105 protein-coding genes and 7 tRNA genes (2 of these 112 running past the window's edge) are annotated in these 110,631 nt (G+C 72.7%); 76 read left to right on the top strand and 36 right to left on the bottom strand.

Annotation, left to right across the window (positions count from 1 at the left end; translation table 11 throughout):
• The 3 genes from ACODT5_RS25225 to ACODT5_RS25215 all read right to left on the bottom strand — a co-directional run.
• Window positions 1-1,461, bottom strand: partial view of a serine hydrolase gene (locus tag ACODT5_RS25225; protein WP_422521538.1) — the 5' portion only. Its footprint begins 102 nt before the window's first position; 1,461 of the gene's 1,563 nt are visible here — the first part of the coding sequence; its start codon is at window positions 1,459-1,461; its stop codon lies off the left edge, out of view.
• Window positions 1,462-1,536: 75 nt separating this feature from the next.
• The gene (locus tag ACODT5_RS25220; RefSeq protein WP_422521537.1) at window positions 1,537-2,385 is read right to left on the bottom strand and encodes a siderophore-interacting protein; all 849 of its coding nucleotides are present in this window, start codon (window positions 2,383-2,385) and stop codon (window positions 1,537-1,539) included.
• 61 nt (window positions 2,386-2,446) lie between these two features.
• Window positions 2,447-3,352, bottom strand: coding sequence for a 5'-3' exonuclease (locus ACODT5_RS25215; protein ID WP_422525020.1), 906 nt, complete (start codon window positions 3,350-3,352; stop codon window positions 2,447-2,449).
• A 209-nt stretch (window positions 3,353-3,561) separates the two neighbouring features.
• Here ACODT5_RS25215 and ACODT5_RS25210 point away from each other — a divergent pair, with 209 nt between their 5' ends.
• The gene (locus tag ACODT5_RS25210) at window positions 3,562-4,215 is read left to right on the top strand and encodes a helix-turn-helix domain-containing protein (RefSeq protein WP_422521536.1); all 654 of its coding nucleotides are present in this window, start codon (window positions 3,562-3,564) and stop codon (window positions 4,213-4,215) included.
• A 4-nt stretch (window positions 4,216-4,219) separates the two neighbouring features.
• Window positions 4,220-4,939 (top strand): helical backbone metal receptor, encoded by a 720-nt coding sequence (locus tag ACODT5_RS25205; protein ID WP_422521535.1) that lies wholly within the window; start codon window positions 4,220-4,222, stop codon window positions 4,937-4,939.
• Window positions 4,940-4,976: 37 nt separating this feature from the next.
• Here ACODT5_RS25205 and ACODT5_RS25200 read toward each other — a convergent pair whose 3' ends face one another.
• Window positions 4,977-6,110 carry a TDT family transporter gene (locus ACODT5_RS25200; protein ID WP_422521534.1) on the bottom strand — a complete coding sequence of 378 codons (1,134 nt, stop codon included), beginning with the start codon at window positions 6,108-6,110 and terminating at the stop codon, window positions 4,977-4,979.
• Window positions 6,111-6,180: 70 nt separating this feature from the next.
• Here ACODT5_RS25200 and ACODT5_RS25195 point away from each other — a divergent pair, with 70 nt between their 5' ends.
• Entirely contained in the window at window positions 6,181-7,122 is a 942-nt protein-coding gene (locus tag ACODT5_RS25195) for a LysR family transcriptional regulator (protein ID WP_382974332.1), read from the top strand.
• 1,041 nt (window positions 7,123-8,163) lie between these two features.
• Here ACODT5_RS25195 and ACODT5_RS25190 read toward each other — a convergent pair.
• From ACODT5_RS25190 to ACODT5_RS25180, 3 genes are all read right to left on the bottom strand, one after another.
• Entirely contained in the window at window positions 8,164-8,856 is a 693-nt protein-coding gene (locus ACODT5_RS25190; protein ID WP_422521533.1) for a gamma-glutamyl-gamma-aminobutyrate hydrolase family protein, read from the bottom strand.
• A gap of 29 nt (window positions 8,857-8,885) precedes the next feature.
• On the bottom strand, window positions 8,886-10,373 hold the full coding sequence (gene eat, locus ACODT5_RS25185) for an ethanolamine permease (RefSeq protein ID WP_422521532.1): 1,488 nt from the start codon (window positions 10,371-10,373) through the stop codon (window positions 8,886-8,888).
• 137 nt (window positions 10,374-10,510) lie between these two features.
• On the bottom strand, window positions 10,511-11,257 hold the full coding sequence (locus ACODT5_RS25180; RefSeq protein ID WP_422521531.1) for a FadR/GntR family transcriptional regulator: 747 nt from the start codon (window positions 11,255-11,257) through the stop codon (window positions 10,511-10,513).
• Window positions 11,258-11,334: 77 nt separating this feature from the next.
• Here ACODT5_RS25180 and ACODT5_RS25175 point away from each other — a divergent pair, with 77 nt between their 5' ends.
• From ACODT5_RS25175 to ACODT5_RS25160, 4 genes are all read left to right on the top strand, one after another.
• On the top strand, window positions 11,335-12,714 hold the full coding sequence (locus ACODT5_RS25175; protein ID WP_422521530.1) for a glutamine synthetase family protein: 1,380 nt from the start codon (window positions 11,335-11,337) through the stop codon (window positions 12,712-12,714).
• Between the two features lie 118 nt (window positions 12,715-12,832).
• Complete coding sequence (locus ACODT5_RS25170) at window positions 12,833-14,197, top strand: aldehyde dehydrogenase family protein (RefSeq protein ID WP_422521529.1); 1,365 nt, start codon at window positions 12,833-12,835, stop codon at window positions 14,195-14,197.
• Window positions 14,198-14,202: 5 nt separating this feature from the next.
• Entirely contained in the window at window positions 14,203-14,997 is a 795-nt protein-coding gene (locus tag ACODT5_RS25165; protein ID WP_243334068.1) for a 3-oxoacyl-ACP reductase, read from the top strand.
• 152 nt (window positions 14,998-15,149) lie between these two features.
• Window positions 15,150-16,442 (top strand): haloacid dehalogenase-like hydrolase, encoded by a 1,293-nt coding sequence (locus ACODT5_RS25160; protein ID WP_422521528.1) that lies wholly within the window; start codon window positions 15,150-15,152, stop codon window positions 16,440-16,442.
• 18 nt (window positions 16,443-16,460) lie between these two features.
• Here ACODT5_RS25160 and ACODT5_RS25155 read toward each other — a convergent pair whose 3' ends face one another.
• Window positions 16,461-17,663, bottom strand: coding sequence for an amino acid deaminase/aldolase (locus tag ACODT5_RS25155; protein WP_422521527.1), 1,203 nt, complete (start codon window positions 17,661-17,663; stop codon window positions 16,461-16,463).
• 252 nt (window positions 17,664-17,915) lie between these two features.
• Between ACODT5_RS25155 and ACODT5_RS25150 the strand changes: the two genes are divergently transcribed.
• Genes ACODT5_RS25150 through ACODT5_RS25140 form a run of 3 tightly spaced genes read left to right on the top strand, consistent with a single transcriptional unit; the run spans window position 17,916 to window position 20,737 of the window.
• A complete protein-coding gene (locus ACODT5_RS25150) occupies window positions 17,916-18,788 on the top strand; it encodes a hypothetical protein (RefSeq protein WP_422521526.1) in 873 nt (290 codons plus the stop codon).
• The gene (gene mycP / locus ACODT5_RS25145; protein ID WP_422521525.1) at window positions 18,785-19,969 is read left to right on the top strand and encodes a type VII secretion-associated serine protease mycosin; all 1,185 of its coding nucleotides are present in this window, start codon (window positions 18,785-18,787) and stop codon (window positions 19,967-19,969) included. Before ACODT5_RS25150 ends, mycP begins: the two co-directional genes overlap by 4 nt.
• A gap of 12 nt (window positions 19,970-19,981) precedes the next feature.
• Window positions 19,982-20,737, top strand: a complete 756-nt coding sequence (locus tag ACODT5_RS25140; RefSeq protein WP_422521524.1) for an SseB family protein — start codon at window positions 19,982-19,984, stop codon at window positions 20,735-20,737.
• Window positions 20,738-20,819: 82 nt separating this feature from the next.
• Here ACODT5_RS25140 and ACODT5_RS25135 read toward each other — a convergent pair whose 3' ends face one another.
• Window positions 20,820-21,191 (bottom strand): DUF1844 domain-containing protein, encoded by a 372-nt coding sequence (locus tag ACODT5_RS25135; RefSeq protein ID WP_327251874.1) that lies wholly within the window; start codon window positions 21,189-21,191, stop codon window positions 20,820-20,822.
• Between the two features lie 323 nt (window positions 21,192-21,514).
• Between ACODT5_RS25135 and infC the strand changes: the two genes are divergently transcribed.
• The 9 genes from infC to ACODT5_RS25090 all read left to right on the top strand — a co-directional run bounded on the left by infC (window position 21,515) and on the right by ACODT5_RS25090 (window position 31,917).
• Window positions 21,515-22,297 carry a translation initiation factor IF-3 gene (infC, locus tag ACODT5_RS25130; protein WP_422521523.1) on the top strand — a complete coding sequence of 261 codons (783 nt, stop codon included), beginning with the start codon at window positions 21,515-21,517 and terminating at the stop codon, window positions 22,295-22,297.
• 104 nt (window positions 22,298-22,401) lie between these two features.
• A complete protein-coding gene (gene rpmI / locus ACODT5_RS25125; RefSeq protein WP_215021864.1) occupies window positions 22,402-22,596 on the top strand; it encodes a 50S ribosomal protein L35 in 195 nt (64 codons plus the stop codon).
• A 103-nt stretch (window positions 22,597-22,699) separates the two neighbouring features.
• On the top strand, window positions 22,700-23,086 hold the full coding sequence (rplT, locus tag ACODT5_RS25120) for a 50S ribosomal protein L20 (RefSeq protein ID WP_214948116.1): 387 nt from the start codon (window positions 22,700-22,702) through the stop codon (window positions 23,084-23,086).
• A gap of 127 nt (window positions 23,087-23,213) precedes the next feature.
• Complete coding sequence (locus tag ACODT5_RS25115) at window positions 23,214-24,074, top strand: TrmH family RNA methyltransferase (RefSeq protein ID WP_266910209.1); 861 nt, start codon at window positions 23,214-23,216, stop codon at window positions 24,072-24,074.
• Window positions 24,075-24,130: 56 nt separating this feature from the next.
• Entirely contained in the window at window positions 24,131-25,438 is a 1,308-nt protein-coding gene (locus tag ACODT5_RS25110) for a sensor histidine kinase (protein ID WP_422521522.1), read from the top strand.
• A gap of 152 nt (window positions 25,439-25,590) precedes the next feature.
• Entirely contained in the window at window positions 25,591-26,718 is a 1,128-nt protein-coding gene (gene pheS / locus ACODT5_RS25105; RefSeq protein ID WP_422521521.1) for a phenylalanine--tRNA ligase subunit alpha, read from the top strand.
• Window positions 26,718-29,261, top strand: a complete 2,544-nt coding sequence (gene pheT, locus ACODT5_RS25100; RefSeq protein WP_422521520.1) for a phenylalanine--tRNA ligase subunit beta — start codon at window positions 26,718-26,720, stop codon at window positions 29,259-29,261. Before pheS ends, pheT begins: the two co-directional genes overlap by 1 nt.
• Before the next feature lie 687 nt (window positions 29,262-29,948).
• Entirely contained in the window at window positions 29,949-31,286 is a 1,338-nt protein-coding gene (locus tag ACODT5_RS25095; RefSeq protein ID WP_422521519.1) for an NsdA family TPR-like regulatory protein, read from the top strand.
• Between the two features lie 109 nt (window positions 31,287-31,395).
• Entirely contained in the window at window positions 31,396-31,917 is a 522-nt protein-coding gene (locus ACODT5_RS25090) for an NUDIX hydrolase (protein ID WP_422521518.1), read from the top strand.
• Window positions 31,918-31,940: 23 nt separating this feature from the next.
• On the opposite strand, the gene ACODT5_RS25085 is transcribed toward ACODT5_RS25090, so the two are convergent.
• The gene (locus ACODT5_RS25085; RefSeq protein ID WP_327251867.1) at window positions 31,941-32,837 is read right to left on the bottom strand and encodes a 3-hydroxybutyryl-CoA dehydrogenase; all 897 of its coding nucleotides are present in this window, start codon (window positions 32,835-32,837) and stop codon (window positions 31,941-31,943) included.
• A gap of 189 nt (window positions 32,838-33,026) precedes the next feature.
• On the opposite strand from ACODT5_RS25085, the gene ACODT5_RS25080 reads away from it, so the two are divergent.
• The gene (locus ACODT5_RS25080; RefSeq protein ID WP_422521517.1) at window positions 33,027-34,262 is read left to right on the top strand and encodes a glycoside hydrolase family 10-like protein; all 1,236 of its coding nucleotides are present in this window, start codon (window positions 33,027-33,029) and stop codon (window positions 34,260-34,262) included.
• A gap of 30 nt (window positions 34,263-34,292) precedes the next feature.
• Here ACODT5_RS25080 and ACODT5_RS25075 read toward each other — a convergent pair whose 3' ends face one another.
• Window positions 34,293-34,490: a DUF1918 domain-containing protein gene (locus tag ACODT5_RS25075; RefSeq protein ID WP_250744647.1), complete on the bottom strand. Its 198-nt coding sequence runs from the start codon at window positions 34,488-34,490 to the stop codon at window positions 34,293-34,295.
• Window positions 34,491-34,530: 40 nt separating this feature from the next.
• Window positions 34,531-35,481: a DMT family transporter gene (locus ACODT5_RS25070; protein WP_422521516.1), complete on the bottom strand. Its 951-nt coding sequence runs from the start codon at window positions 35,479-35,481 to the stop codon at window positions 34,531-34,533.
• Here ACODT5_RS25070 and ACODT5_RS25065 point away from each other — a divergent pair.
• From ACODT5_RS25065 to ACODT5_RS25055, 3 genes are all read left to right on the top strand, one after another.
• Entirely contained in the window at window positions 35,480-36,913 is a 1,434-nt protein-coding gene (locus ACODT5_RS25065) for an aminotransferase-like domain-containing protein (RefSeq protein WP_422521515.1), read from the top strand. The genes ACODT5_RS25070 and ACODT5_RS25065 overlap by 2 nt on opposite strands.
• Before the next feature lie 31 nt (window positions 36,914-36,944).
• The gene (locus ACODT5_RS25060) at window positions 36,945-37,520 is read left to right on the top strand and encodes a histidine phosphatase family protein (RefSeq protein ID WP_422521514.1); all 576 of its coding nucleotides are present in this window, start codon (window positions 36,945-36,947) and stop codon (window positions 37,518-37,520) included.
• A gap of 193 nt (window positions 37,521-37,713) precedes the next feature.
• Window positions 37,714-38,409 (top strand): N-acetyltransferase, encoded by a 696-nt coding sequence (locus ACODT5_RS25055; RefSeq protein WP_422525019.1) that lies wholly within the window; start codon window positions 37,714-37,716, stop codon window positions 38,407-38,409.
• 271 nt (window positions 38,410-38,680) lie between these two features.
• Here the strand turns inward: ACODT5_RS25055 and ACODT5_RS25050 are convergent, their stop codons facing one another.
• Entirely contained in the window at window positions 38,681-38,923 is a 243-nt protein-coding gene (locus ACODT5_RS25050; protein WP_422521513.1) for a hypothetical protein, read from the bottom strand.
• A 176-nt stretch (window positions 38,924-39,099) separates the two neighbouring features.
• Between ACODT5_RS25050 and ACODT5_RS25045 the strand changes: the two genes are divergently transcribed.
• On the top strand, window positions 39,100-39,558 hold the full coding sequence (locus tag ACODT5_RS25045) for a hypothetical protein (RefSeq protein ID WP_422521512.1): 459 nt from the start codon (window positions 39,100-39,102) through the stop codon (window positions 39,556-39,558).
• Between the two features lie 19 nt (window positions 39,559-39,577).
• Here the strand turns inward: ACODT5_RS25045 and ACODT5_RS25040 are convergent, their stop codons facing one another.
• Entirely contained in the window at window positions 39,578-40,360 is a 783-nt protein-coding gene (locus ACODT5_RS25040; protein ID WP_422521511.1) for a LysR family substrate-binding domain-containing protein, read from the bottom strand.
• A 37-nt stretch (window positions 40,361-40,397) separates the two neighbouring features.
• Here ACODT5_RS25040 and ACODT5_RS25035 point away from each other — a divergent pair, with 37 nt between their 5' ends.
• From ACODT5_RS25035 to ACODT5_RS25000, 8 genes are all read left to right on the top strand, one after another.
• The gene (locus ACODT5_RS25035; RefSeq protein ID WP_422521510.1) at window positions 40,398-40,823 is read left to right on the top strand and encodes a DUF5997 family protein; all 426 of its coding nucleotides are present in this window, start codon (window positions 40,398-40,400) and stop codon (window positions 40,821-40,823) included.
• Window positions 40,824-40,995: 172 nt separating this feature from the next.
• A complete protein-coding gene (locus tag ACODT5_RS25030; protein ID WP_422521509.1) occupies window positions 40,996-41,427 on the top strand; it encodes a helix-turn-helix domain-containing protein in 432 nt (143 codons plus the stop codon).
• A gap of 10 nt (window positions 41,428-41,437) precedes the next feature.
• Window positions 41,438-41,854, top strand: coding sequence for a VOC family protein (locus ACODT5_RS25025; RefSeq protein WP_422521508.1), 417 nt, complete (start codon window positions 41,438-41,440; stop codon window positions 41,852-41,854).
• A gap of 121 nt (window positions 41,855-41,975) precedes the next feature.
• Window positions 41,976-43,004, top strand: coding sequence for an N-acetyl-gamma-glutamyl-phosphate reductase (argC, locus tag ACODT5_RS25020; protein ID WP_422521507.1), 1,029 nt, complete (start codon window positions 41,976-41,978; stop codon window positions 43,002-43,004).
• The gene (argJ, locus tag ACODT5_RS25015) at window positions 43,001-44,200 is read left to right on the top strand and encodes a bifunctional glutamate N-acetyltransferase/amino-acid acetyltransferase ArgJ (RefSeq protein WP_422521506.1); all 1,200 of its coding nucleotides are present in this window, start codon (window positions 43,001-43,003) and stop codon (window positions 44,198-44,200) included. The genes argC and argJ overlap by 4 nt, the downstream gene beginning before the upstream one ends.
• Complete coding sequence (argB, locus tag ACODT5_RS25010) at window positions 44,197-45,195, top strand: acetylglutamate kinase (RefSeq protein WP_422521505.1); 999 nt, start codon at window positions 44,197-44,199, stop codon at window positions 45,193-45,195. The genes argJ and argB overlap by 4 nt, the downstream gene beginning before the upstream one ends.
• Complete coding sequence (locus tag ACODT5_RS25005; protein ID WP_422521504.1) at window positions 45,192-46,391, top strand: acetylornithine transaminase; 1,200 nt, start codon at window positions 45,192-45,194, stop codon at window positions 46,389-46,391. Before argB ends, ACODT5_RS25005 begins: the two co-directional genes overlap by 4 nt.
• A gap of 22 nt (window positions 46,392-46,413) precedes the next feature.
• Window positions 46,414-46,950 carry an arginine repressor gene (locus tag ACODT5_RS25000; protein ID WP_422521503.1) on the top strand — a complete coding sequence of 179 codons (537 nt, stop codon included), beginning with the start codon at window positions 46,414-46,416 and terminating at the stop codon, window positions 46,948-46,950.
• Between the two features lie 23 nt (window positions 46,951-46,973).
• Here ACODT5_RS25000 and ACODT5_RS24995 read toward each other — a convergent pair whose 3' ends face one another.
• The 3 genes from ACODT5_RS24995 to ACODT5_RS24985 are packed head-to-tail and all read right to left on the bottom strand — an operon-like array spanning window position 46,974 to window position 51,078.
• Window positions 46,974-47,669, bottom strand: coding sequence for a L,D-transpeptidase family protein (locus ACODT5_RS24995; protein ID WP_422525018.1), 696 nt, complete (start codon window positions 47,667-47,669; stop codon window positions 46,974-46,976).
• Window positions 47,670-47,675: 6 nt separating this feature from the next.
• The gene (locus ACODT5_RS24990) at window positions 47,676-48,257 is read right to left on the bottom strand and encodes a pyridoxamine 5'-phosphate oxidase family protein (protein WP_422521502.1); all 582 of its coding nucleotides are present in this window, start codon (window positions 48,255-48,257) and stop codon (window positions 47,676-47,678) included.
• Between the two features lie 43 nt (window positions 48,258-48,300).
• Window positions 48,301-51,078: a hypothetical protein gene (locus ACODT5_RS24985; RefSeq protein WP_422521501.1), complete on the bottom strand. Its 2,778-nt coding sequence runs from the start codon at window positions 51,076-51,078 to the stop codon at window positions 48,301-48,303.
• Window positions 51,079-51,197: 119 nt separating this feature from the next.
• Between ACODT5_RS24985 and ACODT5_RS24980 the strand changes: the two genes are divergently transcribed.
• Together ACODT5_RS24980 and argH are read left to right on the top strand one after the other, a co-directional pair.
• Complete coding sequence (locus ACODT5_RS24980) at window positions 51,198-52,391, top strand: argininosuccinate synthase (protein WP_422521500.1); 1,194 nt, start codon at window positions 51,198-51,200, stop codon at window positions 52,389-52,391.
• Window positions 52,392-52,492: 101 nt separating this feature from the next.
• Window positions 52,493-53,923, top strand: a complete 1,431-nt coding sequence (gene argH, locus ACODT5_RS24975) for an argininosuccinate lyase (protein ID WP_422521499.1) — start codon at window positions 52,493-52,495, stop codon at window positions 53,921-53,923.
• Between the two features lie 70 nt (window positions 53,924-53,993).
• Here the strand turns inward: argH and ACODT5_RS24970 are convergent, their stop codons facing one another.
• Window positions 53,994-54,152 carry a hypothetical protein gene (locus ACODT5_RS24970; protein ID WP_422521498.1) on the bottom strand — a complete coding sequence of 53 codons (159 nt, stop codon included), beginning with the start codon at window positions 54,150-54,152 and terminating at the stop codon, window positions 53,994-53,996.
• A 371-nt stretch (window positions 54,153-54,523) separates the two neighbouring features.
• On the bottom strand, window positions 54,524-55,039 hold the full coding sequence (locus tag ACODT5_RS24965; RefSeq protein WP_422521497.1) for an HAD domain-containing protein: 516 nt from the start codon (window positions 55,037-55,039) through the stop codon (window positions 54,524-54,526).
• A gap of 85 nt (window positions 55,040-55,124) precedes the next feature.
• Here ACODT5_RS24965 and ACODT5_RS24960 point away from each other — a divergent pair, with 85 nt between their 5' ends.
• The 3 genes from ACODT5_RS24960 to ACODT5_RS24950 all read left to right on the top strand — a co-directional run bounded on the left by ACODT5_RS24960 (window position 55,125) and on the right by ACODT5_RS24950 (window position 58,762).
• Window positions 55,125-55,676, top strand: coding sequence for a TetR/AcrR family transcriptional regulator (locus ACODT5_RS24960; protein WP_422521496.1), 552 nt, complete (start codon window positions 55,125-55,127; stop codon window positions 55,674-55,676).
• Complete coding sequence (locus ACODT5_RS24955) at window positions 55,673-57,217, top strand: MFS transporter (protein ID WP_422521495.1); 1,545 nt, start codon at window positions 55,673-55,675, stop codon at window positions 57,215-57,217. The genes ACODT5_RS24960 and ACODT5_RS24955 overlap by 4 nt, the downstream gene beginning before the upstream one ends.
• 69 nt (window positions 57,218-57,286) lie before the next feature.
• Window positions 57,287-58,762, top strand: coding sequence for a membrane-associated oxidoreductase (locus ACODT5_RS24950; protein WP_422521494.1), 1,476 nt, complete (start codon window positions 57,287-57,289; stop codon window positions 58,760-58,762).
• A 5-nt stretch (window positions 58,763-58,767) separates the two neighbouring features.
• Here the strand turns inward: ACODT5_RS24950 and ACODT5_RS24945 are convergent, their stop codons facing one another.
• Window positions 58,768-59,397 carry a lysophospholipid acyltransferase family protein gene (locus ACODT5_RS24945; RefSeq protein ID WP_250744673.1) on the bottom strand — a complete coding sequence of 210 codons (630 nt, stop codon included), beginning with the start codon at window positions 59,395-59,397 and terminating at the stop codon, window positions 58,768-58,770.
• 307 nt (window positions 59,398-59,704) lie between these two features.
• On the opposite strand from ACODT5_RS24945, the gene ACODT5_RS24940 reads away from it, so the two are divergent.
• From ACODT5_RS24940 to ACODT5_RS24930, 3 genes are all read left to right on the top strand, one after another.
• Entirely contained in the window at window positions 59,705-60,883 is a 1,179-nt protein-coding gene (locus tag ACODT5_RS24940; RefSeq protein ID WP_422521493.1) for a glycerophosphodiester phosphodiesterase, read from the top strand.
• A gap of 101 nt (window positions 60,884-60,984) precedes the next feature.
• A complete protein-coding gene (locus tag ACODT5_RS24935; protein ID WP_385377324.1) occupies window positions 60,985-61,542 on the top strand; it encodes a sigma-70 family RNA polymerase sigma factor in 558 nt (185 codons plus the stop codon).
• Between the two features lie 37 nt (window positions 61,543-61,579).
• The gene (locus ACODT5_RS24930; protein WP_422521492.1) at window positions 61,580-62,086 is read left to right on the top strand and encodes a GNAT family N-acetyltransferase; all 507 of its coding nucleotides are present in this window, start codon (window positions 61,580-61,582) and stop codon (window positions 62,084-62,086) included.
• A 40-nt stretch (window positions 62,087-62,126) separates the two neighbouring features.
• Here ACODT5_RS24930 and ACODT5_RS24925 read toward each other — a convergent pair whose 3' ends face one another.
• Both ACODT5_RS24925 and ACODT5_RS24920 read right to left on the bottom strand, forming a co-directional pair.
• Complete coding sequence (locus ACODT5_RS24925; protein WP_422521491.1) at window positions 62,127-62,561, bottom strand: hypothetical protein; 435 nt, start codon at window positions 62,559-62,561, stop codon at window positions 62,127-62,129.
• Window positions 62,554-62,922: a hypothetical protein gene (locus ACODT5_RS24920; RefSeq protein ID WP_422521490.1), complete on the bottom strand. Its 369-nt coding sequence runs from the start codon at window positions 62,920-62,922 to the stop codon at window positions 62,554-62,556. The genes ACODT5_RS24925 and ACODT5_RS24920 overlap by 8 nt, the downstream gene beginning before the upstream one ends.
• Window positions 62,923-62,990: 68 nt before the next feature.
• Between ACODT5_RS24920 and ACODT5_RS24915 the strand changes: the two genes are divergently transcribed.
• From ACODT5_RS24915 to ACODT5_RS24875, 9 genes are all read left to right on the top strand, one after another.
• The gene (locus ACODT5_RS24915) at window positions 62,991-63,719 is read left to right on the top strand and encodes an HAD-IA family hydrolase (protein ID WP_422521489.1); all 729 of its coding nucleotides are present in this window, start codon (window positions 62,991-62,993) and stop codon (window positions 63,717-63,719) included.
• A 374-nt stretch (window positions 63,720-64,093) separates the two neighbouring features.
• The gene (locus ACODT5_RS24910; protein WP_422521488.1) at window positions 64,094-65,185 is read left to right on the top strand and encodes a methionine ABC transporter ATP-binding protein; all 1,092 of its coding nucleotides are present in this window, start codon (window positions 64,094-64,096) and stop codon (window positions 65,183-65,185) included.
• Window positions 65,182-65,850: a methionine ABC transporter permease gene (locus ACODT5_RS24905; RefSeq protein WP_266910281.1), complete on the top strand. Its 669-nt coding sequence runs from the start codon at window positions 65,182-65,184 to the stop codon at window positions 65,848-65,850. Before ACODT5_RS24910 ends, ACODT5_RS24905 begins: the two co-directional genes overlap by 4 nt.
• Window positions 65,851-65,953: 103 nt before the next feature.
• Window positions 65,954-66,817, top strand: a complete 864-nt coding sequence (locus ACODT5_RS24900; protein ID WP_422521487.1) for a MetQ/NlpA family ABC transporter substrate-binding protein — start codon at window positions 65,954-65,956, stop codon at window positions 66,815-66,817.
• A 231-nt stretch (window positions 66,818-67,048) separates the two neighbouring features.
• Window positions 67,049-67,801, top strand: a complete 753-nt coding sequence (locus tag ACODT5_RS24895) for a GNAT family N-acetyltransferase (protein ID WP_422521486.1) — start codon at window positions 67,049-67,051, stop codon at window positions 67,799-67,801.
• A gap of 107 nt (window positions 67,802-67,908) precedes the next feature.
• On the top strand, window positions 67,909-69,126 hold the full coding sequence (gene cbiE, locus ACODT5_RS24890) for a precorrin-6y C5,15-methyltransferase (decarboxylating) subunit CbiE (RefSeq protein ID WP_422521485.1): 1,218 nt from the start codon (window positions 67,909-67,911) through the stop codon (window positions 69,124-69,126).
• A 228-nt stretch (window positions 69,127-69,354) separates the two neighbouring features.
• On the top strand, window positions 69,355-72,600 hold the full coding sequence (gene cobT, locus ACODT5_RS24885) for a nicotinate-nucleotide--dimethylbenzimidazole phosphoribosyltransferase (RefSeq protein ID WP_422521484.1): 3,246 nt from the start codon (window positions 69,355-69,357) through the stop codon (window positions 72,598-72,600).
• Between the two features lie 732 nt (window positions 72,601-73,332).
• On the top strand, window positions 73,333-74,553 hold the full coding sequence (gene cobA / locus ACODT5_RS24880; protein ID WP_422521483.1) for a uroporphyrinogen-III C-methyltransferase: 1,221 nt from the start codon (window positions 73,333-73,335) through the stop codon (window positions 74,551-74,553).
• A 75-nt stretch (window positions 74,554-74,628) separates the two neighbouring features.
• Window positions 74,629-75,441 (top strand): TrmH family RNA methyltransferase, encoded by an 813-nt coding sequence (locus tag ACODT5_RS24875; RefSeq protein ID WP_422521482.1) that lies wholly within the window; start codon window positions 74,629-74,631, stop codon window positions 75,439-75,441.
• 27 nt (window positions 75,442-75,468) lie between these two features.
• Here ACODT5_RS24875 and ACODT5_RS24870 read toward each other — a convergent pair whose 3' ends face one another.
• Entirely contained in the window at window positions 75,469-76,725 is a 1,257-nt protein-coding gene (locus ACODT5_RS24870; RefSeq protein ID WP_422521481.1) for a serine/threonine-protein kinase, read from the bottom strand.
• Window positions 76,726-77,273: 548 nt separating this feature from the next.
• Here ACODT5_RS24870 and ACODT5_RS24865 point away from each other — a divergent pair.
• The 3 genes from ACODT5_RS24865 to ACODT5_RS24855 all read left to right on the top strand — a co-directional run bounded on the left by ACODT5_RS24865 (window position 77,274) and on the right by ACODT5_RS24855 (window position 79,403).
• Window positions 77,274-77,459 (top strand): hypothetical protein, encoded by a 186-nt coding sequence (locus ACODT5_RS24865; RefSeq protein ID WP_385377145.1) that lies wholly within the window; start codon window positions 77,274-77,276, stop codon window positions 77,457-77,459.
• Window positions 77,460-77,796: 337 nt separating this feature from the next.
• A complete protein-coding gene (locus ACODT5_RS24860) occupies window positions 77,797-79,023 on the top strand; it encodes a phosphotransferase family protein (protein ID WP_422521480.1) in 1,227 nt (408 codons plus the stop codon).
• Between the two features lie 65 nt (window positions 79,024-79,088).
• Window positions 79,089-79,403, top strand: coding sequence for a TFIIB-type zinc ribbon-containing protein (locus ACODT5_RS24855; RefSeq protein WP_389688447.1), 315 nt, complete (start codon window positions 79,089-79,091; stop codon window positions 79,401-79,403).
• 60 nt (window positions 79,404-79,463) lie between these two features.
• On the opposite strand, the gene ACODT5_RS24850 is transcribed toward ACODT5_RS24855, so the two are convergent.
• From ACODT5_RS24850 to ACODT5_RS24830, 5 genes are all read right to left on the bottom strand, one after another.
• Window positions 79,464-79,538 (bottom strand) — tRNA-Val (locus ACODT5_RS24850).
• 53 nt (window positions 79,539-79,591) lie between these two features.
• A tRNA-Val gene (locus ACODT5_RS24845) sits at window positions 79,592-79,663 on the bottom strand.
• A gap of 19 nt (window positions 79,664-79,682) precedes the next feature.
• Window positions 79,683-79,754, bottom strand: a tRNA-Val gene (locus ACODT5_RS24840).
• Window position 79,755: 1 nt separating this feature from the next.
• Window positions 79,756-79,829: transfer RNA gene (locus ACODT5_RS24835), tRNA-Cys, on the bottom strand.
• Window positions 79,830-79,874: 45 nt separating this feature from the next.
• A tRNA-Gly gene (locus ACODT5_RS24830) sits at window positions 79,875-79,947 on the bottom strand.
• A gap of 180 nt (window positions 79,948-80,127) precedes the next feature.
• On the opposite strand from ACODT5_RS24830, the gene ACODT5_RS24825 reads away from it, so the two are divergent.
• The 3 genes from ACODT5_RS24825 to ACODT5_RS24815 are packed head-to-tail and all read left to right on the top strand — an operon-like array spanning window position 80,128 to window position 82,955.
• Window positions 80,128-81,249, top strand: a complete 1,122-nt coding sequence (locus ACODT5_RS24825) for a chorismate-binding protein (RefSeq protein WP_422521479.1) — start codon at window positions 80,128-80,130, stop codon at window positions 81,247-81,249.
• Complete coding sequence (locus ACODT5_RS24820; protein WP_422521478.1) at window positions 81,246-82,073, top strand: aminotransferase class IV; 828 nt, start codon at window positions 81,246-81,248, stop codon at window positions 82,071-82,073. The genes ACODT5_RS24825 and ACODT5_RS24820 overlap by 4 nt, the downstream gene beginning before the upstream one ends.
• Before the next feature lie 57 nt (window positions 82,074-82,130).
• Window positions 82,131-82,955, top strand: a complete 825-nt coding sequence (locus ACODT5_RS24815; protein WP_422521477.1) for a GNAT family N-acetyltransferase — start codon at window positions 82,131-82,133, stop codon at window positions 82,953-82,955.
• Between the two features lie 12 nt (window positions 82,956-82,967).
• Here the strand turns inward: ACODT5_RS24815 and ACODT5_RS24810 are convergent, their stop codons facing one another.
• Complete coding sequence (locus ACODT5_RS24810) at window positions 82,968-83,468, bottom strand: DsbA family protein (RefSeq protein ID WP_422521476.1); 501 nt, start codon at window positions 83,466-83,468, stop codon at window positions 82,968-82,970.
• Window positions 83,469-83,668: 200 nt separating this feature from the next.
• Here ACODT5_RS24810 and ACODT5_RS24805 point away from each other — a divergent pair, with 200 nt between their 5' ends.
• Together ACODT5_RS24805 and ACODT5_RS24800 are read left to right on the top strand one after the other, a co-directional pair.
• On the top strand, window positions 83,669-84,127 hold the full coding sequence (locus tag ACODT5_RS24805) for a hypothetical protein (RefSeq protein WP_422521475.1): 459 nt from the start codon (window positions 83,669-83,671) through the stop codon (window positions 84,125-84,127).
• 142 nt (window positions 84,128-84,269) lie between these two features.
• Window positions 84,270-84,443, top strand: coding sequence for a hypothetical protein (locus tag ACODT5_RS24800; protein WP_422521474.1), 174 nt, complete (start codon window positions 84,270-84,272; stop codon window positions 84,441-84,443).
• Here ACODT5_RS24800 and ACODT5_RS24795 read toward each other — a convergent pair.
• Together ACODT5_RS24795 and ACODT5_RS24790 are read right to left on the bottom strand one after the other, a co-directional pair.
• Window positions 84,384-85,010, bottom strand: a complete 627-nt coding sequence (locus ACODT5_RS24795) for a CGNR zinc finger domain-containing protein (protein ID WP_422521473.1) — start codon at window positions 85,008-85,010, stop codon at window positions 84,384-84,386. The genes ACODT5_RS24800 and ACODT5_RS24795 overlap by 60 nt on opposite strands.
• A 231-nt stretch (window positions 85,011-85,241) precedes the next feature.
• On the bottom strand, window positions 85,242-85,655 hold the full coding sequence (locus ACODT5_RS24790) for an SsgA family sporulation/cell division regulator (protein ID WP_030011909.1): 414 nt from the start codon (window positions 85,653-85,655) through the stop codon (window positions 85,242-85,244).
• A 177-nt stretch (window positions 85,656-85,832) separates the two neighbouring features.
• On the opposite strand from ACODT5_RS24790, the gene ACODT5_RS24785 reads away from it, so the two are divergent.
• Together ACODT5_RS24785 and ACODT5_RS24780 are read left to right on the top strand one after the other, a co-directional pair.
• Complete coding sequence (locus tag ACODT5_RS24785) at window positions 85,833-86,291, top strand: TIGR02611 family protein (RefSeq protein ID WP_422521472.1); 459 nt, start codon at window positions 85,833-85,835, stop codon at window positions 86,289-86,291.
• Between the two features lie 58 nt (window positions 86,292-86,349).
• Window positions 86,350-86,421, top strand: a tRNA-Val gene (locus ACODT5_RS24780).
• Between the two features lie 83 nt (window positions 86,422-86,504).
• Here the strand turns inward: ACODT5_RS24780 and ACODT5_RS24775 are convergent.
• A complete protein-coding gene (locus ACODT5_RS24775) occupies window positions 86,505-89,003 on the bottom strand; it encodes an SCO7613 C-terminal domain-containing membrane protein (protein ID WP_422521471.1) in 2,499 nt (832 codons plus the stop codon).
• Between the two features lie 114 nt (window positions 89,004-89,117).
• On the opposite strand from ACODT5_RS24775, the gene ACODT5_RS24770 reads away from it, so the two are divergent.
• Together ACODT5_RS24770 and ACODT5_RS24765 are read left to right on the top strand one after the other, a co-directional pair.
• Window positions 89,118-89,642 carry an SRPBCC family protein gene (locus ACODT5_RS24770; protein WP_422521470.1) on the top strand — a complete coding sequence of 175 codons (525 nt, stop codon included), beginning with the start codon at window positions 89,118-89,120 and terminating at the stop codon, window positions 89,640-89,642.
• A gap of 38 nt (window positions 89,643-89,680) precedes the next feature.
• Window positions 89,681-89,752: transfer RNA gene (locus tag ACODT5_RS24765), tRNA-Val, on the top strand.
• Between the two features lie 81 nt (window positions 89,753-89,833).
• On the opposite strand, the gene ACODT5_RS24760 is transcribed toward ACODT5_RS24765, so the two are convergent.
• Window positions 89,834-90,559, bottom strand: a complete 726-nt coding sequence (locus ACODT5_RS24760; RefSeq protein WP_422521469.1) for a 3'-5' exonuclease — start codon at window positions 90,557-90,559, stop codon at window positions 89,834-89,836.
• Between the two features lie 256 nt (window positions 90,560-90,815).
• On the opposite strand from ACODT5_RS24760, the gene ACODT5_RS24755 reads away from it, so the two are divergent.
• From ACODT5_RS24755 to thrS, 3 genes are all read left to right on the top strand, one after another.
• Window positions 90,816-91,406, top strand: a complete 591-nt coding sequence (locus ACODT5_RS24755; protein WP_422521468.1) for a DUF4365 domain-containing protein — start codon at window positions 90,816-90,818, stop codon at window positions 91,404-91,406.
• Window positions 91,406-92,626, top strand: a complete 1,221-nt coding sequence (locus ACODT5_RS24750) for a hypothetical protein (protein ID WP_422521467.1) — start codon at window positions 91,406-91,408, stop codon at window positions 92,624-92,626. The genes ACODT5_RS24755 and ACODT5_RS24750 overlap by 1 nt, the downstream gene beginning before the upstream one ends.
• Window positions 92,627-92,981: 355 nt before the next feature.
• Window positions 92,982-94,958, top strand: coding sequence for a threonine--tRNA ligase (gene thrS, locus ACODT5_RS24745; RefSeq protein ID WP_422521466.1), 1,977 nt, complete (start codon window positions 92,982-92,984; stop codon window positions 94,956-94,958).
• A gap of 49 nt (window positions 94,959-95,007) precedes the next feature.
• Here thrS and ACODT5_RS24740 read toward each other — a convergent pair whose 3' ends face one another.
• A complete protein-coding gene (locus ACODT5_RS24740; RefSeq protein ID WP_422521465.1) occupies window positions 95,008-95,673 on the bottom strand; it encodes a potassium channel family protein in 666 nt (221 codons plus the stop codon).
• Between the two features lie 67 nt (window positions 95,674-95,740).
• On the opposite strand from ACODT5_RS24740, the gene ACODT5_RS24735 reads away from it, so the two are divergent.
• On the top strand, window positions 95,741-96,301 hold the full coding sequence (locus ACODT5_RS24735) for an HIT family protein (RefSeq protein WP_389688475.1): 561 nt from the start codon (window positions 95,741-95,743) through the stop codon (window positions 96,299-96,301).
• 179 nt (window positions 96,302-96,480) lie between these two features.
• Here ACODT5_RS24735 and ACODT5_RS24730 read toward each other — a convergent pair whose 3' ends face one another.
• Window positions 96,481-98,151 carry a hypothetical protein gene (locus ACODT5_RS24730; RefSeq protein WP_422521464.1) on the bottom strand — a complete coding sequence of 557 codons (1,671 nt, stop codon included), beginning with the start codon at window positions 98,149-98,151 and terminating at the stop codon, window positions 96,481-96,483.
• A 287-nt stretch (window positions 98,152-98,438) separates the two neighbouring features.
• Entirely contained in the window at window positions 98,439-100,652 is a 2,214-nt protein-coding gene (locus ACODT5_RS24725) for an elongation factor G-like protein EF-G2 (protein WP_422521463.1), read from the bottom strand.
• Between the two features lie 333 nt (window positions 100,653-100,985).
• Here ACODT5_RS24725 and pgsA point away from each other — a divergent pair, with 333 nt between their 5' ends.
• The 11 genes from pgsA to yajC form a co-directional block, all read left to right on the top strand.
• Entirely contained in the window at window positions 100,986-101,660 is a 675-nt protein-coding gene (pgsA, locus tag ACODT5_RS24720; RefSeq protein WP_422521462.1) for a phosphatidylinositol phosphate synthase, read from the top strand.
• The gene (locus ACODT5_RS24715) at window positions 101,660-102,583 is read left to right on the top strand and encodes a phosphatidylinositol mannoside acyltransferase (RefSeq protein ID WP_422521461.1); all 924 of its coding nucleotides are present in this window, start codon (window positions 101,660-101,662) and stop codon (window positions 102,581-102,583) included. The genes pgsA and ACODT5_RS24715 overlap by 1 nt, the downstream gene beginning before the upstream one ends.
• Window positions 102,580-103,743 (top strand): glycosyltransferase family 4 protein, encoded by a 1,164-nt coding sequence (locus ACODT5_RS24710; protein WP_422521460.1) that lies wholly within the window; start codon window positions 102,580-102,582, stop codon window positions 103,741-103,743. Before ACODT5_RS24715 ends, ACODT5_RS24710 begins: the two co-directional genes overlap by 4 nt.
• Before the next feature lie 642 nt (window positions 103,744-104,385).
• On the top strand, window positions 104,386-104,925 hold the full coding sequence (locus ACODT5_RS24705) for a hypothetical protein (protein ID WP_422521459.1): 540 nt from the start codon (window positions 104,386-104,388) through the stop codon (window positions 104,923-104,925).
• A 153-nt stretch (window positions 104,926-105,078) separates the two neighbouring features.
• Window positions 105,079-105,996, top strand: a complete 918-nt coding sequence (gene pdxS / locus ACODT5_RS24700; protein WP_112446777.1) for a pyridoxal 5'-phosphate synthase lyase subunit PdxS — start codon at window positions 105,079-105,081, stop codon at window positions 105,994-105,996.
• An 8-nt stretch (window positions 105,997-106,004) separates the two neighbouring features.
• Complete coding sequence (gene pdxT, locus ACODT5_RS24695; protein ID WP_266910345.1) at window positions 106,005-106,598, top strand: pyridoxal 5'-phosphate synthase glutaminase subunit PdxT; 594 nt, start codon at window positions 106,005-106,007, stop codon at window positions 106,596-106,598.
• A gap of 57 nt (window positions 106,599-106,655) precedes the next feature.
• Entirely contained in the window at window positions 106,656-107,408 is a 753-nt protein-coding gene (locus ACODT5_RS24690) for a YebC/PmpR family DNA-binding transcriptional regulator (protein ID WP_243334244.1), read from the top strand.
• A gap of 128 nt (window positions 107,409-107,536) precedes the next feature.
• Window positions 107,537-108,073, top strand: coding sequence for a crossover junction endodeoxyribonuclease RuvC (gene ruvC, locus ACODT5_RS24685; RefSeq protein ID WP_422521458.1), 537 nt, complete (start codon window positions 107,537-107,539; stop codon window positions 108,071-108,073).
• Window positions 108,070-108,702 (top strand): Holliday junction branch migration protein RuvA, encoded by a 633-nt coding sequence (gene ruvA, locus ACODT5_RS24680; protein WP_422521457.1) that lies wholly within the window; start codon window positions 108,070-108,072, stop codon window positions 108,700-108,702. Before ruvC ends, ruvA begins: the two co-directional genes overlap by 4 nt.
• A 292-nt stretch (window positions 108,703-108,994) precedes the next feature.
• Complete coding sequence (gene ruvB / locus ACODT5_RS24675; protein WP_327251803.1) at window positions 108,995-110,056, top strand: Holliday junction branch migration DNA helicase RuvB; 1,062 nt, start codon at window positions 108,995-108,997, stop codon at window positions 110,054-110,056.
• A 165-nt stretch (window positions 110,057-110,221) separates the two neighbouring features.
• Window positions 110,222-110,631, top strand: the 5' portion of a protein-coding gene (gene yajC / locus ACODT5_RS24670; RefSeq protein WP_422521456.1) for a preprotein translocase subunit YajC. It continues 58 nt past the right edge of the window; only the first 410 of its 468 coding nucleotides appear in the window; the start codon lies at window positions 110,222-110,224; its stop codon lies beyond the right edge, outside the window.

Below are 110,631 nucleotides of genomic sequence, written 5' to 3'. Positions count from 1 at the left end.
CTCCCCGGCGGTCTCGAAGCTGAAGGTGTCCCCGTCGTAGTGGGTGAGGGGGAAGACCATCGGCTCCGGGCCGAGCGACAGGGTCAGCCCGCCCCCGCTCGTGGCGGCCACGGTGGCCTTGCCGTAGTAGGGGTTGTCGTAGGTGCCGGTGTACGCGGAGTCCTCGCCGGCGGGCTCGGCCCCGGTGGGCGGGTGGGCGTAGTCGGTGGGGGAGCGGCCCTCCGCGTTGATCTGTGCGTAGAGGGCGCCGGTCAGGGCCAGCCAGTCGGTGGTGGCCTTCCCGTGTTCGGCGGTGTCGAAGAAGTCGGCGGCGACGGCGTCGGGGAGGCCGACGGGGGCGCCGTTGGTGAGGACGACGATGCCGAGCTTCTCCAGCGGGAGCATGCTGACGCTGGTGTTGGCGCCGAGTTCGAAGGCGCCGGAGTGGCTCAGGCGCAGGCGGCCCGCGTCGTCGTAGTTGACGTTCCAGCCCAGCCCGTAGAAGCCGGTGCGGCCGGTGGGGGAGGCGGGCGGCTGCGACACGATCTCGGGGAGGTGGGTGCGGGCCAGGGTGTCGGCGGGGATGATCCGCTTGCCGTCGAGGGTGCCGCCGGAGAGCTGGAGCCGCAGCCAGCGGGACATGTCGCGGGCGGTGCTGCTCACCCCGCCGGCCGGGGCCTGGGCGTCGGGGTCGCGGACGTAGCGCGGGATCCACGTGCCGTCACCCTTCTTGCCGTCGGGTGCGGCCTTCACGTGGGTGGAGGCGTGGTCGGGGGCGTCGACGAAGGCCTGGAACTCGGTGCTGGTGTGCGTCATGCCGGCGGGCTTGAAGAGGGTGTCGGCGCTGAGCTTCTGCCAGGTGGCGCCCTGGGCACGGGCGATCGCCTCGGCGGCGGCCGTGAATCCGTAGTTGGTGTAGGCGTAGCTCGCGCGGAAGGGGGACAGGGGCGCCAGGCGCAGGTGGTCGAGGATGTACGCCTGGTCGTAGCCGAGGTCCTCGAGGAGGTCGCCGGCGTGGTCGGGCAGGCCGCTGCGGTGGGAGAACAGGTCGGCGGTGGTGACGTGGGAGGTCACCCACGGGTCCTTGAGGGCGAAGCCGGGCAGTTCCGCGTGCCGGTCGAAGTCGCCGGGGTCCTTGAGCACCCCGGCGGCGATGGTGGAGGTGATCGGCTTGGAGAGCGAGGCGACCTGGAAGACGGTGTCGGGGCCCACCGCGGCCGGGTCGCCGACGCGGCGCAGGCCGAAGCCCTTGAGGTAGACCACCTCGTCGTCGTGGACGACGGCGACGGAGACGCCCGGGACCCCGGTGCGGCGCATCATCTCGGCGACCGTCGCATCGAGACGCCCCACCGCCGTGTCGACTTGGGCGTCGGTGAGCTGGGCGGTGGGCGCGGGCGGCGGGCTCGGAGCGGCGGTCGCGGTCCCGGCCGTGGCCAGGAGGGCGGCTGCTCCGGCTGCCGTGAATGCGCGGAGCGTACGCATGCGCCCATTGTGCCGCCGAACGGGTGATGCCGCTCCCGGGAAGCCGTCCGATGCGGCTTCCGGGGAGCCGCCGAGTCAGGAGGCGGCGGAGGCCAGGGTGCGTTCCTGCTCGGCTTCGACTTCCGCGTTCCAGTCGCGCTTGATCGCACGCCAGCCCTCGTCGGTCTGGCCCAGGCGCCAGTAGCCGGAGATGGACAGGCGCTCGCGCGGGATGCCGCGGTCGATGCGCAGGTGGTGGCGCAGGGCTTTGACGAAGCCGGCTTCGCCGTGCACGAAAGCGTGTACGTCGGCTGAGGGGAAGGCCAGGGCCTGGACCGCCTCGGTCAGCGCCTCGCCGATCGGGCGGGAGCCGCGGTGGATCCAGACCGGGACGATGCCGTCAGGAGTGGCGATCTCCTGCTCGTCGTCCGGGCCCTCGACCTCCACGAGCGCGTGGACCCGCGCCCCGGCGGGCATCCGCTCCATCGCGGCGCCGATCGCCGGAAGGGCGCTCTCGTCGCCGACCAGGAGGTGCCAGCCGGCGACCGGGTCCGGGGCGTAGGCCCCGCCCGGACCGAGGAAGCGTACGAGTTCACCCGGCTGGACGCGGGCAGCCCAGGGGCCGGCCAGTCCCTCGCCGCCGTGGACCACGAAGTCGAGGGTCAGCTCCAGGCGGACCGGGTCCCAGGCGCGCACCGTGTACGCGCGCTGGCGCGGCCATTCCTCGCGGGGATGGGCCGCCCGGATCCGGTCGAGGTCCCAGGGGGTGGTGTAGGTGACGCCGGTCGGTGCGAAGAGCAGTTTCACGTAGTGGTCGGTGTACCTGCCCGCACCGAATCCGGCCAGCCCCGCACCGCCCAGCACGATCCGCACCATGTGCGGACTCAACCGCTCGGTCCGCACGACCACTGCGGTGCCGACCTTGCGGGCGCGTCCTTCTGCCACGACGTCTCCCTGACTTTCCGACCCTGACTCCGTTAAGCTTAGGATTACCTAAGTTAGCACCTCACGGGCGCAGTGCGCTGCTTAGACGTTCAACTGCGCCACTCAGGCCCCACCGGTGAGCGAGCGCGGCGACGAGATCCGGCTGGGCGGGAACGGCCGGGAGCGCCGGGTCGAACGATGGAAGCGGAACGTCCGAAGCGACCTGTACCACCTTCGGGGCGACCGCTAGATAATCCCTGGACTCGTCCAGGCGCTTGCGCTGGGTGGGGGTCAGCTTCGACTTCGGGTCCTCGATGGCGGCGATGATTCCGGCCAGGTCCCCGTAGGCGTCCAGCAGCTTCGCCGCCGTCTTCTCGCCGACGCCGGGGACGCCCGGCAGGCCGTCGCTCGGGTCGCCCCGCAGCAGCGCCAGGTCCGCGTAGCCGGGGCCGTCGACCCCGTACTTCTCGCGGAGCCAGGCCTCGTCGGTGACCTGGAGGGTGCCCACGCCCTTCAGCGGGTACAGCACGCGGCGCTGCTTCGCGTCGTCGACCAGCTGGTACAGGTCCCGGTCGCCCGTGACGATGTCCACCGGGCCCGTGGCGCGACCGGTCAGGGTGCCGATCACGTCGTCGGCCTCGTACCCGGCGACCCCCACCCGGGCGATGCCGAAGGCGTCCAGGGCCGCCTCGATGATCGGGACCTGCGGGGCAAGGGTGTCGGGGGTCTCCTCGACGTCCGGACCGCTCTCGGTCTCCTGCGCGACCCGGTGGGCCTTGTAGGAGGGGATCAGCTCCACCCGCCAGTGGGGCCGCCAGTCGGCGTCCATGCAGGCGACCAGGTCGTCGGGCCGGTGGTCCTGCACGAGGCGGCCGATGAAGTCGAGCAGGCCGCGGACTGCGTTGACCGGAGTGCCGTCGGGGGCCCTCACGGAGTCCGGCACGCCGAAGTACGCGCGGTAGTAGAGGGAAGCGGTGTCCAGGAGCATCAGGCGTCGTGTCGTCGTCACGGTCACGATGATGCACTGAGGGGAAACGGAAAGTGGCGCAGGTACGGCCTCCTCTGCTCTTGAGCGCGAAACCGGGGCCGGTTGCTGCGTAAGGTGCTTACAGCACACCGATGTGCGATGTGCGATGTGCGACGGACCGGAACACCCGGAACACCGGAAACCCGGAACAAGGGGAGGGCAGCCCCGCCATGGACGACAGGGACGGCACCGACGGAAAGAACGGGCGCGGAGCGCCGGCCGGCACGGACGACAAGGAGCGGGACCGGGACAAGGACGCCAAGGAACCGCTGCGGGTGGGTGTGGCCGTGCGCAAGAGACGCCGGGCCCTGCACCTCACCCTCGCCGCGGTGTCCGCGCGCAGCGGACTGTCGGTTCCCTTCCTGAGCCAGATAGAGAACGAGCGGGCCCGGCCCAGCATGCGGTCCCTGGAGCGGGTGGCCGACGCGCTGGAGACCACGGCCGTCGATCTGCTGGCCGCCTCCGACACCGCGCGCACCGTGGACCTCGTACGGGCCGGCGACGAGTCCGCGCTGACCCCCGTCCCCGGCGTACGGCCCCTCGTGCGCGGGCACCACCAGCTGCACGCGCTGGAGTTCACCGGGGACCAGGACGCGGGCCGCGAGTACCAGCACCGCAACGACGAGCTGATGTACGTGGTCTCGGGCGCCTGCCAGGTGGAGGCCGAGGGGCGGGCGTACCGGCTGGAGAACGGCGACGCGCTGTTCCTGTCCGGCGGGGTGCGCCACCGCTGGCGGGCCGTCACCGAGGACACCCGGATCCTGATCGTCGCGGTCGGCGAGCACATCCACGCGACCTCCGAGCCGCCCTCGCCAGGACACTGACCGGATGCGGGTCGTTTCGCTGGTGCCGTCCCTGACCGAGGCGGTGGCCGTGAGCGCGCCCGGGGCGCTGGCCGGGGTGACCGACTGGTGCACCCACCCGGCCGCCCTGGGGGACGTGGCGCGCATCGGGGGGACGAAGAACCCCGACGTACGGGCGATCGCGGAGCTGCGCCCGGATCTGGTCCTCGCCAACGAGGAGGAGAACCGGGCCCCTGACCTGGCGGCGCTGCGGGAGGCCGGGCTGGAGGTCCTGGTCACCGAGGTACGGGACCTGCCGCAGGCGTTCGCCGAACTGGACCGGGTGCTGGTGGGGGCCATGGGGCTGGAGCGGCCCCGGTGGCTCGCGGACGCGGAGGCCGCGTGGGCCCGCGCGGAGCCGGCCGGACCGGCTCGGACGGCCTTCGTGCCCATCTGGCGCCGGCCCTGGATGGTGCTGGGCCGGGACACCTTCGCGGGGGACCTGCTGGCCCGCCTCGGGGTGCGCAATGCCTACGCCGGGCACGCGGAGCGGTACCCGAGGATCCCGGCGGCCGAGCTGGCCGCCGCCGGCTGCGAGCTCGTGGTGTTCCCCGACGAGCCGTACCGGTTCACCGCCGCGGACGGGCCCGAGGCCTTCCCCGGCATCCCGGCCGCGTTCGTCGACGGCCGTCACCTGACCTGGTACGGCCCTTCGCTGGTCGAGGCCCCGGCGGCTTTGGCGGCGGCTCTGCGGGCTTCGCTCTAGCGGGTCCTGCCCTAGCGGGCTGCGAGGGCCGGTTGCCCTAGCGGGGCGCGGCCAGGAGGCGGCCGGTGGCGAGGCCGCGCAGGGTGTTCGCGGCGGCCAGGAGCCAGGCGGTCAGCAGGGCCAGGAAGAGGGCCGCGGCCAGCCAGGAGAAGGCGGTGAGGCCGGTGTGCCGGGCCAGTCCGGCGGCGCCGGTGACACAGGTGCCGACGGGGAAGGTCAGCGCCCACCAGGTCATGGCGAACCCCATGCCGTTGCGGGCGGCCCGCAGCAGCATCGCCGCGGCCAGCGCCAGCCACAGCAGGGCGAATCCCATCACGGGGACCCCGTAGACGACCGCGAAGGCGGACAAGGCGCCGGAGTAGGGGCCGGCCATCGACTGGGGAGCCATGTCCGCGAGGGAGTTCACCGCGGTGGTCGACTGGCCGAGGGGGCCCAGGACCAGGAACAGGGTCGGGGTGAGGACCAGGGGGAGGGGGCCGTGGAAGATCAGCCGGCCGAAGATCAGGGGGAGCAGCAGCAGGGTGGCCAGCAGGCTCAGGCCGAACATCGCGTAGCAGCCGAGCAGCATGGCCTCGCGGGCCTGGCCGGCGGGCAGGTGGGGGATGAGCAGGGGGCCCAGCGCGGCGGAGACCATGGGGGCGACCACGGGGAGCAGCCAGACGGGGGTGGCCTGGTGGGCCTCCACCTTGTGGCGGACCACCATCAGGTAGGGGACGGCGACGGCCGCGAGGAGGCCTATGGCGGTGCCCGCGGTGAACAGGACGGTGTCCACGGCCACGGCGGCGGGGACGCCGATGAGGTCCTTGCCGACGATGAGCGCGCCTCCGCCGACGGCCAGCAGGGCCATCGAGAGGCAGCCGTAGAAGGGGGCCACGGCGGGGTCCAGGAGGTGGGCGCGGGCCTGGTCGCGGTGGTGGAGCCAGTGGCCGGCCCGGGCGGTCAGCAGGACCGCGAGGGCGGTGGCGGCCAGCACCCAGAAGACCTGGCAGACCACGCGCTGGCCGGGGAGTTGGTACGGGAGGGTCGCGCCGGCGTTGGCGATGATCGCCGTGCCCATGACGGAGGCGTACCAGTTGGGGCCGAGGTGCCGCAGGGAGGGAGCCTTGTGGGCCGCCGCGGTGCGGAGGGTCCCGGAGGTGGTGGGACGGGGGCGTACGAGGGTGGTGGCCATGGATCCAGCGTCCCGCCGTGCGGGGCCGGACGGCAGAGGGTCTCTTCCTATGAGGGCATAAAGTGAAGTTATGGGTAATGGGCACGGTAATGAGGAGTGGGTCGAGGGGCAGCTTCCGCTGGCACACCGGGTCCCGGACCTGGGGGCCATGGAACTGCTGCTCGCGGTCGCGCGCGTGGGCAGTCTGAGCGCCGCCGCGCGGCGGCTCGGGATCACGCAGCCCGCCGCCAGCAGCCGGATCCGGGCGATGGAGACCCGGCTCGGGGTCGCCCTCGTGGACCGCTCCCCGCGCGGGTCGACACTGACCGCGGAAGGTGCGCTGGTCACGGACTGGGCCCGGCGGGTGGTCGAGGCGGCCGAGGCCTTCGACGCGGGCGCGCAGGCGCTACGGGGCCGCCGGGACTCCCGGCTGCGGGTCGCCGCCAGCATGACCATCGCGGAGTACCTGCTGCCCGGCTGGCTGATCGCGCTGCGCGGGCAGCGGCCGGACACGGCGGTGTCGCTGCACGCGGGGAACTCGGCGGTGGTGGCGGAGCGGGTGCTCGCGCACGAGGCGGACCTCGGCTTCGTGGAGGGGCTGAGCGTGCCGGAGGGACTGGACTCGGTGGTCATCGCGCAGGACCGCCTCGTGGTGGCGGTGGCCCCCGGGCACCCCTGGGCCCGGCGCACGCGCGGGGTGGAACCGGCCGAGCTGGCGGCGACCCCGCTGATCCTGCGGGAGCGGGGGTCGGGGACCCGGCAGGTCCTGGACGCGGCGCTGGCCGGGTGCGGGGGGCTGGCGGAGCCGCTGCTGGAACTGGCCTCCACCACCGCGGTGAAGGCGGCGGCGGTCAGCGGGGCCGGGCCGTGCGTGCTGTCGGAACTGGCGGTCGGGGACGAGATGGCGGGGCGACGGCTGGTGTCCGTGCCGGTGCTCGGCGCAGGGCTGGAGCGAGAGCTCCGGGCGGTGTGGCCCGCGGGGGCGCGGCCGGCGGGCCCGGCGCGGGACCTGCTCTCGCTGACCCGGCGCTGACCCGGGGCTGCCCGAGCCCTGGCCCGAGGCTGACGCTGCCCCTGCCCCTGCCCCTGCCCCTGCCCGAGCCCGAGCCCGAGCCCGAGCCCGAGCCCTGGCCCGAGCCCTGGCCCTGGCCAGGGGCTGGCGCGGCGCGGTCCCGGCCCTGACCTGCGGCTGACGGGGCCCTGACCCAGCGCTGACGCGGGGGTGACGTGGCGTTGGCCCTGTGGGCCTGGCGCTGACCGGTTTTGGACGCGGGCTTGGTCCTGGGGAAGCGGCGCTGCCGCCGTGTCGGCCCAGTGGGCCGGGCGCGGACGCCGTGCCGGGCCGGCCGACCCGGCGCTGACGTGGCGCGGACCAGGTGCTGATGTGGCGCCGGCGCGGGTGTGGGTGTGGGGTGCCCCGGTGCGAGTCCGGCGCTGACGCTGCGGGGGTGGTGTGGCCCGGTGCGGGTGCGGCGCCGACCAGGCTTGGGCGCGGGGGTGGTCCGGCGTAGGTCTTATGCCGACCAGGCTTGGGCACGGGGGTGGCCCGGCGTGTATCTGGTGTCGACCTGGCCTGGAGGCGGGGGTGGGTCCGACGGCGGACCTGCGCCCACGGGGTCCGGGGCGGAGCCCCGGGGAACGGTGGAAGGGCGGGTAGGGGACTTCGCCCCCCTCGTGGCCGCCCCCGCCCCGTACCCGGGGGCCGGCGCGGAGTTGTCCCCTACCCGCCCTTCCACCGTTCCCCGGGCGCTGCCCGGACCTGCGCCTCAAACGCCGGCGGGGCTGGGTGTCCCAGGGCGCTGCCCCTGACCCGGTCCTCAAGCGCCGGACGGGCTGGAGGGAGGGGTACCGGGCTGCGCCCGGACCTCCCGGGGCTCCGCCCCGGACCCCGGTCCTCAAACGCCGGACGGCTGAAAGGCCCCGGACCCCGGTTCTCAAACGCCGGACGGCTGAAAGGCCCCGGACCCCGGTCCTCAAACGCCGGACGGCTGAAAGGCCCCGGACCCCGGTCCTCAAACGCCGGACGGCTGGAAGGCCGGGAGGGGGGCCGGAGACCGTGGTCGGTCGGCCCGGATCACAGGTGGGTGGAGGCCGCTGTGATCAGGGCCGACATGACTCGGGTGTCCTTGTCCAGCTCCGGGTGCCATTGGACGCCCAGGGTCCAGGGGGAGGGGGCGGGGAGTTCGATGGACTCCACCGTGCCGTCCGTGGCGTGGGAGGAGGCGATCAGGCCCCGGCCCAAGCGGTCCACCGCCTGGTGGTGGTAGGTCGGGACCTCCGATTCCTCCGGGACCAGCGCCGCGTACAGCGTGCCGGGGACCGGGCGGACCGGGTGCCAGGAGATCACGCCCGGGCTCGCCACGTGGCCGTCGACGTGCTGGATCAGGGTGCCGCCCAGGGCCACGTTCAGCGCCTGCATGCCGCGGCAGATGCCGAGCAGGGGCGTGCCCGAGGCCAGGGCGGCGGAGATCAGGGAGAGTTCCCACGCGTCGCGCAGGGTTGCCGCCGGTCCGGTACGGGGATCGCGCGGAGCTCCGTACCGGACCGGGTCCACGTCCGGGCCGCCCGCCACGACCAGGCCGTCCAGTCGGCCGAGCACCTCCGCCGCCGCCTCCGGTTCGTCCGGCGGGAGCAGGACGGCGGTGCCGCCCGAGGCCTGGACGAGCTCGTAGTACCCGGTGGGGATGAGGGCCGTCGGGACGTCCCACACCCCGTAGCGGGTGGATTGTTCGACGTAGGTGGTGATGCCGATGAGCGGCCTGGGCACGGGACTACCTCCGGGAGGGGAAGGGCGGGTCAGTCGCGGGAGAGCTCGGCCTCGGCTTCCGCCAGCGCCGCGAACTCCTCCTCGGGCGCGGAGGCCACCAGGTGGTGCCGACTGTAGAACGCGAAGTAGGCGAGGGCGACGGCGTACACGGCCAGTGCGATGAACGCCGCGTCCTTGTCCACCAGGAAGGTGGCGACCAGCGCCGAGAGGGCGAGGACGAAGGCGACCGTGGAGGTCGCGATGCCGCCCGGAGTGCGGTACGGGCGCTCCAGGCCGGGCTCGCGGCGCCGCAGCACGATGTGGGAGAGGGCCATGAGGGCGTACGAGATGGTCGCGCCGAAGACCGCCATGTTCAGCATGCGCGGGCCGTTGCCGGTGGCGGCGGCCAGCGCGAAGCCGATGGCGCCGGGGATGAGCAGGCCCAGGTACGGGGCCTTGCGCTTCGAGGTCAGGGACAGGAAGCGCGGGAGGTAGCCCGCCCGGGAGAGGGCGAACAGCTGGCGGGAGCCGGCGTAGATGAGGGAGAAGAAGGAGGCCACCAGCCCGGCCAGGCCCGCGTAGTTGACGAAGGTCTTCAGCCAGGAGAGGCCGGGGTCGCCCTCCAGGGCGACGACGAGCGGGTTGCCCGCGTCCTTGATGGCGTCGGCTCCGCGCGCACCGGTGGAGGCGAGGAAGGTGACCAGGGCGAGCAGGACCAGGATGCCCATGGAGATCGACAGGGCGCGCGGTACCGAGCGGACCGGGTCCTTGGCCTCCTCGGCGGCCAGCGGCACGCCCTCGACCCCGAGGAAGAACCACATGCCGAAGGGGAAGGCGGCCCAGATGCCGAGGATGCCCAGCGGCAGCCAGGAGCTCGCCCCGGCGGCGGTGGTGTCGACGGCGATGTTGTCGAGGTTGGCGGGGTCGAACTGGGTGAAGGCGCCGACGGCGAAGACGACCAGCGCGATCACGGCGATGGCGGTGACGACCAGCGAGAAGCTGAGCGCCTCGCCCACGCCCCACAGGTGGATGCCGATGAAGACGACGAAGCAGGCGAGGTAGACCGGCCAGCCCGAGGTGAGGCCGAAGAGGTTGAGGGACTCCACGTAGTCGCCGATGAAGATGGCGATGGCGGCGGGGGCGAGGATGTATTCGATGAGGATCGCGGTGCCGGTGAGGAAGCCGCCCCAGGTGCCGAGCGCCCGGCGGGCGAAACCGTAACCGCCGCCCGCGGTCGGCAGGATCGCCGACAGCTCGGCGAGCGAGTAGACCAGGCAGGCGTACATCACGCCCATCAGGACGGTGGCGATGGCGAGGCCGCCGAAACCGCCCTGGGCGAGGCCGATGTTCCAGCCGGAGAAATCGCCGGAGACCACGTACGCGACGCCGAGACCGGTCAGCAGCAGCCAGCCGGCGCTGCCGCGGCGCAGGGTGCGGCGCTCCAGGTAACCGTCGGCGCCTTTCCCGGGGGCGGCGTTCTCGGGGGACGAGGTGGGTTCGGGCACGGCTGCCAGCCGTGCGCCGGTGTCGTCGGCCATGTGCGCTCCTGCCTAGGGCAATGGTTGTGGGGCGTACCTTTGCCGCTCGGGCATGGCGGGCGCAAGACCCCTGCGTTAAACGGGGGTTACGAATGCCTCTCGGTCGAGCCGGTCGAGCCGGTCGAGGCGGGGCACCTTCAGGTCAGGAACCCCCGCAGCAGGGCCGCCGTGCCACAGCAGTGCTCGCGCATCACCTCGCGCGCCGCCTCCGGGTCGCGGTCCAGCACCGCCTCCACCAGCGTGCTGTGCTGCTGCTGCGAGTGCTCCAGGTTGCGCACCAGCAGCGGAATGCAGTCCAGCAGGTCGTTCACGGTGGCCCGGACGGCCGCGTACTGGGCCGTCAGGGTGGCGGATCCGGCGAGTTCGCACAGGGTGAGGTGGAAGAGGGTGTCCTGGCGGCGGTAGTCGGGCAGCGGGGCGTCGTGGGTGGCGGTCAGCGCCCCGAGCAGCCGGTCGGTGTCCCGCTCCGACAGCCCCTGGGAGGCGCACAGGCCGGTCGCTCCCACCTCCAGGACCTCGCGGAAGCGCAGCACGTCCTCGATGTCCACGCCCGCGACCCGGCGCCGCAGCTCCTCCTCGGTGCCCCCGGCCGGTGTGTCGGGGCGGGGCAGCACAAACGTTCCGCCATAGCGCCCGCGCCGGGCCTCCACCAGGCCCTGGTCCTGGAGTACCTTCAGCACCTCGCGGAGCGTCACCCGGCTGATCCCCATGCGCTCGGCCAACTCGCGCTCCGGCGGAAGCCGTTCCCCGCCCGGCACCAGTCCGAGCCGGACCACCTGGAGGATCTGCTCCAGCGCCTCCTCGAAACCGTTGCCCGCCCGCACCTGTCGCAGTACGGGATTGAGCCGCCGGGTCGCCTCGTCCTCGCTCGCCGTATCGGTCATCTCGCCTCCTCCCCTTCCCAAGCAATGGTTCTATTCAATACCTTAGGCCTACTCGGCTCACCGAAGGAGAGAATCCCGTGGTAGACCGCAAGCCGCCGCTTTCGCCCGAGGAGCTCCGCGCTCTCGTCGCCAGCGGTGAAATCGACACAGTGGTCCTGGGCTTCCCCGACATGCAGGGGCGCCTTCAGGGCAAGCGGTTCGCCGCACAGTTCTTCCTCGACGAGGTCCTCCAGCACGGCACCGAGGGCTGCAACTACCTCCTCGCCGTCGACACGGAGATGAACACCGTCGACGGATACGAGATGTCCTCCTGGGACCGGGGCTACGGCGACTTCGCCATGCACCCCGACCTCGCCACCCTGCGCCGGATCCCCTGGAACCCGGGCAGCGCCTTCATCCTCGCCGACCTCGCCTGGAACGACGGCTCGCCCGTCGTCGCCGCACCCCGGCAGATCCTGCGCCGCCAGCTCGAACGCCTCGGCGAACACGGCTACACCGCGATGGTGGGCACCGAGCTGGAGTTCATGGTCTTCCTGGACACCTACGAGCAGGCCTGGAACTCCGACTACCGCGGCCTGACCCCCGCCAACCAGTACAACACCGACTACTCCCTCCTCGGGACCGGCCGCGTCGAACCCCTGCTGCGCCGCATCCGCAACGAGATGCAGGCCGCCGGCCTGGTCGTCGAGTCGGCCAAGGGCGAGTGCAACCTCGGCCAGCACGAGATCGTCTTCCGCTACGACGAGGCGCTGACCACCTGCGACCAGCACTCCGTCTACAAGACGGGGGCCAAGGAGATCGCCGCCCAGGAGGGCGTCTCGCTGACCTTCATGGCCAAGTTCGACGAGCGCGAGGGCAACTCCTGTCACATCCACCTCTCGCTCAACGACGCCGACGGACGCAGCGCGATGGCCGATGACGGCCCGGACGGGCACGACCACGGCGGTATGTCACCCGTGATGCGCCACTTCCTGGCCGGCCAGCTCGCCGCGCTGCGCGACTTCTCCCTTCTCTACGCCCCCAACATCAACTCCTACAAGCGTTTCCAGCCGGGATCCTTCGCACCGACCGCCGTCGCCTGGGGCGTGGACAACCGGACCTGCGCGCTCCGAGTGGTCGGCCACGGCCGCTCCATGCGCTTCGAGAACCGCCTGCCCGGCGGCGACGTCAACCCGTACCTCGCCGTCGCCGGCCTGGTCGCGGCCGGGATCTACGGCATCGAGAACCGGCTGGAGCTGCCCGAGGCCTGCGCCGGCAACGCCTACACCGCCGACTTCGCGCACGTCCCCACCACCTTGCGCGAGGCCGCCGAGCTCTGGGAGAACAGCGAGATCGCCAAGGCCGCCTTCGGCCCCGAGGTCGTCGCCCACTACCGGAACATGGCCCGCGTCGAACTGGACGCGTACGACTCCGCCGTCACCGACTGGGAACTGCGCCGCTCCTTCGAACGCCTCTAGGCCCGGGCCCGGGGCCAGGACCGGAGCCGTCCCGGCATCCGCCGGCCCTCGCGCCCCGCAGCACCGCATTACCGGACCCACCGCACCCACCGCACCCGAACGTCTGAAAGGCCACCACGTGTCCGATGCGCTGGAAGTCTTGAATCCGGCCACCGAGGAACTCGTCGCCGTCGTCCCGGCCGCCACACGGGACGACGTCGACGCCGCCGTCGTACGGGCCACCGCGGCTCAGCGGACCTGGGCGGCCGCCGCCCCCGGCGACCGGGCCAGGCTGCTGCGCCGCTTCGCCTCGGTCGTCGACGGGCACATCGAGGAACTGGCACAGCTGGAGGTCCGGGAAGCGGGCCACACCATCGGCAACGCCCGCTGGGAAGCCGGCAACGTCCGTGACGTGCTCGACTTCGCCGCCGGGGGAGTGGAACGGCTCTCCGGCCGCCAGATCCCCGTCGCCGGCGGCATCGACGTCACCTTCCTCGAACCCCTCGGCGTCATCGGCGTGATCGCGCCGTGGAACTTCCCCATGCCGATCGCCGCCTGGGGCCTGGCCCCGGCGCTGGCCGCGGGCAACGCGGTCATCCTCAAGCCCGCCGAGACCACCCCGCTCACCGCGCTGCGCCTCGCCGAGCTCGCCCTGGAGGCCGGACTCCCCGAGCACCTGTTCCAGGTGCTGCCCGGCCGGGGCGACGTGGCGGGCGACGCCCTCGTCGAGCACCCGGGGGTGGCCAAGATCGTGTTCACCGGCTCCACCCGGACCGGCAAGCGGATCATGGCCAAGTGCGCCGACCGGGTGAAGCGGCTCACCCTCGAACTCGGCGGCAAGAACCCCAACATCGTCTTCGCCGACGCGGACCTGGAGGCGGCGGCGGCCGCGGCCCCGATGTCCTTCCTGGACAACACCGGGCAGGACTGCTGCGCCCGCACGCGGATCCTCGTACAGCGCTCCGTCTACGACCGGTTCATGGAACTGCTCGTGCCCGCCGTGGAGAAGGTGGTCGTCGGCGACCCGTACGACGAGAACACGCAGCTGGGACCGCTGATCTCACGGGCCCAGCTGGACCGCGTACGGTCCTACGTCACCGCCGACCTCACGGTCGTCCGGGGCACCGCCCCCGAGGGTCCCGGCTTCTGGTACCCCCCGACCCTCGTCACCGGCGTCGACCCCACCGCCGCCGTGGCCACCGAGGAGGTCTTCGGGCCGGTCGCCGTCGTCCTGCCCTTCGAGGACGAGGAGGACGCCGTAAGGCTGGCCAACGCCACCGACTACGGCCTCGCCGGCTCCCTGTGGACCCGCGACGTGGGCCGCGCGCTGCGCGTCTCGCGCGCCGTCGCCGCGGGCAACCTGTCGGTCAACTCCCACAGCAGCGTCCGCTACTGGACCCCCTTCGGCGGCTACAAGCAGTCCGGACTCGGGCGCGAGCTCGGACCCGACTCCCTCACCGCTTTCACCGAGACCAAGAACGTCTTCATCAGCACGGAGGCCTGAAGAACATGAGCATCGAGCCCACCGAAGAGATCGTCTGCCGCCGCCTGGTCGGCCGCACCGCCGTCATCACCGGAGCCGGCAGCGGCATCGGCCTCGCCACCGCCCGCCGGCTGGCCTCCGAAGGCGCCAACGTCGTCTGCGGCGACATCGACGAGACCGCGGGCAAGGCCGCCGCCGAGGAGGTCGGCGGCACCTTCGTCAAGGTCGACGTCACCAGCCCGGAGGAGGTCGAGGCACTGTTCAAGACCGCCTTCGACACCTACGGCTCCGTGGACATCGCCTTCAACAACGCCGGCATCTCGCCCCCGGACGACGACTCGATCCTCACCACGGGCCTGGAGGCCTGGAAGCGGGTCCAGGACGTCAACCTCACCTCCGTCTACCTCTGCTGCAAGGCGGCCCTGCCCTACATGCAGCGCCAGGGCCGGGGCTCCATCATCAACACCGCCTCCTTCGTGGCCCGGATGGGCGCCGCCACCTCGCAGATCTCCTACACCGCCTCCAAGGGCGGCGTGCTCGCCATGTCCCGCGAGCTCGGCGTGCAGTTCGCCCGCGAGGGCATCCGCGTCAACGCGCTCTGCCCGGGGCCCGTCAACACCCCGCTCCTGCAGGAGCTGTTCGCCAAGGACCCGGAGCGCGCCGCCCGCCGGATCGTGCACATCCCGCTGGGCCGGTTCGCCGAGCCCACCGAGATCGCCGCCGCCGTCGCCTTCCTCGCGAGCGACGACTCCTCCTTCATCAACGCCACCGACTTCCTGGTCGACGGCGGCATCTCCGGCGCGTACGTCACCCCCCTCTAGGCCCCCGTGGGCCCCCGGCAGGCCGCGCGGCCTGCCGGCGCCAGGGGTCACCCGGACCGCACCTCCCCGACAGCCGGGCGTCGCAAGACGCCCGGCTGTCGTGCTCCTCCGTCCGCGACGATCTTGAAGAAGAACCAGGAGAACCCACCTCAGTGACCCGACCCAGTTCCGTGCGACGGCTCCAGGCCGTCGGCGCTGCCGTCGCGATAGCCGCCGGCACCCTCGTGGCCGCCGCACCCGCCGCCCAGGCGGACCGCGCCCACTGCACCACCCCGCAGCTGAAGGCCGGCTGGTACGGGGACAACCAGGCCCGGCTCCAGCAGCTCGTCCAGGACTACGGCACGTGCAACCCGTACCGGCCGAACCGCAACAAGCCCGTCGCCGTCTTCGACTGGGACAACACCGTCGTCAAGAACGACGTGGGCGACGCACAGATGTTCTGGCTGCTGCGCAACGGCAAGATCCGCCAGCCCGCCGCGGGCGACTGGAGCAGCACCAGCCGCCACCTCACCCCGGCCGCCGCCCAGGCCCTGGCCGATGCCTGCGGGGCCCTCGCGAAGCCCGGCGCCCCGCTGCCCACCGGCACTCCGGAGGGCGCCGGCTGCGCCGACGAGATCAACGCCGTCTACGGCACCGCCGCCACCCGCGGGGCCGCCCCCGCCTTCGCCGGCTGGGACCGCCGTACGTTCGAACCCGCCTACGCCTGGCTGCCGCAGCTCATGCAGGGCTGGACCGCGCGCGAGATCCGCGGCTTCACGGCCGCCGCACGGGCCGAGAACCTGGCCGCCCCGGTCGACGCCCAGCAGCAGGTCGGCTCCACCACCGCCACCGGCTGGGTGCGCTACTACGACCAGCAGAAGGACCTCGTCGGCGCGCTGCAGAAGGCCGGCTTCGACGTATGGATCAGCTCGGCCTCGCCGCAGCCGGTCGTCGAGGTGTGGGCCGAGGGCGTGGGCATCGACGCCGGGCACGTCATCGGCATCCGCAACACCACCACGTACGGCGGGAAGTTCACCTCCCACCTGCAGGGCTGCGGGTCCGTCGCGGACGGCGCCGACACGATGATCACGTACATCGACGGCAAGCGCTGCTGGATCAACAAGGAGATCTTCGGGGTCCGCGGCGCCGCGGCCGAGAAGGTCCAGCCGGCCGCGCGCCGCCAGGTGTTCGCCGCGGGCGACTCCGACACCGACATCTCGTTCCTGCGGGACGCGACCGCGCTGCGGCTCGTCGTCAACCGCAACAAGAACGAGCTGATGTGCCGCGCCTACGACAACAGCGACGGCAAATGGATCGTGAACCCGATGTTCATCCAGCCCAAGAAGCAGAAGGCCGCGCCGTACCCGTGCGCGACCACCGGCTTCACCGGCCGCGACGGCACCCCGGGGCCCGTGCTCCGGGGTGACGCCAGCGTCATCCCGGACCAGACGGACTCCGTCTTCTAGCCGGACCGCCCGCCGGTTCTAGAGGAAGGTGCGGCCCTCGCCTCGGTAGGTCGGGGCGGAGGTCGTCACCCGGTCGCCCTGGACCAGGTGCAAGGTGTCGAACCGCTCGCACAGTTCACCGGCCTTCGCGTGCCGGAACCAGACCCGGTCGCCGATCAGCAGATCGTCGGCCGGGCTGCCGAGCAGCGGGGTCTGCACCTCGCCGGCCCCCTCCTGCGGGTCGTAGCGCAGCCCCTCGGGGAGGTACGGGACCGGCAGCCGGTCCGCGCCGGGCGCGCCGGAGGCCGGGTACCCGCCGCCGAGCACCGTGACGACCCCGACCCCGGGCCGGCGGACCACCGGCTGGGCGAAGAGCGCCGCCGGGCGGCCGCTGAAGGAGGTGTAGTTGTCGAACAGCCGCGGTACGTACAGCCCCGACCCGGCGGCGATCTCGGTGACCGCGTCCTCGGCGGCGGTCTGCTGGACGCTGCCGGTGCCGCCGCCGTTGACGAACTCCAGGTCCGGGACCACCGCGCGCACGGCCCGTACGGCCTCGGCCCGGCGGGCGGCCAGCTCCTTGCGGGCCGCGCCCTGCATCAGCCGGATGGCGCGCGACCTCAGCGGGCGCCCCGCGAGCGCGTCGCCGACCCCGGCCACGTGGCCCTCGTAGCCCATCAGCCCGACCACCCGGAAGCCGGGCCGGGCACTCACGGCGCGGGCCAGCTCGGCGAGCTGGGCGGGCTCGCGCAGCGGGGAGCGGCGGGCGCCGACGCGCACCCGGCCGCCGAAGAGGTGCAGGGCCGTGTCCAGTTCCAGGCAGACCCGGATCTCCTGGGCGCCGCCGTCGCGGGCCCGGTCCACGAGCTCCAGCTGCGCGAGGTCGTCGACCATCACGGTGACGGCGCCGGCCAGCTTCGGATCGGCGGCCAGCTCGGCGAAGCCGGCCCGGTCGGCGGAAGGGTAGGCGAGGAGCACGTCCTCGAAGCCCGAGCGGGCCAGCCAGATCGACTCGGCGAGGGTGTAGGACATGATCCCGGCGAATCCGGGCCGCGCCAGGACCCGTTCGAGCAGTGCGCGGCAGCGTACGGACTTGCTCGCCACCCGGACCGGCTTCCCGCCGGCGCGACGCACGAGGTCGTCGGCGTTGGCGTCGAACGCGTCCAGGTCCACGAGGGCGAGCGGAGCGTCGAGATGGGCGGTGGCCCGGTCGTAGCGGGCCCGGTCGGCGGCGGGGGAGTTCATGGGCGGCAGCCTGCCAGATGGGTGTACTCGTGGGTAGGGGGTTCTCGGGGGCCGGGGGACGCCCTGCCAGGTCAGGGGGCCGGCAGGGTGCCGCGGTCACATCTCGGTCTCGACCTCCGGATGCCCCATGTGGATATGGAGACGGCAGTTCGAATGTGTTTACTGTCGCTCCTCCCGGCCGACGTTTCAGGTGCCGACGGGCGCGTAAAGTAAGGGCAGGCAGCCGACGGGAACGGGGGGCTGAGCCGCCGGATGACTACGTCCACACCGCACGGCGGGGTCCTGACCACGCCCGACCACGTCCAGGTACCGCCGCGGCGGCGCCCGGGAACGGTCCTCGTCGCCGCCCTGTGCGGCCTTCTCGGCCTCGGTCTCACCGGTGCGGCCGGCTACAAGGCGGTCTCCGACCACCAGGCCGCGTCCCGGCCCGTGCCGCCCGCCGAGGCCTACCGCAAGGCCGCGTCCCTCTGGCACAGCACCCCCGTCGACACCCTGTTCCCGCCCGTCCTCGACGGCCAGGACGCCGGGCCGGGCGGCGCCGACCGGACGTGGACCCGGATCACCGCCGCCGCCGACGCCGACTGCTCCGAGGATTCGCTCGGCTCCGACTGGCAGGCCCTGTTCGCCGAGACCGGCTGCACCCGCGTGCTCCGCGCCACCTACACCGACGCCACCCGCAGCTCCTTCGTCACGGTCGGCATGGTCTTCACCCCCGCCGAGGCCGCCGCGATGGACTTGCTGCGCGGCCGGCTGACCGCCCCGATCGGCTACGGCTTCCCCGACAACCGCCGCGGCGCCTGGACCGCCTCCGTGCTCGCCGAAGCCCCCGTCGTCGTCTACACGGTGTCCGCCTTCGCCGACGGCCGCCGCCTCAACACCCCCAGCCCCGCGGAGGACAAGATGGCCGAGGACGCCCGCGGGCGCGTGGCCCAGGCGGGCCTCGGTCACGAGGCCAAGGCCATCGGCGAACTGATGGAAGGCACCCTGCGCACCCTCGCGACCACCCCTCCGGGCAAGCCGGTCCGGCCGGCCGCGGAGCCGTCGAAGAACCCGAATGCCCCGCAGAACTCGCAGGACCCGCAGCCGTCAAAGGCTCCGACGGGGACCCCGGAGGCCTCCCGATGACCCGCCGCGCCCTGTTCCCGGCGGCCCTCGCCCTCGGAGCCCTGCTCACCGTCACCGCCGCGCCGCCGGCCGCTGCCGACGCCATCCGCGACCGCCAGTGGGGGCTGTTGGCCCTGCGCGCCGATGAGGCCTGGGGCACCACGATGGGCGAGGGGGTCACCGTGGCCGTCCTCGACACCGGGGTCGACCCGACCCACCCCGACCTGGCCGGCCAGGTCATGGAGGGCGCCGACCTCGTCGGCATCGGCGCCGTACGCGGCGACCGCGCCTGGGCCCGCCACGGCACCGCCATGGCCGGGATCATCGCCGGGCACGGCCACGGCACCGACCGCAAGAAGGGCATCCTGGGCATCGCCCCCGCGGCGAAGATCCTCCCGGTCCGGGTGATCCTGGAGGAGGGTGACCCCGGCCGGGACAAGGCCCGCGAAAGCAAGGGCGGAGCCCTCGCCGAGGGCATCCGCTGGGCCACCGACCACGGCGCCGACGTGATCAACCTCTCGCTCGGCGACGACAGCAGCTCCGCCCACCACGAGGCCGCCGAGGACGAGGCCGTCCAGTACGCGCTGGGCAAGGGCGTGGTCGTCGTCGCCTCCGCAGGCAACGGCGGCAAGTCGGGGGACCGCATCTCGTACCCGGCCGCCTACCCCGGAGTCATCGCCGTCACGGCCGTCAACCGCGAGAACAAGAAGGCATCCTTTTCCACCCGGAGCTGGTACGCGACCGTCAGCGCCCCGGGCGTCAACGTGGTCATCGCCGACCCCGACCGCTCCTACTACAACGGCTGGGGCACCAGTGCCGCCTCCGCCTACGTCTCGGGCGCCGTCGCCCTGGTCAAGGCCGTCCACCCCGACCTGTCCCCGGCGCAGATCAAGAACCTGCTGGAGGACACGGCCTCCAGTCCCCCGCGCGGCGGCCGCGACGACTCCCGCGGCTTCGGCCTGGTGGACCCGGTCGCCGCCCTCCAGAAGGCCGACGAGATGTCCCCCGAGCCGGTGCTGCCCACACCCGTCGCGGGCGGGAGCACCTACTTCGGCGCCGGTCCCGACCCGGTGCGCGATCCCGGGCTCTGGGCCCGCTTCGGAGCCCCGGCGGGCGTGGCCGCGGGGCTCGCGCTGCTCGTGGCGGCCGGCGCACTGGCCCGGCGGCCCGGGGCCGGACGGCGGGATCCCGACGCGGGATAGGCTCGGGGAACTGTGGCGAACAAAGCTGAGCTGAACAAAAACATCCCGGACCCCGGCTTCTCCGACGACGACGGTTCCGCCGATCCCCGGCTGAGCGCGGCCCTGGCCGCCTGGGCCGAGGACAGGGCCAAGGAGCCGGAGGTGCTGGCGGCCCTCAAGGACGCCCGCCTGCTGGTTCCCGTCGTCGCGGTCCTCGGCGAGGTCGAGACCGACCCCGAGACCGGACTGAAGCGCGAGAAGACCAGCGACATGGCCGTCCCCACCCTGCGGGCGGGGGACCGGCGGGCGCTGCCCGCCTTCACCTCCATCGCCTCGCTGGCCCTGTGGGACCCGGCCGCCCGCCCGGTGGCGGTGCCGCTGCACCAGGCGCTGGCCGCCGCCGCGCACGAGAAGGCCGACACCATCGTCCTCGACCTGTCCGGGCCGGTCCCGTACCAGCTCGCGGGCCCCGCGCTGCTCGCGCTCGCCGAGGGCCGCACGGACGCCGGCCCGCTCGCCGACCCCGCCGTGCGCGAGGCCGTACGGGCCGTCGTGACCGCCGAGCCGGCCGTACTCGGCGCCCACCTGGGCCCGGGCGGCGCGGACGCCGACGGAACCCTGGCGATCGTGCTGGCGGCCGGACCGCAGGCCGCGGCGGCGGCCCGCCGGGTGGCCGAGGCCCTGGCGGCCGACGAGACCCTGCGCGCACGCCTCGTGGGCGGACTGGACCTGGCGCTGCTCCCGGAGGGGGCCCCGGTCCCGCCGGGCGAGCCGCTCTTCACGCGCTGACCCCGGCAACGGACGGAACGCGAAGGGCGCCCCCCGGCTTCGGGAGGCGCCCTTCGCGTTCTGTTTCCTACCGGTCCCGGAGTTACGCGTACACGGGGCCCGTGAACTTCTCGCCCGGGCCCTGACCCGGCTCGTCCTGCACCAGCGAGGCCTCGCGGAAGGCCAGCTGGAGGGACTTCAGGCCGTCGCGCAGCGGGGCGGCGTGGAAGGAGCTGATCTCGGTGGCGCTCGCGGTGACCAGCCCGGCCAGGGCGGTGATCAGCTTGCGGGCCTCGTCGAGGTCCTTGTACTCGGAGTCCGGCTTGTCCAGGCCCAGGTTGACCGCCGCCGCGCTGAGCAGGTGGACGGCCACCGTGGTGATGACCTCGACGGCCGGCACGTCCGCGATGTCGCGGGTCAGGTCGTCGTAGTCGGGAGCGTCAGTGGGGGAACCGGAGGGCGTCGCGTCAGTCATGTGCCCCACGATATGCCGTGCGGCGGGCTTGCAACGCGGGTGCTAGTATGTACTTCGACCGGCCGGACACTTATGTGCCCGGCCCACAAGTGGAGGCTCCGATTCTCCCACCCAGCCACCCTCACGGGAGGCGGGTCACCGGTCTGGTGGTATCCATCGTTCCGTACGGACGATGGAAAGCTGCCCGATTTTGCGCCCCGCGGTTCGCACGCGACGGTGCTCCGGTTGTATTGGAGCCCCCGCCTGTGCCCGGCGGGGCTTTTTTCATTCCCCGCCGCGGTCGGTCTGACGGAAAAACGTCAGCGGCTGTCCTCCAGGCAGCCGTGTGGTGCTACCGAGGAGGATCCATCAGCACCGAGCCCCGCATCAACGACCGGATTCGCGTTCCCGAGGTACGACTCGTCGGCCCGAGCGGCGAGCAGGTCGGCATCGTGCCGCTTGCCAAGGCGCTTGAGCTCGCGCAGGAGTACGACCTCGACCTGGTCGAGGTCGCGGCGTCCGCACGCCCGCCGGTCTGCAAGCTCATGGACTACGGCAAGTTCAAGTACGAGTCGGCCATGAAGGCCCGTGAGGCGCGCAAGAACCAGGCGCACACGGTCATCAAGGAAATGAAGCTCCGGCCGAAGATCGACCCGCACGACTATGACACCAAGAAGGGTCACGTCGTTCGGTTCCTCAAGCAGGGCGACAAGGTCAAGATCACGATCATGTTCCGTGGTCGCGAGCAGTCCAGGCCGGAACTCGGCTACCGACTGCTGCAGCGTCTGGCTTCGGACGTCGAGGACCTCGGGTTCATCGAGTCGAACCCGAAGCAGGACGGCCGAAACATGATCATGGTTCTCGGTCCGCACAAGAAGAAGACCGAGGCGATGGCCGAAGCCCGCGAGGCGCAGGCCGCCCGCAAGGCCGAGCGCCAGGGTGTTGCGCACAGCGACGAGAGCGGTGACGAGGCCCTGGCCGCCGACGCCGCGCTCGAGGCGGAGAACGCCGCACTCGAAGCCGAGGACGTGGACGCCGTGGACGCTTCCGACGAAGCGACCGACGCGGCGGCCGAGGCCGGCACCGACGAGGCAGCCGCCTCCGACGAGGCCTCTGCCCAGGCCTGATTCCGAGGCAGCCCGTCTCGGATCACCGATACAACATGACGCTCCCGTGAGCCGGCCCCCACCAGGGCCGGTGGGGGCGCCACCGACGAGGAGATAACGGCGCTATGCCGAAGAACAAGACGCACTCCGGGACCAAGAAGCGCTTCAAGATCACCGGCTCCGGCAAGGTGCTCCGTGAGCGCGCCGGCAAGCGCCACCTGCTCGAGCACAAGTCGTCCCGTGTCACCCGCCGCCTGACCGGCACCGCGGAGATGGCCCCCGGCGACGCCAAGAAGATCAAGAAGCTTCTCGGCAAGTGACGTCCTCCGCTCCCCTGCCGGGAGCGGGAGCACGTCAAGACCGGGACCCCATCGAATTCGGGCCGTGTGAGGACCTCCACGGCCCCGCTACAAGGAGTACACAGTGGCACGCGTCAAGCGGGCAGTAAACGCGCACAAGAAGCGTCGGGCAATCCTCGAGGCGGCGAAGGGTTACCGCGGTCAGCGTTCGCGCCTGTACCGCAAGGCCAAGGAGCAGGTCACCCACTCCCTGGTCTACAACTTCAACGACCGCAAGAAGCGCAAGGGCGACTTCCGTCGGCTCTGGATCCAGCGCATCAACGCGGCTGCCCGTCAGAACGGCATGACGTACAACCGCCTCATCCAGGGTCTGAACGCCGCCAACATCGAGGTGGACCGCAAGATCCTCGCCGAGCTGGCCGTCAACGACGCCAACGCGTTCGCCGCGCTGGTCGAGGTCGCGCAGAAGGCCCTCCCGGCCGACGTCAACGCCCCGAAGGTCGCTGCCTAAGCAGCACGCCCTCAAGGCTGCAGTAACTTGCCCGGACCCGCAGGCCTCGCGCCTGCGGGTCCGGTGCGTTGAGCACCGAGTTCGACTGAGTTCCACCCGCTGTACGTACGGAAGCGAGCCGACCGCCATGGGCACCCCCGCCGAGCTGATCTCCCCCCGGTCCACCCGGGTGGCCGCCGCCAGGCGACTGGCGCGACGCAATTTCCGCACCAAGGAGCGCCGCTTCATCGCCGAGGGCCCGCAGGCCGTGCGCGAGGCCGTGGAGCACCGCGGCGCCGGCGGCGAGTCCACGCTGATCGAGCTGTTCGCGACCGTGGAGGCCGCCGAGCGCTACGCCGACATCGTCGACGCCGCGTACGCCGCCGGAGCACGCGTCCACTACGCCTCCGACGAGGTGCTCGCGGAGGTCTCCCAGACCGTCACCCCGCAGGGCCTGGTCGGCGTCTGCCACTTCCTCGACTCCCCGTTCGAGGAGATCCTGAAGGCCCGGCCCAAGCTCGTCGCCGTCCTCGCCCACGTCCGCGACCCCGGCAACGCCGGTACGGTGCTGCGCTGCGCGGACGCCGCGGGGGCCGACGCCGTCGTGCTGACCGACGCCTCCGTGGACCTGTACAACCCCAAGTCGGTACGCGCCTCCGTGGGCTCCCTCTTCCACCTCCCGGTGGCCGTGGGCGTGCCCGTGGAGCAGGCCGTCGAGGGGCTGCGCGCGGCCGGTGTGCGGATCCTCGCCGCCGACGGGGCCGGCACGGACGACCTCGACGCCGAGCTCGACGCGGGCACCATGGGCACCCCCTCGGCCTGGATCTTCGGCAACGAGGCCTGGGGCCTGCCCGAGGAGACCAGGGCGCTCGCCGACGCGGTGGTACGGGTCCCGATCCACGGAAAGGCCGAGAGCCTGAACCTCGCCACGGCCGCCGCGGTGTGCCTGTACGCCTCCGCGCGTGCACAGCGGGCGCCCGGAGGGTGCCGCTCCGTGACCCCCAGCTAGTAATGTGGCGGCCCGGGGGGCCCACTGTGGTACTCGGAGATGTGGGGTACGGGGACATGACCGTCGGTACGAACAGCTCGCCAGGTGCCGCCAAGGCGGCCGGCGCACCGGTCCTGACGACCGTGCCCCAGCTCGCCGCCCCCGCCGCCCGGGTGCCCGTACAGCAGCCCCAGAACGACACCGCCCCGCCCCCGCAGGCCCGGCCCTCCGCGCCCGCGAGCCCCGTGGGCGCCGCAGGACCCGTCGCGGGGGAGCCGGACGCGCCGCAGGACCCGGACGGGCACGGCGGGTTCGCCGGGCTCGGGATCGACCCCGACGACCTGCCCGACGGGCTGGTGATCGCCGACGCCACCGGCCGGGTCATCTGCTTCAACTCCGCCGCCGCCCGGATCACCGCCCTCGTGGCCGGGGAGGCCCTGGGCCTGGGCATCGAGCGCGCACTCCCGCTGGAGGACCTCGAAGGCCGCCGCTGGTGGGCGCTGACCGACCCCTACGGAGGCCTCGCCACCCGGCGCGGACAGCCCGAGCGCAACCTCCTGCTCCCCGGCGGCCGCGAGGTGCTCGTCTCCGCCCGGTACGTGCGCACCCACCCCAAGGGCCCGGTGCGCCGGCTCGTGGTCACCCTGCGGGGCACGGAGGCCCGGCGGCGCACCGAGCGCAGCCACGCCGAGCTGATCGCCACCGTCGCGCACGAGCTGCGCTCCCCGCTCACCTCCGTGAAGGGGTTCACGGCGACCCTCCTCGCCAAGTGGGAGCGGTTCACCGACGACCAGAAGCGATTGATGCTGGAGACCGTCGACGCCGACGCGAACCGCGTCACCCGGCTCATCGCCGAGCTCCTGGACATCTCCCGCATCGACTCGGGCCGCCTGGAGGTGCGCCGTCAGCCGGTCGACATCTCCACCGCCGTGGGCCGCCACGTCCAGGCGCTCACCGCGAACGGGCAGGCCCCGGAGCGGTTCCTGGTCAGCGTGAGCCGGCCGCTGCCCGACTGCTGGGCGGACCCCGACAAGATCGACCAGATCCTGGGCAACCTGCTCGAAAATGCGGTGCGGCACGGCGAGGGAACCGTCACCATCGACGTGACGCCGACCGACTTCGCGAACGCCGCGGGGAAGACCGAGAAGGGAACCGCCGTCACCGTGACCGATGAAGGCCCTGGTATCCCCGAAGAGTCGATGGGCCGCGTCTTCACCCGTTTCTGGCGGGGCAGCAAGCGCGGCGGCACCGGCCTGGGCCTCTACATCGTCAAGGGCATCGTCGAAGCCCACGGCGGCACCATCAAGGTCGGCCGCGGCCCCGGCGGCGGCGCCGAGTTCCGATTTATCCTGCCCGTCGGCGCCCCGGCGTACCTCACGCAGTAGACCTGCTGAGCGTCGCGCGAGGCGGCCCACGGGCCCCTTCACCCCCAGCGACCTTTAGACTCGACCTTTGGCACCTTTGTGTCCTTGTGCCGAGCGCGTCCTGCGCGTCGCGCGGGGGACCCACCAGCCAGCCATCGGAAGTACGGGAAGAGATGTCGGCACCGAACAAGTCCTACGACCCTGTCGAGGTCGAGGCACTGAAACCGGAAGAGATCGAGCGCATGCGGGACGAGGCGCTCGCCGCCTTCGCCGCCGCCGGTGACCTCGACGAACTTCGGGAGGCGAAGACCGCGCACATGGGCGACCGCTCGCCCCTGGCGCTCGCCAACCGAGAGATCGGCGCGCTGCCCCCGCAGGCCAAGGCCACCGCGGGCAAGCTCGTGGGCCAGGCGCGGGGCGCCGTGAACAAGGCCTTCGGGGCCCGCACGGTCGCGCTCGAAGCCGAGCGCGACGAGCGGGTGCTGGTCGAGGAGGCGGTGGACGTCACGCTGGCCTACGACCGCGTGCCCGCCGGCGCCCGGCACCCCCTGACCACGCTGATGGACCGCATCGCGGACATCTTCGTGGCCATGGGGTACGAGGTCGCGGAGGGCCCCGAGGTCGAGGCGGAGTGGTTCAACTTCGACGCCCTCAACTTCACGCCCGACCACCCCGCGCGCCAGATGCAGGACACCTTCTTCGTCCGGGGGCCGGAAGGCACCGAGGGCGACGAGTCCGGTGTCGTGCTGCGCACCCACACCTCCCCGGTGCAGGCGCGCTCGCTGCTGGAGCGCAAGCCCCCCGTCTACATCGTGTGCCCGGGGCGGGTGTACCGCACCGACGAGCTCGACGCGACGCACACCCCGGTCTTCCACCAGGTCGAGCTGCTCGCCGTGGACGAGGGCCTGACCATGGCGGACCTCAAGGGCACCATGGACCACATGGTCCAGGAGCTGTTCGGCGAGGGCACCACCACGCGCCTGCGCCCGCACTTCTTCCCCTTCACCGAGCCGTCCGCCGAGATGGACATGCAGTGCTACGTGTGCCGCGGCGCGTCGGTGGGCAACCCCGACCGCCCCTGCCGCACCTGCTCCAGCGAGGGCTGGATCGAGCTCGGCGGCTGCGGCATGGTCAACCCGAAGGTGCTCATCGCCTGCGGCGTGGACCCGGAGAAGTACAGCGGGTTCGCCTTCGGCTTCGGCATCGAGCGGATGCTGATGTTCCGCCACAACGTAGAAGACATGCGAGACATGGTCGAGGGTGACGTTCGTTTCACCCGGCCGTTCGGGAGTGAGATCTGATGCGCGTCCCGCTTTCTTGGCTGCGGGAGTACGTCGACCTCCCCGCGGGTGAAACCGGTCGCGACGTGGCCCACAAGCTCGTCGACGCCGGCCTCGAGGTCGAGACCGTCGAGCAGCTCGGCGGCGGGCTCAAGGGCCCGCTCGTCGTCGGCCAGGTGCTGACCATCGAGGAGCTCGAAGGCTTCCGCAAGCCGATCCGCTTCTGCACCGTGGACGTCGGCGCCGCCAACGGCACCGGCCTGCCGCAGGAGATCGTCTGCGGCGCCCGGAACTTCTCCGTCGGCGACAAGGTCGTCGTGGTCCTGCCGGGCGCGGTGCTGCCCGGCGACTTCGCGATCGCCGCGCGCGAGACGTACGGCCGCACCTCGCACGGCATGATCTGTTCCGGCGACGAGCTGGGCATGGGCGACGACGGCACGCACGGCATCATCGTGCTGCCGCACGAGCACGAGGTCGGCACCGACGCGATCAAGCTCCTGGAGCTGGTCGACGAGGTCCTCGACATCGACATCACCCCGGACCGCGGCTACTGCATGTCCATGCGCGGTGTGGCCCGCGAGGCCGCCACCGCCTACGGCCTGCCGCTGCGCGACCCGGCGCTGCTCGACGTGCCCCAGCCGAACTCGTACGGCTACGCCGTCAAGATCGACGACCCGCAGGGCTGCGACCGCTTCACCGCGCGCACGGTGACCGGCCTCGACCCCGAGGCGCGCTCCCCGATCTGGCTCACGCGCCGCCTCCAGAAGGCGGGCATGCGCCCGATCTCGCTCGCCGTCGACATCACCAACTACGTGATGCTCGAGCTCGGCCAGCCGCTGCACGCCTACGACCGCTCGCGGATCGACGGCACCATCGGCGTCCGCCGGGCCGAACAGGGCGAGAAGTTCACCACCCTGGACGGGGTCAAGCGCACGCTCGACTCCGAGGACCTGGTGATCACCGACAACAGCGGCCCGATCGGGCTCGCCGGTGTCATGGGCGGCGCCAACACCGAGATCGCCGACTCCGTGACGACTCCTTTTGATCCTTCTGGCTCGACCGGCCAGGTCACGGGCACCACGGACGTCGTCGTCGAGGCCGCGCACTTCGACTCCGTGTCGATCTCGCGCACCGCCCGCCGCCTCAAGCTGTCCTCCGAGGCCTCCAAGCGCTTCGAGCGCGGCGTCGACCCGCAGGCCGCCGCCGCTGCCGCGCAGCGCACCGTCGACCTGCTGGTGCTGCTCGCGGGCGGCACCGCCGAGGCCGGCGTCACCGAGCTCACCGCACCGGGCGCCCCGCGCACCATCGCGATGAGCGCGGACCACCCCGACAAGGTCGCGGGCATGCAGTACGGCCGGGAGACCGTCGTACGCCGCCTGCAGGAGGTCGGCTGCGACGTCTACGGCCAGGACGAGCTCGTCGTCACGGCGCCCTCGTGGCGGCCCGACCTCGCCGAGCCCAACGACCTCGCCGAGGAAGTCATCCGGCTGGAGGGCTACGGGAACCTCCCGTCCACCCTCCCGCAGGTGCCCTCCGGCCGCGGTCTGACCGCCCGGCAGCAGCTGCACCGCCGGGTCGGCCGCGCGCTGGCCGGCGCGGGCTACGTCGAGGCGCTCAGCTACCCCTTCATCGGGGAGGGCGTCTTCGACCAGCTCCAGCTGCCCGCGCACGACGCCTCCCGCCAGGTCGTCAAGCTGGTCAACCCGATCTCCGACGAGGAGCCGGCGCTGCGCACCACGCTGCTGCCGGGTCTGCTCGGCGCGCTGCGCCGCAACGACAGCCGGGGCAGCCACGACCTCGCCCTCTTCGAGACCGGCTCGGTCTTCCGGGCCGCCGCGCAGCCGGGCGTCGCCGTACGCCTCGGCGTCGACCGGCGTCCCACCGACGAGGAGATCGCCACCCTGAACGCGGCCCTGCCCGCACAGCCGCGCTACGCCGCGGTCGTGCTGGCCGGAGCCCGCGAGCAGGCCGGCTGGTGGGGCAAGGGCCGTCCGGCCGACTGGGCCGACGCGGTCCAGGCGGCGCGTTCGCTGGCCGTCGAGGCCGGTGCGGAGCTCGTCGTGCGCCAGGGCCAGTACGGCCCCTGGCACCCGGGCCGCTGCGCCGAGCTGCTCGTCACCCTGGACGGGGTGGAGACGGTCATCGGTCACGCCGGTGAGCTGCACCCGCGCGTGGTCAAGGCGATGGGCCTGCCGGCCCGCACCAGTGCCATGGAGATCGACCTGGACCGCCTCGCGGCGGCCGGCGGCGAGGCCCTCCAGGCGCCCCGGATCTCCTCCTTCCCGGTGGCGACCCAGGACGTCGCGCTGATCGTGGACGTGTCCGTGCCGGCATCCGCCGTCGAGGACGCGCTGCACAAGGGCGCCGGTGAACTGCTGGAGTCCCTGCGGCTGTTCGACGTCTTCGAGGGCGAGCAGGTGGGCGAGGGCAAGAAGTCCCTGGCCTACGCGCTGCGCTTCCGCGCGACCGACCGGACGCTGACCGCCGAGGAGTCCACGGCGGCCCGTGACGCGGCGGTCGCCCTCGCGGGCGAGCGTACGGGCGCGGTGCTGCGCGGCGCGTAGCCGCTGCCGCTGCTGTGTCGAGGGGGTGCATCCCGGTTCCGACCGGGGTGTGCCCCCTCACCCGTTTCCCGGGCAAGCAGTCAGGCCGGGCCGGCTGCGGAGGGGCGGGGCGGCCCTGCGGGGCGAGGTCCCCTACCCACCCTTCGCCCGTTCCCCGGGGCTCCGCCCCGGACCCCGCGCCTCAAACGCCGGCGGGGCTGAAAAGAGCCCGCCCGGCGTTTGAGGGCAAAGGGGGGGGGCTGGGGGCAGCGCCCCCAGTTTCGGGAAGGGGCGGGGTGGGGGCCAAGCAGCCCGCAGGGCCCCCGTGGCCGGGTCGCGCCGGGGCGCGGACGTCCGGGCCGGTATCGGGGGACCACGCGGGCCGGGCCCGGTGGGTGGGCCCGGCGCGCGCTCGGTCCGGCTCGGCCGGGGCCCGGCGACCAACCAGGACCCGGCGGAGCCGAAGCGCGCCGCCCGCCTGCCGTGGAGTGTCGGGCAGACAACAGGACGGGCGGCGCGGTTGACGGGTCGTCGCACTGTACGAGGGGGAGCCGACGACCCGAGCTACCTCTTGGCGAGGCCCTTAAGTGAAGCGCTCCGGGCGACCCCGGCGGCAGGGTGCGTATCGCATTTATGCGCGTACTCCGTTCGCACCCCGTGTGAACCCCGCACCCACTAGCCTGGATCCGACGAGCCCTTGGAGCGGCCATGCAGCCCAATGCCCTGCTCGACGCCCTCCTCGCCGAGGCGGGCATGTCCCATGCCGGACTCGCCGCGTACGTGAACCAGGCGGGCCGCTCCCGCGGACTCGCCCTGCGCTACGAACACACCGCCGTGGCGCGGTGGTTGAAGGGGCAGCGCCCGCGCGGCCAGGTCCCGGACCTGATCTGCGAAGTCATCGGGGGCCGGCTGCGGCGGCCCCTCTCCCTCGACGACGTCGGGTTCGGTCTGCCCGGACAGCCCGCCGACCCGCAAGGGGCCCCGCTCAGCGGGTTCGTCGACCGCGCCGCCGCCCTGTGGCGCTCCGACGGCAACGGCCGGCAGCCCCTCGACGCCGGGGCCGTCACCGGCACCCCGGCGGTGATGCCCGTATGGGAGTGGGAGAACCCTCCCGAGGACGCCGACGTGTCCCGCGAGGGGCCGATCCGGGTCGGTCCCGAGCACGTGGAGATCCTGAAGGCGGCCCGCGCGCACTACGAGCTGATGTACCGCAGGGCCGGCGGCGTGGCCACCCGCGACCGGGTCGTCCGCTTCCTCGGTACCGAGACCGCCCCCATGCTGCGCGGGAGTTACTCCGACGGGCTCGGCCGCAGCCTGCACCGGGCCGGGGGCTCCCTGGTGGCCGTGGCGGGGATCTGCGCGTACGACTCGGACGCGCACGGGCTGGCCCAGCGGTACTTCCACCAGGCGCTGAGGCTGGCCAAGGCGAGCGGGGACCGGGGGCTCGGGGCCTATGTGATCGCGCTGATCGTCAACCAGTCGCTGCACCTACGGGAGTTCCGCCAGGCCGTGGCCTTCGCCGAGGCCGCCCTGCGCGCCGCGGGCCGGCACACCACCCCGGCGCTGGCCGCCGATCTGTACGCCATGCAGGCCAAGGCCTACGCCCAACTCGGTGATACGGCAGCCACGTTGGCCTGCATCCGCAAGGCCGAGGCGGCGGCGGAGCGGATCCGTCCCGGCACGGAGCCGGACGAGACGGGGTACGTGCAGCCCGGGCTGGTCAACGTACAGGTGGCGGAGGCGCTGCTGGGCATGGGCGATCTGCGGGCGGCCCGGGAGCAGGCATCGGCGGCCGTCGGCACCCCCGCGCACGACCGGGGCCGGGTGCACCGGCTCGCGATGCTGTGCGAGATCCAGCTGCGCCAGGGCGAGGCCGATCAGGCGGTGGCCTCGGCGGCCGAAATGGCCGAGCGGGCCAAGGGGATGGAATCGCTGCGCCTGCGCGACCGGCTGCGCGTGGTCCGGGAGCAGCTGCTGACCAGCGGTTGTTCGGGGGCCGAGGACACGGCCGAGCTCATCGACGGGTCGCTGCGCGTTCCGCTGTGACATCCCCGTGGCGTTCTCTGCGCCGCCCTTTGCGCGTTCCCCTGGGCGGGGGTGAACTGCTGCCATGTTGCCACCTACTCGATCGGAAGGTGGCAGAACCGTGCAGTGGATGAACTTGAGTGAGCAAACCGTGTACACGAACCGCTGGTTCGATGTGAATCTCGCCGATGTGCAGCTCCCCGACGGCCGGCACCTGGACCACTTCGTCATCCGGCTGCGCCCGGTCGCCGTCGCCACGGCCGTCAACGAGGCCAACGAGGTGCTGCTGCTGTGGCGCCACCGCTTCATCACCGACAGCTGGGGCTGGGAACTGCCCGCCGGGGTCGTCGAGGACGGGGAGTCCGTCGAGCGGGCGGCCGCCCGAGAGATGGAGGAGGAGTCGGGCTGGCGGCCCGGCCCCCTCCACCACCTGATGACCGTCGAGCCGTCCAACGGGCTGACCGATGCCCGCCACCACCTCTACTGGGCGGACGGGGCCACGTACACGGGCCACCCGGAGGACGACTTCGAGTCCTCGCGCCGCGAGTGGGTACCGCTCAAGCTGGTCCCCGACATGATCGCGCGCGGCGAGATCCCGGCCGCCAACATGGCGGCCGGGCTGTTGCTGCTGCACCACCTGCGGCTCGGCTGAGCCGCGGGCGGCCGACCGCGGGGTCAGCTGTACGGGTAGAAGCCCGAGCCCGTCTTGCGGCCGAGGCGGCCGGCGTCGACCATGCGCTGGAGCAGCGGGGGAGCCGCGTACAGGGGCTCCTTGAACTCCGCGTACATCGAGTCGGCCACCGAGGCCACCGTGTCCAGACCGATGAGGTCCGCGAGCTTCAGCGGGCCCATCGGGTGGGCGCAGCCCAGCTCCATGCCGTTGTCGATGTCCTCGCGGCTCGCGATGCCCGACTCGAACATCCGGATCGCGGACAGCAGGTACGGGATGAGGAGCGCGTTGACGACGAAGCCGGAACGGTCCTGGGCACGGATCGCGTGCTTGCCCAGCGCGCCGCCGACCAGGGCCTCGGCGCGCTTGATGGTCTCGTCGCTCGTGGTCAGCGCCGGGATCAGCTCGACGAGCTGCTGCACCGGGGCCGGGTTGAAGAAGTGGATGCCGATGACCTGGTCGGGACGCGAGGTCGCGACCGCCAGCTTGACCAGCGGGATCGAGGAGGTGTTGGAGGCTAGGATCGCGTCCGGGCGGGTGACCACCTGGTCGAGGACCTGGAAGATCTCCGTCTTGACCTGCTCGTTCTCGACGACCGCCTCGATGACGAGGTCGCGGTCGGCGAACTCGCCGAGGTCGGTGGTGAACGACAGGCGGGCCAGGGTCGCGTCCCGCTCCTCCTCGCTGATCTTGCCGCGTTCGGCGGCCCTGGTCAGAGAGGTGTGCAGCCGGGTCCGCCCGAGCTCGAGGGCCTCGCCGGTGGTTTCGGCGACCATCACCTCGAGCCCGCTCCGGGCGAACACCTCCGCGATGCCCGCGCCCATCTGGCCGCAGCCCACTACGCCGACGCGTGCGATGTCGTCTGGGAGGTCCGTCACATCGTGCCTTTCGCTGCTCTCCATCGCGGGTCCCCCGTACTCGTGCAGTGGTAACTGCGTTCCGGCGCCCGCCACGCCCCCGACGTTACCCCCGACCTTGCCCGGCGTGTCGGGCCGGGGCGGGCATGCTGGGCGGACACGAGGCAATGTCACGCAGCGAAACGGAGTCGTCACATGGCGTCCATCGGGAGGCGGAACGTCGGGAGGCGGGGAATGCTGGCCGCGGCGGCCGGGGTGCTGGCGGCGGTGGCGTCGGCCCCCGCGCGCGCGGTCGGGCCGTCGGAGGCGGGCGGGGGCGAGCGGGTGCGCGGAGCGGGCGAGGCCGCGTTCCGCGGGATGTGGGTCGCCTCCGTGCAGAACGTGGACTGGCCCTCGCGGAGCGGGCTCTCGGCGCGGGAGCAGCGCGCCGAACTGCTGGCCCTCCTCGACACCGCCGTCGCCCGCCGCCTCAACGCGGTGATCCTCCAGGTCCGGCCGACCGCCGACGCCATGTGGCCCTCGGCGCGCGAGCCCTGGTCGCAGTGGCTGACCGGCGAGCAGGGCGTCGACCCCGGCTGGGACCCGCTCGGCACGGCCGTCGCCGAAGCGCACGCCCGGGGGCTGGAGCTGCACGCCTGGTTCAACCCGTACCGGGTGGCCAACCACACCGACCGGAGCCTGCTCGCACCCGGGCACCCGGCCCGCCGCAACCGGGGCTGGACCGTGCCCTACGGCGGCAAGCTGTACTACAACCCCGGACTTCCGGAGGTCCGCCGCTTCGTGCAGGACGCCATGCTCGACGCCGTCGCCCGCTACCCCCTCGACGGGGTGCACTGGGACGACTACTTCTACCCGTACCCCGTCGAGGGCCGCGATTTCGACGACGACGCCGCCTACGAGCAGTACGGCCGGGCCTTCGCGACCCGCGCCGACTGGCGCCGCCACAACACCGACACCCTGGTCCGCGAGATGTCCGAACGGCTGCGGGCGCTGCGCCCCGCGGCGCGCTTCGGCATCAGCCCCTTCGCCGTCTGGCGCAACTCCGACCGCGATCCGCTCGGTTCGCCGACGCAGGCGGGCGTCGCCACGTACGACGACCTGTACGCGGACACCCGCAAGTGGGTGCGCGAGGGCTGGATCGACTACATCGTGCCGCAGGCGTACTGGCAGCTCGGCCACCCGGCCGCCGACTACGCGGCCATCGTCCCCTGGTGGGCGCGGACCGTCGCCGGCACCCGCGTCCAGCTCTACGTGGGGGAGGCGCTGTACCGCTGCGATGCGCAGAGCTCCACCGCCGCCTGGCGCGATCCGCGCGAGCTGTCCCGGCACCTGCGGTTCGCCGCCGGATACCCGGAGGTCCGCGGCCACGTCTACTTCTCCGCGAAGCAGGTGGTCGCGGACCCCAACGGGGCGTTGGCCCGGGTGATCGCCGATCACTATCCGACGGCGGTGGCCGTGCCACCGCGCTGACCGGCCGTTTTCGGGGGCCCTAGGGGGTCGTCAGTGGTCGTGGTCGGCGGGGTGCTTCACGACGCAGTCGGGTCCGGGGGACATGACGGCCTCGTGTCCGTCCGTGAAGCGGACGCGGTAGGGAGGGGTGCCGTTCTCTCCCAGGACCTGGGTGATCTCACCGACCTTGTCGTGCTGGCCCACGATCCTGCCGTGCTGAACCAGCTGGTCGCCCTCGGTCGCGCGCATGCTGACCTCCTCGGTGGCGGTCCGATCCGGTGCTAGCAGTTTAGGTCGTCCGGCCCCTTTTTGGCCCATCGGGCCGCTGCGTGACGGCGATGCAGACGAGCACCGCGCAGGCGGCGACGGGCGCGGCCGGGGACAGGTGTTCGCCGAGCAGCAGGACCGACCACACGAGGGTCAGCAGCGGCTGCGCGAGCTGGAGCTGGCTGGCGCGGGCGGCGCCGATCTCGGCCATGCCCCGGTACCAGACGTAGAGGCCGAGGAAGGAGGAGCCGACCGCGACCCAGACCAGCCCGGCCACCCCCCGGCCGGTCAGGTCGACCGGTTCGTACGCGAGCCCGAGCGCGGAGCCGGCGATGCCGATGGGCAGGCACAGCACCAGCGCCCAGGCGATCACCTGCCAGCCGGGCAGCAGCCGTGCCAGCCGTCCGCCCTCGGTGTACCCGGCCGCGCAGACCAGCAGCGCACCGAAGAGGAAGGCGTCGCCGCCCGAGAGGGCGCCGCCGCTCTGGGCCACGGTGAAGCCGAGGACGACGACCGCGCCGGCCACGGCCGCGGCCCAGAACCGCCGCGAGGGCCGGGCGCCGGTGCGCAGCGAGGAGACGATCGCCGTGGTGAGCGGCAGCAGGCCGACCACCACGGCGGCGTGCGAGGTGGTGGAGGTCTGCAGGGCGAGGGTGGTGAGCAGGGGGAAGCCGACGACCACACCGCCCGCGACGACCGCCAGCCCCGCCCAGTGGGCGCGGGCGGGTACGGGGACCCGCAGGGCCAGCAGGAAGCCGCCGGCCGTCAGGCCCGCGAGCAGACAGCGCAGGCCGAAGAGGGACCACGGGCCGAAGCTCTCCAGCCCCCAGGCGGTACCGGGGAAGGTCAGCGAGAAGGTGACGACCGCGGCCGCCGCGAGGGTGGTGCCCCCGAGGGCGGGCCGGGGCCAGCGGGCTGCGGTACCTCGAACTGCTATCGCATTCGGGAGAGTAGCGCTATTCTGTGCTGTCATGTACGAGCGTAGCAGCGTGGCGGAACTGGCGGAATCCCTTCGAGTCGAGCTGAACCGCTACTCGGTAGGTGGAAAGCTGCCGTCGAGCCGGGCCCTGGTCGAGCAGTACCGGGTCAGCCCCGTCACCGTCTCCCGGGCCCTCGCCCAGCTCGCCGCCGAAGGCCTGGTGATCACCCGCCCCGGAGCCGGGGTCTACCGCGCGCAGCCCCGTACGCACACCCAGGAGCCCGGCGACACCTCCTGGCAGGCCGTCGCCCTGAGCGCCGAGGACTCCGGCGAGGTGGTCCCGCGCTCCGTGGACGCCTCCGGGGTGCTGGTCACCCTGGCCGCCCCGCCCGCCGGGGTCATCCCGCTGCACAGCGGCTACCTGCACGAGGCGCTCCAGCCCGAGCGGGCCATGGCGGCGGCCCTCGCCCGGGCCGGCCGGCGGCCCGGGGTGTGGGGGCGGCCGCCCGTGGAGGGCCTGGCGGAGCTGCGGGACTGGTTCGCCCGCGAGATCGGCGGGGCCATCGCGGCCGGGGACGTGCTGGTGACCGCCGGCGGGCAGAGCGCGCTCGCCACCGCGCTGCGGGCGCTCGCCCCGCCCGGGGCGCCGATCCTCGTCGAATCCCCGACCTATCCGGGACTGCTGGCCATCGCGCGGGCCGCCGGATGCCGGCCGGTGCCCGTCCCGGTGGACGCCGACGGGGTCCGGCCGGAGCTGCTGGCCGCCGCCTTCGAAGCGACCGGGGCGCGGGTGTTCGTATGCCAGCCGCTGTTCCAGAACCCGACCGGGGCCGTGCTGTCCGGCGAGCGGCGGGGCGAGGTCCTGCGGATCGCGCGCGCCGCCGGGGCGTTCGTGCTGGAGGACGACTACGCGCGGTCCCTGGCCCACGAGGACTCGGGCCCGTTGCCCGCGCCGCTCGCCGCCGAGGACCCGGACGGGGTGGTCGTCCACGTGCGGTCGCTGACCAAGGTCACCTCGCCCAGCCTGCGGGTGGGCGCGCTGGCGGCCCGCGGCCCGGTCTTCGACCGGCTGCGCGCCATCCAGGTCGTGGACAGCTTCTTCGTGCCCCGGCCGCTCCAGGAGGCCGCCCTGGAACTGGTCGGCGCACCCGCCTGGCCCCGCCACCTCAAGGCCGTGGCCGCCGAGCTGCGCCACCGCCGGGACGTGCTCACGGGGGCGCTGCGGCGGGACCTGCCGGAGCTGGAAGTACCCCATCCGCCGCGCGGCGGATACCAGTTGTGGGCACGGCCCGGCGGGGGCGGCGACGACGCGGCCTTCGTGGCGGCCGCCTTGCGGGCCGGGGTCGCGGTCGCGCCGGGACGGCCGTACTTCTGCGCGGAACCGCCCGGTCCGTTCGTCCGGCTGAGCTTCGCCGGGGTGTCCGGCGCGGGCGAGCTGACCGAGGCCGTCCGGCGGCTGCGGTCCGGGCTTCGTCCCGACGCTTGACCCCGTGCGACACGCGGATCACCATCACCGCATGCATGTTCGGGTTTCGCTAGTCGCAGCAGCCCGTGGCACCTCGCTGCTCGCCGAGCGCTTCGACGACGACCGCCCCCTCGACGTGGACGGCTGGCGCGCGGTGGAGTCCGCCGCGCGCGGGCTCGTCCCGCTGGGCTCGGCCGAGCTCCGCTACTGTTCGCCGACCTCGCGCAGCCGGGCCACCGGCGCCGCCCTCGGCTACGCCCCGATGGCGCAACCCGCCCTGCGGGAGTGCGACATGGGCCGCTGGCGCGGGCTCACCCTGGCCGAGGTGGCGGCCCGGGACCCCGAGGCCGTGGACCTCTGGCTCAGCGATCCGCACGCCGCGCCGCACGGCGGGGAGTCCCTGCTCGCCTTCATCACCCGGATCGGCGGCTGGCTCGACACCCGGCCGGCCGACGACGGGGGAGCGATCGTGGCGGTGGCGGAGCCGTCGGTGGTCCGGGCGGCCCTCGTGTACGCCCTGAACGCGCCGCCGCTGACGTACTGGAACGTGGACGTCCGCCCCCTGTCCACGCTCACCCTCGCCGGCAGGCCGCGGCGCTGGCACCTCTCCCTCCAGGCGCCCGTCTGAGCCTGAACCTGAACCGGCTAAATCGGTTGAGGCGCAGGTGGGGCGTGCCTAGCCTGCGGGCATGGACGACATCACAGACATAGACGGCGCGGGCAACGGCGGCGCGGGCAACGGCGGCGCGGGCATCGGCGGCCCGGGCATCCGGATCACCACGCTCGCGGAGCGACCCGAACTGGCTTCGCGGCTCTGGGACATGAAGGACTCGTGGCCCGAGTTCGCCCAGCACGACGCGCTGGCCTGGCTGTTGTATCCGCGGATGGTGGCCGAGCTCCCGGAGTACGTCCTGATCGCCACGGACGGCGACGCGGTGGTCGCCCGGGGCTTCAGCGTGCCCTTCGCGCAGCACGCGCCGGGCCGTGACGGGGTGCTGCCCGCGCAGGGCTGGGACCAGATCCTGATGTGGGCCTTCTCCGACCTGCGGCGCGGGGCCCGGGCCGACACCGTGAGCGCGATCGAGATCAGCGTCGCCGTCGACCGGCAGGGCGAGGGCCTGTCCGGCCGGATGCTCGCCGCGATGCGGGAGAACGCCGCGGCGCGCGGTTTCGCCGAGGTGGTGGCGCCGGTCCGGCCCAGCGGAAAGCCGGCCGAGCCCGACGCCTCGATCCACGAGTACGCGTACCGCACCCGTGGGGACGGCCTCCCGCACGACCCGTGGCTACGGGTCCACGTGCGGGCGGGCGGCGTCATCGACTCGGTGGCCCCGCTGTCGATGACGATCACGGGCTCCCTCGCGCAGTGGCGCACGTGGACCGGCCTGCCCTTCGACACGGCGGGCCCGGTCGGCGTTCCGGGCGCCCTGTCCCCGGTCCACTGCGAACCGGAGCAGGGCTTCGCCGTCTACGTGGAGCCGAACGTCTGGGTCCGGCACGCGCTGGGACCCGTCTCCTAAGAGGTGTTCCGGAATTCCGCTACGACTGCCAAGTCCCGTGAGGGATAGGGCGAGAAGACGCCCTGTGGGAGTCAACCGCATCGTGTCTGTCCCCGGCTTGCCGGTACGGATCACGCGGCAGCACAACCTTTGAGCTGTGCCTCTGCTCCCCGAATGCCGGACCAGCGCCCTGAGCGACCCCGGATGAGCCGCCCCCGGGCGACCACGCCGGACAGCCCAGGAACCGCCCCGGCTGCAATCCGTCATCCACACAGGAACAACGGATCAAGTCTTAGAGGAGCGCGATGGGGGCGCTGGCGGAGGAGGGGAGGTAGATCCCTCCGATGCCCGCGTAGTTCGCCGCCCCGTAGCCGCGCAGGAGTTCGTCCAGCGGGATCGTCAGCCGGGCCGGGGCCTCGCAGTGGGAGGCCCCGAACTGGTCGGAGACGGTGGTGCAGAGCGTCCGGCCGCCGAGGGCGGTGAAGGCGACCGGTACGCCGTCCAGCCCGGCCGGAGCATCGTCCGCGATCCGCACGGTGGTGCTGAGGTTCTTGCCGCCGAGAGCGGCCCGTTCAGCTTCGCCGGACCGGCCGTGGTGGCGGTGGGACGGGTGTGTGGCGGGCGCAACGCCCTCAGGTCATCGCCAGGGAGTGCGAATATCGACTAGCTTGAACGCGTTCAAGTCGAGTGCGGCGGCCGGAGGGAGCGGGCATGGCGGGGATCGTGGCGCCCGGGCGGGGCGCGGCGGGCGGCGGCGTCGCGATGCGCCGGGCGCGGGCCGCCCACCCGTGGCAGCGGGGGATCGCGCTGGCCGCGCTGATCCTCCCGGTTCCGCCCGTGGTGGAGATGCTCCGGGCGGGGCTGTCGCCGTTCGTGGTGATCGCCCCGGTCCTGCTGCTCGCGGCGCCGCTGTTCCTGCGCGCGAACCGGGCCTGGTTCATGACCTCGTGCGTGGCCCTCGCGGTCGTGCTGGCGGGGTGGGCGCTCTTCGGCCTGCTGGACGGGGGGTGGGTCTTCCTGCCCTCGTCGCTGCTCCTGCTGTGCGCGAACTTCGCCGACCCGCGCGCGTACGCGACCCCGGCCACGGTCTTCACGTTCGCCGCGGTGGCCATCGGGGTGCTGCCCGCCGTCGCCTCGCTGGCCGCCGCGGTCCACCTGCTCGGCGGCTGAACCAGCTGAACCAGCAGAACTAGCGGCCGCGGGGCTTTCCGCGCTTGCCGGTGGACTTGGCCGTGGCCTTGCCGCCCTTGGGGGCGCCGGAGCGCGGGTTCTTGGCCGCCGGCTTGCCGCCCGACCGGGGGGCCGGCTTCCGGGCCGCGGGCTTCGCCTTCTTCTGCTCGGGCTCGGGCTGCGTACGCCCACGCCCGCGCGAGCTGTTGACGGTCCGCCCGCGCACGATCCCGATGAACTCCTCGACCAGCTCGGGAGTCTCGTCCGCCTCGGGCCACGACAGCGCGACGCGCGACTCGGGGGCGTCCAGCAGGGTCCGGTAGGTGAGGTCCTTGCGGTGGTGCAGCCGCGCGAGCGACTGGGGCACGACCAGGACCCCGATGCCCGCCGCCACCAGCTCGATCGCGTCGGCCGTGGTCTCCGGGCGCTGGAGCGCGGCCTTGCCCGGCAGCTGCTCCCACTCGAGGGTGTCGTCCAGCGGGTGGAGCACGATGTCGTCGGCCAGCTCCGCGAGGGACAGCTCCTCGGCCGCGGCGATGAGGTGGTCCTTCGGGATCACGACGACCGTGGTCTCGGTGTAGAGCGGGATCGCGCTGAGGTCCGTACGGTCGATCGGGAGCCGGACGAACCCTGCGTCGGCGCCGCCGCCGCGCAGCAGGGCGGGGGCGTCGGCCGGTGCGACCGGGACGAGGGTCAGGGGAACGTCGGGCAGTCGTTCCTTCCAGATCCGGACCCACTTCGTGGGAGTCACCCCGGGGACGTATGCGAGCTGGAACGACGGGGGTGTCCGGGAGTCTGTCACCCGGCCAGATTACCGGCCGTGGTCGGAGGTGGCGCACATGCTCGATACCCTTGACCCCATGACGTCGCACCAGACCACCCAGACCATGAAGCCCGCTACTGCGGCGAAGAAGCTGGGTGTGTACCTCGAGGCCACCCCCGCAGAGTTCCAGGAGGGTGTCGTCTCGCGCACCGAGCTGACCGCCCTCCAGGCCGAGCCGCCCCAGTGGCTGCAGGACCTCCGGGCCAACGGCCCGCACCCCCGTCCGGTGGTCGCGTCGAAGCTCGGCGTCTCCATCGCCGGTCTGGCGCGCGGCGGGGTCACCGAGGCGCTCACCACGGAGCAGATCGAGGCCCTGAAGCAGGAGATGCCGGAGTGGCTCGAGAAGGAGCGCGCCACCCAGGCCGACGTCCGCAAGGAGACCGTCCGCATCAAGCAGATGCAGGCGGAGAAGGCCGAAAAGGCCGCGAAGACCGAGAAGTAGCGCGAAGGCCGAGAAGTAGCGGACCGGGAAGCAGCCGACAGGCAGCCGGGCGGGTAGCCGGGCAGCCGGGAACCCGGCGCGTTCCCGGCCCCACGGCCCGCGCCGTGCCCTCGGTCTCCCCCGGCCTCCGCAGCCCCCTCCGGCCCGCACCCGCCGTGAGATGCTGGTGCGCGTGATGATCGAGGACCTGGTGCGGCTGCGCCGCGCCCGGGACGTGATGGACCGCGACTACGCCGAGCCGCTGGACGTACCGGCGCTGGCGGGCGTCGCCCTCATGTCGCCGGGGCACTTCTCCCGCAGCTTCCGGGCGGCCTTCGGCGAGACCCCGTACAGCTACTTGATGACGCGCCGCGTCGAGCGGGCGAAGGCGCTGCTGCGCCGGGGCGACCTGAGCGTCACCGAGGTCTGCTTCGCGGTCGGATGCACCTCGCTGGGGTCGTTCAGCTCGCGCTTCACGGAGCTGGTCGGCGAGACCCCCAGCGCCTACCGGGCCCGGCGGCACGAGGCCGGCGCCGCCATCCCCGCCTGTGTCGCCAAGGTCTTCACCCGGCCCGTGCGCAACCCCGCGGGCAGCGGGGGAGCGGGATCCGCGGCCGCGTCGTAGCGTTCGGGACATGACCATCAAGCTCGCGCAGTGCTTCATCGCCGTCGACGACCACGACAAGGCCCTCGCCTTCTACCGCGACGCCCTCGGCATGGAAGTGCGCAACGACGTCGCGTTCGAGGGGATGCGCTGGGTGACCGTCGGCTCGCCCGAGCAGCCCGACGTGGAGATCGTCCTCGAACCCCCGCTCGCCGACCCCGGCGCCTCGCCGGCCGACCGGCAGACGATGGCGGAACTGCTGGCCAAGGGCGTGCTCCGCGGGGTGATCTTCTCGACGGACGACGTGGACGCCACCTTCGAGCGGATCCGGGCCGCCGGCGCCGAGGTGCTCCAGGAGCCCGTCGACCAGCCGTACGGGGTCCGCGACTGCGCCTTCCGCGACCCGTCGGGCAACATGCTCCGCTTCAACCAGCCCCGAACCGGCTGACGCCGCGGCCCGCCGCCCGGGGCGCCGCTCCGCACCACGGACTGGGGGAGCGGGACCGCATGAATGCTTTGCATAAACGTGCGCTCTTACGTATAGTCATGCCATCGAGGAGGAGGGTCCGATGGTGGTACGTGTAGCGGTGGCCGGTGCGAGCGGATACGCGGGCGGGGAAGTGCTGCGCCTGCTGCTGGCCCACCCCGGGGTCGAGGTCGGCGCGCTGACCGCGAACTCCAACGCCGGGCAGCCGCTCGGCGCCCTCCAGCCGCACCTGGTGCCGCTGGCCGGACGCATCCTGGAGCCGACCACGCCCGAGGTGCTCTCCGGTCATGATGTCGTCTTCCTGGCCCTTCCGCACGGGCAGTCCGCCGCCGTGGCCGCCCAGCTCGGCGAAGAGGTCCTCGTCGTCGACATGGGCGCCGACCACCGGCTCAAGGACTCCGCCGACTGGGACAAGTTCTACGGCGCCCCGCACGCCGGGACCTGGCCCTACGGCCTCCCCGAGCTGCCCGGCGCCCGCGCCGCCCTGGCCGGCTCCAAGCGCATCGCCGTCCCCGGCTGCTACCCGACCGCCGTCTCGCTCGCGCTGTTCCCGGCCTACGCCGCGCAGCTCGCCGAGCCCGAGGCCGTGATCGTCGCCGCCACCGGGACCTCCGGCGCCGGCAAGGCGCTCAAGCCGAACCTGCTCGGCTCCGAGGTCATGGGCTCCATGAGCCCGTACGGGGTCGGCGGCGGCCACCGCCACACGCCCGAGATGGTGCAGAACCTCAGCCCCGTCGCCGGGCAGCGGGTCTCCGTCTCCTTCACGCCCACGCTGGCGCCGATGTCCCGCGGCATCCTGGCCACCTGCAGCGCCAAGGCACTGCCGGGCACCACGGCCGACGCGGTCCGCGCCGCGTACGAGAAGGCCTACGCGGACGAGCCCTTCGTCCACCTGCTGCCCGAGGGGCAGTGGCCGGCGACGGCGTCCGTCTACGGTTCCAACGCCGTTCAGATCCAGGTCGCGTACGACGAGGCCGCGCAGCGGATCATCGCGATCAGCGCCATCGACAACCTCACCAAGGGCACCGCCGGCGGCGCGGTCCAGAGCATGAACATCGCCCTCGGCCTCCCCGAGGCGCTGGGTCTTTCCACGATCGGAGTCGCACCGTGAGCGTCACGGCAGCACAGGGGTTCACCGCGGCGGGCATCGCCGCCGGGATCAAGGCGAACGGCAATCCCGACCTGGCCCTCGTGGTCAACAACGGGCCGCGCCTGGCCGCGGCGGGCGTCTTCACCTCCAACCGGGTCAAGGCCGCACCCGTCCACTGGTCGGAGCAGGTCCTGCGCGGCGCCAGCGTCAGCGCGGTGGTCCTCAACTCCGGCGGCGCCAACGCGTGCACCGGCCCCAAGGGCTTCCAGGACACCCACGCCACCGCCGAGAAGGTCGCCGAGGCCCTGAACGGGCTCGGCGCGGGCGGAGAGGTCAACGCCGGCGAGGTCGCCGTCGCGTCCACCGGCCTGATCGGCGTCCTGCTCCCCATGGACAAGCTGCTCCCCGGCATCGAGACCGCGGTCGCCGCGCTCTCCGCCGACGGCGGCGAGGCCGCCGCGATCGCCATCAAGACCACCGACACCGTGCACAAGACGGCCACCGTCTCGCACCGGGGGTCCCCCCGCCCGGAGGGTGGGGGAGGCTGGACCGTCGGCGGCATGGCCAAGGGCGCGGGCATGCTCGCCCCGGGCCTGGCCACCATGCTCGTCGTCCTCACCACCGACGCCGACGTGGACAGCGCCACCCTCGACAAGGCGCTGCGCGGCGCGACCCGCACCACCTTCGACCGGGTCGACTCCGACGGCTGCATGTCCACCAACGACACGGTGCTGCTGCTCGCCTCCGGCGCGTCCGGCCAGGTGCCGGCGTACGAGGCGTTCGCGGAGGCCGTACGCACGGTCTGCGACGACCTGGCCCGCCAGCTCATCGGTGACGCCGAGGGCGCCAGCAAGGACATCCGCATCGAGGTCGTCGGCGCGGCCACCGAGGAGGACGCGGTCGAGGTCGGCCGGTCCATCGCGCGGAACAACCTGCTCAAGTGCGCCATCCACGGCGAGGACCCGAACTGGGGCCGCGTCCTGTCCGCGATCGGCACCACGAAGGCCGCCTTCGACCCGGACCGGCTGAACGTGGCCATCAACGACGTCTGGGTCTGCAAGAACGGCTCGGTCGGCGAGAACCGCGACCTGGTCAGCATGAAGGGCCGCGAGGTCCGCATCACCGCCGACCTGTCCACCGGTTCCGAGTCCGCGGTCATCTGGGCCAACGACCTGACCGCCGAGTACGTCCACGAGAACAGCGCGTACTCCTCATGAGCACTGCAGGCAAGCGCACCGCACGCAGGCACACCGCCCTGCCCAAGGCCGAGATCCTCATCGAGGCCCTGCCCTGGCTGACCCGGCACAACGGCAAGGTCGTCGTCATCAAGTTCGGCGGCAACGCCATGATCGACGAGGACCTGAAGGCCGCCTTCGCCCAGGACGTCGTCTTCCTGCGCCAGGCCGGCCTGAAGCCGGTCGTCGTGCACGGCGGCGGCCCGCAGATCAACGCCCAGCTCGACAAGCAGGGCCTGGTCAGCGAGTTCAAGGCGGGCCTGCGCGTCACCACGCCCGAGGCGATGGACGTCGTACGGATGGTCCTGGCCGGGCAGGTCCAGCGCGAGCTGGTCGGGCTGCTCAACCAGCACGGGCCGCTGGCCGTCGGCATGACCGGCGAGGACGCGCACACCATCACCGCCACCAAGCACCTGCCCGAGATCGACGGCGAGAGCGTCGACATCGGGCGGGTCGGCGAGATCACCGCCATCGACACCGGCGCGATCGAAGCACTGCTGGCGGACGGCCGGATCCCCGTCATCTCCTCCATCGCGCGCAGCGCCGACGACCACCACGTGTACAACGTGAACGCCGACACGGCCGCCGCGGCGCTCGCCGCCGCGCTCGGCGCCGAGACGCTGATGGTCCTCACCGACGTGGAGGGGCTCTACGCGGACTGGCCCAACAGCGACGAGGTCATCAGCAAGCTCACCGTCAGCCAGCTGGAGAAGCTGCTGCCCGAGCTGTCCAGCGGCATGGTCCCGAAGATGGAGGGCTGCCTGCACGCCGTCCGCAACGGGGTGACCACCGCCCGCGTGATCGACGGGCGGGTCCAGCACTCGATCCTGCTGGAGATCTTCACGGACGAGGGAATCGGCACGATGGTCGTGCTCGACGACCAGGGAATCGGCACGCGGGCAGTCGGCACGCGGGCAGTCGATACACAGGCAGTCGATACGCAGGCAGTCGATACGCAGGGAGGGGACCCCGCATGACCGGCAACCAGGAGTTCGCCGCCCGCTGGCAGGGCGCGCTGACCAACAACTACGGCACCCCCGCGCTGGCCCTCGTGCGCGGCGCCGGCGCCCAGGTCTGGGACGCGGACGGCAAGCAGTACACCGACTTCGTCGGCGGCATCGCGGTCAACGCCCTCGGCCACGCGCACCCGGCCATCGTCACCGCGGTGACCGAGCAGATCTCCACCCTGGGCCACGTCTCCAACCTGTACGCCTCGGAGCCGGTCCTCGCGCTCGGCGAGCGGCTGCTCCAGCTCTTCGGCCGCCCCGGCAAGGTCTTCTTCTGCAACTCCGGGGCCGAGGCCGTCGAGGCCGCCTTCAAGATCGGCCGGCTCACCGGGCGGACCCACATGGTCGCCACCGACGGCGGCTTCCACGGCCGCACCATGGGCGCCCTGGCGCTCACCGGCCAGCCCGCGAAGCAGGGCCCGTTCCTGCCGCTGCCCGGAGACGTCACGCACGTCCCGTACGGCGATGTGGAGGCCCTGCGGGCCGCCGTCACCGAAGAGACCGCGTTCGTGATCATCGAGCCGATCCAGGGCGAGAACGGCGTGGTCGTTCCCCCGGCCGGCTACCTGACGGCCGCCCGCGAGATCACCCGGGCCACCGGCACCCTGCTCGTCCTCGACGAGGTGCAGACCGGCATCGGGCGCTGCGGCCAGTGGTTCGAGCACCAGGCGCACGAGGGCGTGGAGCCCGACGTCGTCACCCTCGCGAAGGGCCTCGGCGGCGGACTGCCGATCGGCGCCGTCGCCGCCTTCGGCCCCGTGGCCGACCTGCTCCAGCCCGGCCAGCACGGCACCACCTTCGGCGGCAACCCGATCGCCTGCGCCGCCGGCCTCGCGGTGATCGACACCATCGCCGCCGACGGACTCCTCGACCAGGTCAAGGAGCGCGGAGAGCGGTTGCGGGCCGGAATCGAAGGATTCGCACACCCGCTCGTCTCGCACGTTCGAGGCGCGGGTCTCCTGCTGGGTATCGTGCTGACCGAGCCGCTCGCAGCGCACGTGCAGCGCGTGGCTCAGGACGCCGGCTTCCTGGTCAACGCGCCCGCCCCCGACGTCGTACGGCTCATGCCTCCGTACGTGCTCTCCGAGGCCGAGGTGGACGTGTTCCTGCGGGCCCTGCCCGGCGTGCTGGACGCAGCGAAGTCCGCCGCGGACGTGGACGGATGACCAACCGGGGAATGGGACGACGATGAGTCAGGCGCAGGACCACGAGCAGAACGGCCAGTCCGTTCCGCAGACCCGCACCGCCCGCCACCGCCGGATCGTGGACATCCTCAACCGGCAGCCGGTCCGCTCCCAGAGCCAGCTGGCCAAGCTGCTCGCCGACGACGGGCTGAGCGTCACCCAGGCGACGCTCAGCCGCGACCTCGACGAGCTCGGCGCGGTGAAGATCCGCAACACCGGCGGCGAGCTGATCTACGCGGTCCCCAGCGAGGGCGGCTTCCGCACCCCGCAGGCACCGCTCGGCGAGTCGGCGAAGGAGGAGCGCATGCGGCGCCTCTCCGGTGAACTCCTGATCTCGGCGGAGGCCTCCGCGAACCTCGTGGTCCTGCGAACCCCGCCGGGTGCGGCCCAGTTCCTCGCCTCCGCGATCGACCAGGCCGAACTCCAGGCCATCCTCGGCACCATCGCGGGCGACGACACCCTGATGCTGATCAGCCGCGACCCGGCGGGCGGCCAGGCCCTCGCCGACCACCTGCTGAGGCTGGCCCAGAAGGAGGGCTGACGCCCCGGTCCGCACCCGGTCGGTCAGTACCGGGTGACGGCCAGGTCGCCCGATTCCGTGCCGATCGCGATGTGCGGGCGGCTGAGCGGGTCCGCCCAGCGCAGCACCGCGCGCATCGCGTCCTCGGAGACCGAGACGCAGCCGGCCGTCGCGCCCTTGCCGTTCACGTGCAGGAAGATGCCCGCGCCCCGGCCCCGTACCGGCTGCTCGTAGTTGAAGGCGATGACCAGCGCATGCGCGTACTGCTTCTCGTACGTGGTCAGGTGCTCCGCCTCGCCGGGCGCGCAGTCCGCGGGCAGCGGTTCCACCCAGCGGTTGTAGCTTTCCGAGGCATTGTCCTGGCACCACCAGGAGTCCGGGGTCACCCGCCGGTAGCGGTACGCCGTACCGGCCGGGGCGGGCGCGATGCCGAAGGCGTAGGGGAGCGCGTACAGGCCGGCCGGGGTGGTGTCCGTGCCCTGGGTCCGGGTCGCGCCCTCGGTCAGCCCGTTCGCGCCGAACCGGGCCGCGGCGCTCCCCGCCGCGTACCAGCGACCCGCCCGCCGGTCCCACCAGGTCAGGCGGCCGGTCGTGGAGCCGGGCTCCGGGGCCACGGCGGTGATCAGCTGGCTGCCGCCGCCGGTGTCGGCGAGCAGGACGGGCAGCGGCGGATCACCGTGGGGCGCCTGTCCCAGCAGGCTGGTGACGATCAGTGAGGCGGCGAGGAGCGTGGTGCGCAGCACATGTCAGACCGTACGGGGCGGAAGGGGCAGCGGCAGCGCAGGCAGGCCGTCGACGCTCACCCCGATCAACTCCTTCTTCTCGCAGTACTCGTTGAACTCCTCGTCCGTCTTGCGGCCGAAGTACTCCGCGTGGAGCGTGCGCTCGCCCTGGTAGTCCATCAGGGGGACGGCGAACCCGCACACGGTGGCGATCCGCCGGGTCCTCACGAGGATGACGGCGCGCGCCGAGGGCCCGTCGGCGTCCCCGAACCGCTCGATCAGCCCGTCCCAGCGCGGGTCGTCGCGGAAGACGGCCTCGCCGTCGCCGTGGATGCGCACGATGTTCGGCGGCCCGCTGAACGCGCACCACATGAGCGTGATGCGGCCGTTCTCGCGGACGTGCGCGATGGTCTCGGCGCCGCTGCCGCCGAAGTCCAGGTAGGCGAGGGTCGTTTCGTCGATGACGACGAGCGTCCCTGCGCGGCCCTTGGGGGAGAGGTTGACGTGCCCGTCACCGGAGAGCGGCGCGGTGGCGGTGAAGAAGACCGGCTGCTCCTCGATGAAGGTGCGCATGCGGCTGTCAATGCGGTCATAGAGCTTTCCCATGATCCGATTATCGGCGCGCCGGGGGCGGGGCCGGACCGCATTTTCACCAGATGAGACGGGTCCTGCGCATCTCGCCCCAGCCGAGCTTGAAGTAGTACCGCTTGTGGAGGGTCCGCAGCTCCTTCCGTTCGAAGGTCTCCCGGCGGGCCGTCGCCTGCCAGTCCCACCTCCGCAGCAAGGCCAGCGCGGTGCGCCGCAGAGCCGGGTCCGGGTCGTCCAGTGCGGAGGTGAGGGCCGGCAGCCCCTCGTCGGCGCCCTGGGCGGCCAGCAGCCGCAGAGCCGCCCTGCGCAGGTGCGCGGGGTGGTCCCGCGCGGTGCGGGCCACCAGCGGGCCCGTCGGCAGCCGGTCGGCCACCGGGAGCAGCGACCGGGTCACCTCCCGGACCACCGCCGGTGACGGGTCGTCCAGGAGCGCGGTCAGCGCCTCCGTGCCGGGTCCGGGCCCGTCGAGCAGCCGCAGCCCCGCGACGGCCGCCGCCCGGATCCCGCCGTCCCGGTGGCCGAGCAGGCCGGTCAGCACGGCGGAGTCCGCGCGCTCGGCGCACTCCGCGAGCCCGAGTACGGCCCCGGGCGACGGGAGGCCGGCGCACAGCCGCAGGTACGCGGTGCGCGCGTCCCCGCCGTCCTGCCGGAGCAGCCACCGTGCGCAGGCCCGGACCGTCGCCGACGGGTCGGCGAGGTACCGGGGTGCCTCGCCGGTCCGGCCGGCGGCGCGCAGGGCGGTGACGCCCGCAGCCCGTACGAAGCCGGAGCGTGCGGCCAGCAGCGCGTCCACCGCGGAGTCCTCGGGGCCGTGCGCGGCCAGGGCGGCCATCGCCGCCCGCGTCCACAGCTGCCGCAGTACCGCGTCCGCCTCCCCGGCGGTGTGCCGGGCCAGTTCGGGAGCCGTGAAGGAGTGCGCGGCCTCCAGGGTGATCCGTACGGCAGCCCGGCGGGTCCGCAGGTGGCCGTGGGAGCACAGCTCCGCCCGGACCGCCGCGTACCGGGGCTCGCGCAGGGCCGCCTCGAACGCCCCGGCGGCCCAGCGGCCCTCGCGGCGCTCCGCCAGGTGCGTCACCATCGGGGTCAGGGCGCGCAAGGTCGCCTCCCCGGTCTCCCGGAGCGCGTCCGTGACGACGCGCCGGGCGGCCTCCCGGACCTGCGGGGTCCAGTCGGCGCAGCGCAGGACGATCAGCGGCAGCAGCTCGGGGGTGCCCGCGGCTTCGGCGACGGCGCGCTCCCGGATCCGCCCGTCCCAGTGGCACAGGGCGGTCGCGGTGCGGGAGGCGAAGACCTCGCCCCTGTAGGGGGCCATGTGCCGCACTCCGATGTCCAGGGCGGTCCAGGCGGCCGGGTCCTCGGTGTCGACGACCTCGTCGAGCGGTGTCCCCGTCCAGTCCGTGTAATCCCGCGCCGCGTCCCGGCCCGCGTACACCCCCCACCTCAGGCGCTGCTGGAGCAGCTTCCGGGCCCAGCGGCGCACGGCGGGGTCGCGGTGGGAGGTCAGGAACCGGGCGACCCGGCGCCGGACCAGCAGCGGGCGCAGCTCCAGCAGGACCAGGGCCGCGACCCGCACGGACTCGGGGCGGCCGGGCGCGAACAGCTCCAGCAGCCAGGACTCCGGCCGGGCTTCCGCGTACGGGACCACCAGCGAGCGTGCCGCCCGGGCGGCGGGAGGATGCGGGTCGGCCAGGTACGGCAGCAGCTCTTCCGGTGTCGTGGCGCCGTGCCTGCGCAGGCCGTGGACGGCCGCGGCCCGCACGCGCCCTTCGGGGGACCGGGCGAGGAGCCGCAGCAGGGGCAGGTCCGAGGCGTCCCCGTCCTCGGCCAGCCCGAACACCGCCCCGGGCACGGGGGAGTGGGCGCACAGTGCGCGGTAGTGGGCGAGCGGGTCCTGACCGGCGGCGCGCAGCTCCCGGCGGGCCGCCTCCCGTATCCGCGCCGAGGGGTCCGCCAGGTGCGCGGGCAGTTCGCCGACCCGCCCGGCGGGGCGCAGGGCGCGGACGGCGGTCACCCGCAGGGACGTGCGGTCCTGGGCGAGCAGGGAGTCGACGAGGGGGCCGGGGAGCGAGGAGGCGCTGGTGTCCAGGGCGGCCCGGGCGGCCACCTCGCAGCGCCGGCGCACCACGCGGTCCCGGCTCACGGCGGCGTTTTCCAGCAGCCGCTCGGGCGTCAGGAGCCCGCTCTCCAGGGCCAGGTCGAGGGCATCCCGCCGGACGTCGGGGGTCTGCCCGCTGAGGATCAGCCGGTCCAGTTCGACGGTCAAGTCGGCGGGCGAGCCGAGCCGGTCCATGCACCGCTCCCAGGCCCAGGCGCCGTACCGGCGCGGGCTCAGGAACAGGGCGAGGGGCACCAGGGTGCGTACGAGGCCCGGCGCGGCCGCGTCCAGTTCCGCGTCCAGCACCGCCCGCGCCCGCTCCCGTACGGGCTCCTCCCAGTCGGCGCACCGGATCAGCACCAGCGCCAGGACCTCGTGCCGTCCGGAGGCGTGTCCGAGGGCGGCCTCCCGCACCTTGCGGTCGGCGTGGCCCAGGCAGAGCGCGAGCTCGGCGGCGGCCGGGGGCACGGCGGCCCAGGTCACCCCGTGCCCGTCGTGCCAGTACGGGGCGGTGCTCCAGTCGGTGACCTCCCGGGCGTCGAACCGGTGCATGCCCACCCGGACGGTGTCGGAAGGGGTTCTGTGCCGGTAGCGGGCGGAGGTGGACGAGCGGATGCTCCTGTCGAGATCCGACCACGCCTGCGGGCCGCTGCCGTCGAGGGCGCGCGCGGGGCTCTTGCCGTGCAGCAGCCGGTCGGCGGGTGAGCAGAACATGGTCCGGGACAGGGGCGGCAGCATCTCCATCCGCGCACTCTAGGCGGCCGGTGTACCCGCTGACCTCCTGTTATTCGATCGATTGACGAAACATGCGGACCAGTGCATAGTTATGCCTACCACTGGATGCACCGTGTGAGGAGAACCCCGTGACCGAGCGCGTCGTACTCGCCTATTCAGGCGGTCTGGACACCTCCGTCGCCATCGGCTGGATCGCCGAAGTGACGGGCGCCGAGGTCATCGCGGTAGCGGTGGACGTCGGTCAGGGCGGCGAGGACCTGGACGTCATCCGCAAGCGGGCGCTCGCCTGCGGTGCGGTCGAGGCCGAGGTCGCCGACGCCAGGGACGAGTTCGCCGACGAGTACTGCCTCCCGGCGATCAAGGCGAACGCCCTCTACATGGACCGCTACCCGCTGGTCTCCGCCCTCTCGCGGCCGGCGATCGTGAAGCACCTCGTGGCCGCCGCCCGCAAGCACGGCGCGACGACCGTCGCCCACGGCTGCACCGGCAAGGGCAACGACCAGGTCCGCTTCGAGGCCGGCATAGCCGCCCTCGGCCCCGACCTCACGTGCATCGCCCCGGTCCGCGACTACGCGATGACCCGCGACAAGGCCATCGCCTTCGCCGAGAAGGCGGACCTGCCGATCGCGACCACCAAGAAGTCCCCGTACTCCATCGACCAGAACGTCTTCGGGCGCGCCGTCGAGACGGGGTTCCTGGAGGACATCTGGAACGCGCCGATCGAGGACATCTACGAGTACACCGCGGACCCGGCCCTCCCGCGCGAGGCCGACGAGGTCGTCATCTCCTTCAAGGAGGGCGTCCCGGTCGCCATCGACGGCAAGCCCGTCACCGTGCTCCAGGCCATCCAGCAGCTCAACGAGCGCGCCGGAGCCCAGGGCATCGGCCGGATCGACATCGTCGAGGACCGGCTCGTGGGCATCAAGTCCCGCGAGGTGTACGAGGCCCCGGGCGCGATCGCGCTGATCACCGCCCACCAGGAGCTGGAGAACGTCACCGTCGAGCGCGAGCTGGCCCGCTACAAGCGGCAGGTCGAGCAGCGCTGGGGCGAGATGGTCTACGACGGCCTGTGGTTCTCCCCGCTGAAGCGGGCGCTGGACGGCTTCATCAACGAGGCCAACCAGCACGTCAGCGGCGACATCCGGATGACCCTGCACGGCGGCCGCGCGGTCGTCACCGGCCGGAAGTCCGACGAGTCGCTGTACGACTTCAATCTCGCGACCTACGACTCGGGCGACACCTTCGACCAGTCGAAGGCCCAGGGCTTCATCGAGATCTTCGGCCTGTCCTCGAAGATCGCGGCCCGCCGCGACCTCGCCTGATCCGGTCTGAACCCTGTAGTACGAACCGCCTCCCCGTTACCTCCGCGGCGGGGAGGCGGTTGCACATCCGAAGCAATGCACGTTCTTGAGGAGCAGTAGCTGTGAGCAGCAACAACGGTGGTGACGTCCGGCTCTGGGGCGCTCGGTTCGCCGACGGTCCCGCCGAGGCCCTCGCGAAGCTGTCCGCGTCGGTCCACTTCGACTGGCGCCTGGCCCCGTACGACATCGCGGGCTCCAAGGCCCACGCCCGCGTGCTCGCCAAGGCGGGCCTGCTCACGGACGACGAGCTCGGCCGCATGCTCGACGGCCTGGACCAGCTCGCGGTCGACGTGGAGAACGGCTCCTTCACCGGCACCATCGCCGACGAGGACGTCCACACCGCGCTGGAGCGGGGCCTGCTGGAGCGGCTCGGCGCCGACCTCGGCGGCAAGCTCCGCGCCGGCCGGTCGCGCAACGACCAGATCGCCACCCTCTTCCGCATGTACCTGCGCGACCACGCCCGGATCATCGGCGGCCTCGTCGCCGAGCTCCAGGACGCGCTGGTCGGCCTCGCCGAGGCGCACGCCGACGTGGCCATGCCCGGCCGGACCCACCTGCAGCACGCGCAGCCGGTGCTCTTCGCCCACCACGTACTGGCCCACGTGCAGGCCCTGTCCCGGGACGCGGAGCGGCTGCGCCAGTGGGACACCCGGACCGCGGTCTCCCCGTACGGCTCGGGCGCCCTCGCGGGCTCCTCGCTCGGCCTGGACCCGGAGGCGGTCGCCGCCGAGCTGGGCTTCGAGCGGGGCTCGGTCGGCAACTCCATCGACGGCACGGCCTCGCGCGACTTCGTCGCCGAGTTCGCCTTCGTCACCGCGATGATCGGGATCAACCTGTCCCGGATCGCGGAGGAGATCATCATCTGGAACACGAAGGAGTTCTCCTTCGTGACCCTGCACGACGCCTTCTCCACCGGGTCGTCGATCATGCCGCAGAAGAAGAACCCGGACATCGCCGAGCTGGCGCGTGGCAAGTCGGGCCGCCTCATCGGCAACCTGACCGGCCTGCTCGCCACCCTCAAGGCCCTTCCCCTGGCCTACAACCGGGACCTCCAGGAGGACAAGGAGCCGGTCTTCGACTCCTGCGACACCCTCGAAGTCCTGCTGCCGGCCTTCACCGGGATGATGGCCACCCTCACGATCAACCGGGAGCGCATGGAGGCGCTGGCGCCGGCCGGCTTCTCGCTCGCCACCGACATCGCGGAGTGGCTGGTCAAGCAGGGCGTGCCGTTCCGGGTGGCGCACGAGGTGGCCGGCGGCTGCGTCAAGGAGTGCGAGGGGCTCGGCATCGAGCTCGACGAGCTGACGGACGAGCAGTTCGCGAAGATCTCGGAGCACCTGACGCCGGAGGTCCGTACGGTCCTCAACGTCAAGGGCGCGCTGGCCTCCCGCGACGGCCGCGGCGGCACCGCCCCGTCGGCGGTCGCGATCCAGCTGACGGAGCTGAAGGCCGACCTGGTCATCCAGCACGCCTGGGCGGCGCACAAGAACTGACCGTGCTCCGGTCCCCGAAGGGGCGGTGGCAGCCGACCGGCTGCCACCGCCCCTTCGGCGTGGCCGAGGATCAGGCGCCGCAGACGATGGTGACCGAGAACGGCCGGTCGTCGTCCAAGGCGAGCACGGCAGGGTGGCCCTCACGGGCCTTCTCCCCAACCTGGTGGTTGGGGGTGACGCGCCCGGCGCCAGGTGAGGCGTCGGGCGTCTCCCCTCGCACATGTTCCACGCCGGGTGCCGCACGAGTGCGGTGTTCGAGTCCCGTTTCGTCCCCGATCCGGGGGGTGTCTGCTGACTCGAATTCCAGAGCAGCCCGCTGAGGAAGCACGGACTGGTGGGTCTTCTCGCCTACGTGGAACGTAGCCAACTTCGTTCACCTCCACATGCGTTGGCTGGTGCTGGTAACGGCGGCCCTCAGCCAGAGCGACTGAAGGCCCCCTCCTTCAGGAGGGGGACCCCGTTACGGTTCTCTCCCTGCGGAAGACGGATCCAATTGCTGAACCCATGCGGGGAAGGTCTTGCTGCGGAGAAGGCTCCTCCCTCCTGGAGGAGCCGCGGAAGACCTTGCGGCCAGTGTCACTCCAATTGATTACCGGGTCGCTACCACGCCCAGTCCGCCAGCGCGTCGAAGTCGGCCCGGACCAGCCCGATGCGCTCGTCGATCCGCAGCAGCAGCGCGTGCGCGGGGTGGCGCTCTTCCACGTAGGCGCGGTCCATGTCCGTGATGTCGTCGTCGATCCAGGCGAAGGGGCGCTCGCCCGCGTACTCCAGGATGTACTGGGTCTTCCAGAACGTCCCGCGCGGTGCGCGCCCGTGCATCTGCGGCCAATCGATCCAGGGGAGCTCCGGCAGGCCCAGGTGCGGGCCTATCCACTCGTTCGCCTCGCCCTTCCAGGTGGTCGCCCAGACCAGCTCGTACGCGTCCGCGAGCGCGAGCAGCTCCTCGCCGTGGCCGGGGTTCAGCCAGACCCGCAGCGGCTTCGCGCTCTCGGCCTCGGTCCAGCCCGTCGGGCGCATCCGGTGGGTGCGGTAGCCCTCGGGGCGCCGCTGCGGCTTGGCCGCGTAGGGGTTCAGCGGGCCGTCCACGTCGATCAGCAGCAAGGGCTTCGGGTTCATCACGGCAGGATTCCTTCCGGCGCCCGGAGGGGCACCTCATTTATTCAATGAGACACCGACGTCTCATTCGGGTTATGCTTGTCTCATGGCCATGGATCGTGATCAGGTGCTCCGCGCCGCCGCCGCCCTGCTCTCCCGCAAATCGACCGCCACGATGGACGAGGTCGCGAGGGCGGCCGGCATCGGCCGCGCGACCCTCCACCGGCACTTCGCCGGGCGCGACGCCCTCGTACGGGCGCTCGAAGAGCTCGGGATCCGGGAGTTCGAGGTGGCCTTCGACAACGCCCGCCTCGACGAGGGCACGGCGATCGACGCGCTCCGCAGGCTCGTCGCCGAAGCGGAGCCCAATGCCGAACTGCTGGCCTTCCTCGTCACCGAGAACCAGCTCTTCGAGGGAGATCAGGTCAACGAGGGCTGGGCCCGCCTGGACGCCCGCGTCGGCGAGCTCTTCCGGCGCGGCCAGCGCGAGGGCGACATCCGGATCGACCTGAGCCCCGCCTGGCTCACCGAGGCCCTCTACGGGCTCATCGGCACCTGCGCCTGGGCCGTCATGGACGGCCGGGTCGCGGCCAAGGACTTTCAGTACATGATCATCGAGTTGCTGCTCGGTGGCGCACGACGGAGTGTGGAGAAATGAGTCGTACCGAACAGCTGACCCGGACCCAGGGGGCGGAGGGCCGGAGCCCCGGGCGCTGGCTCGCGCTCTCCGTGCTCGTCCTGGCCGTCCTGCTGGTCGCCGTCGACGCCACCGTACTCGGTCTCGCCACGCCCGCCCTCAGTGAGGACCTGAAGCCCTCGGGCACCCAGCTCCTGTGGATCGGCGACATCTACTCCTTCGTCATCGCCGGCCTGCTCGTCTCCATGGGCTCCCTCGGCGACCGGATCGGCCGCAAGAAGCTCCTCCTCGTCGGCGCGACCGCCTTCGGAGCCGTCTCGGTCCTCAACGCCTACGCCACCAGCCCCGAGATGATGATCGTCGCCAGGGCCCTGCTCGGCGTGGCCGGTGCGACCCTGATGCCCTCCACCCTCGCGCTGATCCGCAACATCTTCCACGACCCCAAGGAACGCAGCCTCGCCATCGGCATCTGGGGCGCCACCGCCTCGGCCGGCGCGGCCGTCGGCCCCGTCGTCGGCGGAGCACTGCTCCAGCACTTCTGGTGGGGCTCGGTCTTCCTCATCAACCTCCCCGTGATGATCGTCCTGGTCATCGTCGGCATCAAGCTGCTGCCCGAGTCCAAGAACCCGGTCGCCGGCCCCTGGGACCTGTTCAGCGTCGGCCTCTCCCTCGTCGGCATCATCGGCGTGGTCTACGCCGTCAAGCAGGTCGCCACCCACGGCATGGGCTGGGAGGTGTGGGCGGCCGCCGCCATCGGAGCGGGCGCGCTCCACACCTTCGTACGCCGCCAGTTCACGCTGCCGGCCCCGCTCCTCGACATGCGCCTGTTCAAGCACCGCGGCTTCTCCGGCGCGGTCCTCGCCGACCTGCTCACCGTCTTCGGCCTGTCCGGACTGGTCTTCTTCCTCTCCCAGTTCCTCCAGCTCGTCCAGGGCCGCGAGCCGCTCGAAGCGGGCCTCGCCGAACTGCCCGCCGCCATCGGCGCCGTGGTCACCGGCCTGATCGCCGGCCAGTACGCCCGCAAGTACGGGGTACGGGTCATCGTGACGGGAGGCCTCGCCGCCATCGGCATCGCACTGGCCGCGCTGACCGTGATCCACAAGGAGACCGGCTACCCGCTGCTCGGCGCGGCCCTGCTCATCGTCGGCCTCGGCGCCGGCTTCTCCTTCACCGTCACCGCCGACGTGATCCTCTCCAGCGTCCCCAAGGAGCAGGCCGGTTCCGCCTCGGCCGTCTCCGAGACCGCCTACGAACTGGGCGCCGCCCTCGGCATCGCCCTGCTCGGCTCGGTCGTCACCGGCGTCTACCAGGACTTCACCGCCCCGGCCTCCGTCACCGGACCCGTCGCCGACGCCGCCCACGAATCGCTCGGCGGCGCCGTCGAAGCGGCCAGGTCACTGGACCCGCAGACCGCCCAGCAGATGGTCGGCGCGGCCCAGGAGGCCTTCGTGGACGGCCTGCGGCTGGCTTCCGGCGTGGGCGCGGCCGTCCTGCTGGCCACCGCAGTGGCAGCCTGGTTCCTGCTCAAGGGGCAGGAGCTCCAGGACGGCATCGAGCACTGACGCTGCGCCAGGGGGTGGCGTCCTGCACGGAGTTGACAGTCCGTGGAATCACGGGACACCATCCCGGCGATGGAGATCAACGACTTGACCCCGGCGGAGCGCCGCGTATGGGACGCCTTCCCGAGCGGGGAGCGCGTCGACTTCCTCGAGGAACCCGAGGAAACGGGCTCCGGCGGCGCCGACTGGGGGCCGGAGCGGACCGTGCGCGCCGAGGTCCTCACGGCGCTCCTGCTGGGTGGCCCCACCGCCGAAGGGCAGGTCGCCGGACTCAACGTCCGGGGTGCGCGGATCACCGGCAAGCTGAACCTCAAGTACGCCGTCGTGGAGCACCCGATCCGGCTGCGGGCCTGCTGGTTCGAACGCAAGCCCCTGCTCTACGGAGCCAAGTTGCGGGTCTTCGTGGCCAACGACTCCACCCTTCCCGGCCTCACCGCGGACACCGTCAGCGTCGAAGTCGCGCTCAAGCTGTCCTGCTGCCGCATCACCGGGCCGGTTCGCCTCGCGGGTGCCCGGATAGCGGGCGGACTCTTCCTCCGGAAGGCGGTCATCGGCATCGCGGGCCCGGCCGAGGAGGGCCAGGAGCCGGCGCTCCGGTTCAACCACGCCGACGTCGGAACCGACGTCATCGCCATGGACCTCACCGTTCACGGCCAGATGCGCATCAACGGCGCCACCGTCGGCGGCCAGATCAACCTGAACAACGCGCGGCTCCTCGCCCCCGGCGCGATAGCCCTGCACGCCGAGACCCTGACCGTCGGCACCGACGTGCGGGCCAGGGGGCTGGAGGCGCGGGGGATGTTCAACCTCACCGGGGCCAAGATCCCCGGCCAGCTCTACCTCGCCGACGCCCGCCTCATCCAGCCCGGTGGCGTCGCCCTGCGCGCCTCCAGCTGCGCGATCGGCGAGGTGTGGCTCAGCGGCCGGGAGTGCGTCCAGGGCACGATGAACCTGCGGCGCTCCCAGTTCGACCTGCTGCACGCGCCGCCCGAGACCTGGCCGCAGCGGATCCGCATCGAGGGGCTCACCTACCGCACCCTCAGCCCGCACGTTCCCGCCGATCAGCGGCTGCCCGCCCTGGAGCGCGAGGAGTCGGGCTACCTGCCGTACGCCTATGAACAGCTCGCCGCGGCCTACCGTACGGTCGGCGACGAGGCGGGCGCCCGGACCGTGCAACTCGCCAAGCTCCGCCGGCACCGCCGCACCCTGCCCCGGCACGCCAGGGTCTGGGGGCTGCTCCAGGACGCCACCGTGGGCTACGGCTTCCGGCCGCTGCGCGCCGCCGGCTGGTTGCTGACGCTGCTGCTCACGGGGACGGCCGCGTATTGGCTGCGACCGCCCCGGGAGCTGAAGGCGGGGGAGGCGCCGGAATTCAACCCGGTCTTCTACACGCTCGACCTGATGGTGCCGATCATCAGCTTCGGCCAGGAGGCGGCCTACGCACCGGACGGCTGGTACCAGTGGCTGTCGTACCTGCTGATCGTGACCGGCTGGGTCCTCGCCACGACGACCGCGGCGGGCGTCAGCCGGTCACTGCAACGGCAGTAGGGGAGCTACGCGGCCTTCGCCTTGGTCGCGTACATGTCCACGTACTCCTGGCCGGAGAGCCGCATGACCTCGGCCATCACCGAGTCGGTGACGGCGCGCAGCACGTAGCGGTCGCGGTCCATGCCCTCGTACCGGGAGAACTCCATCGCCTCGCCGAACCGGACGGTGACCCGGCCCGGGCGCGGCATGCCGGCGCCGCCGGGCTGGAGCTTGTCGGTGCCGATCATCGCGAAGGGGACGACGGGCGCGCCGGTCATCAGGGTCAGGCGGGCGATGCCGGTGCGGCCGCGGTAGAGGCGGCCGTCGGGGGAGCGGGTGCCCTCGGGGTAGATGCCGAAGATCTTGCCCTCTTCGAGGATCCGGCGGCCGGTCATCAGGGCGGCGACTCCGCCGTTGGCCCCGTCGCGGTCCACGGGGATCATGCCGGCGCCGGTGAAGAACCAGGCCATGGCCCGGCCCTTGATGCCCTTGCCGGTGACGTACTCGTCCTTCCCGATGAAGTGGACCGTGCGGTCGCACACCAGCGGCAGGATCATCGAGTCGATGAAGGTGAGGTGGTTGCCCGCGAGGATCACCGGCCCGGTGCCCGGAATGTTCTCGATGCCCTCCACGCGGGTGCGGAACATCAGGCGCATGACGGGTCCGACAGTGGCTTTGATCAGGCGCGTACGGAACAACGTGGGCCCTCCGGCATCGAAAAGCAAGGTTCTCGCACCCACCACACTCGGCGGTAGTGCAGGTGAGGACGATACTCGCGGGTCCGCTCTGATCGCACATCGGGTTCACGAGGTGGATACGCAGTGTTGACGCACGTTTCCGCCATGTTCCGCCCGCGCACCCCCGCCCGCCATCGGCGCTTGCCTACCATCGGCACGCGGATTCGGGCCCGAGGCCCCGGAGATCCCGGGACGCCCGGCCCTTGTCCGAGGGGGAGTGGCACTGATGACACAGGGTGGGGCAGCGCGGCGCACGGTACTGGGCGCGGCCGTCGTCGCGGCGGGCGGAGCCTTCGGCGGACTGGTCGCGGGCGGCGGTTCGGCCGCGGCGGCCGAGAGCGGCCACGGGGGAGGCGGTCAGGGCGGTGGATACCGGGACCTGCCGGTGCCCACGGTCATCGGGCACCGGGGAGCCAGCGGCTACCGGCCCGAGCACACGCTCGGGTCCTACCAGCTCGCGCTGGACCTCGGAGCCGACGTCGTCGAACAGGACCTCGTGCCCACCAAGGACGGCCACCTGGTGTGCCGCCACGAGAACGAGATCGGCGGCACGACGGACGTCGCGGACCACCCCGGCTTCGCGTCCCGCAAGACGACCAAGACGATCGACGGGGTCCCGGTCACGGGCTGGTTCACCGAGGACTTCACCCTCGCCGAGCTGAAGACCCTGCGCGCGAAGGAGCGCATCCCCGCCCTCCGGCAGCGCAACACGCTCTACGACGGCCGCTGGGACGTCCCCACCTTCGAAGAGGTGCTCCGCTGGGCCGACCGCGAGGGCCGGCGGCGCGGGAAGCGCGTGTGGCTGCACGTGGAGACCAAGCACCCCAGCTACTTCCGGGGCCTCGGCCTCGGCCTGGAGGAGCCCCTCGCCAAGCTGCTGCGCCGCTACGGGCGCGACGGCCGGGGCGCCCCGCTCTTCCTGCAGTCCTTCGAACCCTCCAGCATCCAGCGGCTCTCCCGGCTGGTCTCCAGCCCGCGCGTGGTGCTCCTCTCGGCGGCGGCCACCCGCCCGTGGGACTTCGAGCTGGCCAAGGACCCCCGGACGGTCGCCGACCTGGTCAAGCCCGAGGGGCTGCGGTGGATCGCCGGCTTCGCCCAGGGCATCGGCCCGACCATGGACCTGATCCTGCCGCGCGATGCCACGGGCAAGCTCGGCGCCCCGACCACCCTGGTCGCGGACGCCCACGCGCGGGGGCTGGTCCTGCACCCCTACACCGCGCGCAACGAGAACAACTTCCTGCCGGCCGACTACCGCAAGGGCACCGACCCGACGGCCTACGGGGACGCCTTCGGCGCCTTCAAGACCTACTTCGCGCAGGGCATCGACGGCATCTTCACCGACCACCCCGACACCGGACTGCTCGCGGCGGAGGCCTTCCGCCCGGGCCGCGGGGTCACCGGCTAGCCGTCAACGGCTGACCGTCAACGGCCGGCCGGAGCTTCTCGTACGAGTGGGCCGTGCCCGGCGGGGAAACCGCCCGGCACGGCCTTCGCGTCCCGCCCGGCATGGACCTGCTGAAGGCTGATCTCCCCGACCTGTTCGAAACGCTCCGCCCGCTGCTCTCGGCCGAAGCGGCCGCCGAGACCGCGGGCACCGGGGTGGACGCCGCCGACTTGGAACAAGCCGTCTGGGTCAGGCTGCTGGAGCACCGCCGCATCCCCGCCGAACCGGCCGACTGGCTGCGCCGGGCGGTGCGCGGGGAGGCCCGCCGGGCGCGGCGCCGGGCCCGGCACGAAGTCCCGTACGGCCACCGCCAGCACTCGGCGGACGGCGGGTCCGGCGCGGGCACCCGTACCAGTACGGGTGTGGAACCGGAAGACGCACTCCTGCACGGCGAGGAGAACCGGGCCCTCCGATCGGCGGTCGCCCGATTGCCCGGAAGGTGTCCGGAGCTCATGAGGGCACTTCTTTCGCCCAGGGACCTCACCTACCGTGAAATCGCAGGAGAGTTGGGTATCTCACAAGGAAGTTTGGGGCCCGTCCGTTCCCGATGCCTGGGATGTCTGCGCAGAATGCTGGCCGTAGAGGTTGCGGCTCCCGCCCTGCGGGGAATGGAGCGGTAGACCAACAGGCCACCAGGTGAGCGGGAGGCATGCGCACATGGGCATGAGCGTGACCATTTCGGCGGCAACTGCCGAGGATGCCGAGCAGATCATCAAGCTGCAGTATCTGGCGTTCCAGAGCGAGGCCGAGCTGTACGGCAACTACCGCATCCAGCCGCTCACCCAGTCCCTGGACTCCCTCAAGGCCGAGCTGGCCTCGGACACCGTCCTGGTGGCCCGGCTCGGCGAGGAGATCGTCGGAGCCGTGCGCGGCACCGTCGACGAGGAGGGCACCGGCAAGATCGCCAAGCTCTGCGTGCACCCCCGGCTCCAGGGCCACGGCCTCGGCGCCCGGCTGCTGGGCGCGGTCGAGGCGGCCCTGTCCGGCAACGACGCGACCACCCGCTTCCGGCTGCTCACCGGCCACAAGAGCGAGTCGAACCTGCGGCTCTACCGCAAGGCCGGCTACACCCAGGTCGGCGGGCGCACGGCGTCCGACGGCGTCCGCCTGGTGATCCTGGAGAAGGAGGCCAAGGAGGCCACCGACTTCGCGGTCAGCGCCTGAGCATCTGAGCCGTCGGGCGCCCGGCGGCCGGCGTCCAGCGCTAGCGCTTCGCGCGGAGCCAGAGCATCCCGGTGATCGGCAGGATCACCGGGATGAACAGGTAGCCCATCCCGAAGTCCGACCACACGGTCGCGTCGGGGAAGGCCTCGGGCCGCGCCAGGGTCCAGGCGCCCACGACGAGTACGCCGGTCAGCTCGGCGGCGCAGCAGAACAGCGCCGCCTTGCGGGCCGTCTCCCCGCCGCGCACCAGCGAGTACGTGATGAAGGCGTAGACCAGCGCGGCCGCGGCCGACAGCGAGTACGCGAGCGGCGCCCGGTCGAACTCGGTGGAGATCTGGTAGATCGAGCGCGAGACCGCGCCGACGGTGATCACTCCGTAGAACCAGACCAGCAGCACCCCGGGCCCCGTGACCAGGCGCTTTCGCCTGCCGGGCCGGGTGGCGGTGGCCGTGGCGTCCGTGTCGGTATCAGGCACCGGTGCTTCCCCAGATGTCGTAGAGCCGTACTTCGAGCACGGCGAGGACGACCGCTCCCGCGGCCACCGTCACCGAACCCCATTTGGTCCGCTCGCTCAGCGAGAGCAGCCCAGCGGCCGGGACGGTCGCGAAGGCTCCCACCAGGTAGGCCAGGAAGAGCACCGTGCCCTGGCCGGGCTCCTCGCCCCGGGCGAGCTGGACCAGGCCGATCACCAGCTGGGCCAGGACCAGTACGGTCACCACGGCCATGCCGATGAAGTGCCAGTCCTTGGTCGGCTGGTCCCGCGAGGCGGCGAAACCGCACCAGGCGGCGAGGGCGAGTGCGGCCACGCCGATGGCGAGCGTCAGGGCGTCGAGCATGCAGCGAGGGTATTACGGGCCGAAAGACCCGATGCGCTCACCCCTGCCCCGGGGCTTTCCTGGAAGGCATGAATCTGCTGCACGGGAAGCTCGGTCCGCAATTCGACGCGCTGCTGTTCGACAACGACGGCACGCTGGTCTCCTCGATGGAGTCGGTGCACCGCTGCTGGACCCTCCCCCAGACTCCGTCCGGGGGGACCCCCGGGGCCCGGGAGTACGGGATCACCGAGGAGGCCTTCGCCGCGGTGGCACTCCACGGCCGCCCGGCCGCGGAGATCATCGCCGACCTCCTGCCCGAGCCCGTACGGGCCGGGGCGCTCGCCCGGATCGAGGTGCTGGAGACCGAGGACGTGGCGGGCGGCGTGGTCCTGCTCCCCGGTACCAAGGAGCTGCTCTCGGCCCTTCCCGCCGGGCGCTGGGCCGTGGTCACCTCCGCGACCCTCCCCCAGCTACCGCTGGGAGGTGCCCCCGGGCTGGCCGAGGCCCGGCTGCGGGAGGTGGGCATCGCCTTCCCGGAGATGGTGGCCGCCGACGACATCACCCGCGGCAAGCCCGACCCGGAGCCCTTCCTGCTGGCGGCCGCCCGGCTCGGCGTGGACCCGGCCCGCTGCGCGGTCTTCGAGGACGCCCCCGCCGGCCTGGCCGCGGGCCGCGCCGCCGGGATGACGACCGTGGCCTTGACCACAACGCACCCGGCCGCCGAACTCGACGCGGACGTGGTCGTAAGGGACCTCTCGGCCGTGTCCGTGCTGGTCGGAGCCGATGGCGTGACGATCGAGACGGACGATCGGCCCTGACCGATGTTGTCCGGTATGTGGTCGAAATCCGTCCGGTATTCGGACGGCTTTGATCGGTGACAGGGAACGTCTGGTTTACTGGGGCCCATGACCACGACGAGCAGCCGCACCCTTGCGACCGAGGCGACGATGACGCCCGGTGCTCGTTGTATGTGTCGAATGCGCGCCTTCTGAGGGCCCCTGCCCCAGGTCTCACGCCCCGAAGCGAGACCGGCCGAGCCGCTCCCGGCACCCCCGTGTGAACCCGGACCGCTCCTGCCCCGCGCATGCGCCGAAGCCGTCGATTTCCGATGGTTCGACCCGTATCGCGTCCCAGATGTTTGCCCCGTGCCCGGCACCCGCTGCGCCGCGCACTCGACAGCGACGGAAATCCTGTGATCACCACATCGGGCCTCACGAAGGTCTACCAGTCCCGTGGCCGAGAGGTCACCGCCCTGGACGGCGTCGACCTGCACGTCCGCCAGGGCGAGGTCTACGGAGTCATCGGCCAGAGCGGCGCCGGAAAGTCCTCCCTGATCCGCTGCGTGAACCTGCTGGAGCGCCCCACCACCGGCACCGTGTCCGTCGACGGGGTCGACCTCACCGCCCTCGCCGGCCGGGGCCGCCGCGCCGGCAAGGAGCTCCGCGAGGCGCGCAGCCGCATCGGCATGGTCTTCCAGCACTTCAACCTGCTGTCCTCGCGCACCGTGCAGGGCAACATCGAACTGCCCCTGGAGATCCTCGGGGTCTCCGGCCGCGAGCGTTCCCGCAAGGCCGCCGAACTGCTCGACCTCGTCGGTCTCGCCGACAAGGCCAAGTCCTACCCCGGCCAGCTCTCCGGCGGCCAGAAGCAGCGCGTCGGCATCGCCCGCGCCCTGGCCGGCGACCCCAAGGTGCTGCTCTCCGACGAGGCCACCAGCGCCCTGGACCCCGAGACCACCCGCCAGATCCTCCAGCTGCTGCGCGACCTCAACCGCCAGTTGGGCCTGACGGTCCTGCTGATCACGCACGAGATGGACGTGGTCAAGTCGGTCTGCGACTCGGCCGCCCTCATGCGCCGCGGCCGGATCGTCGAGGCCGGCAAGGTCACCGAGCTGCTGGCCACCCCCGGCTCCGAGCTCGCCCACGAACTGTTCCCGCTGACCGGGTCCGCGACCACCGCGGAGCACACGGTCATCGACGTCACCTTCCACGGCGAGACCGCGACCCAGCCGGTCATCTCCCAGCTGGCCCGGACCTACAACATCGACATATCGATCCTCGGCGCCGCGATGGACACCGTCGCCGGCCGGCAGATCGGCCGCATGCGCATCGAGCTGCCCGGCCGCTACGAGGACAACGTCGTACCCGTCGGCTTCCTGCGCGAGCAGGGCCTGCAGGTGGACGTCGTGGAAGCGGACCCGGCCCCGGCCCCTTACACAGACGTGGCCGCGGGCATCGACGTCGACGGCGAACTGGCCGAGCTGGTCAAGGATGGTGCGAAGTGACCTGGTCCGAAATGCAGCCGCTGCTCACGCAGGGCACCTTCGACACCCTCTACATGGTGTTGTGGTCCGCCCTGGTGACCATCCTCGGCGGACTGCCCATCGGCATCCTGCTCGTCCTCACCGACAAGGGCGGCCTGCTCCAGAACCGTGCGGTCAACAAGATCCTCGGCGTGATCGTGAACATGGGCCGCTCGCTGCCGTTCATCATCCTGCTGATCTTCCTCATCCCGGTCACCACGGCGATCGTCGGCACCTTCATCGGCCCCACCGCCATGATCGTCCCGCTCGCCATCGGCGCCATCCCCTTCTTCGCCCGGCTCGTCGAGACCGCCGTCCGCGAGGTGGACCACGGACTGGTCGAAGCCGTCGAGTCCATGGGCGGCGGCATCCCGACCCTGGTCGGCAAGGTGCTCCTCCCGCAGGCGCTGCCCTCGCTGATCGCGGCCGTCACCACCACCGTGATCACCCTGATCGGCTACTCGGCCATGGCCGGCGCGGTCGGCGGCGAAGGCCTCGGCTCCAAGGCCATCACGTACGGCTTCCAGCGCTTCGAAACCGGCTTCATGATCGCCACCGTCGTGGTGCTGATCGTGCTCGTCACGGTGATCCAGCTCATCGGCGACGGCGTGGTACGCCTCCTCGCCCGGCGCGGTCGGACAGCCTGAACCGGGCCTGAGCCGGACGAAAACAGACTTTTCCCCCCAGAAAGCCCGCACTTGTCGTGCTTGGGCCGTCATCCAACAGCAAGACGCAAGAAAGGCACTCTTCGTGCGCAAGAACATCAAGCTCACCGCCCTCGCCGCCACCGTCTCGGCGCTCGCCCTCGGCCTCACCGCCTGCGGCAGCTCCTCCGACCCGTCCTCCACCAAGGCCGACGGCGGCAAGACCGACGAGAGCAAGCCCCTGGTCGTCGCGGCGTCCCCGTCCCCGCACGCCGACATCCTGAAGTTCGTACAGGACAACCTCGCGGCCAAGGACGGCCTCAAGCTGGAGGTGAAGGAGTTCACGGACTACGTCCTGCCGAACACCGCCACCCAGCAGGGCCAGGTCGACGCCAACTACTTCCAGCACGTGCCGTACCTCGACGACTTCAACAAGAAGAACGGCACCGACATCGTGCCCGTCGTGAACGTGCACCTGGAGCCCCTGGGCCTCTACTCCAAGAAGGCCAAGGCCCTCACGGACATCAAGGCCGGCCAGACCATCGCCGTCCCCAACGACCCCACCAACGAGGGCCGCGCGCTCCAGCTGCTCGCCGCGAACAACCTCATCACCCTCAAGGAGGGTGTCGGCACCGCCGCCAAGCTGTCCGACATCACCGACAAGAAGGGCCTGGAGTTCAAGGAGCTGGAGGCCGCCACGGTCCCGCGCGCCCTGAACGACGTGGACGCCGCCGTCATCAACGGCAACTACGCCATCGAGGCCAAGCTCGTCCCGGCCAAGGACGCGATCGTCCTGGAGAAGGCCGAGGGCAACCCCTACGCCAACATCCTCGCGGTCAAGAAGGGCAACGAGAACGACCCGCGGATCCAGAAGCTCGCCAAGCTCCTGAACTCCCCCGAGGTCAAGAAGTTCATCGACGACAAGTACGAGGGCTCGGTCATCCCGGCCTTCGGCAAGCCGGCCGCCTAGATCAGGCCGGAGCCACCGGCCGGACCCGTCCGGCCCGCCCGCCCGGCCCCGTACGCCCTCCGGTGTACGGGGCCGGGCGCTGCCCGCTTCCGGGCAGCCCGGCCCTGCACATCACCAGGCCGATGCTGCATGCTGTGGCCTACGACCCGCGGCTGCGATCCGTAGACACGGACCCGCGCCACGGTCGCCTCGCACCACGGTCGCACCACGGTCTCAGGCTTGGAGCTGCGCATGACTACCACCTTCCCGGACGTCACCATCAGCACGGACCGGCTGGTGCTGCGCCCCTTCGAGGAAGAAGACGTCACCGCGCTCGCCGAGATGATGAACGACGAACAGGTCACCGCCTGGACCTCCGTCCCGCACCCCTACACCTACGCCGACGCGGTCACCTGGGCCACCCGGACCGCCCACACGGAGCGCACCGAGGGCCGCGGCATCGTCTTCGCCGTCACCGAGTTCCTCACCCAGCGGCTGGTCGGCATCGTCCACCTGCAGGACACCGACTGGCGGACCCGCACCACCGAGGTCGGCTACGTCACCGCCCCCTGGGCCCGCGGCGAGGGATACGCCAGCGAGTCCGTCCGCGCCGTGGCCCGCTGGCTCTTCACCGACCAGCGCTTCGAACGCCTCGAACTGCGCACGGCCGCCGACAACACGGCCTCCCAGCAAGTGGCCCAGAAGACCGGTTGCATCAGTGAAGGCGTCCTGCGCAACGCCTGCATAGTGCGCACCCAGAACCCCGACGGCTCCTGGGCCGACACCCGCAGCGACCTCATCGTCTGGGGCCTGGTCCCCGAGGACCTGGACGAGGACGCCGACGACTACTCCGACGGCTACGGGGACGGCTACTCCGTCGCCTACGCGGACGGCCGCTCCGCGGGCTGCGCGGCCTCCCGCGACGAGGCACGCGACGGCTACCGCATCCACCCCGCCACCGCGCACGACGCGAACGGCTACGCCGTCTTCTCGGACCGGAACTGACCGGATGACCGGGTAGTCTCACCAAGCCCGCCCCCCCTCGACGAAGCTCCGCCCTGCCCCGGCCACCGCCGCGGAGGGCCCCCTCCCACATCAGGAGACTGACGACGATGGCCGACCGGGTCACGGTGATCGGCTGGGACGGCTCCCCCCTGACCGCGGCAGCCCGGTCGGCGCTCTCCGCCGCCACCCTGGTGGCCGGCGCCGCCCACCACCTCGCACTCCCCGAAGTCCCGCCCACGGCCGAACGCGTGCGCCTGGGCAGCCTGGCCATCGCGGCCACGCGGATCGCCGGCCACCGCGGCACCGCCGTCGTCCTCGCCGACGGCGACCCCGGCTTCTTCGGAGTCGTACGGGCCCTGCGCGCCCCGGAACACGGCCTGGAAGTGGAGGTCGTACCCGCCGTCTCCGCCGTCGCCGCCGCCTTCGCCCGCGCCGGGATGCCCTGGGACGACGCCCAGGTCGTCGTCGCCCACCGCCGCACCCTGCGACGGGCCGTCAACGTCTGCCGCGCCCACTCCAAGGTCGCCGTCATCACCTCGCCCGGCGCCGGTCCCGCCGAACTCGCCCTGCTGCTCGAAGGCGTCCACCGCACCTTCGTCATCTGCGAGGAACTCGGCACCGACAAGGAGCAGGTCACCGTCCTCACCTCCGACAAGGCCGCCGACCACAGCTGGCGCGACCCCAACGTGGTCATCGTCATCGGCGGTACGGGACCGGCCGCGGCCGCCACCGAACCGGCCTGGCTGCTCGGCCGGAGCGCGGCCCCGGCCGCCGGACGCGGCTGGGCCCGCCCGCAGATCGACGTAGGAGAAGGAGAGGCCACACAGCTGCGCGCGGCCCAGCTCGCCCGGCTCGGCCCGCGCACCGGGGACCTCGTCTGGGACATCGGCTCCGGCTCCGGAGCCCTCGCCGTGGACGCCGCCGCCCTCGGCGCCGCCGTCATCGCCATCGACGCCGACCGGCACGCTTGCGAACGCACAACCACCGCCGCCCGCGCCCGGGGTGTGCAGCTCCAGGTCGTCAACGGCCGCGCCCCGCACGTCCTGGAGACCCTGCCCGAACCCGACGTCGTCCGCGTCGGCGGCGGCGGGGCCGAGGTGGTCGCCGCCGTCGCCGACCGGCGCCCCGAACGGATCGTCAGCCACGCCTCCACGCGCGACGAGGCGGAGGCCATCGGCCGGGTCCTGACCGAGGGCGGGTACGCCGTCGAGTGCGCGCTGCTCCAGTCCGTCGCCCTGGACACCCGTACCTGGACCGAACAACAGCGCTCCGTGGTGTTCCTGCTGGCCGCCGAACGCCCCGTTAACCGCCCGGACCGTCCCTAGCCGCGAGCCCGGGGTAGGCTGGCCGATCGTCGCACCGCCCGGACGATTCGGGCATGCGGCTCCGGCTGGACGCGCGACGTGGCGCAGTCCACAGAGGACCGTGGCGGTTATGGCCGACAGGGTGACGAACGGGCAGGACAATACTTACTGGTTGTCGTGCGGCCGTACGTGAGGCCTCGTGGGCGACCAGGCAGTCGAAGAGGCAACACCGATGGGCGAGGGGTACGCATGACTGACACCGGCCAGGTTCCGGGCGAGGGTCTCCCGGACAGCACGGGCATGGTGGATCAGCAGGGCGTCCCCGCCCCGGTTCCCATGTCCTCCCCGGCGACCGGGAGCTACGCCTTCCAGGACCTCGTGGACAACCCGGCAGAGCCGGAGGACGAGGAACTGCTGCTGATGCCGAGCAACCAGGGCGCGTGGAGCGACCCCCAGGTCGTCCCGCCGGTGCCCGCGTTCCCCGACTTCCCCGAGCCCTCCGCGTACGCGGACGCCCCGTACGCCGACTTCGGCGGGGCCCCCGAGTACCAGCAGCCCCACCCGGGCCGGCTTCCGGTCCCCGAGGCGCCGCTCGGCTACGAGCCCGCCGGCTACCCGCAGCAGTCCTTCGAGGGGCAGCCGTTCGACGGCCAGCCGTTCGACGGCCAGCCGTTCGCGGGGCAGCCCTCCTTCGCCGACGTCTCCTACCCCGACGCCTCCTTCGCCGACGTCTCCTACGGCGCCGGTGCGCACGAGGCCGGCGGCCGGGATTCCGGCGCCCTGGACCTCGGCGGCCTCGTCGCCCCGCAGCCCATGTCCCAGCCCCAGTCCCAGGCGGCCCCCGTCGCGGCGGCCCCGGTGCGGCGGCCGCTGCACATGGGCCCGCCCGTGCCCGAGGCCACCGGCGGAGTCGTACGGTCCCTCGCGGACCGCGGCCCGGCCGCGGCGCCGGCCGCTGCCCCCGTACAGGCCCAGGCCCCGCTGACGCCGGCCGCGCCCGAGCCCGTCCCGGTCGCCTCCGTGCCCTCCGCCTCCGAGCCCGCCGCCCCGGATCTGAACACCCCGGCTACGCCCGTACCGGTGCGCCAGTCCGGGCCGCCCACCACCGGGCCCGAGTACCTGGACTTCACGCAGGCCGAGGTCGGGGCCGAGCACGTGCCGGGCCCGGCGCAGCAGCCGGTCGAGATCCCGGTCCAGGCCGGGACGCCGTGGACCGCGGAGCCGGCTCCGGAAGCCCCGGCGCAGCCCGTCGGGGAGCCCGTGGCCGAGCCCGTCGCGGAGCCTGTCGCCGAGGCCGTCGCGGCGCCCGTCGCCTTCGCCCAGCCCGAGGCGGTCCTCGTGCCCGAGCCGGAGCCCGTGCCCGTGGCGGAGCCCGCGCCGGTGCCGGTCGCCGTGGCCCCGGTGGCCGAGCCGGTTGCCGTGGAGCCCGCGCCGGAGCCCGTTGCCGAGCCCGTCGTCTTCGCCGAGCCCGAGCCCGCCGTCGTACCGGTGCCCGAGCCCGTGGCCGAGGCCGTGGCTGACGCCGCCGTCGTCGTCGCCGTCGAGCCGGAGCCCGCGCCGGTCGTGGAGCCCGAGCCGCAGCCCGCAGAAACGGTGGTTCAGGCCGAGGAGCCGGAGCCCCTGCCCGAGCCCGCGGCCGTCGTGGTCCCCGAGCCCGAGCCGGTCGCCGTGGCGCAGGCCGACGTACCGCTGGAGGCCGGACAGGCCCCCGAGGCCCCCGAGGCCGGAACCGAGCAGCAGCCCGAGCCCGAGGCCCCCGTCACCGAGGCGGCCCCCGGATACGCCGACGCCGAGCGCGAGGCCGTCCTGCGCGTCATGCGCGAGCGCCGCGACATCCGCAAGGGCTTCCGCCGCGACCCCATCCCGCACGAGGTGCTGCTGCGCGTCCTGGAGGCGGCCCACACCGCTCCCAGCGTCGGGCACTCCCAGCCGTGGGACTTCGTCGTCATCAAGTCCGCCGAGACCCGCCGGACGATGCACGAACTCGCGGAGCGCCAGCGCGAGGCCTATGCGAAGTCGCTGCCCAAGGGCCGCGCCAAGCAGTTCAAGGAACTCAAGATCGAGGCCATCCTCGACACCCCGGTGAACATCGTGGTCACCGCCGATCCGACCCGGGGCGGCCGCCACACCCTGGGCCGGCACACCCAGCCGCAGATGGCCCCGTACTCCTCGGCCCTCGCCGTGGAGAACCTCTGGCTCGCGGCGCGTGCCGAGGGCCTCGGCGTCGGCTGGGTCAGCTTCTTCGACGAGCGCGAGATGGTCCGCGAGCTCGGCCTCCCCGAGCACCTGGAGGTCGTCGCCTACCTGTGCGTCGGGTACGTCGACGAGTTCCCCGACGAGCCCGAGCTCGCGCAGGCCGGCTGGTCGCAGCGGCGGCCCCTCGCCTGGGTCGTCCACGAGGAGACGTACGGGCGCCGCGCGCTGCCCGGCGAGGAGCCGCACGACCTGCTCTCCGAGACCGTCGCCAGCATCCGTCCGCTCGACGCGAAGGCGCTCGGCGAGGCGTGGGAGCGGCAGAAGCGCATGACCAAGCCCGCAGGGGCCCTGGGCATGCTCGAAATCATCTCGGCCCAGCTGTCCGGCCTCTCGCGGGTCTGCCCGCCGCCGATCCCGGAGCCCGCCGCGGTGGCGATCTTCGCGGGTGACCACGGCGTGCACGCCCAGGGGGTCACCCCGTGGCCCCAGGAGGTCACCATGCAGATGGTGGCCAACTTCCTGGGCGGCGGCGCGGTGTGCAACGCGTTCGCCAACCAGGTGGGCGCGGAGGTCTGCGTGATCGACGTCGGCGTCGCCGGCGACCTCCCGGCCACGCCGGGCCTGCTTCCGCGCAAGGTCCGTCCGGGGACGGCCGACCTCTCGGTCGGCCCCGCGATGACCCGCGAGGAGGCCGTCGCGGCCATCGAGGTCGGCATCGAGACGGCCCGCGACCTGGTTGCGGCGGGCAACAAGGCCCTCCTGACGGGTGAGATGGGCATCGCCAACACCACGGTGTCGGCGGCGCTGATCTCGGTCTTCACCGGGGTGGACCCGGGCGAGGTCACCGGGCGGGGCACGGGCATCAACGACGAGACGCACGCCCGCAAGGTCGAGGTCGTGCGCCGCGCCCTGGAACTCCACCAGCCGGACCCGGCGGACCCGATCGGCGTCCTGGCGGCCATCGGCGGCCTGGAGCACGCGGCGATCGTGGGCCTCCTCCTGGGAGGCGCCTCCCTGCGCACCCCGGTGATCCTGGACGGTGTCAGCGCCGGCGCGGCCGCGCTGGTGGCCCGTGCGATCGCTCCGGAGTCGCTGTCCGCGTGCATCGCGGGCCACCGCAGCGCGGAGCCGGGCCACGTGGCCGCCCTGAACAAGCTCGGCCTGCGCCCGCTGGTCGACCTGGACCTCCGCCTCGGCGAGGGCACGGGCGCGCTGCTGGCGCTGCCGCTGGTGCAGAGCGCTGCGCGCGCGATGCACGAGGTGGCCACGTTCGACTCGGCGGGTGTCACGGAGAAGTAGCCGGGGCTGCGGGGACCGGTGCCGGGGACGGGGTGGGGTGTCGTCCGGGACTCATGATTTATGGCGCCCTGTGCGCGCTGCGTCCCTGATGGCCTTGTTTCGCGCCAACAAATCACGTTTTACGTCCCGGACGACACCCCACCCCGCCCCCGTCCCCGGCCGGCGAGTCCAGCCTCGCCGGGCCGTATCCAGCCCCTCCGGCGTTTGAGGAGCGGGGGTCCGGGGGCGGAGCCCCCGAAGGGGTCCGGGGGCGGAGCCCCGGTTTCGGGAAGGGGCGGGGTGGGGGAGAGCCCCGCAGGGCCCGGTCGAACCCCGTCGCCCCCCGCAGCTACTCCCGGCAGGAGCCCCGTCGGCTCCCGCAGCCCCGGGCAGGAGCCCCGTCGGCTCCCGCAGCCCCGGGCGGGAGCCCGATCGACCCCCGCAGCCCCGGGCGGGAGGCCGATCGACCCCCGCAGCCCCGGGCGGGAGCCCGATCGACCCCCGCAGCCCCCCGGCGGGACCCGTGCCGGAGCAGGCCGGCCGGGTGATCATGGGGCGCCAGCCCCGTGGCCTGGGCCGCAGCCAGGGGCGGGTCGGGTCACCGCCCGGCCAGGGCCATGGCCCCCGAGGCGACCACCGCGCAGGTGGGTCGTATCGTGGACCCCGGACGGGCCACCGCACGTCACCGCCCGATCAGCCGCTCCAGCGACGCAGCGGCCCGCCGTCACCGCCGCATCAGGAGCCGCAACCGCCATGGGACACCCGGCACACCCCGCCTACCCCGTCGGACTCCGCCTCACGGGCCGCCGCGTCGTCGTGATCGGCGGTGGCCAGGTCGCCCAGCGCCGGCTGCCCGCGCTCATCGCCGCCGGTGCCGACATCGTCCTGATCTCGCCCTCCGCCACCCCCTCCGTGGACGCCATGGCGGAGACGGGCGAGATCCGCTGGGAGCGCCGCCGCTACGAGGACGGCGACCTGGCCGGAGCCTGGTACGCCCTGGTCGCCACCCGGGACCGTGCCGCCAACGACGCCGCCTCCGCCGAAGCCGAGCGCGAGCGGATCTGGTGCGTCCGCGCCGACGACGCCGAGGCCGCGAGCGCCTGGACCCCGGCCACCGGCCGGGTGGAGGGCGTCACCGTCGCCGTGCTGAGCGGCAACGACCCCCGCCGCTCCGCAGCCGTCCGCGACGCGGTCGTCGAGGGGCTGCGGGACGGCTCCCTGACCGCCGCCCGCCCGCACACCCCCGGCGTCTCCCTGGTCGGCGGCGGCCCCGGCGACCCGGACCTGATCACGGTCCGCGGCCGGCGCCTGCTCGCCGAGGCCGACGTGGTCATCGCCGACCGGCTGGGCCCCCGTGACCTCCTCGACGAGCTCCCGCCGCACGTCGAGGTCATCGACGCCGCGAAGATCCCGTACGGCCGTTTCATGGCCCAGGAGGCCATCAACGACGCCCTCATCACGCACGCCAAGGCCGGCAAGGCCGTGGTGCGTCTCAAGGGCGGGGACCCGTACGTCTTCGGCCGCGGCATGGAGGAGCTCCAGGCCCTCGCCGAGGCGGGCATCCCCTGCACCGTCGTGCCCGGCATCTCCAGTTCCATCTCCGTGCCCGGCGCCGCCGGCATCCCGGTCACCCACCGGGGCGTGGCCCACGAGTTCACCGTGGTCAGCGGCCACGTCGGCCCCGACGACCCGCGCTCCCTGGTGGACTGGGCCTCGCTGGCCAAGCTCACCGGCACCCTCGTCATCCTCATGGGCGTCGACAAGATCGGCCTGATCGCGGAGGCGCTGGTGCGCCACGGCCGCCCCGCCGACACCGCGGTCGCCGTCATCCAGGAGGGCACCACCGCCTCCCAGCGCCGCGTGGACGCGACCCTGGCCACGGTCGGGGAGACCGTCAAGGCGCAGGAGGTCAGGCCGCCCGCCGTCATCGTGATCGGTGACGTGGTCAAGGTGCACCGGCCCGCGGCCGAGTGACACCCCCGTACGCCCGCAATCCCGCAACCCGGCAGAGCCGTTGGCACCGCACCCAGGACAAGGCAGTATCACCCTGTGGCTGATCTCATCACCGTCGAGGACCCCGACGACCCGCGCCTGCGCGACTACACGGGCCTGACCGACGTAGAACTCCGGCGCAGGCGCGAGCCCGCGGAAGGCCTCTTCATCGCCGAAGGCGAGAAGGTGATCAGACGCGCCAAGGACGCCGGGTACGAGATGCGCTCGATGCTGCTCTCCGCCAAGTGGGTCGACGTCATGCGCGACGTCATCGACGAGCTCCCGGCCCCGGTCTACGCCGTCAGCCCGGAGCTCGCCGAGCGCGTCACCGGCTACCACGTGCACCGCGGCGCCCTCGCCTCCATGCAGCGCAAGCCGCTGCCCACGGCCGAGGACCTGCTCGCCACCACCCGGCGCGTGGTCATCATGGAAGCGGTGAACGACCACACCAACATCGGCGCCATCTTCCGCAGCGCGGCCGCCCTCGGCATGGACGCGGTCCTGCTCTCGCCCGACTGCGCGGACCCGCTGTACCGGCGCTCCGTCAAGGTCTCCATGGGCGCGGTGTTCTCCGTCCCGTACGCCCGGCTGGAGGCCTGGCCCAAGGGTCTGGACTCGGTGCGCGAGGCGGGCTTCAAGCTGCTCGCCCTCACCCCGCACCAGAAGGCCTCGCCGATCGACGTGGCGGTTCCCGGGGACCTGGAGCGGGTCGCGCTGATGCTCGGTGCGGAGGGGGACGGGCTGTCGACGCAGGCACTGGTCGCGGCCGACGAGTGGGTACGGATCCCGATGGCGCACGGGGTGGACTCGCTGAACGTGGGCGCGGCCGCGGCCGTCGCCTTCTACGCGGTGGCCGGCGGCCGCTCGTAGGGCCGCGGCGGGCCCGGAAGCTCCCGGCTAGAGCTTCTGGGCCAGCGCGATGCCGAGCGCCACGAGCAGCGTCACCACGACGAAGACGATCAGGCGCTGGCGCATCAGCTTGGGGTCCGGCCGCGAAGGCCGCCGCCCCGTGCCCGTCGTACGGGGAGCCGGGCGGCCGCCCGTACGCCCGGCGGTGGAGCCGGGTCCCCGCGAGCCGGTGCCCCGGGCCGAGGAGGGCCGCGAATCCGGCCCGCCGCGCGGTCCCTGGCCCTTGGCCTGCGCCTTCCCCTGGCCCGCTCCGGTTCCCGTGCCCGGACGTCCCGGCAGGGGAGTGCCGGCCGTACGGCGCTCCGTGCGCTGCTCGGCGTACCCCTCGGCATCCTCGACGTAGCCCTCGGGCAGGCGCCCGGTCGGCCGCTCGGCGACCCGCGCCCGCTGCGCCGGCGGGCGGCTGTCGCCCATCCCGTGCGCCTCGCGGGCCGCGATCTCCTTGAGCCGCATCGACAGCTGGAGCGTGGTCGGCCGCTCGTCGGGATCCTTCGCCAGGCAGGCCCGTACGAGGGGCGCGAGCGCGTCCGGAACACCCTGGAGGTGGGGCTCCTCGTGCACCACGCGGTAGAGCATGACCTCGGAACTGCCGTGCCCGAAGGGCGAGTCGGCGGTGGCCGCGTAGGCGAGGGTGGCGCCCAGCGAGAAGACGTCGGTGGCGGGGGTGACGGCTGCGCCGCGCACCTGCTCGGGCGCCAGGAAGCCGGGGGAGCCGACGGCCGTTCCCACGTGGGTGAGGGTGCTGGCGCCGGTGGCCCAGGCGATGCCGAAGTCGATGATGCGGGGGCCCTTGGGCGACAGCAGGATGTTCGAGGGCTTGAGGTCGCGGTGGACCACCCCGGCCTCGTGTACGGCGACCAGTCCCTCGGAGAGCGCGGCGCCGATGGCGGCGATGGCCGAGGCCGTCAGGGGGCCTTCCTCGGCCACCTTGTCGTGCAGGGAGGGGCCGGGCACGTACTGCGTGGCGAACCAGGGGCGCTCCGCCTCCAGGTCCGCGGCCACCAGGCGCGCGGTGCACCCGCCGCGGATCCGCCGGGCGGCGGAGACCTCGCGTGCGAAGCGCGAGCGGAACTCCTGGTCCTCGGCGAGGTCCGGCCGGATCACCTTGAGCGCGACGCGCTGTCCGCGCCGGTCGGAGCCCAGATAGACGACGCCCATGCCGCCGGCGCCGAGGCGCCGGTGCAGCCTGAACGAGCCGACGACACGCGGGTCCTCGCGCCGGAGCCGCATCATCGCCATGTCCACCCCGCTGACCGGTCGTCCTGTTGACGTGGCACAGCTTACGGACCATCCGGCATGCGCGCTCAGAGGCCGCGCCCTCGCCGGGGGATTCGATTGTCAGTACGGGGCAGTCCACTTGGGGAATCACCGGACCACCGGTAGGACGCATGTGCGGAGCGGGGTTCCCCGGTCAAGCCGGGCCGGGACCAAGGGAATTGGGGTTCGGGGAGGAGCGGTGGGGGAGCGGAGGCCGCCGGGGCGGCCGGGCCCGCCCGGTTGATCTTGGGAGTGCCTGGTCGGCGGCCGGACGTGTGCGGTGAGTGACGGAAGTGAGCGAAGTCACCACGCTCCGGTCATCCCCTCCGGGAAGACCCTCAGAGCGGGGGACCGGTCTCCACCCAGGGGAGTACACGCGAGGTGGACTCCTCATCCTCCTGGAGGCCAGGCAATGGGTACGAAGGCATGAGGCCAGGAGCCTTCCCCGCGCCTAGTGTTGAAGACAAGCGGCGGGTGGAGAGCACTCGTCCCCCGAGGTCATAAACCCGCCGCTGCCAAACGACAGGGAGAGGACCATGGCGGACATCGCACGGCAGGGACGCAAGGCATTCGCGTTCAACGGCCATGAGTCCGGTCGTCGCCACCCACTGGTGGCCGCGGCCATGGTGCTCCCCCTGGCCGCCGTCCTGCTCTTCCTCTTCGGAGGCTTCGACCAGGTGGTGGCACAGGCGTCGTCCGTAAGCGTGATGCTGGGGCGCTGAGCGGCGCCCCGGGCCCAGGAGAGCGGCCTGGGCCGGGACTGTCACCGGCCGAACCCCGTGGGGACGGGGGAGCGGTCGACGGACGGCAGGTGAAGGGTGCTGCGCGTACGGCTGGGGAGCCGGACGCGCAGCACCCTTTTTCATGCCCGCGCGACCCCTTTTGACGCGTCCCCCCTCGATGCGTCCCTCGCACCGCTCGCCGCCGGCGCGCCTCCCGGGCTTCGGGCCGCTGCGCCGGACTCCGTCCGGCGGTGGCCGACGGCGTCCGTCCGGCGGTACGGGCACTGCCGTCCGGCCCCCTGCTGCGTACTCTCGACCCGAGGAGCACCCGCCCGGGGTGCGCAAGCACGGGGAGAGCCGAGGCGTGGTTCCGCTGGAGCGAGTGAGCGCGGCCGAGCTCGCCGCGTACGCGGGTGCGGCGCAGTACGTACTCCTCGCGGACCGCGACGACGGCACCGTGGTCCGCTGCGGGAACGTCGTGGCCAAGGCGCACGCGGGCGACAGCGATCCCGACGCACTGGCGGTGCGGATCCGCGTGGCCGGGGACCCCGCGCTGGCCGGAGTACTGCTGCCCCCGCTGCGCACCGGACTCGGTCTGGTCGGAACCCGGCCCGTCTCCCTGTGGCCCTACGGTGCTCCGGTCGCTCCGGACCGCCCCGAGGAGGCCCCCTGGGAGCCGGCCGCCGAGCTGCTGGCCGCCCTCCACCGGACCCCGCTCCACCACCTCCCGTACCCGCTCCCCCCGATGCGCGGCCCGGCGAAACTCGCCCGCGCCCTGCGCCGCCTCGACGCGGCGCACCCGCCCGCGGTCCCGGCCGCCCCGCGGCGCGCCGTGCCGGGGCGTCCCGTGCCTGCGGGCGCGGAAGCCGAGAGCCCGGGCGGTGCGCGGCGGGGGTACCTGGCCGGGGCACACCCTGCCGACCAGGGCCACGGCCATGACCGCGCATCCGGCGGCAGGCAGGCCCTGGCCGGGGCGGCTGTCGCCCTCCCCGCCGCGCCGCCCTCCGGCCGGGGCCGCCGCGCCGTGGTGTCCATCCCCGCCGGGCAGGCCGGGACGGCAGGCGCGGACGCCGACGCCGCGGAACTGGCCCGGCTCGTACGGGTCGCCGCGGCCACGCTCCCCGGGTGGGCCCGGGGGGAAGGGCCGGCGCCGTCCGGCGGGGCGCTCTGCCACGGCGACCTGCACCTCGGGCAGCTGGTCCGGAGCCCGGCCGGGGGCTGGCGGCTGATCGACGTGGACGACCTGGGACTCGGCACGCCCGCCTGGGACCTCGCCCGGCCCGCGGCCTGGTACGCCGCCGGGCTGCTGGACACGGAGACCTGGCTGCGCTTCCTCGACGCCTACCGTGGCGCGGGCGGCCCCGCCGCCGGTGTGCCCGGCAGCGACCCCTGGCCGGAACTCGACCTCGCCGCCCGGGCGCTCACCGTGCAGACGGCCGCGCTGGCCCTCGCCAAGGCGGCCCGCGAGCGGCGCCGACTCGACGACATGGAGCGGCTGATGGTGGAAGCCTGTGCCCGAATTGCCTCCCTCCCGCCCGACTTGGAGCGGAAGGCTCCGTCGTAGGGTGAGCCTCACGCCACCGGGTACGCATCCGGTGTCGACGCGAACGGCGAGGAGTTGATCCGGTCATGCAGTGTCCGAAGTGTCACGCGATGATGCACACCTACAACCGCAACGGTGTCCAGATAGAGCAGTGCAGCGGTTGCCGAGGCATCTTCCTCGACTACGGCGAGCTCGAGGCGCTGACCCGCCTGGAGTCCCAGTACACCTCCCAGTACGGCCAGGTCCCGCCCCCGGCCGCCCCGCCGGCCCCGGCCCCTGCCGCGTACCCGCAGCAGCACGCCGCCCCCGCGCCCGCCTGGGGCGCCCCGCAGCACGGCGGCTACGGCCACGGCCACGGCCATCGCAAGGGCGGCTTCGGCCGGATGCTCTTCTCCTCCTGAGCCGGAGGGCCACACACGCGAAAGCCCCGGCCGTGGGAACGGCCGGGGCTTTCGGACAACTGGTGCGCGATACTGGGATTGAACCAGTGACCTCTTCCGTGTCAGGGAAGCGCTCTCCCGCTGAGCTAATCGCGCGGGGCCACGTTCGCGGTGTGAACCCGCAGGTGGCAAGTCTGAATCATACTGCGTGCGCGATACTGGGATTGAACCAGTGACCTCTTCCGTGTCAGGGAAGCGCTCTCCCGCTGAGCTAATCGCGCGGGGATCCTTGCGGACCAGTGGACGATACTGGGATTGAACCAGTGACCTCTTCCGTGTCAGGGAAGCGCTCTCCCGCTGAGCTAATCGTCCTTGGAGGTGGAGACGGGATTTGAACCCGTGTAGACGGCTTTGCAGGCCGTTGCCTCGCCTCTCGGCCACTCCACCATGGAGCAAGCAGGGGGTCCTCGGGAAGATGATCCCCCACCTTTGAGCGGACGACGAGACTCGAACTCGCGACATCCACCTTGGCAAGGTGGTGCTCTACCAACTGAGCTACGTCCGCAGGTCACCGTGTTCGCTCCGGGGGTTTCCCCCTTCGCTCCCTGGCGACGAGTTGAACTCTAGCGGATTCCCGGGCCAGCTCAAAAACGCGTTTCCGCAGCGTGCTGCCGCCCGATCACCGCCGGTCACCCGGCAGACGCCTCACCGGCGCCCGGGCGTCACCGGTCATAGACTCGCAGCCGTGCACGACCTGCCTCCCCTCGCCCGCTTCGGCGGCCTTCTCGCGACCGATCTCCGAGATGTCACCAGTGATCCCGCCGCCCTGGACTCCACCGGCTTCTGGGCGGTGACGGCCGATTTCGAAGGCCGTCTCGTCTGCGCGCGCTTCGGGGACATACGCCCCGACCCGGTGCCGGCCCCCGTCCCCGGGGCCTGGCGCGGCCCCGACGCCGACGAGTGGACCTCCTCGCTCGACCGCGCCGCCTACACCGCCGGCGTACGCCGCATCCGCGAGCACATCGAGGCGGGGGAGGTCTACCAGGCCAACCTCTGCCGCGTGATGTCCGCGCCGCTTCCCGACCCGGCGGGCGCCGATGTGGACGCCCTGACGGCGCTGCTCGCGCGCGGCAACCCGGCCCCGTATGCAGGAACGATTCGGCTGCCGGCCCACGGCGTCGAGATCGCCACCGCGTCCCCCGAGCTCTACCTGCGCCGCAGTGGCCGCCACGTCGAGTCCGGCCCGATCAAGGGCACCGGCCGCACCGCCGCCGATCTGCTGCCCAAGGACCACGCCGAGAACGTGATGATCGTGGACCTCGTGCGCAACGACCTCGGCCGGGTCTGCGCCACCGGCACCGTGACCGTCCCCGAACTGTGCGCGCTCGAAGAGCACCCGGGCCTGGTCCACCTCGTGTCCACCGTCGCCGGGGAACTCGCCGACGGCGCCGGATGGCCCGAGCTGTTCGCCGCGACCTTCCCGCCCGGCTCCGTCACCGGAGCCCCCAAATCCTCCGCCCTGCGGATCATCGAGGCCCTGGAGACCGCCCCGCGCGGCCCCTACTGCGGAGGCATCGGCTGGGTCGACGCCGACCGGGGCACGGCCGAGCTCGCCGTCGGCATCCGCACCTTCTGGATCGACCGCAGGGCCCCCGGCGGCCCCCGGCTGCTCTTCGGAACGGGCGCCGGGATCACGTGGGGTTCCGACCCCGACCGCGAGTGGGCGGAGACCGAGCTGAAGGCCGCACGGCTGCTGCGGGTAGCGTCGGGAGTGATCGAAGCGAACGCGACCGGTGCGGGCGGGGCGATCGCCTCGATCGGCACGATCGACGCACAGACGGACGAAAGCGGGAGGACCGTACGGTGAGGATCTGGCTCGACGGAGCACTGCGGGACGCGGACGAAGCGAAGGTGTCCGTGTTCGACCACGGCCTCACCGTCGGCGACGGGGTCTTCGAGACGCTCAAGGCGGAGCGCGGGACGACCTTCGCACTCACCCGGCACCTGGAGCGGCTGACCCGCTCGGCCCGCGGCCTCGGCCTGCCGGACCCCGACCTGGACGAGGTGCGCCGCGCCTGCGCCGCCGTACTGGAGGCGGGCGCGCTGCCGCTCGGCCGGCTGCGCGTCACCTACACCGGGGGCGTCTCCCCGCTCGGCTCCGACCGCGGCGAGGCCGGCCCCACGCTGATCGTCGCCCTCGCCGGGGCCACCCGCCGCCCCGACACCACCGCCGTGGTCACCGTGCCATGGGTGCGCAACGAGCGCTCCGCCGTGGCCGGCCTGAAGACCACCTCGTACGCCGAGAACGTGGTCGCGCTCGCCGCCGCCCACCGGGCGGGCGCCTCCGAGGCCCTGTTCGCCAACACCGTCGGGCGGCTCTGCGAGGGCACCGGCTCCAACGTGTTCGTCGTCCTCGACGGGCAGCTGCACACCCCGCCGGTGGCCTCCGGCTGCCTCGCGGGCATCACCCGGGCCCTCGTCGCCGAATGGTGCGGGGCCAAGGAGACCGACCTGCCCTTCGAAGCGCTGGAGCAGGCGGAGGAGGTCTTCCTGACCTCCTCCCTGCGCGACGTCCAGGCCGTCGTACGGATCGACGGGCGCGAGCTGGGCTCCGGCCCCGGCCCCGTCACCGCCGAGGCCATGCGGATCTTCGACGCCCGCTCCGCCGAGGACGCCGACCCCCGCTCCTGACCGGGACCGGCCGTATTTTGCTGTCCATCGGGCCGCAGGGCGGGTAGAACTCGAATGATGACCACCACCCTGCGGCCGAGCGGGCCGCTTCAGCAGAGCACCGGCGGGGCGCGCTCGCGCCCGTACGAGATCCGCGTCAACAGCAGGCGCGTCGGCGCCCTGCTGCTCGCCGCCGACACCCCCTTCGGGCCGACGGTCGCCGAGATCCGCGAACTCGCCGTCGAGGAGCCCGACCGCCGGCGCGGCCGCGCCACGGTCGCCGCGCTCGCCGCCGAGGAAGTACTGCGGGGCTGGGGCTGCCGGCGGGTCCGCGTGTCGGTCCCGGCCGGGTCGGCCGGCGGGCTGCGCCTGGCCGCCGCCCTCGGGTACGCCGAGTACAGCCGCAACATGGCCAAGGAACTCCCGGCCGAGCCGCCCGCCCTCTCCGAGGGGGTCGCGGGCCGCCCGATGACGGAGGCCGAGTTCGAGACCTGGCTCGCGGCGGGACGGGAGGAGTACGCGCAGAACTGGATCAGCCGCGGCATGTCGGCCGCCGCCGCGCACACGAAGTCGGAGAACGACCACGCGGCCATGCTGCCCCAGGGCCTGGCGACCCCCGGCATCAGCATCTGCGTACTGGAGGCGGCCGGCGTCCCCGTCGGCACCGTGTGGGTCGCGCCGAACCGCGGGGACTCGTACGTCTACGACGTCGCGGTCGCCGAGGAACACCGGGGCCGCGGCCACGGCCGGGACCTGATGCTCCTCGCGGAGCGCACCGCCCTGGCAGCAGGCCACCGGGTGCTCGCGCTGCACGTCTTCAGCGACAACGTCCCGGCCGTGCGGCTCTACGAGTCCCTCGGCTACCGGGCGACCGACGTCAACTACGCCAAGGACCTGATCTAGGCCGCCCTGCCTCTAGGCCGTCTCTGCGAGCAGCCGGTCGGCGATCTCCTCGATGCGCTCGCGCAGGCCGTCCTGGCTCTTGCCGCCGTCGAGGCGCTCTCCGCCGATCACGTACGTCGGGGTGCCGGTCACGCCGATCGCCTTGCCCTCGGCCTGGTCGGCGTCCACGATCAGGATGTGCCGGCCGTCGATCAGGGCGGTGTCGAACTCCTCGGCGTCCAGACCCAGTTCGCGCGCGATCTCGATCAGTACCGGCTCGCCGGCCTTGCCGAGCTCCGCGGTCCGGGCCAGTACGGCCTCCACGTACGGCCAGCCCAGGCCCTGCTCGGCGGCCTCCTCCGCGGCCTGCGCGGCGGCGAAGGCGTGCTTGTGCTTCTCCAGCGGGAAGTGGCGCAGCCGGATGTCCAGCCGGTCGCCGTAGCGGGCCCGCAGGGCGCGCACGTCGTCCAGAGCGCTGTGGCAGTCCGGGCACTGAAGTTCGCACCAGACGTCGAGGATCACGGAATCGGTCATACGGACAGTCTCCCAGTCCGCCGGGACGGGCACGGACCGGGACCTCGGGAGGAGACGGGACCCGGAGGTGTCCCGGAGATCCGCCCGCCGGGGGCTCCGGCCGTGGCCAGGGCGAGGGTCGCCGGTGCAGGATGGATGGGGACAGAACGCCCGGCCCGCCGGCCGGGTGCGACCGACCGATCCGCCCTTGGAGGCCCCGCATGCTCGCCGAGACCATTTGCTCCGCGGTGTCCGCGGCGGGCCTGGGCATCGCCGCGCTGACCGCCTACCGCAAGCGATTCCTCGCGGCCACGCGGATCGCGGCGTACTCGCTGGTGCCCGTCGGCCTGGTGATGACGGGCGTCGTGGCCTGGGCGACCGGCATCGTCTTCAAGCCGACCGTCTGGGCCGGGTTCGCCGTGCTGGGACTGGCCTGGCTGCTCTTCACGACCACCCGCGCGATAGAGCGGCGCGGACGGGGCGCGGGGGAGGGCGAGGAGCAGCAGGGGAAGCAGAAGAGGCCGAAGGCCGCCAAGGGCCGCCCGGCGCAGGAGGCCGTCGCCCCGGCCGCTTCCGCGCCCTCACTCGGTGACGGCGCCCGCCAGCGGCCGACGCCGGCCGCAGCCCCCGCCGAGGACTTCTCCGACATTGAGGCGATCCTCAAGAAGCACGGCATTTGACGTCGGGGCGATGACGTCGGCGATGACGTCGGGGTGATCTGGTACGGGAACCACCTGATCTGACGGGATCCGGTGAACTCGCGCGTTCCGTCTGGCGTGTTGAGCGGCGCGCGCGGGTCCGCTGCGCCATCATCGCCCCGACATGCTCGACACATCACCGGGTGAGCCGGCCGTTCCCGCGCCGGCCGCCGTCCCCGTCGCCGAGGAGCCGAGAGGCTGCCTCTTCGCGCTCTCCCAGCCGCCCCTGATGATCTTCCTAGGCGTGATCGGCGTCCTTCTGCTGCTCGCCGCCGTGCACGATCTCTTCCTGCTCTGAGCCCGCCTCCGCGCCCAGCTCCGATTTGCGCCGGGCCCGGTACGCCGCCACGTGCAGCCGGTTCCCGCAGGTACGGCTGTCGCAGTAGCGGCGGGAGCGGTTGCGGGACAGGTCGACGAAGGCCCGCCGGCAGTCCGGGGCCTCGCAGCGGCGCAGCCGCTCCTGCTCGCCCGAGACCACGATGAAGGCCAGCGCCATGCCGCCGTCGGCCGCCAGGTGGTCGCCCACCGAGGCGCCCGGGGCGAAGTAGTGCACGTGCCAGTCGTAGCCGTCGTGGTTGGTCAGCTGCGGGGTGGTGCCGGCCGTCGCGACCAGCTCGTTGATCAGTACGGAGGCCACGCGGGAGTTCGGTGCCGCGAAGACCTGGGCGAATTTGCCGCGCACGGCGCGCACGCCGGCGAGGTCGCGGGCGCTGAGCTCGCCGACGTCGCTGATCGCGTACTCGTGGACGAACTCGCGCAGCGCGTTCACGTCCGCCAGCGCGTCGGGCTGCTCCGTCTCGGCAGAGGTGTTCACCAGCGCGACGACGACGTCGAGCGCGCGACGGGTGTCGTGGGGGATCTGCACGGGGTCTCCCTGAAGGGCCGGGCCTGCGATGACGGTCTGCTGCCGCCGCCGCTGGCCGACTCTAGCGGGTCGCCCGCACAGCGCACCGGCGCCGTCCGCGCGGGTGGCTCCCGCGTGAACAGCGCCGGCACTTCCGTATGTGGTTGTCCGCCGTGCACCGTCGCCCCGAGTCGGACGGTGTCGTACGGCCCCCGGACTCAGCCGGGGGAGGGTTCCCTCTGTAGGCCTGGCTCAGGATTCGGCCAGGATGTGGGAGAGCTCCTTGTCGAGGTCGAAGTGCCGGTGTTCGGTTCCTGGTGGAACCGCGGCGTCCGTCCGCTTGAGGAACGACTCCAGTGCTCGGGCGGGTGCTTCGAGCAGCGCTTCTCCCTCCGGTGAGCTCAGGGCGATGCAGACGACCCCCTGACCATGACTGCGGGACGGCCAGACACGGACGTCGCCGGTACCGGTGGGCCGGTGAAGGCCCTCGGCGAGGAGGTCGCGGGCGAATACCCATTCGACCGTCTCCTCGGCGCCGGTGTGGAAGGTGGCGTGCACGGCGTAGGGATCGGCCGTGTCATACCGCAGGCCCGCGGGAACAGGCAGTGAGGACTCGCTCGACACAACGAGGCGCAGGTGCAGCTCGCAGCTGACCGTGGTGTTCATAAGCGCCAGGGCCTTTCGCTCAGTGTGCGCTCGGGGATTCGCACGTCGGCGAAATCGACATGCCACCTACGGTGCCGTTGTAAACCCCTCTGACCGTTTTGCGGACCTCTGGGTCCCTCGGACGGCGGATCCAAACGACCATTCACGTGTGCTGGGACCTCCGGTAGATTCGACCCCATGAACACGGGGAGTGACCGCGAGACCAACGAGTCCGCCAACGAGTCCGCCAACGAGTCCGCCGCTGCCGAAGGGGAGCCGAAGGTCTTCCACGTCTCCAAGGCGCCGGGCTTCATCAAGGCCCGCCGGGGCCTGCACCTGAGCTGGCAGGTCGGCGTCTTCGTCGTCGGCCTCGCCGTCGTCGGCGCCGGCGTCGCGATGCTGGTGCTGCCCGGCCCGGGCTGGGTGGCGATCTTCGCGGGCCTGGCGATCTGGGCCACCGAATTCGCCTGGGCCCACTTCGCGCTGCGCTGGACCAAGCGCAAGGTCAGCGAAGCCACGCAGAAGGCCTTGGACCCGAAGGTCCGCCGCCGCAACATCATCCTGACGAGCGTCGGGCTCGCGATCGCGGGCGTCCTGATCGGCTTCTACCTGTGGAAGTACGGGCTCGTGCTGCCCTGGAACCTCAAGGACCAGTGAGCCCGCCCGACCATGGCGGAGAGCACCGCTGACATGCGGTAATGTTTGCGGTGCGTCCGGGCGATTAGCTCAGTGGGAGAGCACTTCGTTCACACCGAAGGGGTCACTGGTTCGAACCCAGTATCGCCCACCCGGACCAGAGGCCCGGAGACTTTCACAGTCTCCGGGCCTCTGGCGTTTTCACCCGTCCGGCCCCGGATCCCGTCCCGCCGGCTACCTCAGCCGGCCGATGGCATCCCGCAGCCGGCGGGCGTCGCGCAGCCGCTTCTCGTAGGTGGCCCCCACCAGTAGCAGCAGCACCCCCGCCAGGGCCGGCGGCAGCCAGCGCGGCAGCGCGTCCACCACCTGGACCACGTACGGGGTCAGCTCGTGCAGGGCCACCGCCGCCAGCGTCGCCCCGCCCAGCAGCAGCGGCGCCCGGAGCCGGCCGCGGGCGCCGGCCAGGGTCACCCCGAGCGCGGCCGTCCCCAGCAGCAGCGGCCGCAGCCAGTGCGGATCGCCCCACACCGCGAGGGTGCTCGGCAGCAGGGTCGCCGCCAGACCCGGGCCGTACGCCGTCCAGGACCCGGCCAGCGGGTCACGGCGCCGCCGCAGGAACCCCACGGCCAGCGCCGCCGCCGTCACCGGCAGGGTGTACGCCTCGGGCACCGTCACCTCCGAAGCCGCGAGCCGTACCCAGGTCGCGGCCAGGAACAGCGCCCCGGCCGGCCAGCCCGCCGCCGACCGGCGCTCGGGCCGCACCGCCGCCGCCGCGCACACCACCCCGGCCAGCGCCAGGACCAGTGCGAGCACCGGAGCGTCCCCGGTGGCCAGGGCCGCCGCGAGGAGGCCGGAAGCGGCCGCCGCCACCTCCGCCGGGACCCGTACGGGGCCCAGCCGCGGCCCGAGCGCGGCCACCGCCGCCGGGACCAGCAGTACGGGCAGCGCCCACCAGGCCACCGGCCGCTCCAGCAGTGCGCCCAGGGCCACCGCGAGCAGCGCCGCGTACCCGACGGCGAGCGCCGCCGCCCCCGAGCGGGCCCACGCCGGAGCGGGCCGGTAGGCCGCCCCCGCCGCGCAGGCGGCCCCCAGCAGGCCCAGCACCCCGAAGGTGGCCAGTCGCCCGTCCAGGGCCGCCACGGACACGCTCAGGGCCCCCGCCAGCGCGCAGGCACCCGCGGCCACCCCGGCGAGGCCGCGAACGGCGCCCGCCGCGACCGCCGTGGACCCGGAGCCCGCGGGGATGCCCTCGCCGGCGGGCGCGGACCCGGAGCCCGCCGGGCTGCCGCCGGCCGCCGTGGCGGCCTTCGCGGAGGCGCCGGCCACCGCCACCGCCGTGGACCGCAGCGCGAGCAGTCCCGCCGCCAGCGTCACCGCGACCTGGGCCGCGAAGACAGCACCCGGGGCGAGCTCCAGCACCACGGGCGCCGTGAACAGCGCCGCCCAGCCCAGGACCACCGCGGCCACCCCCGGCTCACGGCGCCCCGGGAGCACCCGGACCAGCCACCACGCGGCCCCGGCCGTCAGCAGCAGCGCCACCAGCGGAGCGAGCCCCGGGCCGTCCCCGGCCGCCCCGGCGGGAGCCGCGGGCGGCGTCGTCACCGACCAGACCTCCTCCAGCACCCGCAGCCGGCCCAGCAGCACCGTCGCCGCCCAGGCCGCGGCGGTGACCGCCGCCAGGAGGGCCACCCCCGCACCGGCCAGGGCGAGGCCGCGCCGGACCGGCTCCGGGAGCGCGGAGACCCGTAGCGCCCCCAGCAGGGCCAGGGCCACCACCAGGTACCCGACCGCGGCCCAGGGCGGGCGCAGCTCCGGCGCCGCCAGACCGCCCAGGGCGGCCACCAGCGCGAGGGCGCCCGCCGTCGCGAACGCCACCGCGGCCCGGGAGGTGCGCCACGCCACCGCCAGCGCCAGCACGGCGACCGCCGCCAGCAGCGCCGACGGGCCCAGGGCCGCGCCCGCCGACTCCGCCGCCACCGAATCCGCCAGACCTGTCAGCAGCGCCGCCCCGGCCACCACCGAGCCCGCCACGCCCGCCCAGGAGGACCAGCGCCCCGGACGGAGCAGCGCGAGGCCCGCGTCCAGGGCCGCCGTCGCCAGCAGCGCCCAGCCCAGCTCCGGCGCCGTCGCCCCGCCGGCCAGCGCCGCCAGCGGCAAGGGGAGCTGCGCCGTCAGCAGCGCCGCGGGCAAGGGGGCCCGCAGCGCCCGCGCGGCCGGCATCCAGCCGTACGCGGCCCAGCCCGCGGCGAGTACCGCGGTCGCGCCCGCCGCGTACGCCGTGCCGTCCACCTCCGGCATGCGAGAGGCGTACAGCGCGTACGCGTCCAGCACCGTCAGCAGCAGGCCGACGGCGGCCACCGCCTCGGCGGTCGAGCGCAGTCCCCGGCGCAGCAGCGCCACCGGGGCGCCCAGCGCCGCCGCCGTCACCACGGCGAGCACCGCGCTGCGCCCGGCGATCCCGAGGGAGCCCCAGCTGACCAGCGTGAACGCCAGCGCCGCGACGGCCAGCAGCACCGCGCCCAGGACCAGCAGCACGTTCTGCGCACTCGGGGCCGAGGCCTCCGTGGCCTGCGCGGGCGTGGTCGGCCGGGCCTGCGAACCCCACGCGTGGGGGGCCTGCGCGGCCAGCAGCCATGCGCGGCGCGTGAGCAGGAAGTGGCGCCGGGCGTCGAGTTGGATCAGTTCGCGGTCGATGAGCACGAGCTCTTCGGCCGGCGGCAGGGGGTTGTCCATGGTTCGGAGTGTGGTGCCCGTCACCCCGTCAGGACATGGGTGCGCGTACTCATCTCCGGGTGAGTTCCGGCTGAGTACCGGGTGTGCGGCGCCGCCGCGCGCAAGACTGGAGACATGGACCGAAGCAGCCGCGGCGACGCGCCGGGCAGCAGCCGTGCCGCTCCCGCCAACCCCGGTGGCCGGTGGACCCGTTACCGCTTCCGCAGCGTGTGGGACCTCGACGCGGCGCCCGCCCGCGTCTACGCGGCGCTGGAACGCCCCGAGTCCTACCCCCTGTGGTGGCCCCAGATCCGGGCCGTCGCCCCCGCCGGAGGCGGGAGCAGCGGGACCGCCCTCATCCGCTCCGCCCTCCCGTACACCCTGCGCGTGAGCGCGGCCGAACTCCTGCGGGACCCCGTGCGCGGAATCCTGGAGGTCGCCCTGCTCGGCGACCTGGAGGGCTGGGCGCGCTGGACCGTACGACCGCGGTCCGGCGGCACACGGGCCCTGTACGAGCAGGAGGTCGAGGTGCGCCGCCCCCTCATGCGGGTGCTCGCCTTCCCCGGGCGGCCGGTGTTCCGGCTCAACCACACCCTGATGATGCGGGCCGGGCGGCGCGGGCTCGCCGCACATCTGGCGGGCGGGCCGGAAGCGGTTTGAACCAGCCCCGGGCCTTCTGTATTGTTCACACCGTTCCCGGGCGATTAGCTCAGCGGGAGAGCACTTCGTTCACACCGAAGGGGTCACTGGTTCGATCCCAGTATCGCCCACCGGGACAGGCCGGTCCGTCTTATGACGGACCGGCCTTCCGCATGTACGGGGCCCCATGCGGGTCCCTCCGCGCAGGTCCCTCACGCCGCCGCGGGCAGTTCCGGCCGCAGCGGCCAGTGCGGATCCACCGACTCGGGCGTGCCCTGCCGGGCGAACCACGCCTGCAGTCCCCGCGCCTGCGCCGCGTGCCACACCTGCTGGAGCGTGTGCAGCTCCGCCGGCGACAGCCGCTCCAGCCGGCCCGCGAACCGGCGCCCCACGGCCCGTACGAGCTCCAGGGAGGCCAGCGCGTCCGCGCCCGCGTCATGGGCCCCCTCCAGCTCTATCCCGTAGTGCGCGCACAGATCCGTCAGCGTCCGGCGCCCCTTGCGGTAGCGGTCCAGATGCTTGTCCAGCACCCGCGGATCCAGCACCGTCAGCGGCCGGTTGTCCAGGTACCGGGACAGTGAGGACGCCCGGTGCCGGCGCAACTCCCGGTCCAGCAGCGTCAGGTCGAACGGCGCGTTCATCACCACCACCGGCCTCCCCGCCACCTGCTGCTCCCCGAGCGCGCGGGCTATCTCCTCCACCACCGGCGCGGGCCACCGCCCGTTGCGCTGGAGGTGCTCATCGGTCAGACCGTGCACTTCCGTGGCCCCCGGGGGTACCGGGATGCCGGGATTGACCAGCCAGCGCGTCGAGCGGATCCGGCCGCCCGCGCACTCCTGCACGATGAGCGCGGCGGACACGATCCGGTCCTGTTCCACGTCCACCCCGGTCGTCTCCGTGTCGAATGCGGCCAGCGGGCCCTCGTACCAGCGTGTCATGGCGAACTCCTCGTCACCCGTCGGCAGATGGCCCCTCCCGGGCACCGCGCCCCAGGCCCCGCCACCCTTGCCCGAAACGGTGATACCCGGGCTCTTTGCCCCGTACGCCGTTTGCGGGCCGCCGACTGCGGAGACAACTCAACTGGGGGACCGCACACATGACCGGTCGTCAACCCCGACACCCTGACACGTACCTGACGCGGCCTGTCACGGCCGCGTGCGAACGGGACAGCCCGGAAGGCATGGGGAGCCGGCCATGGCGCTCGCGCAGCCCGAACCGGGCGGGGTGCTCGCGGGGCAGATCGATCCGCGGACCGACCCGCGGGACCGACCGCTGCGCGGCACGCTCGCCACCACCGCCTGCATGGAGACCCTTCAGGTGGGATACCTGCACGCCGTCGTCGCCGCGGCGGGCTGCTCGCTGTCCCAGCCCTTTCCCGACAACGGCATCGACTGGCACGTCAGCCACGGCGCCCCCGAGCACGTCATCGACGACGAGGTGACCATCAAGGTCCAGCTCAAGGCGACCTACCAGATACCGGCCCGGCCGGCCGGGCCCACCTTCGGCTTCACCCTCGACAACGAGCACCTGGTGAAGCTGGCCCGCAGCCCGGTCGCCGTGCACAAGATCCTCGTCGTGATGCTCGTCCCGCGGGAACGCGACCAATGGCTGAGCGCCGGCCACGACCGGCTCGACCTGCGGCACTGCTGCTACTGGACCAATCTCGCCGGACACCCCGTGACCGGCCGGCGCCGGACCACCGTACGGATCCCGACCACGCGGATCTTCGACGACCGGGCGCTCTGCGAGATCATGACCCGGGTCGGGTCGGGAGGGACACCTTGATGAACTGGCAGTCACCGCACCTGGAGCCGCTCTCCCCACAGGAGTTCGCCGCGGGCGCCCCCGATCCCGCGCAGATCGATCCGCTCGTGCTCGGCGCGCTGCTGCACCGGCACGGCTGGCTGCGCCGCGGCGGTGCAGCCGGACGGTACGGGCGCTGGACGCCGCCCGCCCCGCACACCACGGGCAGCGGCGGCACCAGCCTCCTCGTCCCCGAGAGCCGGGCCTTCCCCGACTGCGCCGACCTGCTCGAAGAGGCGCTCACCGCGCTCTCGCGCAGCGCGCTGCCGTCGGCGCGCGAGGTGCTGTACGGGCTCAGCGTGCCGAGCGACGAGATCCGCTGGGACCGCGAGATCCCGCGCGGGGCGTACGGGCTCCAGGGCGAGGCCGACTGGACGGTCCAGGAACAGCTCCGCTCGGCCGCCCGCCAGCTGCTCCTCGCCGGAGCCCTGGCCGACCGGGCGCGGGCCGGGTACTACGGAGCCCGGCACCGGGGCCAGGCGGAGCGGGCGCTGGAGGGGGTCCTGGTCGGGCCGGCTCCGGGCGGCCGGCGGCTGACCGCGTACGTCCCCGTCGACGGGGGCCGCGGCACCGTGACCCGGTTGCACCACGCGCTGCACGCCGCCCGCGAGGCGGTGGACTACCGGCGGGCCACCGGCGGCATGGAAGCCTTCGACGCGGCGGTCGAGGCCGGGGTCAGCCGGGAACTCGCCGAGGCGCTCATCTCGCTGGTCCACGGCTCGGAAGGGGCCCGGGTGGCCCTCGCGTGGGCCCCGGCGGCCGGGGTTCCGGCGGGGTGCGCCGCCCGGCCGGAGCCGGTGGAGTTCTCGCCCGGCGACCTCCCGGTGCTCCGGGAGGCGGCCGCGCGCTACACGCGGGACGAGCCGGCGGTGCCGGTCCGGGTGGCGGGAGCGGTGGTCCGGATGCGCCGCTCGGCCCCCGGGGGCGGGGGCACGGTCCGGCTGCGGGTCCTCGCCGGGGCGGAGATCCCGTACGTCCGGGTGGCGCTCGACGAGGAGTCGTACCGGGTGGCGGGCCACGCGCACCTGGTCGGACTGCCGATCCGGGTCAGCGGCCGCCTGCAGCGCCGGGGCGGCTTCCGCCGCCTGACGGATGCCGCGGATGTCCGTCCGGTACCGCTGGACGAGGTCGAGCGGGACCGGCTGATGAAGTCCCTGGACGAGTCCCTCGATGCGGGGGACGTCCTGCCGTCGGACGACTGACGCGTCGGTGCGCGCCCCGGCTGCCCTGCGGGGCTGTCCCCTACCCTCCCTTCGCCCGTTCCCCGGGCGCTGCCCGGACCCGGTCCTCAAACGCCGGACGGGCTGGTTTTGCCGCTGCGCGGCAAAACTCAGCCTCGCCGGCGTTTGAGGCGCGGGGTCTGGGGCGGAGCCCCAGGGGGTCCGGGCGCAGCCCGGGGAACGGGCGAAGGGCGGGTAGGGGACAGCCCCGCAGGGTCGCCGTTGCGTGCTCCGTGTCGGGCGACGCCCTAACCGTTTAGCGGCGCAGCCCATCCGCTCGGTACGATTCAGACGCGCAGTGATCCGCTCGCGCACCCCCTGAGTCAGGAGCAGACCGGTGTCAGACGTCCGTGTGATCATCCAACGCGATTCCGAGCGGGACGAGCGCGTGGTGGCCACGGGCACTACGGCGGCAGAGCTCTTCGCCGGCGAGCGCACCATCGTCGCCGCGCGCATCGCAGGTGAGCTGAAGGACCTCGCGTACGAGGTGAAGGACGGCGAGACCGTCGAGCCCGTGGAGATCTCCTCCCCGGACGGCCTCGACATCCTGCGCCACTCCACCGCGCACGTCATGGCGCAGGCCGTGCAGGAGCTGTTCCCCGAGGCCAAGCTGGGCATCGGCCCGCCGGTCCGGGACGGCTTCTACTACGACTTCGACGTCGCGAAGCCCTTCACCCCCGATGACCTCAAGGCCATCGAGAAGAAGATGCAGGAGATCCAGAAGCGCGGCCAGCGCTTCGCCCGCCGCGTCGTCACCGACGAGGCGGCCCGCGAGGAGCTGGCGAACGAGCCCTACAAGCTGGAGCTCATCGGCATCAAGGGTTCGGCCTCGACCGACGACGGCGCGAACGTCGAGGTGGGCGGCGGCGAGCTGACCATCTACGACAACTTCGACGCCAAGACCGGCGACCTGTGCTGGAAGGACCTCTGCCGGGGCCCCCACCTGCCGACCACCCGCAACATCCCGGCGTTCAAGCTGATGCGCAACGCCGCCGCCTACTGGCGCGGCAGCGAGAAGAACCCGATGCTCCAGCGCATCTACGGCACCGCGTGGCCGTCGAAGGAGGAGCTGAAGGCCCACCTCGACTTCCTCGTGGAGGCCGAGAAGCGCGACCACCGCAAGCTCGGCACCGAGCTCGACCTGTTCTCCGTACAGGACGAGATCGGCTCCGGCCTGGCCGTCTTCCACCCCCGTGGCGGCGTCATCCGCCGCACCATGGAGGACTACTCGCGCAAGCGGCACGAGGAAGAGGGCTACGAGTTCGTCTACACCCCGCACGCCACCAAGGGCACCCTCTTCGAGAAGAGCGGCCACCTGGACTGGTACGCGGAGGGCATGTACCCCCCCATGCAGCTCGACGGTGGTACCGACTACTACCTCAAGCCCATGAACTGCCCGATGCACAACCTGATCTTCGACGCGCGCGGCCGCTCCTACCGCGAACTGCCGCTGCGCCTCTTCGAGTTCGGCACCGTGTACCGGTACGAGAAGTCCGGCGTCGTGCACGGCCTGACCCGCTCGCGCGGTTTCACCCAGGACGACGCGCACATCTACTGCACCAAGGAGCAGATGGCGGAGGAGCTCGACCGCACGCTGACCTTCGTGCTGAACCTGCTCCGCGACTACGGTCTGACCGACTTCTACCTGGAGCTGTCGACCAAGGACCCGGAGAAGTTCGTCGGCTCGGACGAGATCTGGGAGGAGGCCACCGCCACCCTCCAGCAGGTCGCCGAGAAGCAGGGCCTGCCCCTGGTCCCGGACCCGGGCGGCGCCGCGTTCTACGGCCCGAAGATCTCGGTCCAGTGCCGTGACGCGATCGGCCGCACCTGGCAGATGTCGACCGTGCAGCTCGACTTCAACCTGCCGGAGCGCTTCAACCTGGAGTACACCGGCCCCGACGGCACCAAGCAGCGGCCGGTCATGATCCACCGTGCGCTGTTCGGTTCCATCGAGCGGTTCTTCGCCGTCCTGCTGGAGCACTACGCGGGCGTCATGCCGCCGTGGCTCGCCCCGGTCCAGGCGGTCGGCATCCCGATCGGCGACTCGCACGTCGAGTACCTGCAGGAGTTCGCCGCCGAGGCGAAGAAGAAGGGCCTGCGCGTCGAGGTGGACGCCTCCTCCGACCGCATGCAGAAGAAGATCCGCAACCAGCAGAAGCTGAAGGTCCCCTTCATGATCATCGTCGGTGACGAGGACATGGCCGCGGGCACCGTCTCCTTCCGCTACCGCGACGGTTCGCAGGAGAACGGCGTCCCGCGCGACCAGGCGCTGGCGAAGCTCGTCGACGTCGTGGAGCGCCGCGTCCAGGTGTGACGCTTGTGGCGGCGGTGGCCGCCGCGACGGCCCGGAGCCCCCGGGGACCTCAGGTCCCCGGGGGCTCCTCCTCGTCCTGGCGGCGGAACACCTGGAGCATCCAGGAGGAGAACGAGCCCGTCACCGCGCCCAGCAGCGCCAGGCCGCCCGCCATCAGGAACGCCGCGATGATCCGGCCCATCGGGGTGACCGGGGCCATGTCCCCGTAGCCCACCGTGGTCAGCGTCTCGGCCACCCACCACACCGCGTCCCCGAAGGTGTGGATCGTGGCCTCCGGGGCCCGGCGCTCGAAGTGGTAGACCGCGAGCGCGCCCGCGAACCCGAGCAGCCCGGCCGAAAGGCCGGCGTACGACATCACCCGCGCGTGGAGCCCCTGGCGCGGGCGGCTCCGCCGGGCCTGGATCGCGTTGTGGACCTTGACCATGCGCAGCGGCCGCAGCATCGGCAGCAGCACGATCAGGGTGTCCAGCCAGTGCACGCGGACGAAGCGCAGCGGCCGCATGCCGCTCAGGATCAGCCGGGCCAGGTAGTCCACGATGAAGCAGATCCAGGTCAGCGCGACCACGCCGAGACCGATGTCCCGCCAGAGCGGGTGGGCTCGGTAGGCCAGGACGGAGACCGCGTAGGCGGCCAGGAAGAGCAGGGAGGCGTAGAACAGCGGCAGCTCGGTCCGGCGTTCCCAGGCCTGGTCACCGGTCTCGGGTGCATCGTTCATGGGCCCAGCATCGCGTCCCGCACACCGGTGTTCGCCCCGGCGACACGCCGCTCGGGGGCAAGGTCATATGCTGCATCCCATGACGATTGAGCCGGAGCAGCAGATCGGTGTGGGCACGCAGGACGCGTTCCAGCGTCTGTGGACGCCCCACCGGATGGCCTACATCCAGGGGGAGAACAAGCCGACCGGGCCGGAGGCCGGGGACGGCTGTCCCTTCTGCGGGATTCCGGAGATGTCGGACCAGGACGGCCTGGTCGTGGCCCGGGGCAAGCACGTCTACGCCGTGCTGAACCTCTACCCGTACAACGGCGGCCACCTGATGGTCGTGCCGTACCGGCACGTCGCCGACTACACGGACCTGGACGCCGCCGAGACCCTCGAACTCGCCGACCTGACGAAGCGGGCGATGGTCGCGCTGCGCAAGGCCTCCGGTGCGCACGGGTTCAACATCGGCATGAACCAGGGCCAGGCCGCCGGAGCGGGCATCGCCGCGCACCTGCACCAGCACATCGTGCCCCGCTGGGGCGGGGACACGAACTTCATGCCGGTCGTGGGCCACACCAAGGTGCTGCCCCAACTCCTCGCGGACACGCGGCAGATGCTGGCCGACTCCTGGCCCACGGGCTGAGACGACCGGCCTGGCCCACGGGCTGAGACGACCGGCCTGGCCCACGGGCTGAGACGACCGGCCGGGCCCACGGGCTGAGACGACCGGCCGGGCCCACGGGCTGAGACCACCGGCCGGGCCCACCGGCTGAGACCACCGGCCGGGCCCCACCCGATGGGGCCCGGCCGGTGGGCCGGGGCTCACGCGTCGTAGACGTCCGCCTTGCGCGGTGCGGCGTCCTGGACCAGACCGCTGACGATCATCGAGCGGTTGGTGAAGCGTTCGGTGTCGACCCCGTTCTCCTCCAGGACCCGCATCGCGGCGGTGTGCACCGCCCGCAGGACCGGGGTCGCGGCGCGCATCGCGTCGTCCGCCATGAAGCGGTGGCGCCACGGCTGGCCGGCCCAGACGTGGCGGACGCCGAAGGGCTCCGGGAGGACGAGCTTGCCGCCCAGGAAGTCCAGGAGCGGCGGGTACCAGGTGAGCGGCGCGCGCACGGCGAGGCGTACGACCTCGCTCGTGTCGACCACGGGCCGCTTGAGCTCCACGGTTTCCCAGAAGCGCACGGATTTGGCGACCTCGTCCACGGGCGCCGCCGATTTGGTGGTGAACAGGCCGTGCACCGGGCCGAGCGCGTGTCCGGTGACCTCCACGCGCAGGGTCTTGTAGAGCACGGTGACCGTGACCAGCATGGTGATCACGAGCTGGCCGTCCCAGAGCGGGTACTGGATGCCGAGGTAGTGCCGGTTGCCGGCGCTGAACTGCTGCTCGTTGCAGATCCGGGTGATCTCGTGCGGCTTGACCAGGAAGGTGTCCACGTCCGCTCCGCTGGGGAGGGTCACTTCCTTGGCGCCCTCGCCGACCGGGCTGACGATCCAGTGCTTGATGGAGGCGGGCGGGAGACCGCCGGTGTGCAGGGGGCCGCGCTCCAGCTTGCGCAGCTGGGTGTCGATCGCGCGGATGACGTCCCAGCTGCGGAACGGGTGGATCTCGTGGCCCTCGTTCTTGGGGGCGAGCTCCTCGGCCATCTGCCAGCTGCCCCAGCGGGTGCCCATGCCGAGGATGCCCTTGGGGCCGGCGTAGAAGACGGCATTGCTGCGGTCCTCGGCGGTGAGCTTGGCCAGGGAGTGGCGCAGGTCCTCGCGGGCCTTCTCGTCGGGGTTGCCGGGGACGGCCTCCGGGATCTTGGCGGCCACCCCGCCGCCGCCCGCGAGGAGCCCGTCCCAGCGGGAGCGCAGGTCTTCCGCGGTGGCCTCGCAGAGCCGGCGGGCGAGGAACCAGCCGACGACCGGGGCGATGACCATGGCGCGGACGTAGAGGCCCAGGAAGCCGGTCACCGGGAGCCGGAACATGAGCACGGCGACCACCAGGCCCACGCCGACGAGGAGCGCCGTGCCCATCCAGGAGGCCCGTTTGGCCTTGGAGCCCGCCAGGGCCTTGCGGGCCCAGAACAGGCCGAGCCACAGCAGCAGGCCGGGGAGGAACACGACCCCGCAGACGAGCATGATCAGGCGGAGCTTGCGGTCGCGCTCCTTGCGGATGCGGGAGGCGGCCAGGCAGTGCTCGACGACGGTCTGCGGGTCGGCGCCGAAGGACTGGATGAGGGGCTTGCGGGTGGGCGGGATGGTGCGGGCCTCGACGGCGCGGCAGAAGGCCTCGCCGAGATTGGGCGCGAGCAGGGAGACCTTGGCCGGTTTGACGACGGACTCGTGGTACTCGTTGTTGGCCTTGAGTATCTCTTCCAGCTTGGTGTCGCGTCCGCCGTCCCGGTAGGCGGCGGAAGCGAGGGCGTTGGTCGCGGCGGTCTGGCCGCCGCCGCCCTGGAGTGGGATCTGTGCCCCGGGCCTGAAGTCGAATCCGTCGTCCGCCACCGCTGCCCCCATCGCTGTGCGTCGTACTCGTGTGCCTCGTGTGCGGGCCTGCCCGCGATGCCGCCCGCTCCGGGTGGTGTTCCCCGGTGCGGCGTTCCCGCCCTGCGCGCCGTGCCGACTGCTGTGCCCACTTGCTGGGCCCACCCGCCGGGCCCACCCGCTTGGTCTACCCCTTCGGCCTGCCCGACTCACGCGCGGACGAGCCTATCGGCCGATTCCTCCCCGTGGTCATGGGACAGCCAAATACCGCCCACCGCAAGCGGGTTGGGTGGGCGGTCAGGATGACGCTATGTCAGTTGGCTTCCCTTCTCTGACTGTTCGCGCAGCTTGTCCGCTATCTGTGGCGGCATCGGCTCGTGGCGCGCGTACGTACGGCTGAACTGCCCCGTGCCGTGCGATACGGAGCGCAGCTCGACGGCGTACCGGCCGATCTCGATCTCGGGGATCTCGGCGAGCACCCGGGTGCGGCCGGCGCCCGCGGCGTCCGTGCCGACGACGCGGCCCCGGCGGCCGGCGAGGTCGCTCATGACGGGGCCGACGTACTCGTCGGGAACGAGCACGGCGAGCTCGGCGACCGGTTCGAGGAGCCGGACCGGGGCCCCGGCGGCGGCCTCGCGCAGGGCGAGGGCGCCCGCGGTCTGGAAGGCGGCGTCGGAGGAGTCCACCGAGTGGGCCTTGCCGTCGAGCAGGGTGATGCGTACGTCGACCAGCGGGTAGCCCGCCGCGAGGCCCCGGGCGGCCTGGGCGCGGACGCCCTTCTCCACGGACGGGATGAACTGGCGCGGCACGGCCCCGCCGACGACCTTGTCGACGAACTCGATGCCGGTGCCCGGCGGCAGCGGCTCCACCTCGATCTCGCAGATGGCGAACTGGCCGTGCCCGCCGGACTGTTTGACGTGCCGTCCGCGGCCGCCGGCCTTGGAGCCGAAGGTCTCGCGGAGGCTGACCTTGTGCGGGACCGGGTCGACCTGGACCCCGTACCGGGTGCGCAGCCGTTCGAGGGCGAGGTCCTGATGGGCTTCGCCGAGGCACCACAGGACGAGCTGGCGGGTGTGCGGGTTCTGTTCGAGCCGCATGGTCGGGTCCTCGGCGACCAGCCGGGCCAGGCCCTGGGAGAGCTTGTCCTCGTCGGCCTTGCTGTGGGCCTCGATGGCGAGGGGGAGCAGCGGGTCGGGCATGGACCAGGCCTCCATCAGGAGGGGCCGGTCCTTGGCGGAGAGGGTGTCGCCGGTCTCGGCGCGGGTGAGTTTGGCCACGCAGGCCAGATCGCCGGCGATGCAGTGGGAAAGGGTGCGCTGCTGTTTTCCGAAGGGGGAGGTCAGGGCGCCGATCCGCTCGTCCACGTCGTGGTCCTCGTGTCCGCGGTCGGTCAGTCCGTGGCCGCTGACGTGCACCGTCTCGTCGGGGCGCAGGGTGCCGGAGAAGACGCGGACGAGCGAGACGCGGCCGACGTAGGGGTCGGAGGAGGTCTTCACCACCTCGGCGACGAGCGGCCCGTCCGGATCGCAGGTGACCGCGGGGCGGGGCGTGCCGTCGGGCGTGGTGACCCCCACGGGCGCGCGCTCCAGCGGGGTGGGGAAGCCCCCGGTGATCAGTTCGAGGAGCTCTACGGTGCCCAGGCCCTTGCGGGCGCCGTCGGCGGCGGGTGCGGCCATCAGGACGGGGTGGAAGGTGCCGCGGGCCACGGCGCGCTCCAGATCGTCGACCAGGGTCTTGAGGTCGATGTCCTCGCCGCCGAGGTAGCGGTCCATGAGGGTCTCGTCCTCGCTCTCGGCGATGATCCCCTCGATCAGCCGGGCGCGGGCGTCGGTGATCAGGGCGAGCTCGCCGGGGTCCGGGTCGCGTTCGACGCGGTCGCCGGAGGTGTAGTCGTAGACGCGCTGGGAGAGCAGCCCGAGCAGTCCGGTCACCGGGGCGTGGCCGTCGGGGGCGGCGGGGCCGTGCAGGGGCAGGTAGAGCGGGCGCACGGCATCGGGGTCGTCCGCTCCGAAGGCGTCGCCGCACACCGTGGTCATCTGCGTGTAGTCGGCGCGGGCGGCTTCCAGGTGGGTCACGACGATGGCGCGCGGCATGCCGACGGCGGCGCATTCGTCCCAGACCATCCGGGTGGCTCCGGAGAGCCCGTCGCCGTCCTCGGCCGCCGAGATCACGAAGAGGGCCGCGTCGGCGGCGCGCAGTCCGGCCCGGAGCTCTCCGACGAAGTCGGCGTAACCGGGGGTGTCCAAGATGTTGATCTTGATCCCGGCCCACTCCACGGGGACCAGGGAGAGCTGGATGGAGCGCTGACGGCGGTGCTCGATCTCGTCGTAGTCGGAGACGGTGGCGCCGTCCTCGACGCGCCCGGCCCGGTTCACGGCGCCGGCGGTCAGGGCCAGGGCTTCGACCAGGGTGGTCTTGCCGGATCCGCTGTGGCCGACCAGCACGACGTTGCGTACGGACGCCGGGCGGTCGGCCGTCGGTGCCCTTCCGGCGGCTCCGGATTGGTGTGATGCGGCTCCCACGATGCTCGTGCCTCCCGATTGGAGGGGATGAAGGGGAAAAAGGCCTCCAAGGCCTCCTTCGAGCTTTGCACTGCCGTCACACCCCGTCCATACGTCGTACCGGAACCGCGGGAACCGCAGGGGCGCGGAGGGGCACGGCGGGGACCCGGAGGGAGGCGGCGGGAGCCGCTGGACGGGCGTCCGGAACGTGGCGAACGGCCCGAGAACGGCCCGAGAACGGCCCGCGTCGTGTGAACCGGTGGGTGCGCGGCGCCGATGGCCCGGGGCCCTGGCTACGATGGGCCAGCCGGTGGCCGTGGTGGCCGTGCGGCCCAGCGACCCTCCGGGAAGGCCATGCTGAACAAGTACGCGCGTGCATTCTTCACGCGTGTTCTCACGCCATTCGCCGCTCTTCTGCTCCGGATGGGAGTGAGTCCCGACGCGGTCACCCTCATCGGCACGGCCGGAGTGGTGGCCGGAGCCCTGGTCTTCTTCCCCATGGGCGAGTTCTTCTGGGGCACGATCACCATCACGCTCTTCGTCTTCTCCGACCTGGTGGACGGGAACATGGCCCGTCAGGCCGGCGTCTCCAGCCGGTGGGGCGCGTTCCTCGACTCCACCCTCGACCGGGTGGCGGACGCGGCGATCTTCGGCGGACTCGCACTCTGGTACGCGGGTTCCGGGAACAACAACGCGCTCTGCGCCGTCGCCATCTTCTGCCTGGCCAGCGGCCAGGTCGTCTCGTACACCAAGGCCCGCGGCGAGTCGATCGGCCTGCCGGTGGCCGTCAACGGGCTCATCGAGCGCGCCGAACGCCTGGTGATCACGCTCGTCGCCGCCGGCCTGTCCGGTCTGGAGACCTTCGGCGTCCCCTCGTGGATCGGCCTGCTGCTGCCGATCGCGCTGTGGGTGGTCGCGGCGGGCTCGCTCGTGACCCTGATCCAGCGCGTGGTGACCGTACGGCGCGAATCGGCCGAGGCCGACGCCGCCGCTGCCGCGGGTGCTCCCTCCGAAGGCGGTACGCCCTGATGGGCAAGGCACAGGACAAGCTGGTCGACGGGCTCTACGGGCTCGGCTGGGCCGGGGTCAAGAAGCTGCCCGAGCCGGCCGCCGCGGCCCTCGGCCGGCGGATCGCGGACTTCGTCTGGAAGCGGCGCGGCAAGAGCGTGCTGCGCCTGGAGTCGAACCTGGCCCGGGTGGTGCCGGACGCGACGCCCGAGCGGCTGCGCGAGCTGTCGCACGAGGGCATGCGCTCCTACATGCGGTACTGGATGGAGTCGTTCCGCCTGCCGACCATGGCCAAGGAACGATTCAGCTCCGACGTGGAGATGAAGGACGACCACATCCTGCGCGAGGCCCTGGCCTCCGGACGCGGAGTGATCGTCGCCCTCCCGCACCTGGCCAACTGGGACCTCGCCGGCGCCTGGGCCGTCACCCACATCGGAGTCCCCTTCACCACCGTCGCCGAGCGGCTCAAGCCCGAGACGCTCTACGACCGCTTCGTCGCCTACCGCGAGAGCCTGGGCATGGAGGTGCTCCCGCACAACGGCGGCGCCGCCTTCGGCACGCTCGCGCGGCGGCTGCGCTCCGGCGGGCTGGTCTGCCTGGTCGCGGACCGGGACCTGTCGGCCTCCGGGGTGGAAGTGGACTTCTTCGGCTCGGCCGCACGGATGCCCGCCGGGCCCGCCCTGCTCGCCCAGCAGACCGGCGCGGTCCTGCTCCCGGCCACCCTGTACTACGGGGACGCGCCGAAGATGTACGGCCGGATCCACTCCCCGGTGGAGGTGCCCGGGAACGGCACCCGGCAGGAGAAGACGGCCGTCATGACGCAGGCGCTCGCCGACGCCTTCGCCGGGGGCATCGCCGAACACCCGCAGGACTGGCACATGCTCCAGCGGCTCTGGCTCGACGATCTGGACACCGACGGCCGGCCCGAGGAGCACTCCGCGTGAAGATCGGCATCGTCTGCCCGTACTCCTGGGACGTGCCCGGCGGGGTCCAGTTCCACATCCGGGACCTGGCGGAACACCTGATCGGCCTCGGCCACGAGGTGTCCGTCCTGGCCCCGTCGGACGACGAGACCGGACTGCCCCCCTACGTGGTGTCGGCGGGGCGGGCGGTGCCGGTGCCGTACAACGGCTCGGTGGCCCGGCTCAACTTCGGCTTCCTGTCGGCGGCCCGCGTACGGCGCTGGCTGCACGACGGGGTCTTCGACGTGGTCCACATCCACGAGCCGATGGCCCCCTCGCTCGGGCTGCTGACCTGCTGGGCGGCGCAGGGCCCGATCGTGGCCACCTTCCACACCTCCAACCCGCGCTCCCGGGCGATGCTCGCGGCGTACCCGATCCTGCAGCCGGCGCTGGAGAAGATCAGCGCCCGGATCGCGGTGAGCGAGTACGCGCGGCGCACGCTGGTCGAGCACCTCGGCGGGGACGCCGTGGTCATCCCCAACGGCGTGGACGTGGACTTCTTCGCCAAGGCCGACCCGAACCCGGCCTGGTCGGGCCAGACCCTCGGCTTCATCGGCCGGATCGACGAACCGCGCAAGGGCCTGCCGGTCCTCATGGCGGCCTTCCCCCGCATCGTGGAGCAGTGCCCGGACGTACGCCTCCTGGTGGCGGGCCGCGGCGACGAGGAGGAGGCGGTCGCCTCCCTGCCGCCCGGACTCCGCTCCCGGGTCGAGTTCCTCGGCATGGTCTCGGACGAGGACAAGGCGCGGCTGCTGCGCAGCGTCGACGTGTACGTGGCCCCGAACACGGGCGGCGAGAGCTTCGGCATCATCCTGGTCGAGGCGCTCTCGGCCCGGGCGGCCGTCCTCGCGGCCGACCTCGACGCCTTCGCGCAGGTCCTGGACCAGGGGGCGGCGGGGGAGCTGTTCTCGAACGAGGACCCCGACTCCCTGGCGGCCTCGGCCGTGGCCCTCCTGCGCGACCCCGCCCGCCGCGCGGAACTGAGCACCCGCGGCTCGGCCCACGTACGCCGCTTCGACTGGTCGACGGTGGCGGCGGACATCCTGGCCGTCTACGAAACGGTGACCGACGGCGCGGCGGCGGTGGCGGCGGACGAGCGGATCCCGCTCCGCACCCGCCTGGGCCTCTCCCGCGACGCGTAGCCCCTCCGGGCCCGGTCCGGCCCGGGCCCGGTCCGGTCCGGGCCTGTCCGGGCCTGTCCGGACCCCGGCCCGGTCCGGTCCCTGGCCCCGTCCGGGCTCCGGTCCGGGTGCTGCCGCGGCGGCCCGTCCCCACGGGACCCCGGCTGCGGGTGTGCCGCTGCGCGGGGCGAAAGGTCCCCTACCCGCCCTTCGCCCGTTCCCCGGGGCTGCGCCCCGGACCCGTTTCCGGGGGCCAGCCCTCGGACCCCCGCTCCTCAAACGCCGGAGGGGCTGGATTCGGGCAGGAGTCGGCCCTGACCGTGCGGCGCGGCGGCGAGGCTGGGTTGCCCGGAGGGAAATTCTGGCCCCGCCGGCGTTTGAGGCGCGGGTCCGGGCGGAGCCCGGGGAACGGGCGAAGGGCGGGTAGGGGACCCAGCCCCGCAGGGCAGCCCACCCGCACCCGCCCACCGGCCCCGGCAACAGGCGGCGGTGGCCAAACCCCCGCCCGACCACCGCCGGACGGAGTCCGGCGCAGCGGGGCGAAGCCCGCGCAGCGGTGCGAGCTCCGCGTCAAGAAGGTGCCCGGCGCAGCGGGGCGAAGCCCGGGAAGCGCGCCAGCGCTGAGCGGTGCGAGCTCCGCGTCGAAAGGTAGAGTCGCGGCCCGTGATCGAAACCCTTGTCTGGATTGCCCTCGGCCTCGGCCTCGTCGGGGTCTACCTCAGTTGGACCGCCGGCCGGCTCGACCGGCTGCACTCCCGGATGGACGCCGCCCGCGCCGGTCTCGACGCGCAGCTCGTCCGCCGGGCCTCCGTGGTGCTGGAAGTGGCGACCTCCGGGGTGCTGGACCCCGCCTCCTCCCTCGTCCTGTACGAGGCCGCGCACGCCGCCCGCCAAGCGGAGGAGGAGCACCGCGAGGTAGCCGAGAGCGAGCTCAGCCAGGCACTGCGGGCGGTGTTCGCCGACGTCGGGCAGGTCGACGCGCTCAAGGCCGCCCGGGGCGGCGCGGAGGCCACCGAGGAGCTCGCCGCGGCGGTCCGCCGGGTGCCGATGGCACGCCGGTTCCTCAACGACTCCGTACGCGCGGCCAGGGCCCTGCGCCGGCACCGGAAGGTCCGCTGGTTCCGGCTCGCGGGCCACGCACCGTTCCCGCTGGCCTTCGAGATGGACGACGAGCCTCCGGTGGATCTGGCCGAGCGGCCTTAACTTGTACCCAATGGCCAAATCACAAGGAGCCACCGGCTGCACATTGGCCCTTGCCGTGGACTGGTCGAGAAGGTTTCCTCGGTCCAGTACCACCAGGTCGCCCCGGCGATCACCAGTAGCGCCTGAATCTTTCCTTTCGAGTGAGGTCAATCCGTGAGCACGCTTCCCTCCACCCCGCAGTCCGCCGAGTCGGCGATCGGCACCTCCCGCGTCAAGCGCGGCATGGCCGAGCAGCTCAAGGGCGGCGTGATCATGGATGTGGTCAACGCCGAGCAGGCGAAGATCGCCGAGGACGCCGGCGCCGTGGCCGTCATGGCCCTGGAGCGGGTTCCCGCCGACATCCGCAAGGACGGCGGCGTCGCCCGGATGTCCGACCCGAACATGATCGAAGAGATCATCGAGGCCGTCTCCATCCCGGTCATGGCGAAGTCCCGCATCGGCCACTTCGTCGAGGCCCAGGTCCTCCAGTCCCTCGGCGTCGACTACATCGACGAGTCCGAGGTCCTGACCCCGGCCGACGAGGTCAACCACTCCGACAAGTGGGCGTACACCACCCCCTTCGTCTGTGGCGCCACCAACCTGGGCGAGGCCCTGCGCCGCATCGCCGAGGGTGCGGCCATGATCCGCTCGAAGGGCGAGGCCGGCACGGGCAACGTGGTCGAGGCCGTCCGCCACCTGCGCCAGATCAAGAACGAGATCGCCCGCCTGCGCGGCTACGACAACAACGAGCTGTTCGCCGCGGCCAAGGAGCTGCGCGCCCCGTACGAGCTGGTCAAGGAAGTTGCCGAGCTCGGCAAGCTCCCGGTCGTGCTGTTCTCCGCCGGTGGCGTCGCCACCCCGGCCGACGCCGCGCTGATGCGCCAGCTCGGTGCCGAGGGCGTCTTCGTCGGCTCCGGCATCTTCAAGTCGGGCGACCCGGCCAAGCGCGCCGCCGCCATCGTGAAGGCCACCACCTTCTACGACGACCCGAAGATCATCGCGGACGCCTCCCGCAACCTGGGCGAGGCCATGGTCGGCATCAACTGCGACACCCTCCCCGAGTCCGAGCGCTACGCCAACCGCGGCTGGTAGTCATCACCATGACGAACACCCCCGTCATCGGTGTCCTGGCGCTCCAGGGCGACGTACGGGAGCACCTGATCGCCCTGGCCTCGGCTGACGCCGTGGCCAGGCCGGTCCGGCGTCCCGAGGAGCTCGCCGAGGTCGACGCCCTGGTGATCCCCGGCGGCGAGTCCACGACCATGTCGAAGCTCGCCGTGCTGTTCGGCATGCTGGAGCCGCTGCGCGAGCGCGTGCGGGCCGGGATGCCGGTCTACGGCACCTGCGCCGGCATGATCATGCTCGCCGACAAGCTGCTGGACGGCCGTGAGGACCAGGAGACCCTGGGCGGCATCGACATGATCGTGCGCCGCAACGCCTTCGGCCGGCAGAACGAGTCCTTCGAGGCGCAGGTCGACTTCGCCGGCATCGAGGGCGGCCCCGTCGAGGGCGTCTTCATCCGCGCTCCCTGGGTCGAGTCCGTCGGCGGAGCCGCCGAGGTGCTCGCCACGTACGACGGCCACACCGTCGCCGTACGCCAGGGCAACGTCCTCGCCACCTCCTTCCACCCGGAGCTCACGGGCGACGACCGGGTCCACGCGTACTTCGTCGACATGGTGCGCGCCGGGCTGTAACGGCGTCCCGGTAGGATCTGAGGCGAACATTGTTGGTGACGCGAAGGAGACAGGCAGATGTCCGGCCACTCTAAATGGGCTACGACGAAGCACAAGAAGGCCGTGGTTGACGCCAAGCGCGGCAAGCTCTTCGCGAAGCTGATCAAGAACATCGAGGTCGCGGCCCGTATGGGCGGCGCCGACATCGATGGCAACCCGACCCTCTTCGACGCCATCCAGAAGGCGAAGAAGAGCTCGGTCCCGAACAAGAACATCGACTCCGCGGTCAAGCGCGGCGGCGGCCTCGAGGCCGGCGGCGCCGACTACGAGACGATCATGTACGAAGGCTACGGCCCCAACGGTGTCGCGGTGCTCATCGAGTGCCTCACCGACAACCGCAACCGTGCCGCGTCCGACGTGCGGGTCGCCATGACCCGCAACGGCGGTTCGATGGCCGACCCGGGCTCGGTCTCGTACCTCTTCAACCGCAAGGGCGTCGTCCTGCTGCCCAAGGGCGAGCTGTCCGAGGACGACGTGCTCGAGACGGTGCTGGAGGCGGGCGCCGAGGAGGTCAACGACCTCGGCGAGCAGTTCGAGATCATCAGCGAGGCCACCGACATGGTCGCGGTCCGTACCGCGCTCCAGCAGGCGGGCATCGACTACGACTCGGCCGACTCCAACTTCCTGCCGACCATGCAGGTCGAGCTGGACGAAGAGGGCGCGCGCAAGATCTTCAAGCTGATCGACGCGCTGGAGGACAGCGACGACGTGCAGAACGTCTTCGCCAACTTCGACGTCTCGGACGAGGTCATGGAGAAGGTCGACGCCTGAAGGGCGTAGACCACGCACGGCTTTGAACAGCGGGCCGACGGGGACACACCCCGTCGGCCCGCTGCTTTGTCAGTGCCGCCCGATAACCTGCGAAGCTGCACGTACAGGAGATCGAAGAAGGGGGCGGGGTGCGCGTACTGGGTGTTGACCCGGGCCTGACCCGATGCGGTGTCGGTGTGGTCGAGGGGGTGGCGGGCCGTCCCCTGACGATGCTGGGCGTGGGAGTCGTACGGACGCCCGCGGACGCCGAGTTGGGCCACCGGCTCGTCGCGATCGAGCAGGGCATCGAGGAGTGGCTCGACGAGTACCGGCCCGAATTCGTCGCCGTGGAGCGGGTGTTCAGCCAGCACAACGTCAGCACGGTGATGGGCACCGCCCAGGCGAGCGCCGTCGCCATGCTGTGCGCCGCGCGCCGCGGCATACCGGTCGCGCTGCACACCCCGAGCGAGGTCAAGGCCGCCGTCACCGGCAGCGGTCGCGCCGACAAGGCTCAGGTCGGAGCCATGGTCACCCGGCTGCTGCGGCTGTCCGCCCCGCCCAAGCCCGCGGACGCCGCGGACGCCCTCGCCCTCGCCATCTGCCACATCTGGCGCGCCCCCGCGCAGAACCGCCTCCAGCAGGCCGTCGACCGGCATGCCAGCGCCCTGAAAGGCCGCACCACATGATCGCCTTCGTCAGCGGCACGGTCGCCGCACTCGCCCCCACCCTGGCCGTCGTCGAGGTCGGGGGAGTGGGCATGGCCGTGCACTGCACGCCGAACACCATCGCGGGCCTGCGGACCGGTGAACCGGCCCGGCTGGCGACGTCGCTGGTCGTACGGGAGGACTCGCTGACGCTGTACGGCTTCGCCGACGACGACGAGCGCCAGGTCTTCGAGCTCCTGCAGACCGCGAGCGGGGTCGGCCCGAAGCTCGCCCAGGCGATGCTCGGAGTGCACACCCCGGACGCGCTGCGCATCGCCGTCTCCGTGGGCGACGAGAAGGCGCTGATGGCCGTCTCCGGCATCGGGAAGAAGGGCGCGCAGAAGCTGCTGCTGGACCTGAAGGACAAGCTGGGCGCTCCGCTGGGGTCGAGCGGGATGGTCGGCGCGCAGCGTGCGGTGGCCTCCGGCCCGGCGCCGTGGTCGGAGCAGCTGTCCGCCGCCCTGATCGGCCTCGGCTACGCGCCCCGGGACGCGGACGAGGCGGTCTCCGCGGTGACCCCGCAGGCGGAGGCCGCGATCGCCGCCGGCGGTTCGGCCCCCGTGCCGCAGCTCCTGAGGGCGGCCCTCCAGTCCCTCAACCGGGCCCGCTGACACAGGTGCGGCGCCGTTGCCGGGGACCAGCCCCCGGACCCCCGCGCCTCAAACGCCGGCGGGGCTGAATGTGGCCGAAGCCCGGCCGCATGTGCCGCAATGCGCCGCAGCGCAGGGCGTGCCCGGTGGGCTGGGACCGCCCCGCAGGGCACATTCCAGCCCCGCCGGCGTTTGAGGCGCGGGTCCGGGCGGAGCCCGGGAAACGGAGAAAGGGCGGGGCGGGGAGAATGCCCCGCAGGGCCGCCCGCACACGACGGACCACCGCTTCACCCCGAGAAGGCAGACTGACACCGTGAACTGGGATGACGAGAGCGACGACCGGATCGTCGCAGCCGCGGCGGACGGCGAGGACACTGCCGTCGAGGCGGCCCTGCGACCCAAGGACCTCGGTGAGTTCGTCGGGCAGGAGAAGGTCCGCCAGCAGCTGGACCTCGTCCTGAAGGCGGCCCGCCAGCGCGGCGCCACCGCCGATCACGTGCTGCTGTCGGGCGCCCCGGGCCTGGGGAAGACCACCCTGTCCATGATCATCGCGGCCGAGATGGGCGCGCCCATCCGGATCACCTCCGGCCCCGCCATCCAGCACGCGGGCGACCTCGCCGCCATCCTCTCCTCCCTCCAGGAGGGCGAGGTCCTCTTCCTCGACGAGATCCACCGCATGTCCCGGCCCGCCGAGGAAATGCTCTACATGGCCATGGAGGACTTCCGCGTCGACGTGATCGTGGGCAAGGGCCCGGGAGCAACCGCCATCCCGCTGGAACTGCCCCCGTTCACCCTCGTCGGGGCCACGACCCGGGCCGGCCTGCTCCCGCCCCCGCTGCGCGACCGCTTCGGCTTCACCGGGCACATGGAGTTCTACGCCCCCGAGGAGCTGGAGCGCGTCATCCACCGCTCCGCCCGGCTCCTCGACGTGGAGATCGACACCGCCGGCGCCGCGGAGATCGCCGGCCGCTCGCGCGGAACCCCCCGTATCGCCAACCGGCTGCTGCGCCGCGTCCGCGACTACGCCCAGGTCAGGGCCGACGGCGTGATCAACCGGGAGGTGGCCGGCACCGCCCTGAAGGTCTACGAGGTCGACGAGCGCGGGCTCGACCGGCTGGACCGGGCCGTCCTGGAGGCGCTCCTGAAGCTCTTCGGCGGGGGCCCCGTGGGCCTGTCCACGCTCGCCGTCGCCGTGGGCGAGGAGCGGGAGACTGTGGAGGAGGTGGCCGAGCCGTTCCTCGTCAGGGAGGGGCTCCTGGCCAGGACTCCGCGGGGGCGGGTCGCGACCCCGGCCGCATGGGCTCACCTGGGACTTGTTCCGCCACAGCAGGGCGGGAACGGATCAAGCGGACAACAGGGCCTCTTCGGGACCTGACGGCGCGGACGTTCGCCCCCTCAGGAACTGCGGTGACATGCTGGGCGTTGTTCCATCGGTGTGGACTCGCCTAGACTCCGCCGATGCCGACCCTTACGGTCGGCGTACCCACCCCCCGTACAAAGGCCGTGCGCTTGTGCGGTCGATGCGAAGGACCTGCGTCCCTTGAATATCATGTCCCTCCTTCCGTTCGTGCTGATCATCGGGGCGATGTTCCTGCTGACCCGCAGCCAGAAGAAGAAGCAGCAGGCGGCCGTGCAGATGCGCGACCAGCTGACCGCCGGCACCGGCGTCCGCACCATCGGCGGCATGTACGCCACGGTGAAGGAGATCGGCGAGGACACCGTCACGCTCGAGGTGGCCCCCGGCGTTCACGCGATCTACGCGAAGAACTCCATCGGCGCCGTGCTGGAGGACGAGGAGTACAACCGCATCGTCCACGGCATCACCGATGATCTGACGATCGACACGCCGGTCGTCCCGGACGACGCGTCCTCCCTGACCGGGGACGAGGCCCCCAAGCTCGACCTGGGCAAGAAGGACGAGCCCAAGGCCGACGAGCCCGCGGCGGACGA

Origin of the sequence: Streptomyces tatrensis (assembly GCF_049310065.1) — a bacterium.
Taxonomy (GTDB): Bacteria; Actinomycetota; Actinomycetes; order Streptomycetales; family Streptomycetaceae; genus Streptomyces.
Note: the sequence above shows the minus strand (reverse complement) of the source record. Positions and strands in the feature narration are given on the sequence as shown.

What these genes read in the sequence shown, in the direction of transcription:
- ACODT5_RS25215 (WP_422525020.1), bottom strand. Translation starts at nt 3,352, where the DNA reads ATGCTCCTGGACACCGCTTCCCTCTACTACCGCGCGTACTTCGGCGTG.
- ACODT5_RS25210 (WP_422521536.1), top strand. Translation starts at nt 3,562, where the DNA reads ATGGACGACAGGGACGGCACCGACGGAAAGAACGGGCGCGGAGCGCCG.
- ACODT5_RS25205 (WP_422521535.1), top strand. Translation starts at nt 4,220, where the DNA reads ATGCGGGTCGTTTCGCTGGTGCCGTCCCTGACCGAGGCGGTGGCCGTG.
- ACODT5_RS25200 (WP_422521534.1), bottom strand. Translation starts at nt 6,110, where the DNA reads ATGGCCACCACCCTCGTACGCCCCCGTCCCACCACCTCCGGGACCCTC.
- ACODT5_RS25195 (WP_382974332.1), top strand. Translation starts at nt 6,181, where the DNA reads ATGGGTAATGGGCACGGTAATGAGGAGTGGGTCGAGGGGCAGCTTCCG.
- eat (WP_422521532.1), bottom strand. Translation starts at nt 10,373, where the DNA reads ATGGCCGACGACACCGGCGCACGGCTGGCAGCCGTGCCCGAACCCACC.
- ACODT5_RS25180 (WP_422521531.1), bottom strand. Translation starts at nt 11,257, where the DNA reads ATGACCGATACGGCGAGCGAGGACGAGGCGACCCGGCGGCTCAATCCC.
- ACODT5_RS25165 (WP_243334068.1), top strand. Translation starts at nt 14,203, where the DNA reads ATGAGCATCGAGCCCACCGAAGAGATCGTCTGCCGCCGCCTGGTCGGC.
- ACODT5_RS25155 (WP_422521527.1), bottom strand. Translation starts at nt 17,663, where the DNA reads ATGAACTCCCCCGCCGCCGACCGGGCCCGCTACGACCGGGCCACCGCC.
- ACODT5_RS25150 (WP_422521526.1), top strand. Translation starts at nt 17,916, where the DNA reads ATGACTACGTCCACACCGCACGGCGGGGTCCTGACCACGCCCGACCAC.
- mycP (WP_422521525.1), top strand. Translation starts at nt 18,785, where the DNA reads ATGACCCGCCGCGCCCTGTTCCCGGCGGCCCTCGCCCTCGGAGCCCTG.
- ACODT5_RS25135 (WP_327251874.1), bottom strand. Translation starts at nt 21,191, where the DNA reads ATGACTGACGCGACGCCCTCCGGTTCCCCCACTGACGCTCCCGACTAC.
- rpmI (WP_215021864.1), top strand. Translation starts at nt 22,402, where the DNA reads ATGCCGAAGAACAAGACGCACTCCGGGACCAAGAAGCGCTTCAAGATC.
- ACODT5_RS25115 (WP_266910209.1), top strand. Translation starts at nt 23,214, where the DNA reads ATGGGCACCCCCGCCGAGCTGATCTCCCCCCGGTCCACCCGGGTGGCC.
- ACODT5_RS25110 (WP_422521522.1), top strand. Translation starts at nt 24,131, where the DNA reads ATGACCGTCGGTACGAACAGCTCGCCAGGTGCCGCCAAGGCGGCCGGC.
- pheS (WP_422521521.1), top strand. Translation starts at nt 25,591, where the DNA reads ATGTCGGCACCGAACAAGTCCTACGACCCTGTCGAGGTCGAGGCACTG.
- pheT (WP_422521520.1), top strand. Translation starts at nt 26,718, where the DNA reads ATGCGCGTCCCGCTTTCTTGGCTGCGGGAGTACGTCGACCTCCCCGCG.
- ACODT5_RS25095 (WP_422521519.1), top strand. Translation starts at nt 29,949, where the DNA reads ATGCAGCCCAATGCCCTGCTCGACGCCCTCCTCGCCGAGGCGGGCATG.
- ACODT5_RS25090 (WP_422521518.1), top strand. Translation starts at nt 31,396, where the DNA reads ATGAACTTGAGTGAGCAAACCGTGTACACGAACCGCTGGTTCGATGTG.
- ACODT5_RS25085 (WP_327251867.1), bottom strand. Translation starts at nt 32,837, where the DNA reads ATGGAGAGCAGCGAAAGGCACGATGTGACGGACCTCCCAGACGACATC.
- ACODT5_RS25080 (WP_422521517.1), top strand. Translation starts at nt 33,027, where the DNA reads ATGCTGGCCGCGGCGGCCGGGGTGCTGGCGGCGGTGGCGTCGGCCCCC.
- ACODT5_RS25075 (WP_250744647.1), bottom strand. Translation starts at nt 34,490, where the DNA reads ATGCGCGCGACCGAGGGCGACCAGCTGGTTCAGCACGGCAGGATCGTG.
- ACODT5_RS25065 (WP_422521515.1), top strand. Translation starts at nt 35,480, where the DNA reads ATGTACGAGCGTAGCAGCGTGGCGGAACTGGCGGAATCCCTTCGAGTC.
- ACODT5_RS25070 (WP_422521516.1), bottom strand. Translation starts at nt 35,481, where the DNA reads ATGACAGCACAGAATAGCGCTACTCTCCCGAATGCGATAGCAGTTCGA.
- ACODT5_RS25060 (WP_422521514.1), top strand. Translation starts at nt 36,945, where the DNA reads ATGCATGTTCGGGTTTCGCTAGTCGCAGCAGCCCGTGGCACCTCGCTG.
- ACODT5_RS25055 (WP_422525019.1), top strand. Translation starts at nt 37,714, where the DNA reads ATGAAGGACTCGTGGCCCGAGTTCGCCCAGCACGACGCGCTGGCCTGG.
- ACODT5_RS25045 (WP_422521512.1), top strand. Translation starts at nt 39,100, where the DNA reads ATGGCGGGGATCGTGGCGCCCGGGCGGGGCGCGGCGGGCGGCGGCGTC.
- ACODT5_RS25035 (WP_422521510.1), top strand. Translation starts at nt 40,398, where the DNA reads ATGCTCGATACCCTTGACCCCATGACGTCGCACCAGACCACCCAGACC.
- ACODT5_RS25025 (WP_422521508.1), top strand. Translation starts at nt 41,438, where the DNA reads ATGACCATCAAGCTCGCGCAGTGCTTCATCGCCGTCGACGACCACGAC.
- argC (WP_422521507.1), top strand. Translation starts at nt 41,976, where the DNA reads ATGGTGGTACGTGTAGCGGTGGCCGGTGCGAGCGGATACGCGGGCGGG.
- argB (WP_422521505.1), top strand. Translation starts at nt 44,197, where the DNA reads ATGAGCACTGCAGGCAAGCGCACCGCACGCAGGCACACCGCCCTGCCC.
- ACODT5_RS25005 (WP_422521504.1), top strand. Translation starts at nt 45,192, where the DNA reads ATGACCGGCAACCAGGAGTTCGCCGCCCGCTGGCAGGGCGCGCTGACC.
- ACODT5_RS25000 (WP_422521503.1), top strand. Translation starts at nt 46,414, where the DNA reads ATGAGTCAGGCGCAGGACCACGAGCAGAACGGCCAGTCCGTTCCGCAG.
- ACODT5_RS24990 (WP_422521502.1), bottom strand. Translation starts at nt 48,257, where the DNA reads ATGGGAAAGCTCTATGACCGCATTGACAGCCGCATGCGCACCTTCATC.
- ACODT5_RS24985 (WP_422521501.1), bottom strand. Translation starts at nt 51,078, where the DNA reads ATGGAGATGCTGCCGCCCCTGTCCCGGACCATGTTCTGCTCACCCGCC.
- ACODT5_RS24965 (WP_422521497.1), bottom strand. Translation starts at nt 55,039, where the DNA reads ATGAACCCGAAGCCCTTGCTGCTGATCGACGTGGACGGCCCGCTGAAC.
- ACODT5_RS24960 (WP_422521496.1), top strand. Translation starts at nt 55,125, where the DNA reads ATGGCCATGGATCGTGATCAGGTGCTCCGCGCCGCCGCCGCCCTGCTC.
- ACODT5_RS24955 (WP_422521495.1), top strand. Translation starts at nt 55,673, where the DNA reads ATGAGTCGTACCGAACAGCTGACCCGGACCCAGGGGGCGGAGGGCCGG.
- ACODT5_RS24950 (WP_422521494.1), top strand. Translation starts at nt 57,287, where the DNA reads ATGGAGATCAACGACTTGACCCCGGCGGAGCGCCGCGTATGGGACGCC.
- ACODT5_RS24945 (WP_250744673.1), bottom strand. Translation starts at nt 59,397, where the DNA reads ATGCGCCTGATGTTCCGCACCCGCGTGGAGGGCATCGAGAACATTCCG.
- ACODT5_RS24940 (WP_422521493.1), top strand. Translation starts at nt 59,705, where the DNA reads ATGACACAGGGTGGGGCAGCGCGGCGCACGGTACTGGGCGCGGCCGTC.
- ACODT5_RS24935 (WP_385377324.1), top strand. Translation starts at nt 60,985, where the DNA reads ATGGACCTGCTGAAGGCTGATCTCCCCGACCTGTTCGAAACGCTCCGC.
- ACODT5_RS24930 (WP_422521492.1), top strand. Translation starts at nt 61,580, where the DNA reads ATGGGCATGAGCGTGACCATTTCGGCGGCAACTGCCGAGGATGCCGAG.
- ACODT5_RS24920 (WP_422521490.1), bottom strand. Translation starts at nt 62,922, where the DNA reads ATGCTCGACGCCCTGACGCTCGCCATCGGCGTGGCCGCACTCGCCCTC.
- ACODT5_RS24915 (WP_422521489.1), top strand. Translation starts at nt 62,991, where the DNA reads ATGAATCTGCTGCACGGGAAGCTCGGTCCGCAATTCGACGCGCTGCTG.
- ACODT5_RS24895 (WP_422521486.1), top strand. Translation starts at nt 67,049, where the DNA reads ATGACTACCACCTTCCCGGACGTCACCATCAGCACGGACCGGCTGGTG.
- cbiE (WP_422521485.1), top strand. Translation starts at nt 67,909, where the DNA reads ATGGCCGACCGGGTCACGGTGATCGGCTGGGACGGCTCCCCCCTGACC.
- cobT (WP_422521484.1), top strand. Translation starts at nt 69,355, where the DNA reads ATGACTGACACCGGCCAGGTTCCGGGCGAGGGTCTCCCGGACAGCACG.
- cobA (WP_422521483.1), top strand. Translation starts at nt 73,333, where the DNA reads ATGGGACACCCGGCACACCCCGCCTACCCCGTCGGACTCCGCCTCACG.
- ACODT5_RS24865 (WP_385377145.1), top strand. Translation starts at nt 77,274, where the DNA reads ATGGCGGACATCGCACGGCAGGGACGCAAGGCATTCGCGTTCAACGGC.
- ACODT5_RS24855 (WP_389688447.1), top strand. Translation starts at nt 79,089, where the DNA reads ATGCAGTGTCCGAAGTGTCACGCGATGATGCACACCTACAACCGCAAC.
- ACODT5_RS24815 (WP_422521477.1), top strand. Translation starts at nt 82,131, where the DNA reads ATGACCACCACCCTGCGGCCGAGCGGGCCGCTTCAGCAGAGCACCGGC.
- ACODT5_RS24810 (WP_422521476.1), bottom strand. Translation starts at nt 83,468, where the DNA reads ATGACCGATTCCGTGATCCTCGACGTCTGGTGCGAACTTCAGTGCCCG.
- ACODT5_RS24805 (WP_422521475.1), top strand. Translation starts at nt 83,669, where the DNA reads ATGCTCGCCGAGACCATTTGCTCCGCGGTGTCCGCGGCGGGCCTGGGC.
- ACODT5_RS24800 (WP_422521474.1), top strand. Translation starts at nt 84,270, where the DNA reads ATGCTCGACACATCACCGGGTGAGCCGGCCGTTCCCGCGCCGGCCGCC.
- ACODT5_RS24790 (WP_030011909.1), bottom strand. Translation starts at nt 85,655, where the DNA reads ATGAACACCACGGTCAGCTGCGAGCTGCACCTGCGCCTCGTTGTGTCG.
- ACODT5_RS24785 (WP_422521472.1), top strand. Translation starts at nt 85,833, where the DNA reads ATGAACACGGGGAGTGACCGCGAGACCAACGAGTCCGCCAACGAGTCC.
- ACODT5_RS24775 (WP_422521471.1), bottom strand. Translation starts at nt 89,003, where the DNA reads ATGGACAACCCCCTGCCGCCGGCCGAAGAGCTCGTGCTCATCGACCGC.
- ACODT5_RS24770 (WP_422521470.1), top strand. Translation starts at nt 89,118, where the DNA reads ATGGACCGAAGCAGCCGCGGCGACGCGCCGGGCAGCAGCCGTGCCGCT.
- ACODT5_RS24760 (WP_422521469.1), bottom strand. Translation starts at nt 90,559, where the DNA reads ATGACACGCTGGTACGAGGGCCCGCTGGCCGCATTCGACACGGAGACG.
- ACODT5_RS24755 (WP_422521468.1), top strand. Translation starts at nt 90,816, where the DNA reads ATGGCGCTCGCGCAGCCCGAACCGGGCGGGGTGCTCGCGGGGCAGATC.
- ACODT5_RS24750 (WP_422521467.1), top strand. Translation starts at nt 91,406, where the DNA reads ATGAACTGGCAGTCACCGCACCTGGAGCCGCTCTCCCCACAGGAGTTC.
- ACODT5_RS24740 (WP_422521465.1), bottom strand. Translation starts at nt 95,673, where the DNA reads ATGAACGATGCACCCGAGACCGGTGACCAGGCCTGGGAACGCCGGACC.
- ACODT5_RS24735 (WP_389688475.1), top strand. Translation starts at nt 95,741, where the DNA reads ATGCTGCATCCCATGACGATTGAGCCGGAGCAGCAGATCGGTGTGGGC.
- pgsA (WP_422521462.1), top strand. Translation starts at nt 100,986, where the DNA reads ATGCTGAACAAGTACGCGCGTGCATTCTTCACGCGTGTTCTCACGCCA.
- ACODT5_RS24715 (WP_422521461.1), top strand. Translation starts at nt 101,660, where the DNA reads ATGGGCAAGGCACAGGACAAGCTGGTCGACGGGCTCTACGGGCTCGGC.
- pdxT (WP_266910345.1), top strand. Translation starts at nt 106,005, where the DNA reads ATGACGAACACCCCCGTCATCGGTGTCCTGGCGCTCCAGGGCGACGTA.
- ACODT5_RS24690 (WP_243334244.1), top strand. Translation starts at nt 106,656, where the DNA reads ATGTCCGGCCACTCTAAATGGGCTACGACGAAGCACAAGAAGGCCGTG.
- ruvA (WP_422521457.1), top strand. Translation starts at nt 108,070, where the DNA reads ATGATCGCCTTCGTCAGCGGCACGGTCGCCGCACTCGCCCCCACCCTG.